At 67.4% G+C, this 115,343-nt stretch carries 102 protein-coding genes (1 of these 102 running past the window's edge); 54 read left to right on the top strand and 48 right to left on the bottom strand.

Translation table 11 applies throughout. The annotated features are described in order from the left end of the window. Positions 1-933, top strand: the 3' portion of a protein-coding gene (mmpH, locus tag H977_RS0117455; RefSeq protein ID WP_196808267.1) for an MMP endo-(1,4)-3-O-methyl-alpha-D-mannosidase. Its footprint begins 150 nt before the window's first position; only the last 933 of its 1,083 coding nucleotides appear in the window; its start codon lies beyond the left edge, outside the window; it ends in the stop codon at positions 931-933. Here mmpH and H977_RS0117450 read toward each other — a convergent pair. Further along, the gene (locus tag H977_RS0117450) at positions 930-1,601 is read right to left on the bottom strand and encodes a class I SAM-dependent methyltransferase (protein ID WP_029109059.1); all 672 of its coding nucleotides are present in this window, start codon (positions 1,599-1,601) and stop codon (positions 930-932) included. The genes mmpH and H977_RS0117450 overlap by 4 nt on opposite strands. A 54-nt stretch (positions 1,602-1,655) precedes the next feature. Between H977_RS0117450 and H977_RS0117445 the strand changes: the two genes are divergently transcribed. Continuing rightward, positions 1,656-2,225: a TetR/AcrR family transcriptional regulator gene (locus tag H977_RS0117445; protein WP_029109058.1), complete on the top strand. Its 570-nt coding sequence runs from the start codon at positions 1,656-1,658 to the stop codon at positions 2,223-2,225. Between the two features lie 15 nt (positions 2,226-2,240). Here the strand turns inward: H977_RS0117445 and H977_RS0117440 are convergent, their stop codons facing one another. Beyond that, on the bottom strand, positions 2,241-2,816 hold the full coding sequence (locus H977_RS0117440; protein WP_029109057.1) for a TetR/AcrR family transcriptional regulator: 576 nt from the start codon (positions 2,814-2,816) through the stop codon (positions 2,241-2,243). 75 nt (positions 2,817-2,891) lie between these two features. Here H977_RS0117440 and H977_RS0117435 point away from each other — a divergent pair, with 75 nt between their 5' ends. After that, a complete protein-coding gene (locus H977_RS0117435; RefSeq protein ID WP_502691183.1) occupies positions 2,892-4,265 on the top strand; it encodes a cytochrome P450 in 1,374 nt (457 codons plus the stop codon). Here H977_RS0117435 and msrA read toward each other — a convergent pair. Further along, on the bottom strand, positions 4,262-4,774 hold the full coding sequence (gene msrA, locus H977_RS0117430) for a peptide-methionine (S)-S-oxide reductase MsrA (protein ID WP_029109055.1): 513 nt from the start codon (positions 4,772-4,774) through the stop codon (positions 4,262-4,264). The two genes, H977_RS0117435 and msrA, sit on opposite strands and share 4 nt — an antisense overlap. 35 nt (positions 4,775-4,809) lie before the next feature. Between msrA and H977_RS0117425 the strand changes: the two genes are divergently transcribed. The 4 genes from H977_RS0117425 (at position 4,810) to H977_RS0117410 (ending at position 7,690) form a co-directional block, all read left to right on the top strand. After that, a complete protein-coding gene (locus H977_RS0117425; protein WP_029109054.1) occupies positions 4,810-5,211 on the top strand; it encodes a hypothetical protein in 402 nt (133 codons plus the stop codon). A gap of 45 nt (positions 5,212-5,256) precedes the next feature. Beyond that, the gene (locus H977_RS0117420; RefSeq protein WP_029109053.1) at positions 5,257-5,757 is read left to right on the top strand and encodes a nuclear transport factor 2-like protein; all 501 of its coding nucleotides are present in this window, start codon (positions 5,257-5,259) and stop codon (positions 5,755-5,757) included. A 34-nt stretch (positions 5,758-5,791) separates the two neighbouring features. Beyond that, positions 5,792-6,808, top strand: a complete 1,017-nt coding sequence (locus tag H977_RS0117415; protein ID WP_029109052.1) for an NAD-dependent epimerase/dehydratase family protein — start codon at positions 5,792-5,794, stop codon at positions 6,806-6,808. A 63-nt stretch (positions 6,809-6,871) separates the two neighbouring features. Beyond that, on the top strand, positions 6,872-7,690 hold the full coding sequence (locus H977_RS0117410; RefSeq protein WP_029109051.1) for a class I SAM-dependent methyltransferase: 819 nt from the start codon (positions 6,872-6,874) through the stop codon (positions 7,688-7,690). Positions 7,691-7,752: 62 nt separating this feature from the next. Here H977_RS0117410 and H977_RS0117405 read toward each other — a convergent pair whose 3' ends face one another. Next, positions 7,753-7,971 carry a hypothetical protein gene (locus tag H977_RS0117405; protein ID WP_029109050.1) on the bottom strand — a complete coding sequence of 73 codons (219 nt, stop codon included), beginning with the start codon at positions 7,969-7,971 and terminating at the stop codon, positions 7,753-7,755. A gap of 257 nt (positions 7,972-8,228) precedes the next feature. Here H977_RS0117405 and H977_RS0117400 point away from each other — a divergent pair, with 257 nt between their 5' ends. Next, positions 8,229-9,761 carry an HNH endonuclease signature motif containing protein gene (locus H977_RS0117400; RefSeq protein WP_029109049.1) on the top strand — a complete coding sequence of 511 codons (1,533 nt, stop codon included), beginning with the start codon at positions 8,229-8,231 and terminating at the stop codon, positions 9,759-9,761. An 18-nt stretch (positions 9,762-9,779) separates the two neighbouring features. On the opposite strand, the gene H977_RS0117395 is transcribed toward H977_RS0117400, so the two are convergent. Continuing rightward, on the bottom strand, positions 9,780-10,235 hold the full coding sequence (locus tag H977_RS0117395) for an SRPBCC family protein (RefSeq protein WP_029109048.1): 456 nt from the start codon (positions 10,233-10,235) through the stop codon (positions 9,780-9,782). Positions 10,236-10,289: 54 nt separating this feature from the next. Between H977_RS0117395 and H977_RS0117390 the strand changes: the two genes are divergently transcribed. From H977_RS0117390 to H977_RS0117375, 4 genes are all read left to right on the top strand, one after another. Beyond that, complete coding sequence (locus H977_RS0117390) at positions 10,290-10,649, top strand: DUF427 domain-containing protein (RefSeq protein ID WP_029109047.1); 360 nt, start codon at positions 10,290-10,292, stop codon at positions 10,647-10,649. Between the two features lie 9 nt (positions 10,650-10,658). After that, a complete protein-coding gene (locus tag H977_RS0117385) occupies positions 10,659-11,558 on the top strand; it encodes a DNA-3-methyladenine glycosylase family protein (RefSeq protein ID WP_029109046.1) in 900 nt (299 codons plus the stop codon). Positions 11,559-11,627: 69 nt separating this feature from the next. Further along, positions 11,628-12,179, top strand: a complete 552-nt coding sequence (locus H977_RS0117380) for a Dps family protein (protein WP_029109045.1) — start codon at positions 11,628-11,630, stop codon at positions 12,177-12,179. Between the two features lie 43 nt (positions 12,180-12,222). Further along, a complete protein-coding gene (locus tag H977_RS0117375; protein WP_029109044.1) occupies positions 12,223-13,047 on the top strand; it encodes an MBL fold metallo-hydrolase in 825 nt (274 codons plus the stop codon). A gap of 1 nt (position 13,048) precedes the next feature. On the opposite strand, the gene aqpZ is transcribed toward H977_RS0117375, so the two are convergent. Both aqpZ and H977_RS0117365 read right to left on the bottom strand, forming a co-directional pair. Further along, complete coding sequence (gene aqpZ, locus H977_RS0117370) at positions 13,049-13,822, bottom strand: aquaporin Z (protein ID WP_029109043.1); 774 nt, start codon at positions 13,820-13,822, stop codon at positions 13,049-13,051. 113 nt (positions 13,823-13,935) lie between these two features. Further along, entirely contained in the window at positions 13,936-14,736 is an 801-nt protein-coding gene (locus H977_RS0117365; protein WP_029109042.1) for a PaaI family thioesterase, read from the bottom strand. Between the two features lie 62 nt (positions 14,737-14,798). Between H977_RS0117365 and H977_RS0117360 the strand changes: the two genes are divergently transcribed. The 3 genes from H977_RS0117360 to H977_RS0117350 all read left to right on the top strand — a co-directional run bounded on the left by H977_RS0117360 (position 14,799) and on the right by H977_RS0117350 (position 23,309). Next, positions 14,799-16,856, top strand: coding sequence for a heavy metal translocating P-type ATPase (locus tag H977_RS0117360; RefSeq protein WP_029109041.1), 2,058 nt, complete (start codon positions 14,799-14,801; stop codon positions 16,854-16,856). 395 nt (positions 16,857-17,251) lie between these two features. Continuing rightward, entirely contained in the window at positions 17,252-21,850 is a 4,599-nt protein-coding gene (gene gltB, locus H977_RS0117355) for a glutamate synthase large subunit (protein WP_029109040.1), read from the top strand. Continuing rightward, the gene (locus H977_RS0117350) at positions 21,843-23,309 is read left to right on the top strand and encodes a glutamate synthase subunit beta (RefSeq protein ID WP_029109039.1); all 1,467 of its coding nucleotides are present in this window, start codon (positions 21,843-21,845) and stop codon (positions 23,307-23,309) included. Before gltB ends, H977_RS0117350 begins: the two co-directional genes overlap by 8 nt. Positions 23,310-23,802: 493 nt before the next feature. Here H977_RS0117350 and H977_RS0117340 read toward each other — a convergent pair whose 3' ends face one another. Next, positions 23,803-24,654 carry an LLM class F420-dependent oxidoreductase gene (locus H977_RS0117340; protein ID WP_029109038.1) on the bottom strand — a complete coding sequence of 284 codons (852 nt, stop codon included), beginning with the start codon at positions 24,652-24,654 and terminating at the stop codon, positions 23,803-23,805. A gap of 188 nt (positions 24,655-24,842) precedes the next feature. Between H977_RS0117340 and H977_RS0117335 the strand changes: the two genes are divergently transcribed. After that, positions 24,843-26,189 (top strand): NAD-dependent succinate-semialdehyde dehydrogenase, encoded by a 1,347-nt coding sequence (locus H977_RS0117335; RefSeq protein WP_029109037.1) that lies wholly within the window; start codon positions 24,843-24,845, stop codon positions 26,187-26,189. Here H977_RS0117335 and H977_RS0117330 read toward each other — a convergent pair. Then, on the bottom strand, positions 26,182-27,816 hold the full coding sequence (locus tag H977_RS0117330) for a SulP family inorganic anion transporter (RefSeq protein WP_029109036.1): 1,635 nt from the start codon (positions 27,814-27,816) through the stop codon (positions 26,182-26,184). The genes H977_RS0117335 and H977_RS0117330 overlap by 8 nt on opposite strands. Positions 27,817-27,896: 80 nt before the next feature. Between H977_RS0117330 and H977_RS0117325 the strand changes: the two genes are divergently transcribed. Both H977_RS0117325 and H977_RS0117320 read left to right on the top strand, forming a co-directional pair. Continuing rightward, positions 27,897-28,274, top strand: a complete 378-nt coding sequence (locus H977_RS0117325; protein ID WP_029109035.1) for a thiol-disulfide oxidoreductase DCC family protein — start codon at positions 27,897-27,899, stop codon at positions 28,272-28,274. Positions 28,275-28,282: 8 nt separating this feature from the next. Beyond that, on the top strand, positions 28,283-29,287 hold the full coding sequence (locus H977_RS0117320) for a PHP domain-containing protein (RefSeq protein ID WP_029109034.1): 1,005 nt from the start codon (positions 28,283-28,285) through the stop codon (positions 29,285-29,287). 3 nt (positions 29,288-29,290) lie between these two features. On the opposite strand, the gene H977_RS0117315 is transcribed toward H977_RS0117320, so the two are convergent. Beyond that, positions 29,291-29,581, bottom strand: coding sequence for a YiaA/YiaB family inner membrane protein (locus H977_RS0117315; protein ID WP_029109033.1), 291 nt, complete (start codon positions 29,579-29,581; stop codon positions 29,291-29,293). A gap of 76 nt (positions 29,582-29,657) precedes the next feature. On the opposite strand from H977_RS0117315, the gene H977_RS0117310 reads away from it, so the two are divergent. Further along, positions 29,658-30,089: a hypothetical protein gene (locus H977_RS0117310; protein WP_029109032.1), complete on the top strand. Its 432-nt coding sequence runs from the start codon at positions 29,658-29,660 to the stop codon at positions 30,087-30,089. A gap of 12 nt (positions 30,090-30,101) precedes the next feature. Here H977_RS0117310 and dinB read toward each other — a convergent pair whose 3' ends face one another. After that, positions 30,102-31,310, bottom strand: a complete 1,209-nt coding sequence (dinB, locus tag H977_RS0117305; RefSeq protein WP_029109031.1) for a DNA polymerase IV — start codon at positions 31,308-31,310, stop codon at positions 30,102-30,104. Between the two features lie 24 nt (positions 31,311-31,334). Then, positions 31,335-31,976: a TetR/AcrR family transcriptional regulator gene (locus H977_RS0117300; protein ID WP_029109030.1), complete on the bottom strand. Its 642-nt coding sequence runs from the start codon at positions 31,974-31,976 to the stop codon at positions 31,335-31,337. A 78-nt stretch (positions 31,977-32,054) separates the two neighbouring features. Between H977_RS0117300 and H977_RS0117295 the strand changes: the two genes are divergently transcribed. After that, positions 32,055-33,524, top strand: coding sequence for a flavin-containing monooxygenase (locus tag H977_RS0117295; RefSeq protein ID WP_029109029.1), 1,470 nt, complete (start codon positions 32,055-32,057; stop codon positions 33,522-33,524). Between the two features lie 12 nt (positions 33,525-33,536). Here H977_RS0117295 and rraA read toward each other — a convergent pair whose 3' ends face one another. From rraA to H977_RS0117255, 8 genes are all read right to left on the bottom strand, one after another. Next, positions 33,537-34,016 carry a ribonuclease E activity regulator RraA gene (rraA, locus tag H977_RS0117290; RefSeq protein ID WP_029109028.1) on the bottom strand — a complete coding sequence of 160 codons (480 nt, stop codon included), beginning with the start codon at positions 34,014-34,016 and terminating at the stop codon, positions 33,537-33,539. 20 nt (positions 34,017-34,036) lie between these two features. After that, the gene (locus H977_RS0117285; protein ID WP_029109027.1) at positions 34,037-34,801 is read right to left on the bottom strand and encodes a MerR family transcriptional regulator; all 765 of its coding nucleotides are present in this window, start codon (positions 34,799-34,801) and stop codon (positions 34,037-34,039) included. Between the two features lie 44 nt (positions 34,802-34,845). Then, on the bottom strand, positions 34,846-35,307 hold the full coding sequence (locus H977_RS0117280) for a hypothetical protein (RefSeq protein ID WP_029109026.1): 462 nt from the start codon (positions 35,305-35,307) through the stop codon (positions 34,846-34,848). Between the two features lie 75 nt (positions 35,308-35,382). Further along, entirely contained in the window at positions 35,383-36,237 is an 855-nt protein-coding gene (locus H977_RS0117275; RefSeq protein WP_051288908.1) for a CopD family protein, read from the bottom strand. Beyond that, positions 36,213-36,719: a copper resistance CopC family protein gene (locus H977_RS0117270; RefSeq protein WP_029109024.1), complete on the bottom strand. Its 507-nt coding sequence runs from the start codon at positions 36,717-36,719 to the stop codon at positions 36,213-36,215. Before H977_RS0117270 ends, H977_RS0117275 begins: the two co-directional genes overlap by 25 nt. After that, positions 36,716-37,393, bottom strand: coding sequence for a YcnI family copper-binding membrane protein (locus H977_RS0117265; RefSeq protein WP_029109023.1), 678 nt, complete (start codon positions 37,391-37,393; stop codon positions 36,716-36,718). Before H977_RS0117265 ends, H977_RS0117270 begins: the two co-directional genes overlap by 4 nt. Positions 37,394-37,426: 33 nt before the next feature. Beyond that, positions 37,427-37,951: a hypothetical protein gene (locus H977_RS0117260; RefSeq protein ID WP_029109022.1), complete on the bottom strand. Its 525-nt coding sequence runs from the start codon at positions 37,949-37,951 to the stop codon at positions 37,427-37,429. Positions 37,952-37,959: 8 nt separating this feature from the next. Beyond that, a complete protein-coding gene (locus H977_RS0117255; RefSeq protein WP_029109021.1) occupies positions 37,960-38,616 on the bottom strand; it encodes a DUF6474 family protein in 657 nt (218 codons plus the stop codon). 169 nt (positions 38,617-38,785) lie between these two features. Here H977_RS0117255 and H977_RS35875 point away from each other — a divergent pair, with 169 nt between their 5' ends. The 3 genes from H977_RS35875 to H977_RS0117240 all read left to right on the top strand — a co-directional run bounded on the left by H977_RS35875 (position 38,786) and on the right by H977_RS0117240 (position 41,687). After that, complete coding sequence (locus H977_RS35875; RefSeq protein ID WP_155946695.1) at positions 38,786-39,997, top strand: hypothetical protein; 1,212 nt, start codon at positions 38,786-38,788, stop codon at positions 39,995-39,997. A gap of 68 nt (positions 39,998-40,065) precedes the next feature. Beyond that, a complete protein-coding gene (locus H977_RS0117245) occupies positions 40,066-40,557 on the top strand; it encodes an ImmA/IrrE family metallo-endopeptidase (protein WP_029109019.1) in 492 nt (163 codons plus the stop codon). Further along, a complete protein-coding gene (locus H977_RS0117240; protein ID WP_029109018.1) occupies positions 40,554-41,687 on the top strand; it encodes a hypothetical protein in 1,134 nt (377 codons plus the stop codon). Before H977_RS0117245 ends, H977_RS0117240 begins: the two co-directional genes overlap by 4 nt. Before the next feature lie 82 nt (positions 41,688-41,769). Here H977_RS0117240 and H977_RS0117235 read toward each other — a convergent pair whose 3' ends face one another. From H977_RS0117235 to H977_RS35345, 4 genes are all read right to left on the bottom strand, one after another. Beyond that, positions 41,770-42,168, bottom strand: a complete 399-nt coding sequence (locus H977_RS0117235; protein ID WP_029109017.1) for a secretion protein EspR — start codon at positions 42,166-42,168, stop codon at positions 41,770-41,772. Positions 42,169-43,059: 891 nt separating this feature from the next. After that, positions 43,060-43,596: a hypothetical protein gene (locus H977_RS0117230; protein WP_029109016.1), complete on the bottom strand. Its 537-nt coding sequence runs from the start codon at positions 43,594-43,596 to the stop codon at positions 43,060-43,062. A gap of 232 nt (positions 43,597-43,828) precedes the next feature. Beyond that, positions 43,829-44,452: a superoxide dismutase gene (locus H977_RS0117220; protein WP_029109015.1), complete on the bottom strand. Its 624-nt coding sequence runs from the start codon at positions 44,450-44,452 to the stop codon at positions 43,829-43,831. A 140-nt stretch (positions 44,453-44,592) separates the two neighbouring features. Further along, a complete protein-coding gene (locus H977_RS35345; RefSeq protein WP_196808266.1) occupies positions 44,593-44,751 on the bottom strand; it encodes a hypothetical protein in 159 nt (52 codons plus the stop codon). 432 nt (positions 44,752-45,183) lie between these two features. On the opposite strand from H977_RS35345, the gene H977_RS0117210 reads away from it, so the two are divergent. From H977_RS0117210 to H977_RS0117200, 3 genes are read left to right on the top strand one after another with little or no spacing between them, the layout of a single operon-like run. Next, a complete protein-coding gene (locus tag H977_RS0117210) occupies positions 45,184-45,525 on the top strand; it encodes a rhodanese-like domain-containing protein (protein WP_029109014.1) in 342 nt (113 codons plus the stop codon). Between the two features lie 41 nt (positions 45,526-45,566). Then, a complete protein-coding gene (locus H977_RS0117205; RefSeq protein ID WP_029109013.1) occupies positions 45,567-46,694 on the top strand; it encodes a DUF4328 domain-containing protein in 1,128 nt (375 codons plus the stop codon). A gap of 5 nt (positions 46,695-46,699) precedes the next feature. After that, on the top strand, positions 46,700-47,548 hold the full coding sequence (locus H977_RS0117200) for a glycerophosphodiester phosphodiesterase (RefSeq protein WP_029109012.1): 849 nt from the start codon (positions 46,700-46,702) through the stop codon (positions 47,546-47,548). A 2-nt stretch (positions 47,549-47,550) separates the two neighbouring features. Here the strand turns inward: H977_RS0117200 and H977_RS0117195 are convergent, their stop codons facing one another. The 4 genes from H977_RS0117195 to H977_RS0117180 form a co-directional block, all read right to left on the bottom strand. Then, entirely contained in the window at positions 47,551-48,099 is a 549-nt protein-coding gene (locus tag H977_RS0117195) for a ferritin (RefSeq protein WP_029109011.1), read from the bottom strand. Positions 48,100-48,237: 138 nt separating this feature from the next. Beyond that, positions 48,238-49,527 (bottom strand): LCP family protein, encoded by a 1,290-nt coding sequence (locus tag H977_RS0117190; protein ID WP_502691179.1) that lies wholly within the window; start codon positions 49,525-49,527, stop codon positions 48,238-48,240. A gap of 25 nt (positions 49,528-49,552) precedes the next feature. Next, complete coding sequence (locus tag H977_RS0117185) at positions 49,553-50,329, bottom strand: CPBP family intramembrane glutamic endopeptidase (protein WP_029109009.1); 777 nt, start codon at positions 50,327-50,329, stop codon at positions 49,553-49,555. 46 nt (positions 50,330-50,375) lie between these two features. Further along, entirely contained in the window at positions 50,376-51,170 is a 795-nt protein-coding gene (locus H977_RS0117180) for a DUF2470 domain-containing protein (RefSeq protein ID WP_029109008.1), read from the bottom strand. Between the two features lie 143 nt (positions 51,171-51,313). On the opposite strand from H977_RS0117180, the gene pheA reads away from it, so the two are divergent. Together pheA and H977_RS0117170 are read left to right on the top strand one after the other, a co-directional pair. Beyond that, positions 51,314-52,258: a prephenate dehydratase gene (pheA, locus tag H977_RS0117175; RefSeq protein ID WP_029109007.1), complete on the top strand. Its 945-nt coding sequence runs from the start codon at positions 51,314-51,316 to the stop codon at positions 52,256-52,258. Further along, entirely contained in the window at positions 52,255-52,944 is a 690-nt protein-coding gene (locus tag H977_RS0117170) for a histidine phosphatase family protein (protein WP_029109006.1), read from the top strand. Before pheA ends, H977_RS0117170 begins: the two co-directional genes overlap by 4 nt. Here H977_RS0117170 and H977_RS0117165 read toward each other — a convergent pair. Genes H977_RS0117165 through H977_RS0117155 form a run of 3 tightly spaced genes read right to left on the bottom strand, consistent with a single transcriptional unit; the run spans position 52,941 to position 55,004 of the window. Continuing rightward, positions 52,941-53,141 carry a hypothetical protein gene (locus H977_RS0117165; protein ID WP_029109005.1) on the bottom strand — a complete coding sequence of 67 codons (201 nt, stop codon included), beginning with the start codon at positions 53,139-53,141 and terminating at the stop codon, positions 52,941-52,943. The two genes, H977_RS0117170 and H977_RS0117165, sit on opposite strands and share 4 nt — an antisense overlap. A 59-nt stretch (positions 53,142-53,200) precedes the next feature. Continuing rightward, on the bottom strand, positions 53,201-53,551 hold the full coding sequence (locus H977_RS0117160) for a metallopeptidase family protein (protein ID WP_029109004.1): 351 nt from the start codon (positions 53,549-53,551) through the stop codon (positions 53,201-53,203). 4 nt (positions 53,552-53,555) lie between these two features. Further along, on the bottom strand, positions 53,556-55,004 hold the full coding sequence (locus H977_RS0117155) for a septum formation family protein (RefSeq protein WP_081681757.1): 1,449 nt from the start codon (positions 55,002-55,004) through the stop codon (positions 53,556-53,558). A 157-nt stretch (positions 55,005-55,161) separates the two neighbouring features. Here H977_RS0117155 and serS point away from each other — a divergent pair, with 157 nt between their 5' ends. Then, positions 55,162-56,421, top strand: a complete 1,260-nt coding sequence (serS, locus tag H977_RS0117150) for a serine--tRNA ligase (protein WP_029109002.1) — start codon at positions 55,162-55,164, stop codon at positions 56,419-56,421. A 30-nt stretch (positions 56,422-56,451) separates the two neighbouring features. Next, positions 56,452-59,787, top strand: coding sequence for an ATP-binding protein (locus tag H977_RS0117145; protein ID WP_029109001.1), 3,336 nt, complete (start codon positions 56,452-56,454; stop codon positions 59,785-59,787). A gap of 40 nt (positions 59,788-59,827) precedes the next feature. Here the strand turns inward: H977_RS0117145 and H977_RS0117140 are convergent, their stop codons facing one another. Further along, positions 59,828-60,517, bottom strand: a complete 690-nt coding sequence (locus H977_RS0117140; RefSeq protein ID WP_029109000.1) for a hemerythrin domain-containing protein — start codon at positions 60,515-60,517, stop codon at positions 59,828-59,830. Between the two features lie 139 nt (positions 60,518-60,656). Between H977_RS0117140 and H977_RS0117135 the strand changes: the two genes are divergently transcribed. Then, positions 60,657-61,472, top strand: a complete 816-nt coding sequence (locus tag H977_RS0117135) for a DUF5718 family protein (RefSeq protein WP_029108999.1) — start codon at positions 60,657-60,659, stop codon at positions 61,470-61,472. On the opposite strand, the gene H977_RS0117130 is transcribed toward H977_RS0117135, so the two are convergent. Next, positions 61,469-61,804, bottom strand: a complete 336-nt coding sequence (locus H977_RS0117130) for a hypothetical protein (protein ID WP_029108998.1) — start codon at positions 61,802-61,804, stop codon at positions 61,469-61,471. The two genes, H977_RS0117135 and H977_RS0117130, sit on opposite strands and share 4 nt — an antisense overlap. After that, positions 61,801-63,384: an MBL fold metallo-hydrolase gene (locus H977_RS0117125; RefSeq protein ID WP_029108997.1), complete on the bottom strand. Its 1,584-nt coding sequence runs from the start codon at positions 63,382-63,384 to the stop codon at positions 61,801-61,803. The genes H977_RS0117130 and H977_RS0117125 overlap by 4 nt, the downstream gene beginning before the upstream one ends. Before the next feature lie 90 nt (positions 63,385-63,474). On the opposite strand from H977_RS0117125, the gene H977_RS0117120 reads away from it, so the two are divergent. From H977_RS0117120 to H977_RS0117110, 3 genes are read left to right on the top strand one after another with little or no spacing between them, the layout of a single operon-like run. Next, positions 63,475-64,266 (top strand): lysophospholipid acyltransferase family protein, encoded by a 792-nt coding sequence (locus tag H977_RS0117120; RefSeq protein ID WP_029108996.1) that lies wholly within the window; start codon positions 63,475-63,477, stop codon positions 64,264-64,266. Between the two features lie 7 nt (positions 64,267-64,273). After that, the gene (locus tag H977_RS0117115; RefSeq protein ID WP_029108995.1) at positions 64,274-65,032 is read left to right on the top strand and encodes a lysophospholipid acyltransferase family protein; all 759 of its coding nucleotides are present in this window, start codon (positions 64,274-64,276) and stop codon (positions 65,030-65,032) included. Then, positions 65,032-65,856: a Cof-type HAD-IIB family hydrolase gene (locus tag H977_RS0117110; RefSeq protein WP_029108994.1), complete on the top strand. Its 825-nt coding sequence runs from the start codon at positions 65,032-65,034 to the stop codon at positions 65,854-65,856. Before H977_RS0117115 ends, H977_RS0117110 begins: the two co-directional genes overlap by 1 nt. Before the next feature lie 21 nt (positions 65,857-65,877). On the opposite strand, the gene H977_RS0117105 is transcribed toward H977_RS0117110, so the two are convergent. Together H977_RS0117105 and H977_RS0117100 are read right to left on the bottom strand one after the other, a co-directional pair. Beyond that, the gene (locus tag H977_RS0117105; protein WP_029108993.1) at positions 65,878-67,482 is read right to left on the bottom strand and encodes an N-acetylmuramoyl-L-alanine amidase; all 1,605 of its coding nucleotides are present in this window, start codon (positions 67,480-67,482) and stop codon (positions 65,878-65,880) included. A gap of 128 nt (positions 67,483-67,610) precedes the next feature. Further along, positions 67,611-68,576 (bottom strand): hypothetical protein, encoded by a 966-nt coding sequence (locus H977_RS0117100; RefSeq protein ID WP_029108992.1) that lies wholly within the window; start codon positions 68,574-68,576, stop codon positions 67,611-67,613. A gap of 239 nt (positions 68,577-68,815) precedes the next feature. Between H977_RS0117100 and glf the strand changes: the two genes are divergently transcribed. From glf to H977_RS0117035, 13 genes are all read left to right on the top strand, one after another. After that, entirely contained in the window at positions 68,816-70,054 is a 1,239-nt protein-coding gene (gene glf / locus H977_RS0117095; RefSeq protein WP_029108991.1) for a UDP-galactopyranose mutase, read from the top strand. Beyond that, a complete protein-coding gene (locus H977_RS0117090) occupies positions 70,051-71,988 on the top strand; it encodes a glycosyltransferase (RefSeq protein WP_029108990.1) in 1,938 nt (645 codons plus the stop codon). The genes glf and H977_RS0117090 overlap by 4 nt, the downstream gene beginning before the upstream one ends. A gap of 1 nt (position 71,989) precedes the next feature. After that, positions 71,990-72,523, top strand: a complete 534-nt coding sequence (locus H977_RS0117085; RefSeq protein ID WP_029108989.1) for a phosphatase PAP2 family protein — start codon at positions 71,990-71,992, stop codon at positions 72,521-72,523. After that, entirely contained in the window at positions 72,520-73,461 is a 942-nt protein-coding gene (locus H977_RS0117080) for a decaprenyl-phosphate phosphoribosyltransferase (RefSeq protein WP_029108988.1), read from the top strand. The genes H977_RS0117085 and H977_RS0117080 overlap by 4 nt, the downstream gene beginning before the upstream one ends. Further along, positions 73,439-75,445, top strand: coding sequence for a terminal beta-(1->2)-arabinofuranosyltransferase (gene aftB / locus H977_RS0117075; RefSeq protein WP_029108987.1), 2,007 nt, complete (start codon positions 73,439-73,441; stop codon positions 75,443-75,445). The genes H977_RS0117080 and aftB overlap by 23 nt, the downstream gene beginning before the upstream one ends. 405 nt (positions 75,446-75,850) lie before the next feature. Then, positions 75,851-76,858 (top strand): esterase family protein, encoded by a 1,008-nt coding sequence (locus tag H977_RS0117070; protein ID WP_029108986.1) that lies wholly within the window; start codon positions 75,851-75,853, stop codon positions 76,856-76,858. 186 nt (positions 76,859-77,044) lie between these two features. Next, positions 77,045-77,956, top strand: coding sequence for an alpha/beta hydrolase-fold protein (locus H977_RS0117065; RefSeq protein WP_036476361.1), 912 nt, complete (start codon positions 77,045-77,047; stop codon positions 77,954-77,956). Between the two features lie 75 nt (positions 77,957-78,031). Next, entirely contained in the window at positions 78,032-78,481 is a 450-nt protein-coding gene (locus H977_RS0117060; protein WP_029108984.1) for a hypothetical protein, read from the top strand. A gap of 41 nt (positions 78,482-78,522) precedes the next feature. Further along, positions 78,523-79,536: a carboxylesterase Culp6 gene (gene culp6, locus H977_RS0117055; RefSeq protein ID WP_029108983.1), complete on the top strand. Its 1,014-nt coding sequence runs from the start codon at positions 78,523-78,525 to the stop codon at positions 79,534-79,536. Between the two features lie 264 nt (positions 79,537-79,800). After that, positions 79,801-81,693 (top strand): long-chain-fatty-acid--AMP ligase FadD32, encoded by a 1,893-nt coding sequence (fadD32, locus tag H977_RS0117050; RefSeq protein WP_029108982.1) that lies wholly within the window; start codon positions 79,801-79,803, stop codon positions 81,691-81,693. Between the two features lie 174 nt (positions 81,694-81,867). Then, entirely contained in the window at positions 81,868-87,222 is a 5,355-nt protein-coding gene (gene pks13, locus H977_RS0117045) for a polyketide synthase Pks13 (RefSeq protein ID WP_231395998.1), read from the top strand. Next, positions 87,219-88,772, top strand: coding sequence for an acyl-CoA carboxylase subunit beta (locus H977_RS0117040; protein WP_029108980.1), 1,554 nt, complete (start codon positions 87,219-87,221; stop codon positions 88,770-88,772). Before pks13 ends, H977_RS0117040 begins: the two co-directional genes overlap by 4 nt. A gap of 182 nt (positions 88,773-88,954) precedes the next feature. Continuing rightward, a complete protein-coding gene (locus H977_RS0117035; RefSeq protein ID WP_029108979.1) occupies positions 88,955-90,373 on the top strand; it encodes a phytoene desaturase family protein in 1,419 nt (472 codons plus the stop codon). 13 nt (positions 90,374-90,386) lie between these two features. Here the strand turns inward: H977_RS0117035 and H977_RS0117030 are convergent, their stop codons facing one another. Next, complete coding sequence (locus H977_RS0117030; protein ID WP_029108978.1) at positions 90,387-90,995, bottom strand: TetR/AcrR family transcriptional regulator; 609 nt, start codon at positions 90,993-90,995, stop codon at positions 90,387-90,389. A 40-nt stretch (positions 90,996-91,035) separates the two neighbouring features. Here H977_RS0117030 and H977_RS0117025 point away from each other — a divergent pair, with 40 nt between their 5' ends. Beyond that, positions 91,036-91,482, top strand: coding sequence for an SRPBCC family protein (locus H977_RS0117025; protein ID WP_036476306.1), 447 nt, complete (start codon positions 91,036-91,038; stop codon positions 91,480-91,482). A 77-nt stretch (positions 91,483-91,559) separates the two neighbouring features. On the opposite strand, the gene H977_RS0117020 is transcribed toward H977_RS0117025, so the two are convergent. The 5 genes from H977_RS0117020 to dprE2 form a co-directional block, all read right to left on the bottom strand. Then, on the bottom strand, positions 91,560-94,781 hold the full coding sequence (locus H977_RS0117020; protein WP_029108976.1) for an arabinosyltransferase domain-containing protein: 3,222 nt from the start codon (positions 94,779-94,781) through the stop codon (positions 91,560-91,562). Further along, the gene (locus H977_RS0117015; protein ID WP_036476304.1) at positions 94,778-98,044 is read right to left on the bottom strand and encodes an arabinosyltransferase domain-containing protein; all 3,267 of its coding nucleotides are present in this window, start codon (positions 98,042-98,044) and stop codon (positions 94,778-94,780) included. Before H977_RS0117015 ends, H977_RS0117020 begins: the two co-directional genes overlap by 4 nt. A gap of 79 nt (positions 98,045-98,123) precedes the next feature. Further along, positions 98,124-101,402 (bottom strand): arabinosyltransferase domain-containing protein, encoded by a 3,279-nt coding sequence (locus H977_RS0117010; protein WP_502691178.1) that lies wholly within the window; start codon positions 101,400-101,402, stop codon positions 98,124-98,126. Next, positions 101,392-103,263, bottom strand: a complete 1,872-nt coding sequence (locus H977_RS0117005; RefSeq protein ID WP_029108973.1) for a galactan 5-O-arabinofuranosyltransferase — start codon at positions 103,261-103,263, stop codon at positions 101,392-101,394. The genes H977_RS0117010 and H977_RS0117005 overlap by 11 nt, the downstream gene beginning before the upstream one ends. Next, positions 103,263-104,027, bottom strand: coding sequence for a decaprenylphospho-beta-D-erythro-pentofuranosid-2-ulose 2-reductase (dprE2, locus tag H977_RS0117000; protein ID WP_029108972.1), 765 nt, complete (start codon positions 104,025-104,027; stop codon positions 103,263-103,265). Before dprE2 ends, H977_RS0117005 begins: the two co-directional genes overlap by 1 nt. 138 nt (positions 104,028-104,165) lie before the next feature. Here dprE2 and H977_RS0116995 point away from each other — a divergent pair, with 138 nt between their 5' ends. Beyond that, positions 104,166-105,248, top strand: a complete 1,083-nt coding sequence (locus H977_RS0116995) for an oxygenase MpaB family protein (RefSeq protein ID WP_029108971.1) — start codon at positions 104,166-104,168, stop codon at positions 105,246-105,248. Between the two features lies 1 nt (position 105,249). Further along, positions 105,250-105,882: a TetR/AcrR family transcriptional regulator gene (locus tag H977_RS0116990; protein ID WP_029108970.1), complete on the top strand. Its 633-nt coding sequence runs from the start codon at positions 105,250-105,252 to the stop codon at positions 105,880-105,882. A 61-nt stretch (positions 105,883-105,943) separates the two neighbouring features. Here the strand turns inward: H977_RS0116990 and katG are convergent, their stop codons facing one another. The 4 genes from katG to H977_RS0116970 form a co-directional block, all read right to left on the bottom strand. Continuing rightward, positions 105,944-108,151, bottom strand: coding sequence for a catalase/peroxidase HPI (gene katG, locus H977_RS0116985; protein ID WP_029108969.1), 2,208 nt, complete (start codon positions 108,149-108,151; stop codon positions 105,944-105,946). Positions 108,152-108,184: 33 nt separating this feature from the next. Then, complete coding sequence (locus H977_RS0116980; RefSeq protein ID WP_036476360.1) at positions 108,185-108,589, bottom strand: Fur family transcriptional regulator; 405 nt, start codon at positions 108,587-108,589, stop codon at positions 108,185-108,187. 171 nt (positions 108,590-108,760) lie between these two features. Next, positions 108,761-110,143: a decaprenylphosphoryl-beta-D-ribose oxidase gene (dprE1, locus tag H977_RS0116975; RefSeq protein WP_029108967.1), complete on the bottom strand. Its 1,383-nt coding sequence runs from the start codon at positions 110,141-110,143 to the stop codon at positions 108,761-108,763. 38 nt (positions 110,144-110,181) lie between these two features. Continuing rightward, entirely contained in the window at positions 110,182-110,580 is a 399-nt protein-coding gene (locus H977_RS0116970; protein ID WP_036476301.1) for a GtrA family protein, read from the bottom strand. A gap of 48 nt (positions 110,581-110,628) precedes the next feature. Between H977_RS0116970 and H977_RS0116965 the strand changes: the two genes are divergently transcribed. Next, on the top strand, positions 110,629-111,255 hold the full coding sequence (locus tag H977_RS0116965) for a trimeric intracellular cation channel family protein (RefSeq protein ID WP_029108965.1): 627 nt from the start codon (positions 110,629-110,631) through the stop codon (positions 111,253-111,255). Positions 111,256-111,281: 26 nt separating this feature from the next. Here H977_RS0116965 and pdxR read toward each other — a convergent pair whose 3' ends face one another. Further along, positions 111,282-112,700 (bottom strand): MocR-like pyridoxine biosynthesis transcription factor PdxR, encoded by a 1,419-nt coding sequence (gene pdxR / locus H977_RS0116960; protein WP_029108964.1) that lies wholly within the window; start codon positions 112,698-112,700, stop codon positions 111,282-111,284. Positions 112,701-112,749: 49 nt separating this feature from the next. Here pdxR and H977_RS0116955 point away from each other — a divergent pair, with 49 nt between their 5' ends. Both H977_RS0116955 and H977_RS0116950 read left to right on the top strand, forming a co-directional pair. Further along, on the top strand, positions 112,750-113,220 hold the full coding sequence (locus tag H977_RS0116955) for a carboxymuconolactone decarboxylase family protein (protein ID WP_029108963.1): 471 nt from the start codon (positions 112,750-112,752) through the stop codon (positions 113,218-113,220). A gap of 20 nt (positions 113,221-113,240) precedes the next feature. Continuing rightward, positions 113,241-114,020: a phosphotransferase family protein gene (locus H977_RS0116950; RefSeq protein WP_029108962.1), complete on the top strand. Its 780-nt coding sequence runs from the start codon at positions 113,241-113,243 to the stop codon at positions 114,018-114,020. On the opposite strand, the gene H977_RS0116945 is transcribed toward H977_RS0116950, so the two are convergent. Then, on the bottom strand, positions 113,978-114,418 hold the full coding sequence (locus tag H977_RS0116945; RefSeq protein WP_231395984.1) for a TFIIB-type zinc ribbon-containing protein: 441 nt from the start codon (positions 114,416-114,418) through the stop codon (positions 113,978-113,980). The genes H977_RS0116950 and H977_RS0116945 overlap by 43 nt on opposite strands. Positions 114,419-114,962: 544 nt before the next feature. Between H977_RS0116945 and H977_RS0116940 the strand changes: the two genes are divergently transcribed. Further along, positions 114,963-115,343, top strand: a 381-nt coding sequence (locus H977_RS0116940) for an MspA family porin (protein WP_036476357.1), incomplete at its 3' end; no start/stop codon positions are given.

Raw genomic sequence — 115,343 nt, 5'->3', positions numbered from 1 at the left:
AACGCCATGGCGTTGACCGTGGCGGGCTTGATCGAACCGGCCCGCGCGGCCTTCGACTGGTGCCGCACCGTACAGCGCGCCGATGGTTCGTGGCCGATCCAGCTGCGCAACGGTGTCGTGGAAGACGCCAACAGCGACAGCAACTTCTGCGCCTACGTGGCCACCGGCGTCTGGCACCACGTCCTGATCACCGGGGACCGCGCCTTCGCCGAATCGATGTGGCCGGTGGTGACCGGCGCGCTCGACTTCGTGCTGGGCCTGCAGGCCTCCGGCGGCGAGGTCTATTGGGCCGCAAGCCCTTCCGGTCCGGTTGAAGAGGCGCTGCTGACCGGCTGCGCCAGTGTGTACCACAGCATCCGGTGCGGGCTGGCCCTCGCGGATTACCTCGACGACCCCCAGCCGGAATGGGAGGTCGCCGTCGGCCGTCTCGGGCACGCCATCGCCGCGCATCCAGAGGCGTTCTCCGCCAAGGACACCCATGCGATGGAGTGGTACTACCCGGTGCTCGGGGGAGCGCTGCGCGGCGCCGCGGCGCAATCCCGGATCGACGACCGCTGGGACGACTTCGTGGTGCCCGGACTGGGTATCCGGTGCGTCGATCACCGCCCCTGGGTCACCGGAGCGGAGACCTGCGAGCTGGTGATGGCACTGGACGCGATGGGTGACGCCCGGCGGGCCCACGAACAATTCGCGGCCATGCAGCACCTGCGTGAGGACGACGGATCCTATTGGACCGGGCTGGTTTTCGCCGATGGCAAGCGCTGGCCCGAGGAGCGCACCACCTGGACCGGCGCGGCCATGATCCTGGCCGCCGATGCGCTGTCGCAGACCACCGCGGCCAGCGGCATCTTCCGGGGAGTCGGGCTGCCCCGTGGCCTGGAAGGCGAATACGACTGCGAGTGCGTGGCGGGCCCGAAGGCCGGCGACCGCTAGTCCAGCTGCCCCGGCTCGCCGGAGGATCGCTGGAGAATCCGCATCGATCCCATCGCGGCGACCTCGTCGAAGGCGCCGGTCGCCAGTGCGCGCTGGTAGATGTGGAACGGCGCCTGCCCGCCGTCGTCGGGGTTGGGGAACACGTCGTGGATGATCAGCGCCCCGCCCACCTCGACCCACCGGGCCCAGCCGTCGAAGTCCCGCTGCGCGGCCTCCTCGGTGTGGCCACCGTCGATGAACAAGAGCCGCAACGGCGTTCGCCAGCCCCGGGCCACCACGGGTGAGCGGCCGACCACGGCCACCACGTGCTCGTCCAGGCCGGCGGCATCGAGGGTGTGGCGCATGGTGGGCAGGGTGTCGAACAGTCCGGTCACCGGATCGACCATGGTGGTGTCGTGGTATTCCCAGCCGGCCTGGTGCTCCTCCGAGCCGTGGTGATGGTCGATGGTGTAGACCACCGATCCTGTCTCCTGCGCGGCCGCGCCCAGCATGACGGTCGACTTGCCGCAGTAGGTGCCGATCTCGACCCCGATACCGCCGTCGAGGTAGCGCACCGCGGCGTCGTAGAGGGCGCGGCCCTCGTCGGCCGGCATGAATCCGGTGATCTGCTCGGCAAGGGCGAACAGGCGCTGTGCGTGAGGTGGCAGGGCAGTGTCAGCGGTGCTCATGAATGCACAACCTACCGTTGCTGGTGATGGGCGGTTGTAGTAGCGTCCGGACACGTGTCTGATGCGGCCCTGGAGTCGACGCGCCGCCGCCTGAGTGCACGGCAGGCAGACACTGTGGAACGGCTCGGACGGGCCGCGTTGCAGCTGATCACCCGCGACGGATTCGCCGGGCTGACCGTGCGTCGGGTGGCCGCGGAGGCCGGCGTCGGGGCGGCGACCGCCTACACCTACTTCTCCTCCAAGGAACACCTTGTGGCCGAGGTGTTCTGGCGCCGGCTCTCGGCCGCGCCGCCCGCCGCGCACGAGTCGGCCGATCCGGCCACCCGGGTGGTCGAGGTGTTGCAGCACATCGCCTCGCTGGTGGCCGACGAACCCGAGTTCGCCGGGGCGGTGACCAACGCGCTGCTGGGCAAGGCCCCGGACGTCGACGCATTGCGTCAGCGCATCGGCGGCGACATCCGCGGTCGCCTGGTTGCCGCACTCGGGCCAGAGGTGAACCTGGACGTCATCGAAGCGCTGGAACTGCTGTACACCGGCACCCTGGTGTGGGCGGGAATGGGTTATGACCCCTACGCCGCCGTTACCCAGCGGCTGGAGAAGTCGGCCCGGCTGATACTGCGCTGATCTCTGGCCGGTTCGTCAGGGCTGCGCCGGGCGGGGGCCGAGGATCGCCGTCGACGCGGCCACCGCGGGCCCGTAGATCTCGTGGATGTCGCGGCCGTCCTCGACGATCAGCGCGGTCAACTCCCGCAGCCCACCCAGCAGGATGATGGCCATCGGCTCGGTGAGCTGAGGTAGTCCGGCGTGCCGGAAACCGGCACTGTCGCTCAGTTGGATCAGCAGATCCGTCAGCTCGCGCAGGGCTTCGCGTTGCAACGGACGGGCCCGGCTGCCCAGTGCGGGCAGTTCGCGGATCCAACTCAGCGTGATGGCCGGGGCCGACGCGATGTGGTCGACGTAGGCGCCCACGGCCTGCCCGATCTGATCGGGCCACGACGCCTCGGGGTTGACCGCAGCCTGGATGCGCTCGACCAGGGCGGAGTTGTTGGCGCGCAGCAGTTCGAGGAAGCCGTCTTCCTTGGTGCCGAACTGGTCGTAGAACGTGCGCTTGGACGTACGGGCATGACGGACGATGTCGGCCACCGTGGTCTCCCGATAGCCCTTGTCGTTGATGGCCGCGGCAAGCCCGTCGAGCAGGCGTAGCCGGTAGGTCATCGTGCCAACCCCCTTGCGCCGCCTGGTACCTGGGAGTACCGTACCTCACAACGTTGGTACTGCGCGGTACCAGGACTGGCTGGAGATGGTATGACCGAGCTCGTAGCTGCTGAGAAGACCACCGAGAGCGCCGCACCGGGACGGACACCGCCTCCCGCGCGGGTTCCCAGGCCGCTGCAGGCCCTCGGCTTCGCTCTGGCCCGGCGCTGGGTCGTCAAACAGATCTCCGGCCGGCAAGGGGACGTCTTCAGCCTCAGGCTCCCGATCTTCGGCCCCACCGTGATCGTGGCCGACGCCCAACTGGCCAAACAACTGTTCTCGGCCAACACCGACGATGTCGGCAACATCCAGCCCAACCTCAGCCGCATCCTGGGCTCCGGATCGGTCTTCGCCCTCGACGGCACCGACCATCGTCGCCGCCGCAAGCTGCTCACCCCGCCGTTCCACGGCAAGAGCATCAGGAACTACGAGCAGATCTTCGAAGAGGAGACGCTGCGGGAAACGGCGAACTGGCCGGAAGGCCGGCAGTTCGAGACGCTCGAACCGATGATGCGGATCACCCTCAACGCGATCCTGCGCGCGGTGTTCGGCGCCGATGGCGAACAACTCGACGAGTTGCGCCGCATCATCCCGCCCTGGGTCACCCTGGGCTCACGGCTGGTGGTGGTACCCACCCCTGCCCGGACGTACGGCCGGTTCAGTCCCTGGGGACGGCTCGCCGCATACCGTCGACGCTATGACGCCGTAATCGACCGGCTGATCGACCGGGTCGAAGCCGATCCCGACTTCGACCAGCGCGACGACATCCTGGCGCTGCTGTTGCGCAGCACCTACGAGGACGGATCGGCCATGTCCCGCAAGGACATCGGAGACGAGCTCCTGACCTTGCTGGCCGCAGGCCACGAGACCACGGCGTCCACCCTGGGCTGGGCCTTCGAGCGGATCAGCCGCCATCCACAGGTGCTGGCCGAGCTGGTGGACGAGGCCGCCACCGACGGCAACGAATACCGTCAGGCCACCATCCTTGAGGTGCAACGCAACCGCACCGTCATCGACTTCGCGGGCCGCCATGTCTACGCACCGTCAATCCGGCTGGGGGAGTGGGAGATACCGCGTGGCCATTCGGTCATCGTGGCCATCTCGCAGATCCAGGAGGCCGAGAAGGAGTTTTCCGAGCCAGACCGGTTCGACCCACAGCGATTCGTCGGCAGCCGCCCGGGCCTGGGCTGGCTACCGTACGGCGGCGGCACCCGACGCTGCGTCGGAGCGGTGTTCGCCAACGTCGAGATGGACGTGGTACTGCGAACGGTATTGCGGCACTTCGTCATCGACACCACGACCGCACCGGGAGAAAAGGTGCACTCCCGCGGAGTGGCCTACACCCCGGCGGCGGGCGGACGCCTCGTCGTACATCGCCGCGCCACGCCGCTCGGGCTTGACCGTCCCTAGCTCGTGGTCTGACGCTTCGGGAGCTTCCAGCCGGCGCGAGGGAAGTGGCAGGTGTACCCGTTCGGGTAGTGCTGCAGGTAATCCTGATGCTCGGGCTCGGCCTCCCAGAAATCGCCCGCCGCGGTCACCTCGGTGACCACCTTGCCGGGCCACAAACCCGACGCGTCCACGTCGGCGATGGTGTCGAGCGCGACCCGCTTCTGCTCGTCGTCGAGGTAGAAGATCGCCGACCGGTAGCTGCTGCCGACATCGTTGCCCTGCCGGTCCTTGGTGGACGGGTCGTGGATCTGGAAGAAGAACTCGAGTAGCGCGCGATAGTCGGTCTGTGTCGGGTCGTAGACGATCTCCACGGCCTCGGCGTGGCCGGGATGATTCCGGTAGGTCGGGTGGTCGTTGCGTCCACCGGTGTAGCCCACGCGCGTCGAGATCACCCCGGGCTGCTTACGGATCAGATCCTGCATGCCCCAGAAGCAGCCGCCCGCAAGAATCGCTGTCGAATAGTTGCCCATGTTCCCCATTGTGCTCCGTGATTACCGTGGTGGTCATGCGTGCAGTTGCAACCGCCGGGCTCGCCTGTTTACTCCTGCTGGCCGGTGGCCCTACCGCGGGTGCCGACCCGCAGCCGGCGGCAGTGCCCGAGGTGCCGCCCGATCCGGCGCGGACCCTGTTCACCGACAACCCCGCCATCGTCGGTCCGCACATCACCCGGATCGAATCCTTCAGCCGTGACGACGGCGGCCTGCGGGTCAACTTCACGGCGGGCACCCCGGACTGCTTCGGCGTCCACCTGATCACGCGGGAGACCGCCGACACAGTCACGATCGAGCTTCGCGGCGGCACACCACCGGAGTCCGTCGGCCGCATGTGTATCGCCCTCGCGGTGAGCGGCACCGCCGAGGTGGAACTGCAGGCACCGCTGGGTTCTCGGCAGGTGCTGGCGGTGTAGCGACAGGTCTCGACAAAGGCCGGTAGAACGTGTTCTAGTTTTGGGGTGACGAGCAGGTCCTTCAGCCGCGATGAACTCGCCGCTGCCTTCGAAACATTCGAGCAGACCGTCGACCGGGCCGCGCAGACCAAGAACTGGGACATCTGGGCGGACCACTACACGGTCGACGTCGATTACATCGAGCACGCCGTGGGCACCATGAAGGGCCGCGAGCAGGTCCGGCCGTGGATCTGGAAGACCATGACCACCTTCCCCGGCAGCTACATGACGGCCTTCCCGTCGCTGTGGTCGGTGATCGACGAACCCACGGGCCGCATCATCTGCGAACTGGACAACCCGATGCGCGATCCGGGGGACGGCACCATCATCAGCGCCACCAACATCTCGATCCTCACCTATGCCGGCGACGGCCTGTGGTCACGGCAGGAAGACGTCTACAACCCACTGCGATTCGCCTCGGCGGCGCGCAAGTGGTGCCGCAAGGCAGCCGAACTCGGGACCCTGACCGATGAGGCCGAGGAGTGGCTCAAGAAGTTCGGCCGATGAGCGCTTGCGCGAAGAGGAGAAAGGCGGGTACCCGGTGAGCGCCAAACTGGTCATCGGCGCCAACGGCTTCCTGGGATCGCATGTGCTGCGGCAGTTGGTCGCTGCTGATGACGGTTCCGAGGTTCGGGCCATGGTGCGACCGAACGCCAACACCATCTCCATCGATGACCTACCGGTGACGCGGTTTCTCGGCGATGTCTTCGACACCGAGGCCCTGCGCGAGGCGATGACCGGTTGTGACGTCGTCTACCACTGCGTCGTCGACGCCCGTGGTTGGCTGCGTGATCCGGCGCCCCTGTTCCGCACCAACGTCGAGGGCACCCGCAACGTGCTCGACGTCGCTGTGGGCACGCCCGGTTTGCGCAAGTTCGTCTACACCAGCAGCTACGTCACCGTGGGCCGCAAGCGGGGCCAGCGGTCGACCGAGGCCGACATCGCCGACGTGTCGAAGGTGACGCCGTACGTGCGCTCGCGCATACAGGCCGAAGATCTTGTGCTGCAATACGCGCGGGAACGCGGCCTGCCTGCAGTCGCGATGTGCGTGTCCACCACCTACGGCAGCGGTGACTGGGGCCGAACCCCGCACGGCGCGATCATCGCCGGCGCCGCATTCGGCAAGCTACCGTTCGTGATGAGCGGAATCGACCTGGAAGCCGTCGGTATCGACGACGCGGCCAAGGCCATGTTGCTTGCCGCTGACCGGGGCACCCCCGGCGAGCGCTACCTGATCTCGGAGAAGATGATCAGCAACGCCGAGGTGGCCAGGTTGGCCGCCGAGGCCGCCGGCGTCGCGCCTCCGCAGCGGTCGATTCCGCTACCGGTGTCCTATGCGCTGGCCGCAGCAGGCACCATCAAAGGTAAGTTACGCGGCACCGACGAACGTTTGTCGCTGGAATCCCTGAGGCTCATGCGGGCCGAAGCCGAACTCGACCATTCCAAGGCCGTGCGTGAACTCGGTTGGCAGCCAAGGCCTGTCGAGGAATCGATCGCCGAAGCGGCGAAGTTCTGGGTGGGACTGCGGGCGGCCAAACGCGCACAGAAAAACAGCTGAACACCACGCCGTGCGGCGTTAAGCCACTGGGCGCCATGCGTATTCCGGCCTAACCTGGCGAACATGACCGACAAGCTGAAAGTCGACCTGACCGGGGCTCCGCAGACCATGCTGGCGACGTTCTACGCCAAGGCGCTCGACGCCGGCACGCCCAACCCGATCCTCGGCGACAAGTTGGCGAAGGACATCGCCGACCGCATCGACTACGACTGGAGCCGCACCTCGATCACCGAGGCGACTTCACCGTCGGTGACCACCCGCAGCGCGCATTTCGATCGGTGGACCCGGCAGTTCCTGGCAGTCCACCCCGACGCCGTGGTGCTGCATCTGGGATGCGGTCTGGACGGCCGATTCTTCCGGGTCGAGCCCGGTCCCGGCGTGGAGTGGTACGACATCGACTACCCCGACGTCGCACACCTGCGTGAGCAGCTCTACCCGTCCGCCGAGCACTACCACGTCATCGCCGCCTCGGTGACCGACCCGGCGTGGCTGCGCGACATCCCCGCCGACCGGCCGACCCTCATGGTCGGTGAAGGGTTGACGATGTACCTCACCGAAGACGACGGCGTCGCGCTCCTGCGGCGCATCGTCGACCGATTCCCTTCGGGCGAACTGCAATTCGATGCGTTCAACAGCTTCGGAATCAAATCGCAGTGGGTCAACACGGTGGTGCGCCGGTCCGGGGCCAAACTCCACTGGGCCATCGACAGTCCCGAAGACATCCTGCGTGCGGTGCCCGGCACCCGTTTGTTGGTCCGGGAGTCGCCCTTCGACGATCCGGTGTTCAACACGCTGCCCTGGTACTACCGGATGATGCTGGCCGTCATGAAGCCGGTTCCGGTGCTGCGGTACATGGCGCAGTATCACCGGTACGCGTTCTGAGTCAGGTTCGTAAAGCAAAGAGGGGCAACCCTTTCCGGGCTGCCCCTCTTCGTCTGTCAGTGTCACCGACCGCTGTGCCGCACGGTGGTATCTACCTTCGGAACCATCGGCTTGGGGTGGATCTGGTCCAGCCAGTCCAGGTGGTCGACACCCGAGGAGATGGTGACGGAGCTTGGCGCTGCGATATGAGCGGGCTCGGCAGCCTGGGCCGGCCCGGCCAGACCCAGGACAGCTGCGCTCAGTCCGCTGGCGGCGATGACGGCGAATCCGAACTTCTTCATTTTCTGCTTCTTCCTGCCTCGTCCGGCTGTCGATTTCTGTGCTCTCTGTGCCGGTATGTCTGTCCAAACCGAGAGCTCAACGGGCAAATTTCCGTTGGCAGAAATTGATCGGCTCATGGCAGTAACAAGCATGGCCAATCGAAATCTGCCAGTGCTGTGGGCGGGGCGGGACCGCCCGAGCCTCGCGGCAGAAGTGTCACCGATGTCCTGATAGATAACGCGTGAACGTGTCACCCGGCAGTGGCATAATCGAACACATGTTCGACGGGGATTCCGATGATGGCGGTGCGACGCTGATCGACGCGATCACCGCCGGGGCGCGCGCGGAATCGGCGGCCATCGCGGCCCGATTGGCCGCGATCGGGGAACTGGATACCCGCCGCGAACAGGAACTGGCCGAGACCGTTTTTTGGACCACCGATCCGTTTGAGGAGGTGGCCGCCGAGATCTCAGCGGCCCTGCGGATCAGCCGCAACCGGGCCGGTACCCAGATCCGGCGGGCCCGGGTGTTGCGCGACAAACTGCCCCTGGTGGCAGCCCGATTCGCCGCCGGCGACATCGACTACCGGGTGGTGTGCATCATCATCGCCCGCACCGAAACCGTCCACTCCTCGGTGTGGGCACAGCTCGATGAGGCACTGGCCTCGCGGGCCCGCACCTGGATGCGACTGTCCGAACGACAGTTGCGTGAACGCGTTGATCAGCAGGTCGCCAAACTGGACCCCCACGGAGTACGAGTCCCACCGGATCTGACCGAAGACGCGTTCGTTCAGATCGACCCCGGCAGCCCCGGACGGGCCACACTATGGGCCAACGTCGATGCCGTCGACGCGGCGGCGTTGGATCAGCGCCTGGATGCGGTGGCCAACACGGTCTGTGACAACGATCCGCGTACTCATGCGCAGCGTCGTGCTGCCGCGATCGGGCCGGTGGCCCGTATGGAAGCCCAGTTGCGGTGCCTGTGCGGGCTACCCGACTGCGCGGCCACGCAGAAACGCGCGGCTGCCAATGCCGCGGTCGTACATGTCCTTGCTGAGCGGGCCACTGTGGACGGCACCTCCACCAATCCGGGCTACCTACCCGGGCACGGCATCCTGCCTGCCCACCGTGTGCGCGACATGGTGGGCTCGGCCAAACTCAAGCCGCTTCACGTACCGGCCGAGACAGCTAAGCGGACCCCGCCTACCGAGGCGGACGAACCGTCTGAACTAAGCGAACCTGCCGAACCCAGCGAGCCGACCGCATCTCCCGAACCGACTGAGCTCGGCGAGCCCGGGTACCGCCCGTCGGTGGGGCTCTCCGAATTCATCCAGTGGCGCGACCTGACCTGCCGATTCCCCGGCTGCGACGCCCCCGCCCAACGCTGCGATGTTGACCACAGCGTGCCCTACCCGCTGGGACCGACGCATCCGTCGAACAACAAGCTCTACTGCCGGGCACATCACCTACTGAAAACTTTCAGCGCCGGCTGGTCGGATCGCCAATTACCCGACGGCACCATCGAATTCACCGCACCCACCGGCCACACCTACATCACCGAACCCCACGGCGCCGCCATGTTCCCGGCATTAGCCACACCGACCGGCAACCTGGAGCTACCCGAACCCGAGACACCCCACCCCAACCGCGGCACGAGGATGCCGACCCGCTACCGCACCCGCGAACAAGACCGCCAACACCGCATCACCGAAGAACGCTGCCTACGCGCCGAACTCAACAACAACCTCGAACACGAACACCAATTCCAAGCCTGGATCGCCGAACACTACGAGCCACCCCCACCATTCTGAGTGGTATCGCTCGACGGATCAGCCTTCGGCGCGCGCCTTGAGCCGCTGCAGGGTGAGCTGGATGTTCTCGGCGTTGGCGCAATCACGATCAGGGACGCCGGTGGCCAGGCCCGCCACCTTCTTGAACCACCCTGCGCGACGGTCCCAGGTCGACTCCGTCACCGTGCAGCCGCCGTCGGCAGCCTCGATGTCGTAACGCCAGTGCGCGACCGGGAACACCATGGACTTCACGTCGAAGGCGAACGTCTTACCCGGCTCAGCGTCGGTCACCGTGCAGGTGGTGGTCCAGGCCTTCGAACCATTGCGGTTGTGCCCCTTGAAAACCGAACCGGGTTCGGCGGAATTACCCTTCTGCCACTCCATCGCGTGCGCTTCCTCGGCGAGTGAAGCCATCGCGGACAGATCGGTGATGAGCGCGTACACCGCCTCGGGATCGGCAGCGATGGACACAGTGGCTTTCACGGGCGCGGTCATGGGGGTGATCGTAGTCGGGGAATCCGTCGCCATGGCCATGACGTTGTGTTCGTTATGACCGAGCGCCAGGTGCTGCAGCCGAGCGCAGCCCACCCCATCACCATCACCCCGACCGGCCGTCGGGTCACCGTCACGGTAGGCGGCGCAATCGTCGCGCAGACCGATGCCGCGCTGACCCTGCAGGAGTCGACCTATCCAGCGGTGCAGTACATTCCGCGAGCCGATGTGGTGTCCGAGACGCTGACCCGCAGCGGGACCACCACCTACTGTCCGTATAAGGGTGAGGCGAACTATTACCACGTCGGCGGCGTCGAGGACGCCGTCTGGACCTATGAACAGCCGTATCAGGCAGTCGCTGACATCGCAGGTCACCTGGCGTTCTACCCGGACAAAGCTGTCATCCACCTGGCCTAACCTGGTGCGGTGCCCTCAACCAGCGTCGTATTCGGAAGCCCGGCCAGCCCGGGCCTGACGCTGGCCCCGTGGCGCCGCGGCAGTGGAGATCCGTGCAACCGCGTCTGCGCGGACGGCACGATCTGGCGGACCAGCGCGATGAAGTCCGGTCCGGTCACCGCGCGGATCACAAAATCGGCCCCCGACACCGTGGACTGCGAGGCGTGGGGCGCAGGCAGTGCCGAGTTCCTGGACGGATTCTCGGCGCTGGTGGGCGCCGAGGACGACGCCGCCGCCTTCGACCCGGTTGAGCCGACGATCGCCGAGGCGCATCGGCGGGTGCCGCATCTACGTCTGGGCCGCAGCGGCCTCATCCTCGAGGCCCTGGTGCCCGCGATCATCGAGCAGCGGGTCTCGGGCATGGACGCTTGGCGGGCCTGGCGGCGGTTGGTGACGAAGTATGGCGCCCCGGCTCCGGGACCGGCTCCGGTCGGCATGCGGGTTGCGCCGACCGGGGACATCTGGCGGCGCATCCCGTCGTGGGAGTTTCACCGGGCCAATGTGGATCCGGGCCGGGCCCGCACGATCGTCGGCTGCGCGCAGCGCGCCGATGCCCTCGAAAGGCTGACCGCCGAGCGGGCGGTAACGGCGCTGCGGTCACTGCCGGGGATTGGTGAATGGACAGCGGCCGAAACCGTCCAACGTGCTTTCGGTGACGCCGACGCGCTGTCGGTGGGCGACTATCACCTCGCGACCATGGTGGGACGCAGCCTGCTCGGCAGGCCGATCGACGACGCGGCCATGGTGGAACTCCTCGAGCCGCTGCGGCCTCACCGGCAGCGTGCGGTTCGATTGTTGGAAGCCAGTGGGCTGGCCCATAATCCGCGCTTCGGAGCGCGTCAGGCCATCCCGAATCTGCGCGCGCTGTAACCGGGTGATTGTCCGGCGCGGTTGTCGGGTACCCGGGACGGGACCGATCGTGAACCGAAAGGAACCGTGATGACCGCGTTCACCATTCCCGGCCTGACCGAGAAGCAGGGCAACGAAGTGGCCCAGCTGCTGCAGAAGCAGCTCAGCACGTACAACGACCTGCACCTGACGCTCAAGCACGTCCACTGGAACGTCGTCGGCCCGAACTTCATCGGTGTGCACGAGATGATCGACCCGCAGGTGACCCTGGTGCGGGCCTACGCCGATGAGGTGGCTGAACGGATCGCCGCACTGGGCAAATCGCCGAAGGGCACGCCTGGCGCCATCATCTCCGACCGCACCTGGGATGACTACTCCGTCGGCCGTGACAACGTGCAAGCTCACCTCGCCGCCCTCGACCTGGTCTACAACGGCGTGATCGAGGACACTCGTAAGGCCATCGACCGTCTGGAAAAACTCGACCTGGTGTCCCAGGACGTCCTGATCGATCACGCCGCCGAACTCGAGAAGTTCCAGTGGTTCGTCAGGGCGCATCTGGAGAGCGCAGGAGGCACGCTGGCTCATGAAGGCGCACCCACCGAACGTGGGGCGGCAGGCAAGGCTCGGCGCAAGAGCGCGTAGGCGGGTTGACCTCAACCATTGTTGAGGTGCCAGGCTCGGCGATATGCCTACCTGGATATGCACCGGATGCGGTGTGGAACATCGAGATTCCGCTGTCGAACCGGCGCAGAGCTGTGTCCTGACATCCGAGGACGTATCGATCGAGGAACGCGGCGACTTGCCGCCCCATGGCACTTGGACCACGCTGGACGAACTGGCCGCCCAACCGCACCACACCGAACATCTCGACCATGGCCGCGGAGTGCACAGTCTGCGGAGGGCGCCCAGGTTCGCCATCGGACACCGGTCGTTTCTGGTGCAGACCGCACACGGAAACCTGTTGTGGGACTCGCCGAGCTACCTGGACGACGAGATCGTCGGCCTGGTTCACGGCCTCGGCGGTGTTGCTGCCGTAGCTGCCAGCCATCCCCACATGTTCGGCGCGCAACTCAGTTGGAGCAAGGCGTTCGGGGACGTGCCGGTGTACGTGAATGCGCTTGACGCCGAGTGGCTTCCGTCCCCGGATCAGCTGATCGAGTTGTGGAACGACGAGTCCGAACCGCTGCCCGGACTGCGGCTGATACACGTCGGCGGCCATATGCGGGGCAGTTCGGTGGCGCTGACGCCGGACGGCACCATGCTGGTGGGGGACACCATCTCCGGTGGTCTGGCGCGGAACTGGGTGTCGTTCCAGCGGAACTTCCCCAAGCACATCCCACTGTCTGCCGCGGTGGTACGGCGGATCGTGGACCGGCTCGACGAATACGACTACGACCGGCTCTACACCCTTGGCGGCGATGAGATCGACAACGCCGCCAAGGATGTGGTGCACCGGTCAGCTGAAACTCACATCCGATGGGTCAGTGGGGAATTCGATCATCTGACCTGAGCTATTGGCCTCGCTGCTGGTCGAGGGCGTCGTCGCGCACCGGGCGGTCGGCCAGTTCATCGGCCACCCCGAACAGGAACGAGTAGGCCAGCCCGGCGATGGCGGCGCCGACCAGCGGCGCCAGCCAGAACGCCCAAAGCTGCGCGGGCGCCCCGTTGCCGTTGAAGAACGCGACGGCCGTGGAGCGGGCGGGGTTCACCGACGTATTCGAGATAGGGATCGAGATCAGGTGGATCAGTGTGAGCGTGAGGCCGATCGCCAGACCCGCGAAGCCCTTCGGGGCGCGGTCATCGGTGGACCCCAGGATGACCAGCAGGAACACCGCCGTGAGGATCACCTCGGCGAGAAGCACCGCGACCAGCGAATAGCCACCGGGGGAGTGCTCGCCGTAACCGTTGGCGGCCATGTTCCCGGTGGCGGTCCAACCGTCCTTGCCGCGGGCGATCACGTAGATCACCACGCCGCCCACCAAACCGCCGATCACCTGGGAAATCCAGTACGGCACGACGGCTGCCCACTCGACGCGGCGGGCGAGTGCGGCGCCGAGCGTGACCGCAGGGTTGAAGTGACCGCCGGAGATGGTGCCGAAGGCGTACACGCCGGTGAGCACCGTCAGGCCGAAGGCGAGAGCCACTCCGAGGAAGCCGATTCCCAGGGAGAAGCCGTCGGAGAGGAACTTCGCGGCGAAAACCGCGCTACCGCAACCGCCCAGGACCAGCCAGAACGTCCCGATGAACTCGGCTGCCAATCGATGTGACATTGTCGGCGTACTCATGGCGAACTCCTCCGTAGATGTGGTTCACCCGGAGGGTTTCACGCCAGTGCGCAATGGCAGGGTCGTTGTTGCGGAATTGATTGCGCAATGAAATTTACGTTGTGGCAAAAACTTCAGCGGTACGCGGTCAGGCGGGCCAGCAACGCGACCTTGCCGTCGTCGCCGATGGCCTGGGCGTCTGCCACCCCGGAGCTGCGCCCGGTGCGCAATGCCCTTGCCTCATAACGTGATTCATTTCCACCGCGGAACTGGCTCAGATAGTTGACCCGCAACGAAGCGGTGCGCCACGGGGCGCCGGTTCCGTCGCCCAGCGCCGCGGAGGCCACGAGCTCCAGCGCCGCGGCCGACACCCCGCCGTGCACGACGCCGATGCTGTTGTTGACAACGGCGTCCGGCAGCTGCCGCAGCACCGCGGCCCCGCCACCGGTCTCGGCGACCTCGACCGACATGCGATCGTGCAGCGCGGCCGGCGGTGTTCCCTCGCCCGAGTCGGCGGGCCACGCGGTGACGTGCCCGGGGGCGCGGATGTGGAAGGACCGCACCGTCGCCGTCCCGATCGACTCGCCGGCATGCGTCAACTCGGACAGGCTCAACGAACCCGTGCCTTTCGGGCCGAACGGACGGGCGGTGGCCACCACGGGCACATCGGGTGCCGCCGTGACGAGCCCCAACGCGTGCGGGGTGAGTTCGATGGCCAACTCGCTGGACACCGTCCACTCATCGTCGTCGCGGCGATAGTGGTTGACCAGGCCACCGACATGGTCGATCAGCATCGCCAGCGGGGCGAGGGTCGGCGCATGTGTCAGTGGATTGAGCAGACCACCGACGGGTATGGATGCCACGCAGCAATCCGCACCCTCCTCGAGGGTTTGTACGCCCATGCGGCCCAGCGGGGTATTCAGCGGATAGTGCATCGCCGTCAACAGTTACGCGCAGCCCGGTGGCCAGATACCCCCTAGGGGTATATAGTGACGGCATGACCACGACCGAACACGCGATGCATCAGCACGAACACGCCGGTCATGCGGGGCATGCCGGCCACGGCGACCATGTCGCTCAGTTTCGGAGGCTGTTCTGGGTCATGGCGGCGATGGCCGTGCCCACCGTGGCACTGTCACCGATGTTCGCGATGCTCCTCGGCTACGGCATTCCGGACTTTCCCGGCGCCCGATGGATATCCCCGGTCCTGGGCACCGTGATGTACGTTTGGGGTGGCCGGCCTTTCCTCACCGGTGCGATCAGCGAGATACGTTCGCGCGCACCGGGAATGATGCTGCTGATCGGTTTGGCGATCTCGGTCGCCTTCATCGCGTCGTGGGGCGCGAGCCTGGGCGTCCTGCACCACGAGCTGGACTTCTGGTGGGAGCTGGCGCTGCTGATCGTGATCATGCTGCTGGGCCACTGGATCGAGATGCGGTCGCTGGCCCAGACCACCTCCGCGCTCGATTCGCTGGCCGCGCTGCTGCCCGATGAGGCCGAACGCGTCGAGGGCGAGGGCGAGGCCGAGCAGGTGGTGACCGTGGCCCCCGCCGACCTTCAGGTCGGTGACCTGGTCATCGTGCGGCCCGGCGGCAGCGTGCCCGTCGACGGCAACATCGTCGACGGCGCGGCCGACATGGACGAATCGATGGTCACCGGAGAGTCCCGCACAGTGCGCCGGAGCGTGGGTGACGACGTCGTCGCCGGCACCGTTGCCACCGACTCGGGGTTACGGATCCGGGTCACAGCCGTCGGCGACGACACCGCTCTGGCCGGTATCCAACGGTTGGTCGGCGAGGCGATGAACTCCTCGTCGCGGGCGCAGCGCCTGGCCGACCGGGCGGCGGGGTGGCTGTTCTGGTTCGCGCTCGGGTCGGCGGCGCTGACGGCCCTGGCATGGACGCTGCTGGGCGATCCCGACCAGGCCGTGGTCCGCACAATCACCGTCCTGGTCATCGCGTGCCCGCACGCCCTCGGGTTGGCCATCCCGCTGGTCGTGTCCATCGCGACCGAGCGGGCCGCCCGGGGCGGGGTGCTGATCAAGGACCGTCTGGCGCTGGAAACCATGCGCACCGTCGAGGCGGTGCTGTTCGACAAGACGGGCACGCTCACCAAAGGCGAGCCGACTGTGACCGAGGTGGCGGCCATCGACCGCCCGGACAACGACCTGCTGGCACTGGCCGCATCCGCCGAGGCGGATTCCGAGCACCCGTTGGCCCGCGCCATCGTCGCCGCGGCGCGCCGACGCGGTCTCGACATTCAGGCGGCCACCGACTTCAGTTCCTCACCCGCCATCGGGGTGAGCGCACTGGTCGACGGGCAGCGGGTCCAGGTCGGCGGCCCCGGCCTGCTCGAGCAGACCGGAGAAGCTGCCCTTCCGGACACCGAGCAGTGGGAGGGCGCCACCGTGCTGCACGTGCTGGTCGACGGCCGAGTGGCCGGGGCGCTGGCCCTGGCCGATGAGGTCCGGCCGGAATCGCGGCAAGCCGTCGACGCTTTGCATGCGTTGGGCATCGAAGTGGTGATGATCACTGGCGATGCCGCCCCGGTGGCCTCCGCGGTGGCCTCGGAGCTGGGAATCGACCGCGTTTTCGCTGGTGTGCGGCCCGAAGACAAGGCTGCCAAGGTCGCCGAGTTGCAGCATGAGGGACTCACCGTGGCCATGGTCGGAGACGGCGTCAACGATGCGCCCGCGCTGGCCGCCGCGGATGTCGGCATCGCCATCGGCGCGGGTACCGACGTCGCCATCGCCTCGGCGGGCGTGATCCTGGCGAGCTCCGATCCGCGATCGGTGCTCTCGGTGATCGAGCTCTCCCGGCAGTCCTACCGGAAGATGAAGCAGAACCTTTGGTGGGCAGCGGGTTACAACCTGATCTCGGTTCCCTTGGCCGCCGGCGTAGCCGCTCCGCTGGGCTTTGTAATGCCGATGTCGGTCGGAGCGATATTGATGTCAGCGTCGACGGTTGTCGTGGCACTCAATGCGCAGTCGCTACGTCGCCTCGACCTTCGGCCCGAGGCCGGCGTGCGAAGTGCTGCACAGGTCTCGGGACGTTGACAACTCAAATCTAAGAATCTGACTAAGCTTTCCCGCAAATATTCAGTGACGATATAACAGCACTATAACGACGCTAAAAATGATCTGTAGCAAACTAAGATGGCCGGCGGGGTGGCCATCGGCCCAGATGGGGGGTGGGTTGCCCGCAGTTGGGAAACTGTGAAAGAGCAAGTGCTGCAGTATGTTTCGCTGATCGGGCGGTAGATGCGCGCTGGTGGGCCGAGGGCGTCGACGCAGCGTCGTTAGGCTTGGCTAAGTTGGCATCTGCCACGGTTGTTGTCTTATCGTTTTCTCCACTTATGGCGTGTGGGACATAGCCGTCGTTCAGTGCTGCACGGAGGCCACCCACGCCGAGCCGGCTTCTTCGTAGAAGCGTGTTGAAGGGCAAGGTGGGAATGGCGCCCAGCAAGGTCGGGCTGTACAACCCCGCATACGAACATGATGCGTGCGGTGTGGCGATGGTGGCAGACATTCATGGTCGCCGCAGCCGGGACATCGTGGACAAGGCCATCACGGCACTGGTGAACCTGGAGCACCGTGGTGCGCAGGGCGCCGAGCCGAACACCGGCGACGGCGCAGGCATCCTGCTGCAGGTCCCGGACTCGTTCCTGCGTGCGGTCATCGATTTCACCCTCCCGGCGGAGGGGAGTTACGCCACCGGCATCGCCTTCCTGCCCCAGTCGTCGCGAGACGCGGCCACGGCGGCCGAAGCCGTCGAGAAGATCGTCGAGGCCGAGGGCCTGCAGGTGCTGGGCTGGCGGGACGTGCCGACCGACGACTCGTCGCTCGGGGCACTGGCGCGCGACGCCATGCCGACCTTCCGTCAGTTGTTCATCGGCGGCGCCTCGGGCATGGACCTGGAGCGCAAGGCGTACGTCGTGCGCAAGCGAGCCGAGCACGAGCTGGGCACCAAGGGCCCGGGCCAGGACGGCCCGGGACGCGAGACCGTGTACTTCCCGAGCCTTTCCGGGCAGACCTTCGTCTACAAGGGCATGCTCACCACCCCGCAGCTCAAGGCGTTCTACCTGGATCTGCAGGACGAACGGATGGAAAGTGCGCTGGGCATCGTGCACTCCCGGTTCTCCACGAACACCTTCCCGTCGTGGCCGCTGGCCCATCCGTTCCGGCGGATCGCCCACAACGGCGAGATCAATACCGTCACCGGCAACGAGAACTGGATGCGCGCCCGCGAGGCGCTGATCCGCACCGACGTGTTCGGCACCGACGGGCTCGACAAGATCGTCCCGGTCTGTACGCCCGGAGCATCCGACACCGCGCGCTTCGACGAGGTTCTCGAGCTGCTGCACCTCGGCGGCCGCAGCCTGCCGCACGCCGTGCTGATGATGATCCCCGAGGCGTGGGAGCGCCACGAGACCATGGATCCCGCGCGCCGGGCTTTCTATGAGTTCCACGACTCCCTGATGGAGCCCTGGGACGGCCCCGCGTCGGTCTGCTTCACCGACGGCACCGTCATCGGCGCCGTGCTGGACCGCAACGGCCTGCGCCCGTCCCGGATCTGGGTGACCGAGGACGGCCTCGTCGTGATGGCGTCCGAAGCCGGCGTCCTGCCGCTCGACCCGTCCACCGTCGTCAAGAAGATGCGTTTGCAGCCCGGCCGGATGTTCCTGGTGGACACCGCCCAGGGCCGCATCGTCTCCGACGAGGAGATCAAGGCTCAACTGGCCAGTGAGCAGCCGTACCAGGAATGGATCGAGGCGGGGCTGTTCCCCCTCGACGAGCTGCCGCCGGGAGACTACGTCCGGATGCCGCACCACCGCGTGGTGCTGCGCCAGCAGATCTTCGGTTACACCTACGAGGAACTGAACCTGCTGGTGGCACCGATGGCGCGCACCGGTGCCGAGGCCCTGGGTTCCATGGGCACCGACACCCCCGTCGCCATCCTCTCCGCCCGGCCCCGGATGCTGTTCGACTACTTCCAGCAACTGTTCGCCCAGGTGACCAACCCGCCGCTGGACGCCATCCGCGAAGAGGTGGTCACCAGCCTCCAGGGCGTGATCGGACCCGAAGGCGACCTGCTCAACCCCGGACCCGAGTCGTGCCGGCAGATCGTGCTTCCGCAGCCGATCCTGCGCAACGCCGATCTGTCCAAGCTGATCTGTGTCGACCCCGACCACGAGGTTCGCGGCCACAAGCACGGCATGCGGGCCGCGGTGATCCGCTGCCTGTACCCGGTCAACCGGGGCGGCCAGGGGCTCAAGGAGGCGCTCGACAACGTCCGCGCCAAGGTCTCCGAGGCCATCCGCGAGGGTGCCCGCATCATCGTGCTGTCCGACCGCGAGTCCAACGAGACCATGGCGCCGATCCCGTCGCTGCTCTCGGTGTCCGCGGTGCACCACCACCTGGTCCGCGAACGCACCCGCACCAAGGTCGGCCTCGTGGTCGAGGCCGGTGACGCCCGCGAGGTGCACCACATGGCCATGCTGTGCGGCTTCGGTGCCGCCGCGATCAACCCGTACATGGCCTTCGAGTCGATCGAGGACATGGTCGACCGGGGCGTGATCTCCGGCATCAGCAGCGATCAGGCCAAGGCCAACTACGTCAAGGCCGCGGGCAAGGGCGTGCTCAAGGTGATGTCCAAGATGGGCATCTCCACCCTGGCGTCCTACACCGGCGCCCAGCTGTTCCAGGCCATCGGCGTCTCCCAGGAAGTGCTCGACCAGTACTTCACCGGGCTGAGCTGCCCGGTGGGCGGCATCGACCTCGACGACATCGCCGCCGACGTCGCCGCCCGCCACTCGCTGGCCTACCTGGACCGCCCCGACGAGCGCGCTCACCGCGAGCTCGAGGTCGGCGGCGAGTACCAGTGGCGCCGCGAGGGCGAGTACCACCTGTTCAACCCGGACACGGTGTTCAAGCTGCAGCACTCCACGCGCACCGGCCAGTACTCGATCTTCAAGGAGTACACCGCTCTGGTCGACGACCAGAGCGAGAAGATGGCCTCACTGCGTGGCCTGCTGAAGTTCCGCAGTGGTGACGAAGCCGTGCGCCAGCCGATCTCGATCGACGAGGTGGAACCCGCCTCCGAGATCGTCAAGCGGTTCTCGACCGGCGCCATGAGCTACGGCTCGATCTCCGCCGAGGCGCACGAGACCCTGGCCATCGCGATGAACCGCCTTGGCGGCCGGTCGAATTCGGGTGAGGGCGGCGAAAGCGTCGACCGCTTCGACCCCGACGAGAACGGCGACTGGCGCCGCAGCGCCATCAAGCAGGTGGCCTCCGGCCGGTTCGGGGTGACGTCGCACTACCTGACGAACTGCACCGATATCCAGATCAAGATGGCCCAGGGTGCGAAACCTGGTGAGGGCGGCCAGCTTCCGGGGCACAAGGTGTACCCGTGGGTGGCCGAGGTGCGACACTCGACCCCGGGTGTCGGCCTGATCTCGCCGCCGCCGCACCACGACATCTACTCGATCGAGGATCTCGCGCAGCTGATCCACGACCTGAAGAACGCCAACCCCGGCGCCCGCGTGCACGTGAAGCTGGTGTCCGAGAACGGTGTCGGCACCGTCGCGGCCGGCGTCTCCAAGGCACATGCCGACGTGGTGCTGATCTCGGGCCACGACGGTGGCACCGGTGCCACCCCACTGACATCGCAGAAGCACGCCGGTGCGCCGTGGGAGCTCGGTCTGGCGGAGACTCAGCAGACACTGCTGCTCAACGGACTTCGTGACCGCATCGTGGTGCAGGTCGACGGTCAGCTCAAGACCGGCCGCGACGTGGTGGTCGCCGCACTGCTCGGCGCCGAGGAATTCGGTTTCGCCACTGCGCCGCTGGTGGTTTCGGGCTGCATCATGATGCGCGTCTGCCACCTCGACACCTGCCCGGTGGGTGTGGCCACGCAGAACCCGGTGCTGCGTGAGCGGTTCAACGGCAAGCCCGAGTTCGTCGAGAACTTCTTCATGTTCATCGCCGAAGAGGTCCGGGAGTTGATGGCGCAGTTGGGTTTCCGCACCATCAACGAGATGGTCGGACAGGTCGGCGCACTGGACACCACCCAGGCCGCCGAGCACTGGAAGGCCCACAAGCTGGACCTCTCGCCGGTGCTGTACGAGCCGGAGTCCGCGTTCATGAACCAGGACCTGTACTGCAGCTCGCGGCAGGACCACGGTCTGGACAAGGCGCTGGATCAGCAGCTGATCACCCAGAGCCGCGAGGCGTTGGACTCGGGTACCTCGGTGCGTTTCTCGACGAAGATCACCAACGTCAACCGCACCGTCGGCACCATGCTCGGCCACGAGGTCACCAAGGCCTATGGCGGACAGGGACTTCCGCACGGCACGATCGACATCACCTTCGACGGGTCGGCGGGCAACAGCTTCGGGGCGTTCGTGCCCAAGGGCATCACGCTGCGCGTCTACGGTGACGCCAACGACTACGTCGGTAAGGGTCTGTCGGGCGGACGGATCGTGGTCCGCCCCGCCGAGGAAGCACCGGCCGACTTTGTGGCCGAGGACAACATCATCGCCGGCAACGTCGTGCTGTTCGGCGCCACCAGCGGCGAGGCGTTCCTGCGCGGCCAGGTCGGCGAGCGGTTCGCGGTCCGCAACTCCGGCGCACATGCGGTCGTCGAAGGTGTCGGCGACCACGGCTGCGAGTACATGACCGGCGGCAAGGTCGTCATCCTCGGACCCACCGGCCGCAACTTCGCGGCGGGTATGTCCGGTGGTGTCGCCTACGTCTACGACCCGGCCGGCGTGCTGGGCGAGAACCTGAACACCGAGATGGTGGAGCTGGAAGCCTTGGATGCTGAAGACACGGTGTGGCTGCGCGACTTCATAGCCGCCCATGTCGATGCGACTGATTCGGCTGTCGGACAACGGGTCCTGGACTCTTGGGACCGATCGGATGGAGCGTTGAAGCACTTTGTGAAGGTCATGCCGCGCGACTACAAGCGCGTGCTGGCCGCCATCGCCGAGGCCGAAGAGCGCGGCGTCAACGTGGACGAGGCGATCATGGCGGCCGCAAATGGCTGATCCACGCGGTTTCCTCAAGCACACGTCCAAGGAACTCCCGACCCGCAGGCCGGTTCCGCTGCGCCTCAAGGACTGGAAAGAGGTCTACGAGGACTTCTCCCACGACAAGCTGCAGGACCAGGCATCGCGATGCATGGACTGCGGTATCCCGTTCTGCCACAACGGCTGCCCACTGGGGAACCTGATCCCCGAGTGGAACGACCTGGTCTACAAGGACCGGTGGCGCGACGCGATCGAGCGGCTGCACGCCACCAACAACTTCCCGGAGTTCACCGGCCGGCTGTGCCCCGCCCCGTGTGAGGCGTCCTGCGTCCTGGGCATCAACCAGGACCCCGTGACCATCAAGCAGGTCGAGGTCGAGATCATCGACAACGCCTTCGACCAGGGCTGGGTCGTCCCGAAGATGCCCGACGTGCAGACCGGCAAGAAGGTCGCCGTCGTCGGGTCCGGTCCGGCCGGACTGGCCGCCGCCCAGCAGCTCACCCGGGCCGGCCACACCGTCACGGTGTTCGAGCGTGCCGACCGCATCGGCGGCCTGCTGCGCTACGGCATCCCCGAGTTCAAGATGGAAAAGCGCCACATCGACCGGCGTCTGGAACAGATGGCGGCCGAAGGCACCCAGTTCCGTCCCGGCGTCAATGTCGGCGTCGACATCACCGTGGCCCAGCTGCGGCTGAACTACGACGCTGTCGTACTGGCCGGCGGTGCGACCGCATGGCGCGATCTGCCGATCCCGGGCCGCGAGCTCGACGGCATCCACCAGGCGATGGAATTCCTGCCCTGGGCCAACCGGGTCCAGCTCGGCGATGACGTGCTCGGCCCCGACGGCCAGCCGCCCATCACCGCAAAGGACAAGCACGTCATCATCATCGGCGGTGGCGACACCGGCGCGGACTGCCTCGGCACCTCGCACCGTCAGGGCGCGGCCAGCATCCACCAGTTCGAGATCATGCCGCGCCCGCCGGAGACCCGCGCGGACTCCACCCCGTGGCCGACCTACCCACTGATGTTCCGGGTGTCCTCGGCCCACGAGGAGGGTGGCGAGCGCGTGTTCTCGGTCAACACCGAGGAGTTCATCGGCACTGACGGTCGCGTGACCGGCCTGCGGGCGCACGAAGTCAAGATGAACGCTGGCAAGTTCGAAAAGGTCGAAGGGACCGACTTCGAGCTGAAGGCCGATCTGGTGCTGCTCGCCATGGGCTTCGTGGGACCGGAGAAGGAAGGTCTGCTGAGCAACCTCGGCGTCGAGCTGACCGACCGCGGAAACGTCTCGCGCGACGACAACTTCCAGACCTCGGTGCCCGGCGTCTTCGTGGCCGGCGACATGGGGCGTGGACAGTCGCTGATCGTGTGGGCGATCGCGGAAGGCCGGGCTGCTGCCGCGGGTGTGGACCGCTACCTGATGGGCAAGTCCGCTCTGCCCGCGGTCATCAAGCCCACAGCCGCGCCGCAGCGCTAGTGCTCGAGAGTCGAACTTGAGAGAGCTCTTAATTAACTGACGTGAGCTCCATCACAGCTCTAGTGCGCCCAGGCTGGTAGCAGGGAGTGATCCAGATCTCTTTTTGACCCATCGGTTGCGCCACATTTGTCTCACCAGTCACAGCAGAAACATCTGCCTATTTTCCGGCGTGGCACGCACTGTTTGCCGGATGGCGGGTATCTAATGACGTGGTGAGAGTGCTGCGGTAACGTGGAACTACGGGTACAGCTACCAGTAAGTCGCAGGAGTGATCACCGTGTACATCAATCCGATCAGTCGGTCACGGATGACTCGTATTGCCTGGTCATTGTTCCGTCACCCGATGAAGAGCCGTGAGTTTCCGGCCAAGCAGGAACGTCTGGTCACGGCCGACGAGCTACTCCGATTCGGAGTTTGACGGGCATTCGGCACAGAGCACAACGCCCTCGAACCGGCGCGACAGCGCCGATCCGAGGGCGTAGCTATATGTAGCTCAGCGGGTGAGCTGACCCGAATCCCGGATCGCCTCCGCCAGCGGCTCCAGCACAGCCGGATCGTAGGGCGGCGGCAGATAGATGATTGCCAGGTCCAGTCCCTCGGCGCCCAGCGCTACGGCTTCGTCGACCACCTTCGTGTAGTCGCGATCCTCACCGAGACGCACGTGCGCGGACAATGTGATCTCCTTGGGATCGCGGCCGAGATCGGCGCAGTGCGCGGCCAGCACATCGCGCTTGCGGGCGAACTCCTCGGGCGGACCGCCGACGAAGTTCCAGTGGTCGGCGTACTTGGCGGTGATGCGCAGCGTGCGCTTCTCCCCACTGCCGCCGATGCAGAACGGGGGATGCGGCTGCTGCGGGCCCTTGGGCTCGTTGCGGGCGTCCTTGAGTTGGTAGAACTTGCCGTCGAACGTCGTCGTCTCCTGGCTCAACAGGCCTTTGAGAATCTCGCAGGCCTCCTCGAAGCGGTCGAAGCGCTCCTTGATCGAACCCAGTTCGATGCCATATGCGCCGGACTCCTCCTCATTCCAGCCGGCGCCGATGCCGAGTTCCAGGCGACCGTTGGAGATGATGTCGAGTGCGGAGGCCATATTCGCCAGCACGGCGGGATGGCGGTAGTGGATGCCGGTGACGAGCACGCCGACGCGCAACCGCTCAGTGGCCTGCGCCAGCGCGGTCAGCGTCGTCCAGCCCTCCAGGCAGGGCCCGGTGGGGTCGGAGAAGATCGGATAGAAGTGGTCGAACGTCCAGCCGGATTCGAAGACGTCGATCTTGTCGGCAGCTTTCCAGATGGCAAGCATGTCGGCCCAGGTCGTGTTCTGCGGGGATGTTTTGAAGGCGAAGCGCACGCCATCACAAACTAGTCGCGCCGGACGATTCATTCCTGGACTTGCCGGACTGCCAGGAGGCTCTCAGGCCCGCGCCCGATCCGGGGGTGCTGATTCCGTATCTTCTATGCCATTTCGCCGCCGCAATCGGTAGTCTCGGGCAGGGAAATATACGAAATCCCCTGATTTGAACCACTCTGGGAGTGAACATGAGCGAGTACGCAGTCACCGATCCGGCGACCGCCGAGGTGGTCGCCACCTACCCGACCTCGACCGACGCCGAGATCCAGGCCGCGATCGAGGCCGCTGCCAAGACGGGCCGCAGCTGGGCCCGCACCACCACGGTGGCCGAGCGGGCCGCGCTCATCGGTAAGGTCGCCGCCCTGCACGAGCAACGCCGCGAGCAGCTCGCCGATGTCATCGTCCGTGAGATGGGCAAGCCGCGAGACCAGGCTCTGGGCGAGGTCGACTTCAGCGCCGCGATCTACCAGTACTACGCCGACAACGCCGAGAAGTTCCTCGCCGACGAGGAGATCACCCTGCTCGAGGGCGAAGGCAAGGCGGTCGTGAAGCGTGGCCCGGTCGGCGTGCTGCTCGGCATCATGCCGTGGAACTACCCGTACTACCAGGTGGCCCGGTTCGCCGGCCCAAATCTGATCGTGGGCAACACAATTCTGCTCAAGCACGCCCCGCAGTGCCCCGAATCCGCCGAGCTGCTGCAGCTGATCTTCCTGGAGGCCGGCCTGCCGCAGGGCGCCTACGTCGACATCCGTGCCACCAACGATCAGGTCGCCGACATCATCGCCGACCCGCGGGTGGCCGCGGTATCGCTGACCGGTTCCGAACGGGCGGGCGCTGCCGTCGCCGAGATCGCCGGGCGCAACCTCAAGAAATGCGTGCTGGAACTCGGCGGCTCCGATCCGTTCATCCTGCTGTCCACCGATGACCTCGACGCGACCGTGCAAGCCGCGGTCGACGGACGGATGGAGAACACCGGACAGGCCTGCAACGCCGCGAAGCGGTTCATCGTCGCCGAGAACCTGTATGACGACTTCCTGACCAAGTTCACCGACAAGCTGCTGGCCGCCGCGAACGGAATCGCCCCGCTGTCTTCGGAATTGGCCGCCGAGCGGCTCGAGCAGCAGGTCAAGGCCGCCGTCGATCAGGGCGCCAAATTGCAGTCCGCGGGCGAGCGTCGGGGTGCCTACTACCCGCCGGCCGTGCTCACCGGCGTCACCGAGGACAACGACGCCTACCGTCAGGAACTGTTCGGCCCGGTGGCCGTCGTATACAAGGCGGGCTCGGAGGACGAGGCCGTCGAAATCGCCAACGACACCCCGTTCGGACTCGGGTCCTACGTGTTCACCACCGATGCCGATCAGGCCGCACGGGTGGCCGACCGCATCGATGCCGGCATGGTGTTCGTCAACGCGGTCGGCGCCGAAGGGGCCGAGTTGCCGTTCGGTGGCATCAAGCGGTCCGGTTTCGGGCGCGAGCTGGGCAAGTTCGGCATGGACGAGTTCGTGAACAAGAAGCTGATCCGTACCGTCAGCTGACGTGGGTGCGGGCATGCTCGATCGCATCGTCGAGCGAATCGAGCAGGTGGTTCTCGTGTCGCAGTGACTCGAACACGCCGACGTTGGTCAGCAACTCGGCGTGTTCGGGGCGAACACCCTTGATGATCACCGTGATACCGCGCGATTCCAATTCGGTGGCGATCTCCGCGAGCGTGTGCGCGCCGGTGGCGTCGAGCATGCCGAGTTGCGACATCCGGATGATGACGACGGATGTCTGCGGATGCTCGGCATCGACGATCGCATTCGAAATACGTTCGGCCGCACCGAAGAACATCGCGCCATCGAGTCGCAGCAGTGCGATCTGGTCATCGCCGGGATGAGATGGCCCGGGTAGCTCCTCGCGAATGACGCTGCTGCGCCGCGCCACCGAATGCAACGCGAAGAACGCGGCGACGACGACGCCGATCTCGACCGCCTCGATCAGGTCGAAGCACACGGTGACCGCGGCGGTCAGTACGAACGTCAACGCGTCGGAACGCGTGGAGCGCAGGATCTTCCGGATCGTGCTCGCCGAGATCATCCGGAACGACGTCACCATCAGGACCCCGGCCAGCGCCGCGAGCGGAATGGTCGAGACCGGGCCGGTGGCCAGGTACACCACCCCCAACAGCACCAGTGAGTGCACGATCGCCGCCACCCGCGTACTGGCGCCCGATCGGACGTTGACCGCGGTGCGGGCGATGGCCCCGGTGGCGGGCATGCCACCGAAAACTCCTGAGGCGACCGAGGCCAGTCCCTGTCCCACCAGCTCACGGTCCGGGTCGTATGGTCCGCTCGGTGACATGGTCGCGGCGACCCGCGCCGACAGGAGCGATTCGATGGCCGCCAGCGCGGCGATGGCCAGCGCGGCTCCCAGCAGCGTGCGCAATGCGCCGAGGTCGGCGTGCGGCAGCATCGGGGCGGGCAGGTGTGATGGCAACTGGCCGATCGCCGCGACCGGAACGTGGAGCACGGAAACCAGCAGGGTAACCACGATGACCGCGGTCAGCGATTCCGGAATGGCCCGGTGCAGCCGGGCCAGGCAGACCATGAGGAGCGCGACAACAGCCACCACCCCGAGTGTTCTGGCCGCGTCTGTCCAATCGGCCCGGATCACCACCGCGATCGCGGCCGGCAGTGTGCGTTGGCCGGCCGGGGCCTGCTGTGCGAAGGCGGCGGGAATCTGCTGCAGGAAGATGATCATCGCGATGCCCAGGGTGAACCCCTCGATCACCGGCCACGGAATGAACATCACAGCGCGGCCGAGGCCGGTGGCCCCCGCCGCCAGTACCACCAGGCCCGCCACCACCGTCACCAACGCGATGCTGCCGAGCCCGTGTTGCGCGACGATCGGTGCCAGGACTACCGCCATCGCCCCCGTCGGGCCGGACACCTGCACATGGGAACCGCCGAACACGGCCGCGACCAGGCCGGCCACCACCGCGGTGACCAGCCCTGCGGCCGCGCCCACGCCGGAACTGATCCCGAACGCCAACGCCAACGGCAGCGCCACCACGCCGACGGTCACGCCGGCGAGGACGTCGCGCCGCCACGAGCGCGGGACCTCGGCGTAATCATCCCGATGGGGCAGCAGCCGGCCGAATCTGCCGGCCGCGGTTCTGATCACGGTATGCCCTGACGGATTGATGGATTGAGCGATTGCGCAATCCACTGTACGGTATCGCGAATGCTGGGCACACTGAAGGTATGAGCGGTGTCCTGTACTTCGACGGCAACTGCGGGATGTGTACCCGCAGTGTCAACGCGTTGACCGATCGGCAACGGACCGGGGACCTCCACATCGCGCCGTTCCAGCGGCCGGGCACGGCGGAGCGACTCGGTGTGCCTGCCGACCGGATGCTGGAAGCGGCGTGGTGGCAGGACTCGTCGGGTGTGGTCTACCGCGGTGCAGAAGCGATCAACGCCGCCGTATCCGCCGGCTTTGGGACGCGAATTCCATTGCGGCTCTACCACGTACCAGGTGTGCGACACCTGCAGAACGCGATCTACCGCTGGGTCGCCACCCACCGCTACCGGTTCCCGGGCACCACGCCGCACTGCGAGGCGCGTCCGGGGGACTGCTGAGTATGCCGATGGACCCGGTGACCGCACTGCGCCAGATCGCGTATTACAAGGACCGTGCGCGGGAAGACCCGCGACGAGTGATGGCCTACCGCAATGCCGCCGACGCCGTCGAGTCGCTGACCGACGAGCAGCGCGAGCGTCTGGGCGCGTCGAACAATTGGCAGTCACTGCCCGGGGTGGGGCCCAAGACCGCGAAGGTGATCGCCCAGGCCTGGGCCGGCCGTGAGCCGGATACCCTCGTCGAATTACGTTCGGCCGCCGTAGATCTCGGAGGTGGCGATATTCGCGCGGCGCTGCGGGGCGACCTGCATGTGCACTCGAACTGGTCGGACGGATCGGCCCCCATCGAAGAGATGATGCTGGCCGCGCGCGACCTGGGCCATGAGTACTGCGCGCTGACCGATCACTCGCCCCGGCTCAGGATCGCCAACGGGCTGTCGCCCGACCGGTTGCGCGAGCAACTCGACGTCATCGAGGAGATCCGTGAACTCGTGGCGCCGATGCGCATCCTCACCGGGATCGAGGTCGACATCCTCGAAGACGGGTCGCTGGACCAGGAGCCCGAACTGCTGCAACGCCTCGATGTCGTGGTGGCCAGTGTGCACTCCAAGCTCGCCATGGACTCTGCATCCATGACCCGGCGCATGGTCAAAGCGGTGTCGAACCCAGACACCGATGTTCTCGGGCACTGCACCGGGCGCCTGGTCACCGGCGGACGCGGCATGCGGCCGGAGTCGAAGTTCGACGCCGAGAAGGTGTTCACCGCCTGCCTCGACCACGGCACGGCCGTCGAGATCAACTCCCGGCCAGAACGGCGTGACCCGCCGACCCGGCTGCTGAAGCAGGCGCTCGACATCGGATGCCTGTTCAGCATCGACACCGATTCCCATGCGCCCGGCCAGCTCGAGTTCCTCGGCTACGGGGCCCAGCGCGCCGTGGATGCCGAGGTGCCGGTCGAGCGCATCGTCAACACCTGGCCCGCCGAACAGCTGCTCGACTGGACCACCCGCTGAGGCTCAGGTTCCCGAGGTGAACGGATCATGCTCGGCGAGAAGCTTTTCCATGCGGGCCTCGTCGAGGCGGACCCGGACGGTGGCCGCCTCCTGCTGATCACGGATCACCTTGGCCAGGGTGAAGGCGCTGGTGACGAGGAACAGCACCGACATTGCGAGGAACATCCGCTGCCAGATGTCGATCGGCAGGAAGAAGACTCCGCCGAGTACGCCGAGGAAGCTCACCCCGAACGCGATGGTGGCCTGCAGGGAGAATGCGGCGGTGACTTTCGAGGTGTCGCTGAATGTGGTCATGTCTCGAAGCTTGTCGTGGAACGCGTTTCGTCGGATGCGTGAGACTACTCAAATCCTCTCGGTCTAAGCTCACGCGATGCACGCGGAACTCGGCACCGACACCGTCATCACCCTGCTCGCTGCCGGGCTGATCTTCCTTCTGGCCCTGGTCCTCGGGGTGTGGAAGTACCGGCAGATGGCCACCAGTGAGAACCACCTGGCCCACCCGTATGTCGACATCGCTCACCGGGCCGCGCTGCTGTACTCCTTCGCGACGCTGCTGGTCGCGGTGTTCGTCGAACTCAGCGCCTGGCCGACCTGGGTCAACCTCACGGCGGCCATGGTGTTGGTGTTCTTCTTCGTCGTGGCCATCGCCGCCTATATCGAGCACGGCGCCAAACGCGACACCACCAACCAGTTCGAGCGGCCCACCGCGGGGTTGCACGCGGGCATGCTGGCACTGATCGTCGGCGAGATCGGCGGATTCGCCGTGCTGCTCGCGGGATTCATTGCCGCGCAGTTCTTTTAGTACGGCAGCTGATCAGTACGGCAGCGTCGGCATCTCCAAGCCGGGATCACGTCCGACCAGTACCCCGCGGGTCAGCATCGCATTGCCGAACCGCTGCCGGACCTCGTCGATCGCGCCGTCGATCGCCACCGGATCTGGTTCGGAGTCAAAGGGCAGTTCCAACTGCTGGCTGCCCTGGTGGTCGATGTTGGACACCGCGAACCCGATCAGGGTCAGCCCCCGCTCGGCGATCACGGGCGCGGCGGCCGTCACCAAAGCACGGGCGGCGGCCAGCACCGCCTCGGTGGAGGCGGTCGCCCGGGGCAGGGTGTGGGACCGGGTCGCCCGGCCGAAATCATCGAAGCGCAAACGTAATACGACGGTGCGGCCGGTGCGTCCGGCCCCGCGCATGCGGCGGGTGATGCGGTCGACCAGGTTGACCACCACGACGTCGACCTCCGCGGCCGACATCGTGTTGCCGCGTCGTCCGAGCGCGCGTTGGGCCCCGACGGAACTGCGCCGTACCCCCGTCGTCACCCGGCGTCGATCGATGTTGCGCGACAACGCGAACAGCTGGCGCGCCATCGCGCCGCCGACCATCGTGCCCAGCGCCGACTCGGACAGCTCCGCCACATCGGCGACCGTCTCGACGCCGTGGGCATGCAGCTTCTCGGCGGTCTTGGCGCCAACGCCCCACAACCGGCGTACCGGCAGCGGATGCAGGAATGCCAGTTCGCGATCGGGCGGAACCAGCAACAGGCCGTCCGGCTTGGCCACCTGACTGGCCACCTTGGCCAGGAACTTCGTCCGCGCGATGCCGACCGTGATGGGCAGGCCCACCTGCTCGCTGACCTGCTCGCGCAGTCGTCGGGCGATCTCCACCGGCGTGCCCGATACCCGGGCCAGCCCGGACACGTCGAGAAACGCCTCGTCGACCGACAACGGCTCGACCACGGGCGTCGTGTCGTGAAACACCTCGAACACGTGCCGGCTGGCCTCCGAATACGCCGACATCCGCGGTGGGACGACCACCGCCTGCGGACACAACGCCCGGGCCTGGCGCCCGCCCATGGCCGTGCGCACTCCGAACGCCTTGGCCTCGTAACTGGCGGCCAGCACCACGCCGCCGCCGACGATCACCGGGCGGCCGCGCAGCGCCGGATCGTCACGCTGCTCGACCGATGCGTAGAACGAGTCGAGATCGGCGTGCAGGATGGCCGCCTGCGCAAGGGACACGAACATATGTTCGCATAGGCGGCCGACGATCTAGAGCGTGGCGCCGTAGATGCTGGCCAGCCAGATGTGGGTGAGGGTGTCGACCACCTTGTGATGTTCGACCGCGGGTTGTTCGGCGCCCAGGGCGGCCATCATGGTCCGCTCGTTCATCAGGTTGAGCGACGTCGCCAGGTCCATGGCGGGAATGGTGTCCGCCGCCGCGCCACGCTGACGCTCGGCGGTGATGAGGGCCGCGGTCAGGTTGATCCACTTCTGCATCAGCCCCGCCCAGAAGTCGCGGAACTCCGGGCTGCTGTTGAGCGCCTCCGTGCCGGCCCGTGCGGTAGCGGGATGTGACCCGAACGAGTCGAAGAAGATCTCGATGCCGCGCCGGATCGCCCGCTTGGGATCGGTGGGCATGTCTTCGAGTGCGCTGTCGAATCCGGTGTCGGCGCGCTTGATCAACGGGTCGATCAGCGACAGCAGGACGGCTTCTTTGGAGGGGAAGTAGAAGTAGAACGTGGGCCGGGAGATTCCGGCGCCTTTGGCCAGGTCATCGACCGATATGTCGGCGAATTTCTTGGTTTCCAGCAGCTGCCGGGCGGTCGCGAGGATCGCGGCCTCGCGGTCGTCGCCCGAGGGTCGGGCGGCCCGGCGACCGCGCGGGGCGCGGGTCGTGCTGGGAGTGGTCACGCACTGCAGCCTAACACCGTGTTGAATTTATCGACAGGCTGTTGACCGCATCAACACCGTGTTGATACCGTCGGTCCCATGAACGAACACTTCGATGTTGTGATCGTCGGCGCCGGCATCTCCGGCATCAGCACGGCCTGGCACCTCCAGGACCGTTGCCCCACCAAGAGCTACGTGATCCTCGAGCGCCGGGAGAACATCGGCGGCACCTGGGACCTGTTCAAATACCCGGGCATCCGTTCCGATTCGGACATGTTCACCCTCGGGTTCCGGTTCAAGCCGTGGGAGTCGGCCCGCTCCATCGCCGACGGCCAGTCGATCTGGAACTACATCAACGAGGCCGCCGACGAGAACGGCATCCGCAACCACATCCGCACCGGTCATCGCGTGCTCTCGGTGGACTGGTCGGATGCCGACAACCGCTGGACCGTCGACGTCGAGCACGACGGTGAGGCCAAGCAGATCACCGCGTCGTTCCTGTCGGTGTGCAGCGGCTACTACAACTACGACGAGGGCTACTCGCCCGAGTTCCCGGGTGCGGCGGACTTCAAGGGCCAGATCATCCACCCGCAGCACTGGCCCGAGGACCTGGACTACACGGGCAAGAACGTCGTCGTGATCGGCTCCGGTGCCACTGCGATCACCCTCATCCCGTCGCTGGTCGACGGCGGCGTCGGACACGTCACGATGCTGCAGCGGTCACCCACCTACGTCGGATCCCTGCCATTGGTCGATCCGGTGGCCGAAAAGACCAACAAGTACCTGCCGAAGGACCTGGCGCACTTCGTCAACCGGTGGAAGCAGATCGGCTACAGCACCGGCCAGTACCAGGTCGCACGCCGCTTCCCGTCGGTCTTCAAGCAGTTCTTGCGCAAGATGGGGACCCGCCGCCTGCCCGAGGGCTTCGACTACGACAAGCACTTCAGCCCGCGCTACGCCCCGTGGGACGAGCGAGTCTGCCTGGCGCCCAACGGGGATCTGTTCAAGGCCATCCGCTCCGGCAAGGCCGGCGTCGTCACCGACACGATCGAGACCTTCACCGAGACCGGCATCAAGCTCAGCTCCGGCGAGGTGCTCGAGGCCGACATCATCGTCACCGCAACGGGTCTGAACATGCAGTTGTTCGGCGGGGCGACCGCCAACCGCAACGGTGAGCCGATCGACCTGACCAAGTCCATGACCTACAAGGGCCTCATGCTCTCGGGTGTGCCCAACATGGCCATCACCTTCGGCTACACCAACGCGTCCTGGACTCTCAAGGCCGACCTGGTCTCCGAGTTCATCTGCCGCATGCTGAACTACATGGACGCCAACGGGTTCGACCGCGTCGAGGCGCAGCACCCGGGCGACGCCGTCGATGAGCTGCCCTTCATGGACTTCACCCCCGGCTACTTCCGGCGGGCCATGGACACGCTGCCCAAGTCGGGCTCGGAAGCACCGTGGAAGCTCAAGCAGAACTACTTCTTCGACATGCGGACAATCCGGTACGGCAAGGTCGACGAGGATTCGCTGCTGTTCACCAAACACCGTGCCGCAGTGAAGGTTTAGTTCCCCTTCGCGTTATGGGGCGACGACGACGATGCCGTCCTCGTCGCAGTAGGCGATCTCGCCCGGGACGAACGTCACGCCGCCGAACTCCACCGGCACGTCACGTTCGCCCTCGCCCGTCTTGGTGCCCTTACGAGGGTTGGTACCCAGGGCCTTGATCCCGACGTCGATGGTGCGCAGCGTCGCCGCATCCCGCACCGGTCCGTTGACCACGACGCCCGACCAGCCGTTGTCGTGGGCCAGCCCGGCGATGATGTCGCCGACCAGCGCGGTGTGCAGTGACCCGCCGCCGTCGACCACCAGCACGCCGCCGTTACCCGGGGTGGACAGAATCGACTTGAGCAGAGCGTTGTCCTGGAAGCAGCGCACCGTGGTGATCGGCCCGGCGAACATGGTCTTGCCGCCGTAGTTGCCCAACTGCAGATCGCAGCTACGGACGTCGGGGTAGATCTCGTCGACCAGATCAGCGGTGGCGCGCGGTTCGATACTCACGCGCCGATTATCGCAGCCCGCTAGCCGGCGACGCTTTGCACGATGATGTCGTGCACGAACTGGGCCAGCCCGGGCTCGGCCTCGTCGTAGTAGCGGGCGAACCGCTCGTCGTCCACATAGATGTTGGCCAGGCAGACGTGCATGTCGTCGCTGCAGTCGTAGAACCGGGAAATGTTGGCGCGATGCCGGGCCGCCAGCGCATCGGCCTGCGCCGACCCGGGCGTCACACCCGTGCGCTTGCCTTCGGCGAGTGCGTCGAGCAGCGCGTCGTTCTCCGCCTTGAACTCGATCCAGTCCTGCTTGGTCATTTGCGCGGTGCGCTGACGGGACTGTCGCCACTCCTCGGTATCGCCCCAGCGCTCACGCGCCTCGTCGTCATGCTCGTCGAAAACGGCACTGCCGAAGATCTCCACCTGCTCCTCGGCGGTGAGCTGAATTCCTCTGTCATGGGCGCTCATCAATTCCTCCACTGCCTTGATGGTCTGCTGCAACTGCTCGGCCTGATCGCACAGCAGGCTGTGCTGGCGTCGCAGGTGGGCGAGCACGTCGGCATCCGGGTCGTCGAGCAGGGAGCGGATCGCCTCCAGTGCCAGCCCGATTGACCGGTACACCAGGACCAGATGCAAACGCTCCACATCGGCGTCGGTGTAGCCGCGGTAACCCGCCGCGGTACGCACGCTGGGCACCACCAGCCCGATGTGGTCGTAGTGGTGAAGGGTCCGCACCGAGGTGTCCGTCAGCGCGGCTACTGCGCCGACGGACCTCACCCGCGGATCTGCGTGCATGACGCCACTGTCGACCCTGACGTCGCGTCAGGGTCAAGCCAGGATCAGCTGTCCTCGGAATGACGGCGGCTGAGCAACACCAAGAGCACGGCCAAAACGCCCACGGTCACCGCCGCGGCCAGCGGCAGCTTGGACGACGGACTTTCGCTCATCGGGACCGGCACCGGGCCGGACACCGGGTTGGCGGCCGAGGCGACAGTCGACTTCGCCTGTGCGGCAGCCTCTTTGGCGGCCTCCGCGACATCCGGCACAGGAGTGACGGGCGCAGGCTCGGGCGGGGCCTTCTTGGCAGGGGCCTTCTTCGCCGGAGCTTTCTTGGCGGCCTTGGCGGGGGCCTTCTTCGCGGCAGCTTTCTTGGCGGGGGCCTTCTTCGCCGGTGCTTTCTTGGCGGGCGGAGGGCCAGGCTTGGGCGGAGCGGGATCGGCGCCGGCCGCTGACGCTTCGGCCGCAGCAGACGCGGCTGCGGTCTCTGGCTTCTCGGCGGGTTGATCCTGCTGCTCTGCCATCTGGCTGCTCCTTCGCAGTATCCGGTGTTCCTGTGGGGCCGGCAGTGTTTCCCATCATGCCAGGCGCCGCGGCGGTCAACCCGTGACGGCCAGGGCCGCGGCGAGCGTGACCGCAACAGCCATCATGCCCAACTCCGCCAGCGATCGGTGTTTCGACAACGCGGCACTACTGCGGTGCGCCCGTGCCGCGGGCAGCCACCGCGACCGGTTTCGCCAGGCCAGCGTCAAGAGGGCCACGGTCACGGCGACCTTGGCCGTCAGCACCCGGCCGTAGCCGGTGGCCCACAGCTCGGCGGGCGCGTTCAACTTGACCGCCGCCGCGGCCACACCGGCGATCAGCAGCACACCCACGCAGCACAGCGACAGCTGCGAGAACCGGGGCAGCACCCTGGCCCACTGCCCGCGATGGGTCACGGTGAGCACCAGTGCGGCCAGCCCGCCACACCACATCGCGGCGGCCAGTGCATGGACCGCAACGGCCATCCCGCCGATCGGGCTCTCCGAGAGGTGCCCGGCCAGCGTCCTGGCGGCCATCCCGACCGCCGCGATACCGACGGTCGCAGCCGTGGTGGTCGCGCCACGAGGCGCCAGGATCGCCACCACACCGACGATCAGCGCCGCCGCGATGCCGACCAGTCCGGCGCGGCCCGCAGTGGTGTGCAGACCGAACTCGCTCACGGTGCGCACGCCCACCTGCCAGAACCCGACTCCCGCCGTCTGCGCGGCCTCCACCGTCAGCCGCACAATCTCGGCGGGCAGCCAGATCGCCGCAGCCACGGCCAGGGGACCGGCCGCCCTCCTGCCCAACTCGGCGCGGTAGCGGTCGGATTCGAGCAGCGGTACCGCGGACAGGCCGAGTGTGACGACGGCGGCGCAGTCGGCCAGCGCCCGGATCAGTGCTCCGGTCAACGTCGGCGCCGGACCGCCCACCAGGCCGCGCCGCCGATGAGCACGACCGCGACCAGCACGAACGGCCACACCGCGATGCCGTCGTCGGACTGCGCGGACGACGACGCGGCGGGCCCCGGAGTGCCTGAACCGGCGACCGTCAGGTCGAACGCCCAGGAACCCGAGACCACGTGCCCGTCGGCAGAGGTGACCCGGTAGTTCACGGTGTAGGTACCGGCCGGGCCCAGCGGGCGCACCCCCACACTGATCACCGCACCGGCGACCGTCGGATCACCCTGCGACCACAGGTTGTGATCCGGGCCGACGACCGTCATGTTGGCGAAGGCCGGTTGCAGGGCCTCGTTGAAGGTGGCGCTCACCCGGGGTGGTGAGGTGCTGAGCGCCGCATGCTCGGCAGGGTCGGACGCGATCCGCGCCGCGTGCGCCGACGCCGCAGGCGCCCCGACCAACGCCGAGGCGCCCAGGACCAGCCCGGTCAGGGCGACCGCCAGCAGCCGGCTCATGACCGGCGCCGGGACAGCAGGCTTGCGACCACTGCGGCGGCCGCGACGATCAGCGCTCCGCCCGCCAGCCAGCGCGCCGAGTTGTCGACGGTTCCGGCCGGCTCAGCGGGGGCAGCGGCCGGTGCTGCGGGCGTCTCGGTTCCGTGTTCGGTGTGCTGTCCCTCGGACGGGGAACCGGTCAGCGCCACCTGCGGTACGGGATGCTCCGGTTCGCTGCCGTCGGGCAGCGGGGCCTGATCCCACCGGACCACGGACCCGTCCGAGTAGGTCTGGGTGACGGGGAAGCTCGCGCTCGCCGCGTCGGGAAGTTTGACCGATACGCGGAACAACGCGAACTGCTCGGATGAGATGCCCACCCCGGGAGCCGCGGTCCAGGTGACCGTCCGGACGGTGCCCGCGGAGGTGTCACGGTCGAGCTTGGTTGTCCAGCCCGGCATCACCTCGGTGCGGGCCGAGGCGACGTTGGGCAGATCAACCGTCAATTGTGTTGTCAGCGCGCCGGTATCGGACTCGCCGGGAACCCGGAAAGTGAGTGTCGAGGTGGTCCCGGGCGTCGGATCGTCGGCCTCGACGTGGACATGGGCCCAGGCCGGCGCTGCGGTGAGCAGACCGGTGACCGCTACTGCGGCGGACATGAGCAGGGCGCGCGAGGACGCCCCGGTGAGGGGTGGCATTTCTGGTGTCTTTCGTGGGTTGGGGTCGGACGGTCAGGCGCTCACGCCGACCGGCGGACCCCGATGAGACACCGAAGCGGCCAGGAAGAGGGCCGAGTGCAGGGGCTGATCCGCGCCGCGCGCCGTCAGGCACACCGTGGGTGCCGGTACGGTCCGGCCTTCGGGCGCCACCGCGCGCACCACGCGCGACATCGCTGCCCACAACCGGGCACCGCAGGCGATCAAGCCGGCCCCGAGCGACACCGCTGCCAGGTGCGCACCCCACATCGCCGGGCCGGGTTGCGCGCCGTGCGAATGAGCGGCCGTCGCCAACAGGACATGGGCCAGCAGCTGGCCGGTGCCGAGCAGAGCCCACAACACCGCCGTCCGACCGGCGCCGGCCACGGTCGCGGCAACCGCGCCGAGGGCCACCGCCAGCACGATCAGCTGGGCGGCCACGGCCCCGCCCGGCAGACCACCGCCGCCGGCGCCATGGGCTGCGACGGCCAGCGCGGCCGTGAGAGTGCCGACGGCCGTACCTCGCAGCGGGGCTGCGGAATCGATACGGGCGCCGGTCATAGAAGGGGCTAGACCAGTCCCAGCCGCGCCATGAGATCGGCATCGATGCCGTCGAGCTGGGCGGCGATCGCTGCGTGGGCGCCGCGGCGCCGCGCGGTCGGCATGTTCTCCGCGGCGGTCACCGCCGCGGCCAGATCTGTGAGCCGGTCATTGATCGCCGTGACGAACTGCTTGGTCTCGGCGTCCTTGGGCTTCTTCTCGGCGACCTGGCGCAGGGTCTGCTCGGCGCCGGAGATCCGTGCGGAGAGTTCGGCGCCGTGCCCGGAGAACTGACCGAGCTGGGCCAGGGAGACGCCGAGACGGTCTGCGCGGCGTTCGTCCAGAGCACCCCGGGCGGCCGTCGCGGCGCGGTAGATCAACGGCACCAGGACCGGCGCCAGCAAACGTGTGACGGTGAGCAGGCGGCGAATCCGGGCGGGCGCGAGCAGACGTCCCTCGCGCGCCGCCTTCAGCTCTGCCTCCGCCACTTTGAGGGCATTGCGGTCACTGTCCCGCTGTGCTTTGACCTGAGCTTTGAGGGCCCGCTGGGCAGCTTTCTGATCGGACTTGATGCGACGAGCGTCGTTCTTTGCGGTGAGCCGGGCTTCCAGCTTGGCCTTGGCCTTGATGGCGCGGGCTTCGGCGCGGCGGGTGGCGCGGCTTTTTCGTCGCGTGAACAGGCCCATTCCGGTTGCCTCCCGGTCAATTAGTCGTGTGTTCGTGGTCACCGCAGAAGTGCTGCAGACCCACAGTATCGTCCGGTGGATTTGCTCCGCCGCGGCTCCCCGTGATCGCCGTGGGTAATCACCTCAGCTAGCAAATTTGAACCGGCTGTCTGTGCGAGAATTGAATTCGTTGACTAAGCGTGCGGGCGGTGCGCGAAAGGGTGGTGACAACGTGCGTTCGCGGTTGCGCGTCGCCGCCTCGACCGGTCTGGTCCTTACGGGCCTGATCACCGCCGGTATCGGGGGAGCGTTGGCGTTTGCCGATCCGGATCGTGGCCGGCCCGACAACGGGCAAGGCTCGTCGAACAGTGCCGGCAACGGCCACGATGGGCACGAGGGCAAGGACCACGGGCAGGGCCACGAGAACGACGGCGATTCCTCGGGCGAAGACGACGGCGACGACGGTTCGTCAGGCACGCGAACGAGCCACAAACCCACCAAGACGAGTGGCAAGCCCACCAAGATCACAGGCAAACCGACCAAGACCGGGGAACCTACGGACACCGCGGAACCCTCCGGAACGCAGACGCCTCCGCAAACTGGAACCGACACCAAGACGCCGACCGAGACCGACACGGCCTCACCGAGTACGAAGCCGTCTGAGTCTGAGACTCCGACAACATCGGGCTCGGTTGAGACGACGACGGCGGTGTCTTCGACCGAGCCCACGGTGACCACCTCACGGACCACCTCGGCGACCACCCAGACGACTACCGGGACGACGTCGGAAACGACGTCGGCGACGACCACGAAGTCGACCTCGGAGACCACCTCTGCGACCACTTCGGCGACGACCCTCATCGGCGGTTCCGCGGGCGGTGGAGATGGCGGTGGTGGAGTGCCGGCGCCGTTCGACTATCCGCGACCGCCGGACATGCAATTGCCGGCGCCGCAGGCACAGGCGCCCGACCTGGCCGCGCCGTCCCTGCCCGGCCTGGCCGCTGCGGCCGGGGTGGCGCCGATTCCCGTTCCGATTCCCGTTCCGGTCGTCGTGCTGCCGGTCATCGTGCCACCGCTCGCGGTGCCTTTGGGTGCCCCGGGCTCCGACCACGGGCCGCAGTCCGGCCCGGGATCCGGACCGGACATGCAACCGTCCACCAAGATGCGGACCCAGGCGGGCCGTCCCGCCGCCGTCGGACTGGATGCCGCCATGCCACCCGCGTCCTTCCGGGCCGGCTACGCGGACTACCTGCGCACCGCGAACACGATGGAGATCGCGGCGATGGCGCTTCCCGGTGTGACCGGGATGATGGCGCTGACCGGCCTGGGCGGACTGGTGGGATACCGGCAAGCCAAAGCCGGTCGGACGGTTCGAATCGACGCCAGTAGGTTCATGAGTTAGGAACGACCTGGGAGAATTCAGGCAAGAGGAGTTGTCCGGGCGTGAACGAAAGGGTGGAAAGGGGGACCATGTCCGCCAGTCGAAGCGTCACGCGCGCTGTCAACGAGGTTCTCGACCTCGCCCCTCGACAGGGCGAAGTCACGTTGACCCGCCTGGTCGACGCCGTGAGCGCAGACCGCGGTAGACCGATCGAGCTGACCATGGCCGAGCTTCCTCCCGGCGTGTGTGGGCAGTGGCGGCAATACGCCGACCGCGATGTGTTCCTCATCCAGCAGGGCCTGCCGGCGTGGGACCGCACTCTGGCTCATGAACTGGGCCACCTGGTGCTGGGCCACGAGGGGATCTCGATCGTCGACGCGGCCGCGGCCACGGCCGAGGTGGCAACCTCGGACCTGATCAGCTACATGCTGAACCAGCGCACCGGGTGCATGGGGCCCAACGGCGAGGACATCGAGCAGGAGGCCGAGGACTTCGCCGCGCTCCTGCTCTACCGTCTGGGCCGGCTGCCCTCCGATCGCTCCTCGATCGTGCAGGTTCGCCTCGGAGAGGCATTTGGTTGATCGTCTGGGTGATCGCCGGCCTGCTCGGCCTGGCTACCGGCCTGCGTATCGGCTGGGCACTGGTGAACAAACAATCCCTGGTGAGTTCCGCGATGATCCTGTCGTTGGGCAGCCTGGGCGTCGTCGCCGCTCTGAACTGGCCGCCGCTCGCCCTGCTGATCGACACCGTGGTGCACTGGCCGAACATCGCGGTCGGGCTCAGCCAGGTCGCGCTGATCGCATGTGCCGCGGGCAGTTGCGTGATGATCACGACCGCATCGTCGGGCCATTCGGCCACCCTCACGCGCCGCATCGCGCTGATCCAGTACGGCGTAGCCGGCCTCGTGGCCGTCATCAGCCTGGTGATTTTCTTCTATGCCGGTCGGCAGCCGGAGATGTCGCCCTCGGAGTATCTGAAGCGGGACCTCGGGTCGACCGGCACGTCCTGGCTGCTGCCACTGCTCTACGTCTTCCTGGCCCTCACCTTGGTGGCCTGGGCCGGTCTTCGCTACTCGAACCGCAGCCGGCGTGGACGGGCGCTGTTCCTGTTCACGGTCGGCATGGTGCTGATCGTGGCCGCCAGCGGATTCGTCCTGCTCCGGGCAGCAGGGCGAACCCAGACTGTCGGTCTGGGCGCCGCCGCGACCATGCTCGGGTGCGCGATGGTCATCGTCGCCGCCGGATCTCTGCTGCCGAGCGTCGAAGACTGGTTCGGTGCACAGCAGGAATTGCGGACCATCAAACCGCTGCTGGACGAGCTGGCCCGGCGTCAGCCCGACGTGGGTATCGGGGTGCGTCCGCGTGGACCGCTCGTGTTCCGCGTCGCCGAACGCATGTCGCTGATCTCCGACGCGCTGTATCTGGAGGCCACCGCGGCCGACGCCAGGCGCCACGAGACAGCTGGACCGCGCGGATCGGGCGGGTCAAGTGGCGCAACAGAATTGGGTGATGTCGAGCGGCCGCAGGTGCGACCGCGCGATCAGGCGCGGGCCATCGCCCAGTGGATCTACGACACCCGCGAGGGCGACGAACGTTCGGCGTTCCCGGGGCTGGCCTGGCTCAGTCAGCCGGAATCCTATGCGGACCGGGAATGGATTCTGGCGATCGCCGAGCAGTACCGGCAACTGGCCCGCGGAGCTGGGCGCAGCTGAAACCCGCGCGAGTGGGAACCACCGAAATGGTCCCCACTGACGTGGGTTTCAGCGCGCGAGAACGCCAGGTGGAACTGAAGAATCAGTCGTCGAGGTGTTCCCGGCGGCGAAGCTCGTCGACCTTCTGGACCAGGTCCTGCTGAGCTTCGGTGGACAGCCCGACGGTACGGGCAGCGATCCGGCGGATCCCCTCGTCACGCATGCTGGCCAGCCAGGTCAGCTCCTTGTCCAGCTTCTCGTAGTACTCGTCGTCGGTGAAGTAGGCCGGCTTGATCCGGAAGAAGTTGGCAAGTGCGGCCATGGTTGCCGCCGACGGGTTCGTCCGGTTGCCCGAACGGAGCTGCGACAGGTACGGAGCCGACATGGTGACGCCCTCGGACTTCAATGCGGCGATCACCTCGGCAGACGTGTGGGGTCCGCGCCCAGGCGGATAAACCGTATCGAACAGGCGGTTTAGGCGGGCGGCGAACGTCTTGCTCATCGATTTGACCTCCACATGCTTCACGAGCGGTACGAATAGGCGGCGTATTTGCTGACTATGGTAGCGAGTGTTGTGACGACAACCAAGTGCAAACGCCACAAAAGTTAAACGGGCTTTGCGTTTTGAAGGTCTCTGCGGTGCATACCGAGCGCTTCGCCGTGAAGGTGGGGCGGGATTGGGCCTTCTGGCACTGCAAAAGGTGACGGTTCCGTTGTATTCGGCGCGGTGAGCTGGGCTCACAGGTGCGCTAGATCATGATCAGCTTCTGTGCCGGCAACTGCGGCACCGCCGTGACTAGGGGAAACAGATATTTGCTGTAACGCGGACCCCGGGTCGCGTCAGATTGCGCGCAACGCGGTTGTCGAACGACGTGGAACACGTTACAGGTTGGGCGATGGAATGCGCATCAGCCCCCTTGCTCGCGATAGCCAGACGGCCTCTGAAGGATTCTGGCGCTGATTCAAGACGGGGTTGCGGTGCGGAAACACGAGGCGGATTGCGCCGGGGCGGAACAATCGTCGGCACAACTGCGGCAGCAGCCGCGGTTGCGGCCGGGCGTCACGGCTATCGAAAGGCCGCTGAGGGTAGGGGAGATCGGCGATCCTGCTGCCGGCGCTGAGGCCTGCGGCTGCGGACATGGCGCCCTTTCGACACACCGCCGATACATGCCGCTCGCGCGGCGCACCTACATACGGTCGAAGGTCTCACCACCGCATCGCAGTCCGTCGGCCGGGCCTCACGACGCCAGCATGCAGACGGGACGATTGCGGGCTGCTGCCCTTCGCTGATCTAGTGGACCCTAGCTGTTGTCCGCCAACCTCGCCAGAGTTCCTACCGTTTTTCGGGAGCCGGGTTCTCCTTGTTGGAGAGGATGTCCCGTTTCTGGCATCCCTACGCCGCCAGAAGCATCGCCAGGATCGCGGTGTCCGGGTGGCTGATCGGATCGACACCCACCCGGCTGACCACCGAAGTCACCGTGCCATCTGATTCGGCCTCGACCCAGGCGGCCCGGTGCTCCAACCCGAGATATGGGAGCCCCGGCAGTAATACGCATCCCGAAGCCGCGCCGGTGCATTCCGGAAGGGATGGCGTTGTCTCCGAAGGCGGATGCAGCATCAGCAGTGCCGGTGGCTGATGATCGGCGAAATACCCGGGTGGAACCGCGGATTCGCCCACGACCGGGCCCTCCGCGATGACCAGTCCGACGGTGCCGGGCTGCGGCTCCTCCGGCAGTTCTTCTCGGACACCGAAAACCGTTGTGGTGGAGAGTAATCCGGGCAACGAGGCAATTCGCACCGTGACCATGAGAAGCTGCGCCCACTCTTTGGTGGAGTCAGGCCATCGACCTGAAACCACGAAACCTTTGAGCGCACCGCCGGAATGAAAAGGGGCGATCTCGATCGCCCTGCCGGACCCCGTCGTATCCATATCGCCTCCGGGACATCGGTGTTGGGCCACCGGCTGATCGGTGCTCCGACACTTCTGTGGGTCGATCAGTTCAGGATGCGGCAGCAGCGGCGGCTGCGCAAGACGACACGGGAACCGGACCGGTAACGACTCGGCCAATACACCGGCCCGGAAACGAGGGCGGGGCGCCACGCTGTCCGCGCGACGCCCCTTGGTGAGAGATCAGAAAACCGATCCGGCCCTCGATCGGGAACTAGCCGAAGATCAGGCCGTTGGCCTTGGAGGTGGCGGCCGCGTAGCGGTTCTGCACGTCCTCCCAGTTCACGACATTCCAGAACGCCTTGACGTAGTCGGCCTTGACGTTCTTGTACTGCAGGTAGAAGGCGTGCTCCCACATGTCGACCTGCAGCAGCGGGATGATGCCGAGCGGCACGTTGGCCTGCTGGTCGTAGAGCTGGAAGGTCAGCAGCCGGTCACCGAGGCTGTCGTAGCCGAGCACGGCCCAGCCCGAACCCTGCAGCCCGTTGGCGGCGGCGGTGAACTGCGCCTGGAACTTGTCGAACGAGCCGAACTGGTCGTCGATCGCCGCGGCCAGGTCACCGGTCGGCTTGTCCCCACCGTTGGGTGACAGGTTCTTCCACCAGATCGAGTGGTTCACGTGGCCACCGAGGTGGAAGGCGAGGTTCTTCTCGTTGAGGAAGATCGCCGCGTGATCGCCGTTGGCCCGCGCCTCGTCGAGCTTGGCGACCGCGTCGTTGACACCCTTCACATAGGTCGCATGGTGCTTGCTGTGGTGGAGCTCGTTGATCTGCCCGGAGATGTGGGGCTCGAGCGCTCCGTAGTCGTAATCCAGGTCCGGCAAAGTGTATTCAGCCACGAGATTCCTTCCTCATTATCGATCGATGGAGCCAGCGTCTTCGAAGATCGTCGAGACAAGATCGTCGTCAACATTGCTCCATCGCAGGGCGCACCGCAAGGACGCGCGTGCCGTCCACACGTATACCCGATGGGCGAGGGTCAGAACAGGACGATCACGGCGAGCACGCCGAGCAACAGCAGGGCGATGACACTGGCCCGAAGGAAGGCCATCATCTGATTTCGGGTGTGCAGATGGCCGGACGAATGCCATTCGGGCTGCGGTAAAGCCGATCCCGATCCGATCGGATGCGACGCCATCAAACGCTCCTGACCTGCACCATCAATGCCTGCTCCCAGTGAGTTCTGTCACAACATCTGGTGTGACGCCGATCATAGACCCTGTAATGGCCCAGGGAAAATCGGCCTCTGCGTCAGCGGATGCCGCGCCATGGGCCACTCGAATCATGTTGATCCCAACCTGATCCGGCCGGCGTTCGGCGACCGCGTTTAGCCGAATGCTTAATTTCGCTCGGCGGCGATGACGGTTGTTGATCGCTGCCTCGGACACCCCAGGTTTATCCACAGTGATGGACAGCTACCGCCCAGTAATCCCCACCTCGGAAGCTTTTCCGCTGGTGCCGGGCTGTGGATGAACCTGTGGAAACTGTGGATAGCTTCCCGTTGCTAACACCGCGGTGAGCCATCAGGGTGGGGTGCGCCCGGCGCCGCGGGCATGCGAGCATTGACGGCATGGACGATGTGGAAGTCGGGCAGGCAGATATCGCTGCGGTACCCACCACGTTCGAAGGGTCTGTCGTGCTGCTCGACGTTCGTGAGGACGACGAATGGCAACGCGGTCACGCCGCGGGCGCACAGCACATCCCGATGGGTGACGTCCCGACGCGGATGGCCGAGATCGATCCGGACGCCGAGCTGTACGTGATCTGCCATGCGGGCGGCCGGTCGCTGCGCGTGGCGAACTACCTGGCCCGCAACGGCTACACCCCGATCAACGTCGAGGGCGGAATGCTGGCCTGGGCCGGCGCCGGACGTCCGATCGTCACCGACGCCGGCGGCCCGGGGAGTATCTGACCGCGCAGCACCCGTCAGGAGATCGTGGCTAGGCTGGTCGGATGATCCAGGTGTGTTCGCAGTGCGGGACGCGCTGGAACGTGCGTGACCGGCAGCGGTCGTGGTGCCCCCGGTGCGGCGGCTCGTTGATGGCGCCTTCCGCGCCGTCGTCGCCTCAGTCCCAGTGGGGACCCGCCGGACAGGCTCCAGCGTCTCCAGCGCAGGCACCCTCTCAGCCGGCGCAGCGCACGCCGCAACTCGCGCCCGGCTACCGCTGGATCGCCTTGCGTCCCGGTCCTCCGCCGCATCAGCGGCGCCCACGCCGTCCGCTCGGGCCCACACCGCGCTACCGGATGATCCCGAGCTGGGGGCTGCACCAGCAGTTCGATGTCGACGATCAGCCGCAGCAGACCGTTGACGAGTCCGGTGCGGGCACGGTCCGGCTCATGCTCGTGGCGGCCATGGTGGTGTTGGGTGTCGCGGCTTTCGCCCACGTGATCCGATACGGCCTTCTACTGATCAACCGCAATATGCTGCTGCACCCGCTGATCGCGATCGGTGGCGTCGCCATCGGTCTGCTGGCCAGCGTGGTGGCCATCGTCGTCGTGCTCATCACGGTGGTGGTGCTGGTGCGCTGGCTGATCGCGCGTCGGGCCGCCGGTTACGCCCAGCACGGCGAAGTGGATCCGCGGAGCACCAGGACACTGTGGCTCTGTTGCCTGCTGCCCGGCGTGAACCTGGTGATGGCCCCGGTGTTCGTGTGGGAACTGGCCGCTCTCGAAGGCCGCCTGTCACACCTGCGCCGGCCGATCGTGGTGTGGTGGATCGCGTGGGTGTTCAGCGCGGTGCTCGCGGTGTGGTCGATGGTCGGCACCGTGTACGTCACCTTCTTCAACGACGCGCCACAGAACATCGCCGACAACACGGTGGCCACGATCGTCGGATACCTGCTCGCGCTCGCCGGCTTCCTGCTGACGGCCAAGGTTTTCGACGGTTTCGAGGGCAGCGGGACAACCGCGGAGCGCAGCGTCCGGCGCTGGGTCGTCATCGAACCTGAAGCCGAACCCGAGGCCGAACCTGACGCCGAGCCCGAACTCGACGCCGACGCCGACGAGGCTTCGGAGAATTGTGAGGATTCAGCTGAATCCGCCGTTCCGGTTGAGGCCCGAGGGCAGAACCCGGCAGCATAGGCCGTATGGAAACGGGCGACGGCGGTGCCGCTGGACAGGCGACCCCCGGGCCTGGGCATCCGTTCGTGGTGGCCCATCGCGGAGCATCCGCCGACAAACCCGAGCACACGCTGGCCGCATACGACCTCGCTTTGCGTGAGGGTGCCGATGGCGTGGAATGCGATGTACGGCTGACCCGCGACGGGCACCTGGTGTGTGTGCACGACCGCCGTGTGGACCGCACCTCCACCGGCACCGGCGTGGTCAGTGAGATGACATTGGCCGAACTGCGCAGGCTCGACTACGGGTCATGGCATGCCGGCGCGCGCTCCGGCGACGGCGCTTCAGGCGACACCGGGCTACTGACCCTCGACGATCTCGTCTCGCTGGTGCTGGACTGGAACCGGCCGGTCAAGCTGTTCATCGAGACCAAACATCCGGTGCGCTACGGCGCGCTGGTGGAGAACAAGGTGCTGGCACTGCTGCACCGGTACGGCATCGCCGCACCGGCCTCGGCCGATCTGTCACGCGCGGTGGTGATGTCCTTCTCGGCGGCCGCGGTGTGGCGGATCCGCCGGGCCGCACCGATGCTGCCGACCGTGCTGCTCGGCGACACGTCGCGGTACCTGGGCGGGAGCGCGGCCACGACGGTCGGGGCGACTGCGGTCGGCCCGTCCATCGCGACCCTGCGTGAGCATCCGGAACTGGTCGACCGGGCCGCCGCGCAGGGGCGTGCGCTGTACTGCTGGACTGTCGACCACTACGAGGATGTCCGGTTCTGCCGCGACATCGGGGTGGGCTGGGTGGCCACGAATCATCCCGGCCGCACCAAGAGCTGGCTGGAGAACGGCCTGACGGGTGCGGGTCGGGACTGAGATCAGAGGTTGCCGCCGGCGGCCTTCGGGGCGGCCGGATCCACACCGGCACCAGCGGTGAGTTCCCTGGCGACGAAGTCCTCGATGTGGAACAGGTTGTCGCCCGCGCGGTCGGCGATGCGCACCAACGTCGCCATCGACGAGACCTCTTCGATTTGCTCCTTGAGGAACCACTGCATGAACTGCTCGCCGAGGTAGTCACCCTCCTCGCGGGCGACGCTCGCGAGCCGGCTGATCTGCTCGGTGACCGTGCGCTCCTGGCTGAGTGCCAGCGCGAGCGCGTCACGGGGCGCATCGAAGCGGTTGCACACCGCGTCGACACCCGGGATCTCGGCGTCGATATCCCGATCGAGCAGATACTGGACCAGCATCATGGCGTGGTTACGCTCCTCGACCGCCTGCGCATAGAAATGTTTGGCGAGCTGCGGAAGGTCGGCGCCGTCGAAATAAACCGCAATGGCGATGTATTGCTGTGACGCGGTGAACTCGCTGCGGATCTGATCCGAGACAAGTGCGTGGAATTTCGTGTCGAGTTCACCGGTCGTCGTCATGACGGCGAGGATATAGCAGGTCAGACGCCATTGTCACCGAAGGTTGACCTCATTGAGGTCAGCTTTACCTTAGTGGTGTGCCGTGCATTACATTCGCCGTTGCGAATTTGCTGCCACCTTTTTTAGCTTTGCCTAAGCTCAAGGTTGGGGCTTTTGGACGACATCGGCGGGCACCGGTGAGTCGTCGGCCAGCGCGGTGAACAGACGGCCGGCCGCCTCGCTGTCCCACACCACGACCGCGCCCGAATCGCTGCCGGTGAACTCGCCGATCGGCACCGTCGCGGTGACCATGTCGTCGCCGTGCATCGCCCACGCCAGCCGGCCCAGGTCCCAGACGTGCGCGTTCTCGTCGACGGCGACGGAATCGGTGGCGGCCCGGGCCATCGGCTGCCACCGCAACGGGTTGAGCAGCACCTCCGGGCTGGTGGCCCGGTGCAACAGCGCGGACATGAACGCGCGCTGGTTGATCATGCGGTCCAGATCCGCTCGCGGCGTGGCGCGCGTGCGGACGTAGCCGAGGGCGCTGCGGCCGTCGAGTTCCTGGCAGCCCGCGGGTAGGTCGATCCCGGCCAGCGGGTCGCTGATCGGCTCGGCCGGGCACATCGTCACCCCGCCGACGGCGTCGACGAGTGCGGCGAAGCCGTCGAACCCGATCTCGGCGTAGTGGTCGAGGTGCAGTCCGGTCGCTTGTTCGATGGTCTGTGCCAGCAGCTGCGCCCCACCCACCGAGAACGCCGCGTTCACCTTGTCCTCGCCGTACCCGGGAATCGGCAGGTAGGAATCCCGGGGAATGGAGACCATGGTGGCCGGAGTGCTCGAGCCGATCCCTGGGATGTGCACCAACAGGATCGTGTCGGTGCGGCCGGTGCCGATGTCCCCGCCCGTGGCCAGGTCGGCCTGCTGCTCGGGGCTGAGGTTCTGGCGGCTGTCGGACCCCACCAGGAGCCAGGTGGTGCCGTGGGCAGCCGCGGGACGCTCGGGATAATCGGCCAGGGCCGGGATGCGGTGCAGCGACGAGTCGATCCAGAAGCCGCCGCCGATCACGGCCAGCGCCGCCGCCAATAGGACGACCAGCGGCACAGTCACCACCAGGCGGCCCCAGCGCCGCCGTCGCCGCGGCTTGCGTGCCGGTGCGGGCGCGGTCGGCCGGGCCGGCGGCGGTGGGGGAGCCGATCGAGGCGGGGGCGGCCTCAAGGCTTGCCTCGGGGGCTGCTGTCTGGGGGCCTGTCTGGGGGCCTGTTGTCTCGGGGCCTGTTGTCGCGGCGGCGGAGGAGTCTTCCGTGGCGGCGTGGGTGGATTCGGCGGCCAGGGCGGACGATGGTTCGGGTCACGCCGGATCACCTGGGACGGCTCGGCGTCACGGCGGCGCGGTCCCGGACGCCGCGAGCGCGGGTCGGGAGGTCGCCCTGAAGCGGTGAAGTCGTCCACAGCAGAAATGTACGTGGCGGATGCGTTATCGCAGCCAGCTCAGATGATCCGCCACGAGCGCGTAGCCGACGAACGCCACCGCGTCGATCAGGGTGTGGGCGATGATCAGGGGCCACAGCCGTCCGGTGCGTTGCCATGCGTAGCCGAACACCAGACCCATCGCGACATTGCCCAGACCGGCGCTGTAGCCCTGGTAGAGGTGATATGCGCCGCGCAGCAGGCTGGAGATGATCAGTGCCCGGCCCGGGCTCACGTCGAGCTGGCGCAGCCGGGTCAGCAGGAACCCCACCACGATGATCTCTTCGGCCCAACCGTTGGCGAACGCCACGCCGAGCAGCACGGGGATGCGCCACCACGTGTCGTACAGCTCGGCCGGCTCCACATCGGCGCTCAGCCCCAGCATCCGGGCCAGCACGTAGAAACCCAGCCCGGGCAGACCGATGAGGGCGGCCAGGCCCAGCCCACCCAGCCCGTCGGCACGCCATTTCGGGCGCGAGAGCCCGATCGAGGACGGCCCGAAACCGCTGCGCCACAAGAGGTACAGGGCCAGGGCACCCCAGGCCAGCAGCTGCAGGATCACGGCCAGATGCAGGCCGAGGTCGATCAGGTCGAATGGGGAGCGCTTCGGGTTGAGCGCGACCGTCTGTCCGGACAGGCCGAGCAGTACCGCTTCGACGAGCCGCAGGCCCGCGGTGTAGGCACTGAGCCCGAACGTCACCGCCAGCACGACGGCGATCTCGATCTTGATTGTGCGGCGTTGCGGCTCGAGGTGCTCGTGGGGCCCGGTCGCCGAAGTCGTCACCGGAGCCACGGTAGCGGCGCCCGGACCGCCGGGAAGATCGTGCGGGTCAGATCCGGCGCGCGCGCAGGCCGTTGAGGAACGGGCAGCCCATCAATACGCGGATGGCCTGGCTCAGGCCGGTGACATCGTCGACGGGTTTCGGGAACGGCAGGCGTACGTCGTGGTCGCCGTTTTCGTTCTCGACGCGCAGTTGCACGCCGTAGCGGTCCAGGCCGAGAGGGCGGACCCGTCCCTGGCGCAGGGTGATCGGTAGCCGGGTGGCGAGGCGGTCCACCACATCGCGGTGCGAGGACTCCATGTGTTGCAGCCAGCCGGACTCCATCGCGCAGAACGGATCGGGGCGGGCCTGCAGGAGCGCCCCGAGGGCGACCGCCTCGGCGCCGGTGGCATCAGCCACCACAATCGACTCGATCTCCAGGCGCATCAACGAGTAGTTGTCGTCATCGTGTCCGGCGTTCTGCTGCGTGTTGGAGTTGACCTGCAGCAGAGCGGGATTCGGGTTCTCGGCGGCGACGAGGTCGAGCAGGGCCGGCACCTCGGCGCTCGGCACGTGCTGCAGGCGGCCGCGGATCCACACCAGGGAGCGCACCGGCTCGCGCAGCGGCAGCGGGGCGTAGTCGGTCATCTCCAACACCGCCTGGATACCGGCAGCGCCGGCCGACATCGCCATGCCCGCGGGCGGGCTGGTCTCGGGGACGGTGATCGCGAAGGACCCGTCGTCGAGCAGGTGGTGCACGGGTGAGGCGACCGGTTCCATGCCATCGACCGCGAGCATCGCTCCGCCGCCTCGTGCGCATGCGCTGCGGATCCGCTCGGCTGTCGTCGGTGTCGCTATGGCCATCTCGCCGCCTTCGAAATTAGGTGAGGTGATTAGGTGAGGTAAGCCTAACTTAACTGGGTGATGCGGCACCGGCAAGGCTTTCGTGAAACACCGCGGGGCCGTCATCAACGGATCGCCCGACGCCGACCCGATAGGGTTGGGACGTGCCGCGTATCGCCTACCTCGGACCGGAGGGGACCTTTACCGAAGTGGCGTTACTGCAGATGGTGGCGCACGAGATGGTGCCCCCTCTGCAGTCGGCAGCCGGCGATCGCACGGACCGCTTCACACCGGTGCTGACCGACAGCACCCCCGGCGCACTGGCCGCGGTCCGCGACGGGCGGGCCGATTACGCCTGCGTGCCGATCGAGAACTCGATCGAGGGATCGGTGCTGCCGACGCTGGACAGCCTGGCCGTCGGTGAACCGCTCCAGATCTATGCCGAGCTGACCCTCAACGTCGCGTTCACCATCGTCACCCGGCCGGGGCACAGCGAGCCGGTGAAGACCGTGGCCGCCTTCCCGGTGGCGCTCGCGCAGGTGCGCCGATGGCTGGCCGCCAACCTGCCCGACGCCGCGGTCGTGCCCGCCACCTCCAACGCCGCAGCCGCCCACGATGTCGCCGAGGGCAACGCCGACGCCGGGGTGAGCACGCGGCTGGCCGCCGAGCGCTGCGGGCTGGACATCCTGGCCGCCGACGTCGTCGACGAAGCCAACGCCCGAACCCGCTTCGTCCTGGTCGGCCCGCCCGGCGTGCCGCCGCCGGCCACCGGCGCCGACCGCACTTCGGTGGTGCTGCGCCTGGACAACACCCCCGGTGCGCTGGTCGCCGCGATGACCGAATTCTCGATCCGCGACATCGACCTCACCCGGATCGAAAGCCGGCCCACCAGAACCGAGCTGGGCACATACATGTTCTTCCTCGACTGTGTCGGGCACATCGAAGACGATTCGGTGGCTGAGGCACTCAAAGCGTTGCACCGGCGTTGTACCGATGTGCGATATCTCGGATCCTGGCCGACCGGAGCGAACGCGGGCGCACCCCCGCCGCGACTGGACGAGGCCACACGGTGGTTGACGGGTTTGCGTGACGGAACGGGCGCCTCATGAGCGGACGGCTGATACTCGTCCGCCACGGGCAGTCCCAAGGCAACGTCGCCCGGCGTCTGGACACCCGGCCGCCCGGCGCGGAGCTGACCGACCTCGGACACGACCAGGCCCGGCGGTTCGGCGGAATGCTGAGTCAGCGCCCGTCGATCCTGGCCCACTCGGTGGCTCGGCGCGCAGCACAGACGGCCGCCGGTATCGGCAGCGAAACCGGCCTTGTCCCCTTCGAATTCGAAGGGATCCACGAAGTCCAGGTCGGCGAACTGGAGGACCGCAGCGACGACGCCGCAGTTGCCGAGTTCAACCGGATCTACGAACGCTGGCACCGGGGCGAACTGGACGTGCCGATGCCGGGAGGCGAGAGCGCCGAGACGGTCCTGGCCCGCTACGTGCCCGTGCTCACCGAACTGCGGCTGCGGTATCTCGACGACAATGACTTCAACAGCGACATCGTCGTGGTGAGTCACGGCGCCGCGATCCGGCTGGTGGCCGCCGTGCTGGCCGGTGTCGAGGGCAGCTTCGCCCTCGACCATCACCTGGGCAATACCGAATCAGTTGTGCTGGCACCGATCACCGACGGGCGCTGGAGTTGCGTGCAATGGGCGGCCCTGACACCGCCGTTCTATCCGGAACCGGACGCCACTCCGGTCGCCGATGCGGTGACCTCCGATTCCGACCCGATGGGCTAGCCGTACCGCCGGATCGACAGTTCGCCCTCACGCCCGCACGGGCAGCCCACCGCCTGACAGTCGACGGTGAAGGTATGCGCTGCTTCCGGTGTGGTGCAGCCGTCGTCGGTGCATTCCGCGCGGTACTGGACGTGGATGATCACGGTGCCGTGGCAATGCTCCAGACCGGCTGCGCACTCCCGGCACTGGATCGTCATAGCCCGTTGATAGCACTGCGGGCCGACAAATCGCGGTTGCCGCGCCTGCTGGACCGTGACTAGCCCCAACCGAGTTCGTGGAGCCGCTCATCATCGATCCCGAAGTGATGCGCGATCTCGTGGATGACGGTGATGGCCACCTCGTCGACCACGTCGGCCTCGCTGTCACAGAAATCCAGCAGGGCTCCGCGGTAGATCGTGATGGTGTCCGGCAGCGAACCGGCGTACCAGGAATCCCGCTCGGTCAGCGCCACTCCCCGGTACAGGCCGAGAATCTCGGGCTCGTCGGGATCGCGATCCTCGACCAGGACCACGATGTTGTCGAGGGCGGCCGCCAACTGCGGCGGGATCAGATCGAGTGCGTCGGACACCAACTCGTCGAACCGCTGCGAACTCATCCGCACCGGCACGGGCTTACGGCCCCGGCGGTACGGGCACCGGCTCACCCGGCGGCGGACCGGCGGGCGGCGCCGCGCCGTCAGGAGCGGGCGCGGGTGCCTGCTCGGGCGCGGGTGCCGGTGCCTGCTCAGGCGGCGGCGGGTTGAAGGTGTTGGCCTGGGTGGGAGCCGGCGCCGCGGTGGTCGCGGCCTGCGGAAGGTGCTGGCCGCCCGACGAACTCGACGAACCCGAAGATCCGGACGAGCCCGACGAACCGGAACCCGACCCCGAACTCGACGAGCCCGAACCCGATGAAGACCCGGACGACGAAGACCCGGATGACGACGACCCGGACGAAGACGACGACCCGGATGAACCCGAAGACGGCTCGTCCACGTCGGGCATCGGGACGGGCTCCATGTTGAGCCGCTCCTCCGGGATGTCCGGCGGCGCCACCGGAGGCTGCCCGTTGATCATCAGCGGCCCCTTGGCGCTGTTGACCAGTGTCGACCAGCCGCCGTTGCCCAGCGTGGCACCGATGCTGCAGGACACCTGGTGGCTGCCGGCCGACCAGCTGGGCAGCGAGATGGTGCTGTAGCTCAGGGCCAGCGTGGTGGTGCGCAACTGGACCGGGGCCAGGTAGGCGTCGGTCTGCGCGGTGCAGGCGTCCTTGATGAAGTTGTCCTGATCGCCCTCCGAGGGCAGCCCGCCGGGGAACTTCTCGCCCAGGTTGACCGCGCCGGTGACCTCCATGGCGTGCGGCGCCGCGCAATCGACCGGGACATCGGTGGGCTGATTCGTGGCGGCGTCGATGCCGAGGCAGGTGCCTGCGGCCCACACCTTCGACTGGTCGAGGTCGGCCACCTTGCCCGCGGATTCCAGCTGGCTGTCGCCGGGGCCCAGCAACTGCAGGCCGCACAGCATGCGCCGCTCACCGGATTGCTTCCACGCCTTCTCGCCAGACCACAGCAGGCCGATGGTGTACTTGCCGTTCGGGTCGTACTTCGGCCCGAGGTAGCTACGCACCGACGGCGTGCACTGCTCCTGGCTGATCTGCTTGATCCGGTCCACCGACGGCGGCGGTGCTCCCGGCCCGTACTCGCTGCCGGGGAACGTGCGCATGTCGACGGCCTGCGCCACCTCGAAGCGGTGGTTGTCCTTGCAGTCGACGATGTGCGCGGCGTCGGGGTTGCGGCCGGGCCAGTTCAGGCAGTCGCCCCGCTTGACGTGATTGAACGTGTCGTTGCCGCGGGGACCGAGGGCGATGGCGCCCGGTCCGGAGTTGGCTCCCTCGCTGCGGGGCAACGCGGTGATCACGCCGGCGATGAGCAGTGCGCCGAGCGCCGTCAACAGCAGCGCTCGTCGCGTCGACGCGGCTGCCAGACTCTGCCACCACGGTTCCCTCGCGGGTTGTTCGTCCGGCAGAGGTGCGGCGAGCGGGTCCCCGGTCTCGGGGTGCTCGGGGTGCTCGGATGCTTCCAACATTGCCCTCCATTGTGACAGGCGTGTCAGCCCCTGTGACAAGTGATGCAGTTGTAATGTTGCGAGGTTGTGCCCGGCGGCCGGTGCTGTTCGGCCCAGTCACCTCGATTCGACCACCTCAGATGTACGTCGCCGCATGTCAAAAAGTAGGGTTGCGCCCGTGATCGACCTCAAGATGCTGCGCGACAATCCCGACATCGTCCGTGCGTCGCAACGGGCTCGCGGAGAGGACCCGGCGCGCGTCGACGCGCTGCTGCAGGCCGACACCGCGCGGCGGGCCGCCATCTCGGCGGCCGACAACCTGCGCGCCGAGCAGAAGGCCGCCAGCAAGCTGGTGGGCAAGGCGACACCCGAAGAGCGCCCTGCCCTGCTGCAGCAGGCGAAGGACCTGGCCGAGCAGGTCAAGGCCGCCGAGGTCGCCCAGGTCGAAGCCGAGAACGCCTTCACCGCCGCGCACATGGCGATCGGGAACGTGATCATCGACGGCGTGCCCGCCGGCGGCGAGGACGACTTCGTGGTGCTCGACACCGTCGGCGAGCCACCGGAGATCGAGAACCCGAAGGACCATCTCGAGCTCGGCGAGGCGCTCGGCCTGATCGACATGGAACGCGGCGCCAAGGTGTCGGGTTCGCGGTTCTACTTCCTCACCGGCCACGGCGCGCTGCTGCAACTCGGCCTGCTGCAACTGGCCACGCAGGTGGCCGTGCAGAACGGTTTCACGCTGATGATCCCGCCGGTGCTGGTGCGCCCACAAGTCATGGCGGGCACCGGATTCCTCGGCGCACACGCCGACGAGATCTATCACCTGGAGGCCGACGACCTGTACCTGGTCGGCACCTCCGAAGTGCCGCTTGCGGGCTACCACGCCGACGAGATTCTCGACCTGTCGGCCGGCCCGAAGCGGTACGCGGGCTGGTCCTCGTGCTTCCGGCGCGAGGCGGGCAGCTACGGCAAGGACACCCGGGGCATCATCCGCGTGCACCAGTTCGACAAGGTCGAGGGCTTCATCTACTGCAAGCCCGAAGATGCCGTCGGCGAGCATCAGAAGCTGCTGGGCTGGCAGCGTCAGATGCTGGCCGCCATCGAGGTGCCGTACCGGGTGATCGACGTCGCCGCAGGCGATCTCGGCTCTTCGGCGGCGCGCAAGTACGACTGCGAGGCGTGGGTGCCCACCCAGCAGACCTACCGCGAGCTCACCTCCACCTCGAACTGCACGACGTTCCAGGCCAGGCGGTTGGCCACCCGCTACCGCGACGAGAACGGCAAGCCGCAGATCGCCGCGACCCTCAACGGGACGCTCGGCACCACCCGCTGGCTGGTGGCCATCCTGGAAAACCATCAGCAACCCGACGGCAGCGTCCGCGTTCCCGACGCACTGGTGCCGTTCGTCGGCACTGCGGTGCTGGAGCCCGGTAAGTAATCACCGCGCGGCCCGGTATCACTGCGGACGATGACTGCGGACGGCCCGGTACGGGTGAGGGTGCTCGGCCCGGTACAGGCGTGGGTCGGCGAGGATCCGGTGGATCTGGGGGCGCGGCTGCAGCGTGCGCTGCTGGCGCGGCTGGTGGCCGCGCACGGCCACACCGTGTCCGTGGACCGGCTGATCGACGATCTGTGGGAGGGCGAGCCGCCGCCCAAGGCGCTGTCGGCTCTGCAGGTGTACGTCTCGCATCTGCGGCGTGCGCTCGAGCCGGGGCGGCAGCGTCGGGCCCCGGCCGGTGTCCTGGTCAGTGCCGCACCCGGATACTGCCTGCGACTCCCGGTCGAGGCCGTCGACGCCTGGCAGTTCGAGTCGAAAGTGACTGAGGCATATGAAGAATCAGACCCGCAGCGGCGGGTGAGCCTGCTGGAGCAGGCACTGGCCGGCTGGTCGGGAGATCCCTTCGCCGGCGTCGGCGACGCGCTGTGGGCCGCGCCGGAGGTGGCCCGGTTGACCGAACTGCGGATGGCCGCGGTGGAAGCCCGGGGCGCCGCGCAGGTCGAACTCGGCCGGTACAGCACCGCGGTGGCGGTGCTGGAACGCCACGTCCACGAGCATCCCGGCCGCGAGGGCGCCGCCGCGGTGCTGGCGACGGCGCTGTACCGGACCGGCCGCCAGACCGACGCGCTGGAGGTGTTGCGGCGCACCCGGGACCACCTGGTCGGTGAGCTCGGCCTGGAACCTGGCCGAGCCCTGCGCGACCTGGAACGCGACATCCTGCGACAGGCCGATCATCTGGAGCCGTCACGGCCGCTCCCGGCGCCGGCCATACCGGACGTCGCGTCGCACGCTCGCATCGAGGCGGCCGCCTACGGCCGCACCCACGAACTCGCGGAGATCGACACTGCCGCGCGCGCTGTCGTCGCGGGCGGCAGCGCCGTGCTGTGGATCGCGGGGGAGGCGGGCTCGGGTAAGACCACCCTGGCCGCCACGGCGACCGGCCGGTTGCGTACCGCGGGCTGGCGGACCGTGCACGGCCGTTGTCCGGAGGTCCACGGAGCCCCGGCCGGGTGGGCGTGGACCGAGGTCCTGCGCGAACTTATCGACCCGCAGGGTTCGCCCGACGGCAGGCAGGTGCTTGCACCGCTGCTGCACGACGTGGCCGCGGCAGAGCCGGGTACGTTCTGGTTGGGGCACGCCGTTGCCGATGTGTTGAGCGCGGTCGCCGAGCAGCGCCCGCTGGCTGTCGTGCTCGATGACCTGCACCGCACCGACGGCCTGACGTTGGAGCTCCTACGGCTGGTCGCCGACCGGATCAAGGACCTTCCGGTGCTCGTCATCGGCACCTATCGGCCCTCGGAGGACCGTGGCGAACTGGAGGTGGCCCGGGCGGCGCTGACGGTGCACACCGCCGCGCATCTGATCCTGGGCGGGCTGGATGCCGCGGCCACCGCCGCGCTGGCCGCCGACTGCGGGATGAGCGCCGTCAGCGGTGAGGCCCTGAGGTTGCTGCGGGAGCGGACCGGCGGCAATCCGCTGTTCGTCCGGGAACTGGCCCGGCTGATGGCGGCCGAAGGTCCGGACGCGGTATGGGCGTCGGTGCCGGTCGGGGTCCGTGATGTGTTGCGGCGCAGGCTCGCCCGGCTACCCGGTCAGACCGTCACGGCCCTGCGTCAAGCCGCGGTACTTGGCCGTGACATCGATGTCGACCTGTTGTCCGAACTGGGGCGCAGCGACCCGGACGACCTGCTCGAGGCGCTCGAGCCCGCGGTGCTGCTGGGACTGCTGGACGAGCCCGAGCCCGGTCGTCTGCGGTTCGCGCATGCGCTCGTCCGCGACACGCTCTACGAGGACACCTCGAAGCTGCGCCGGTCCCGACTGCATGCCGCCGCGCTGGAGTTGCTCCGCGCACCGGGGCGGTCGGTCGATCCGGCTGCCCTGGCACACCACGCCGTCGCCGCGGCGACATCCGAAACAGCTTTGGCGGCTGCGACTTTCGCGACCGAGGCGGCCCGTGAAGCCGATTCGGTCGGTGCCCACGCCGAAGCCGCCCGGCAGTGGCGTGCGGCCGTACAGATGTTGGAGCTGGCGGCCGGCCGCCGGTTGTCGCCGCAGGCCGACGGTCTGGAGGACGAGATCGCCGCCCGTTGCGGGTTGATCTCCGCGCTGGCCCAGTCCGGTGACGCCGTCGCGGCACGCATCGAGATGAAGGCGGCGCTGAATCTGTTGAGCGGGAAGTCGCGCGACGACCTGACGGTTCGGGTGCTCACCGCGTGGGACACCCCGCTGGTGTGGCGGGACCGCGAATACGACGAGTCCGACGCGCAGATGATCGGGTTGCTGCGCCGGGTGCTGGCCGGCGCCGGAACGGGTCAGCTCACCGAGCTCACGGTGGCCGACCGGATCCGGCTGCTCAAGGCGCTCTACGTGGAACTGGAGGGCACGGATCCGGACGGGGCGCTGGCCGCCAGCACCGAACTGCTCGATTTGGCGCGACAGGCCTATGCGGAGGACCCGGGATCGTCGGGCCGGCTGCTGTGCACCGCGCTCAACGTCCGGGCCTACTGCGCGTTGGGGCCCGATCTCGATGCCGAACGTGAGTCGACCGCCGCGGAACTGCTGCGGACCGCGGAGGCCACCGAGCAGGCCGATTATCAGGCGGTGGCGCACTGGCTGCTGTCGCTGGCCGCCGGGCACCGGTCCGACCTGGCGACGGCGAAACGACACGTCGACATCGCGGTGGCCCGCGCAGGCACCGGTCAGCTCGTCCATCTCCTCGGCGTGCTCGGGCTGTTCCGGGCGCGGATGCACCTGCTCGCGGGCCGCCTCGAGGACGCGGTGAGCGCCTATACCGATCTGGCGGCGCGCATGGTGGAGAACGGTGCCGCCAACGGGGCCAAGCTGGCGATGGTGGGCCGGGTGACGGGCGAGTTCTGCCTCGGGGATCTGGGGCTACTGGCCGACGAGCTGGTGTTCTTCTACAAGGAGGTGTCGGTCGCCGCGCTGGACGCCGCGGTGCTCGCGCTGATCGCACGCGGACGCGAGGCCGAGGCCCGCGAGCTGTGGCGGGACCGCGGGCCGATCGAGCGTGCGTATTTCTGGCTTCCGTTCACGGTGCTGCGCGTCAACGCCGCGGTGGCGCTCGGCGACCTCGACGAGGTCCGCGCCCGCGCGGCCGACCTCGGCCCGTACTCCGGCCGCATCGCCGGGCTCGGTGTCGACGGGCTGATGGTGGGCCCGGTGGACGACGCGCTCGCCGCCTCCGCAGACGCGCTGGGCCGGCCGGATGAAGCACGTCGTCACCGTGAGGCGGCGTCGACGCTGCGCGACCGGCTGGCCGCCGAAGCCCGCGGCTTTCTCGACTGACGCGGCTGACGCGGCGACCGGCGTTACACAGGACAGTGCCTCACAGGACGGTGCCGAACACTGCGCGTTCCCGCCGCCGGTGGACCAGCCGCAACGCGCCGAGCAGGACACGGAACCCGATCCCGGCGTTTTGCGCCAGCGTCGAACGCTCCTCCTCGGTCATCACGGCCAGCGAGCGCGGACCGTCGAACGACAACCGGCCGCCGTCGCGGGCGGCGCGCTCCACCGACTCCCAGTCGGCCACCGACACATGCTCGGTGATCAGCGGGAAAACCTCGAGTTCCTCGTCATTGATGTGCTCGGTCAGCAGCGCCGAGAGTTCGGCCAGTTCGATCGCCATGAGACCGGCGATCTGGCGGTCACCCATCGACAGCCGGAACGCGGCGGCGCGGGCCCGCAGCTGGTCCAGCCGCGGGTCGAGGACAGCGTGGTCGTCGGTCAGCTCGCTCAGGTCGACATGACTGCCCACACTGGCCTGGATCACCGGCCACAGCACGGTGTCCTCGGTGGTGTGGTGATGGTGGATCGAATCGCACAGCCACTCCAGGTACCGCGAGATCGCCCGGGCGCGGCCGGGCGTGCAGATCACATCCCGGTCCCGCACCGCAGTGGCCAGGTCGGCCAGGCGGAGCAGATCGGCGAGCATCGCGCGGTGAGCCAGGGTGATACCCAGCAGATCTGGCACGGGATCGCCTCCGTTACGGGGTGCGACGGTGACGGTGGTTGGCACGGCGGTGCTCCTCGGATCTGGCCGATCCTCGGTTGGCGGATCGGAAGCGTTGGAGCACAGCCTGCTTGCGGCGACTTAAGCGCGACTTGTACCCGGCTTGTCGCAGCCACTTCAGGGCGGCCACAGTAGGGTTGCAGCCATGATCGACATCGACCTTGGCGAAGTGCGTAACTGGTTCGGCTTCGGTGTGGCCGGTAACTTCGCCGGCCATCTCGAGCAGGCCGGGGAAGCCGGCGATTTCGTCAAGGTTGTTACCGAAGGGTATGCACCCAAAGGCATCTTCCCGTGGTACGCGCCGGGGCGGGACGACTTCCTGGGTGAATTCCCCCTGTCCAGCGACTCCATCCTGCTGCCCGAGCCCGGTGAGGTGGACGGCCCGCTGAATCTGCAGATCGAGCCCGAGGTGGGAGTGGCCTGCCACGTCGTGTGGAACGGCGACACCGTGGCGCGGCTGGAGCCGTTCGCCCTGGGCGCCTTCAACGACTGCTCGATCCGCCGGCCCGGCGCACCCAAGATCAGCTACAAGAAGAACTGGGGCCCGGCCTCCAAAGGGGTTGCGCCGCAGTTCTTCGAGATCAACGACCTCACCCCGGACGGGCCGACCGCCACCATGCGGCTGGTCTGCTACCTCAGCGAGGACGGCGGCCAGCAGCACGCCTACGGGGTGGATTCGCCGCTGGTCGGCTATTCGTATTACGGCGAGGTGTTGCTCGACTGGATCGTCGAACGGCTGGCCAACCAGAAGGGTTCGGCCGACACCCCGTTGGAGGACGTCGGAGCCTTGATGGTGGCCAGCGGCCATCCGGAGAACGTGCTGATCGGCATCGGCGCCACCCGCTACACACCGCTGGGGGAGTCCACCTACCTGAAGCCCGGCGACGAGGCCATCGTCCGGGTGTACGACAGCGCCTCCAGCGCGGCTTCCGAACTGCGGCAGGTGGTCTCGGCCCGTTAGCGGTCGAGCAGCTCCTCGAGGCGGGCGACGAACTCGTCGGGGCGGGCCGGGGTGAAGGCCGGATCGGGGCGAGTCCCGTTGACCTTCAAGGTGACCAGCGTCGATCTCATGGGCCGCCACACATCCAGAGGCAGCCAGCGGCGCAGGTCCGAACTGCCCCAGATGCGGAACCTGTTCAAGACCAAGCCCAGCGACTCGGCCTTGTAGGAGCGAATGTCGCGCAGGGGAATCACTTTCGAGGTGCCCGAGGGAAAGTGGTAGCGCCGCAACGTGATCGCCTCACGATCCAGCTGGATCAGGCCGTCGTCGTAGTACTGGCGCGGGGAGTTCATGCCTTGCCGCCCGGCAGTTTCTGCTCCTCGCGTGCGCACCGCAACTCGTGGCCCTTGGTGGTCAGGCACTTGCCGTTCTCCAGGTTCCACTGCCAGCCGTGCAGATTGCAGGTGAGGGTGTTTCCTTCCACCACACCGAATTTCGACAGGTCCGCCTTCAGGTGCGGGCACCGGCGCTGAATTTGGAACCCGTCCAGCGTGATCGACGAGGAATCGTCGTGGGCCTCGGCGAACCAGCCGTCGGCGTAGGCGATCCGCTCATCGGTCAGGCACTTGAAGAACGTGTAGAGGTACTCGTTGTAGCCGCCCACGCGCCACGCCTTGAAACGGGTGGACAGGAAGATCGTGTTGACCCAGTCGGGCTCGTCGTCGCGCAGCACGGTGCGCACCAGCTCGGGCGGGATCGCGAAGCCGTAGCGGAACTTCTCATCTGGGATGGGCTCGCGCACAAGGCGTTTCGGAAAATCAAGGACCACGGTCTCGCTATGGCCGGCTCCGTCGAGCCGCAGCTCCACCGGATAGCCGATGCCGTCGCAGATCTGGTCGGTCTGGCTCATGATCGGCTCGAACAACGCCCGCAGCCCCGGCAGCAGGGGTTCGCCCGCAGCCGGTGCCCATGCCGCCTTCTCCGCGGCCAGCACGGGGGCCATCCGCTGTGCGTACTCCTCGATGTACGCGGCTTTCCCGGTGGTGAAGATCGACTCCGGATCCTCGACCGGATGGGTGAGCGAATCCAATTGCGAGCCGGTGAAATTCGCGGTGCTGCCGGGCATCATCAGCAGGCCGCCCTCGTGGCCGTGGCTGCGCATCTGGTCCAGGAACACCACCTGGTCGGGGAAGATGTTCGCCGGATCACCGTGGTCGTCGTTGAGATCGCGCAGTTCGGGATCCAGGAAGCACGGCGGCCCGGCCGAGGGGATCACCCAGGTGGCGCCGACCTGTGCGATGTACTGGCGGCACCGGTCCATCTGCCGCTGGCGCTTCTGGATGCCGAAGGCCTCCTTGGCGCGGGCCGGCATGTCGTAGACCATCGGGTACCAGATGGCTCCCGAGTACTGCAGCATGTGCACGTCGACCTGACCGAAATCAGAGTCGAGGACTTCAAGATCGACGGGGCGCGCGTCGTTCATGTTGAAGGCGACCGTCTCGCCGTCGTCGACCACCAGGCCGGAGTCACCGATGGGTCCGTCGGCCGGTGCGCGCAGCGCGATGATCATCACATCGAGGTCACCCTTGGGTCCGCTCACGGTGTGTTTGACCGAATCGGTGGTTTCGAAGAACCGGTGAAAGCCCAGTCCCTCGAGGGCTCGCTGCAAATCGGGCACCGGGAAGTCGGGCAGCAGGACCACCGCGTCCTTGTTGACGTGGCGGCGCAGGTTCTCCGGGTCGAAGTGGTCCTTGTGCAGATGCGACACGTAGAGGTAATCGACATTGCCGAGCGCGTCCCAATCGAGTCCGCTGTTGTCCGGGAACGGGAACCACGAGGCGAAATAGGCGGGGTTGACCCAGGGGTCGCACAAAATGCTGCCAGCCTTGGTCTCGATCAGGAAGCCGGCATGCCCGACGCTGGTGACCTGCACAAACAGCCTTTCGATGGAGTACTTCGATGCCCGCCCAGCCTAGCCCGACTTGGGTGACGTGCCGATCAGGGCTGGGATTAGGCTGGCTACGTGGAACCGGTGTACGGGACAGTCATACAACTTGCTCGGCTGGCCTGGCGGCTGCAGGGGCTGAAATTCACGGTGACCGGGGTGGAGAACCTTCCGGTCACCGGCGGCGCGGTGGTGGCCATCAACCACACCAGCTATTTCGACTTCACATTTGCCGGATTGCCCGCTTATCTGCAGAAGCGGGGCCGCAAGGTCCGGTTCATGGCGAAGAAGGAAGTCTTCGACAACAAGGTCACCGGCCCGGTGATGCGCAGCCTGCGGCACATCGAGGTGGATCGGGACAGCGGCTCGGCCTCGTTCGACTCGGCCTGCGATTACCTCAAGGCCGGTGAGCTGGTCGGGGTGTACCCGGAAGCGACCATCAGCCGCAGCTTCGAGATCAAGGAATTCAAGTCCGGCGCGGCGCGGATGGCGATCGACGCCGGCGTGCCGATCGTGCCGCACATCGTGTGGGGCGCGCAGCGCATCTGGACCAAGGGGCATCCGAAGAATCTGTACCGGCCGAAGGTGCCGATCTCGATCGCGGTGGGCGAGCCGATCCAGCCGACCCTGCCCGCGGCAGAACTCACCGCTCTCCTGCATTCCCGCATGCAGCATCTGCTCACCCAGGTGCAGGACGCCTACGGCCCGTATCCGCCCGGTGAGTTCTGGGTGCCCCACCGGCTGGGTGGGTCGGCGCCGACGCTGGCCGAGGCCAACCGGATGGACGCCGAGGAGGCTGCCGCGAAGGCGGCCAAGCGAGCACTGGACGGACCTGCTGGATCTTCTGGACCCACCGGGGCCTCCGGGTAGGGCGCGTATGGAACCGGTTTTCCGAAGTTTGGAGATTGCCGCCGGGCTCGCGGTGCGGGCCACCGGAACCCAGATCACTTTCCGTGGCCTGGACAATCTTCCCGCTACGGGCGGTGCCGTCATCGCCATCAACCACACCAGCTACGTGGACTTCCTGCCGGCGGCGCTGGCGGCAACCCGGCGTGGACGCCGGATGCGGTTCATGATCAAAGCCGAAATGGAGCAGGTGAAGCCCGTGGGCTATCTGATCAAGCACACCGGGACGATCCCGGTGGACCGCCGGGCCGGAGCGGGCGCCTACGCTGTCGCGGTGGAAGCCCTGCGCCGTGGTGAGTTGGTCGGTGTGTATCCGGAGGCCACGATCAGCCGCAGCTTCGAGCTCAAGGAATTCAAGACCGGCGCGGCGCGCATGGCGCTGGAAGCCGGCGCGCCGATCATTCCGTTGATCGTCTGGGGTGCGCACCGCATCTGGACCAAGGATCATCCGAAGGCGCTGGGCCGCAAGAAAATTCCCGTCTCGGTGCTGGTGGGTGAGCCGATGGTGGCCAAGGGTTCCGTGGCCCGGATCGACGACACTCTCCGGGCCCGGATGTCGGCGCTGCTGACCGAGGCTCAGCGGGACTACCCTGCCCCCGCCGGGGCGTACTGGGTGCCGAACCGGCTCGGCGGGGGCGCGCCGACGCCTGCGGAGGCCAAGCGGCTCGACGAGGCGGAATTGGCCGAACGTGCGCGCAAGAGGTCGAGCGAAGCGACGGGGCGAACCTGATGAGCGCTGAGCGGACGCCGGGGCTGATCGCCACCGACGTGGACGGAACGCTGCTCGACGAGGACGAGAAGGTCACGCCGCGCACGCGGGCGGCGGTGCAGGCCGCGGTCGAGGCGGGCGCGACCTTCGTCCTGGCGACCGGGCGCCCGCCGCGGTGGATAGCGCCGGTGGTCGACGGCCTGGGACTGGCCCCGATGGCGGTGTGCGCCAACGGCGCGGTGATCTATGACCCGGCCACCGATCGGATCGTGTCGGCCCGCACGCTGTCCTCTGATGCGCTCGGTGAGCTCGCCGAGATCGCCACGCGGGTGATCCCGGGCGCGGGACTGGCGGTGGAACGCGTGGGCCGCTCCGCGCACGACGCGGCGACTCCCCAGTTCGTCAGCTCCCCGGGATACGAGCATGCCTGGCTGAACCCGGACAACACCGAGGTGTCGGTCGAGGATCTGCTCAGCGCCCCTGCGGTCAAGCTGCTGATCCGCAAGGCCGGCGCCCGGAGCGCCGACATGGCCGCGGAGCTGCTCAAACATGTTGGGCTACAAGGTGATATCACCTATTCGACCAACAACGGGCTGATCGAGGTGCTGCCGCTGGGCATCAGCAAGGCCACCGGTGTCGAGGAGTTGGCCACCCCGCTGGGGTTCACCGCCGCCGACGTCGTGACCTTCGGCGACATGCCCAACGACGTACCGATGCTGCGCTGGGCCGGGCGCGGTGTGGCGATGGGCAATGCCCATTCCGAGGCCGTGGATGCCGCCGACGAGATCACCGTGACCAATGCCGAGGACGGCGTGGCGCGGGTGCTGGAACGCTGGTGGTCTTGAGCCGTCAGATGCTTCGATCGGTCAGGTGATCGGGGTGAAGCGCTCCAGCTGTACCGGCTGCTGATCGGGTGACGGCGGCGGCAACTCCACCGGAACCCCGTCGACCACCCGGGTGACCGTGCCCTTCTCGCGGTCGAAGTTCAGCGTGCCGTGCTGGAAGTTCTGCACGATCCACTGGGGCTCGGGGATCTCGGAACTGGTCGGCAGGCCCAGGGCGCCGCGCTCGAATCCGAGCGCGCCCCATGCCTCGTAGATCGCGCCGGTGATCGGTTCGGCTCCGCTCTCCGGTGACCAGTACACGGCGCCGCGCTCGAAGGTCGCGTATCGGGTGGTCCCCGCGCCGGCGGACTCGGGCGAGGTCGGGTTGCCCAGTAGGCCGGCCGGACCGCCTTCTGCCTGCCAGCGGGCGTAGATCGCACCGCCGCGCATCTGTTCGGCCAGGTCTTCGGGCCCGGGCGGCCTGTTGAACCGGGCGGCGATGTCGCGGATGTGGTCCATCTGGGCGTAGGCGGCGTTGCCGGGGCAGTCGGTGATGCCGACGTCGCGGTGGGTGAAGATCGCCGGAAGCGTCGGGGTGGCTCCGCGCGGGAAGTGGGTGAAGGATCCGCCGGCGGAGGTGAGCACGACGGTTGCGTGCGGGTCGACGCGGTCGAGGCCGAGCCGCCAGCCGAGCAGGCGGCCGGTGTTGCGCACCTGGATCTCGGTGGGTGGCACGACGTCGAAATCGCCCATCATCGCCACCCCCCAGGTGTCGATGTTGAAGCCTCCGGTGTGGGAACCCTCGACCGGCCTGTCCATCCCGCCGGCGCGACCCTCGAAAACCTGGCCGTACTTGTCGACGAGGGAGTTGTACGCGATGTCGCACCAGCCGAGCTCACGGGTGTGGTACTCGTAGATCGACCGGACGATGCCTGCCGAATCCTGGGGCGCGTAGTCGTTGCTGCCCGCTGTGTGGTGGACGATTCCGGCGCGAATCCCCTTGTCGTACACCGGGTTTCCGCATCGCATGGACTCGTTGGCGCCCCATTGCGCGCGGCTGATGATGTTCGGCGGCTGGCCCGGTGCGATGGCTGCGGTGGGCAGTGGTCCGACGTCGACAGGGGCCTGAGGCGGGCTGATCAGCACGGCGGTGACGTTCTGGCCGATGGGTGCTTCCACGTTGGCGGGCACATAGCCCAGTGCGGGCTTCGCCGGTGTCTTCCCCGGGGGCGGGACGGGTACCCGCGGCGCGCGCGTGACGGAGATCTGCACGGTGTTGGTCCGTCCGACGAACACCGGTTCTGTGCCGCGTGGGCCAGGGGTGTCGGCGCCGACGCCGTCGAGATTCTCGGCCTGGTACCACGGGCCCCAGCTGCCGTCGTCCTTGCGGGCGCGAACCCGGGCGGCGGTGCCGCGCAGGTCCGGTGACGTGAGAGCGACCATCGCGAACGGGGTGTCCTGATGGATCTCGCGGATGCTCTCGCCGACCGCGAGATTCTCGAGCGGTTGCTGTGTGAGCTGTGGACCAGCGTTGGCCGGGTCTTGGGGTTCGCTGGAATCTGTTCCTGCGATCGCCCACGGCACGATGACGACCGTCGCCGCAAGTGCGGTGAAGAGAATCGACGGCGCGGAACGGCGGGACTGCACGGACTGATGTTACGTATGGGTCTGATGTTACGAATGTTTCGACACGGCCCGCGCGTCGTTTTAACCGGCAACGGCACCGCAGAGCCGGATGGCTTCTGCGGTGCCGTTCTTCTAACCGAGCCTTATCTCTACGGGGCCGGCGCGGGGGCCGGGACCGGCGGTGCGGGCACCGGCGGCTTCATGGCCGAGGTGATCGCCGGCATGACCATGCCCTTGAGCAGGTCGATGGCCTGGCCGGCGCCGAGCTGCTGGGCCGCGCTGGACAGATCGCCGAACAGACCGCCACCGCCGCTGCTGGTGGCCGGCATCGCGGACAGCGACGGATCGGCGCCGAGGAGCGGGTAGGTGCCCGCGCTCGGATCCATTCCGATCGGGGACGAGATCGGCACCTCACCCGGGGTTGGCAGGCCGCCGGACAGTGACGGGTCGAGACCCGTCGGCGAGGTCAGGCCCCCGCCCAGGCCTGCCGGGGTAGTGGTCAACCCACCCGGTGCGGCGCCGGGGGTGAGCGCCGGGTTGGTGAGCCCGCCGGTCGGCGGAGTCAGTGCCGGATTGGTCAGCGAACCCGCGCCGGCCGGGGACAGTGCCGGATCGGTGAGCGACCCGGTCGCCGACGGCAGTGCACCCGCCGGCGAGCCCGCGGTGGGCGACAGCCCGTTGGGGCTGGTCAGGCCTGCGTCGGGGGAAGTCAGGCCCGGCGACGTGAGGCCCGGCGAGGTCAGGCCCGGCGAGGTCAGACCCGGTGACGTCAGGCCCGGCGAGGTGAGACCCGGTGACGTCAGACCCGGAGACGCCAGACCGGGAGAGGTCAGACCGGGAGAGGTCAGGCTCGGCGAGCCGAGCGTCGGGGTCGGCGAGGTGCCGCCCAGCATGGGCATCGGCGGCAGGTTGACGCCGAACTGCGACAGGCCCTGCGAGAGGGCGGACATCAGTTCACCCGGAAGGTCGGTGACCAGCGCGGCCTGGGTGAACTCCCGCTCCTGGGGTGCGGGGGAAAGCTGCGATACGGCGACAAGAGCGACTGGACTTGCGACTGCCACTGCGGCGACTGCGCTCATGGCTGTCGAGAGCTTGCGTCGACGGCGGTTCGGCACGGAAGTCTCCTCAATATGTTTGCAGTTAAGGACTGCATTTCGGATCGCACGGGGTGCGCTCCGCTTGCTTCATCGGCATTCCGGACCAGGTGCTGTGAAGCCCATGAGTACCAACGAGATCGATGTTAAGGCTGTTACTCGTGGGTCTAAAGTGACGATATTGAATCGTGAGCGAATTGCGACCTCGGCCCTTTGTCGAATTCGGGGCACAGGGGCGTGGTCGGATACCCTGGCTGCCGATGACGTCCTTATCTCCCCGGGTCGCTACAGACCAGTCCAGCGCACATTTCGACTTATTCGTCGTCGGTTCCGGTTTCTTCGGGCTGACGATCGCTGAGCGCGTGGCGACGCAACTGGGCAAGCGTGTCCTTGTTATCGAACGCCGCCCGCACATCGGCGGTAACGCCTACTCGGAAGCCGAACCGCAGACCGGTATCGAGGTCCACAAGTACGGGGCCCACCTGTTCCACACCTCCAACCAGCGGGTGTGGGACTACGTGCGGCAGTTCACCGAGTTCACCGGATACCAGCACCGCGTCTACGCCATGCACAACGGCCAGGCCTACCAGTTCCCGATGGGGCTGGGCCTGGTGTCGCAGTTCTTCGGCCGCTACTTCACCCCGGACGAGGCCCGTGCCCTGATCAAGGAGCAGGCAGCCGAGATCGCCGGCCACGAGGCGGCCAACTTCGAGGAGAAAGCCATCTCCTTGATCGGCCGCCCGCTGTACGAGGCGTTCGTGAAGGACTACACCGCCAAACAGTGGCAGACCGACCCCAAGGAACTCCCGGCCGCCAACATCACCCGGCTGCCGGTGCGCTACACGTTCGACAACCGGTACTTCAACGACACGTACGAGGGCCTGCCGGCCGCCGGATACACGGCCTGGCTGCAGAACATGGCCGCCGACGACCGCATCGAGGTGCGGCTGGACACCGACTGGTTCGACGTCCGCGACGACCTTCGCGCGGCCAACCCGGACGCGCCCGTGGTCTACACCGGTCCGCTCGACCGCTACTTCGACTACTCCGAGGGCCGGTTGGGCTGGCGCACATTGGATTTCGAACTCGAGGTGCTTGACACCGGGGACTTCCAGGGAACTCCGGTGATGAACTACAACGACGCCGACGTGGACTACACCCGGATCCACGAGTTCCGCCATTTCCATCCCGAGCGGGACTACCCGGACGACAAGACGGTGATCATGCGGGAATTCTCGCGATTCGCCAAGGATGACGACGAGCCGTACTACCCGATCAACACCGAGTCCGACCGTGCCCTGCTGGCCGCCTACCGGGCCCGCGCGAAGGGCGAAACCGCCTCGGCGAAGGTACTTTTCGGTGGCCGGCTGGGCACCTACCAGTATCTCGACATGCACATGGCCATCGCCAGTGCGCTCAATATGTACGACAACACCCTGGCACCGCACCTGTCCGAGGGTGCACCGCTGGTTACCGAAGTGGAAAGCAGCAAAGCATGAGTGACATCCCATCCGGCGCGCTCGACGCCGGAGAATCGCGGGCCGTCAGTCTGTTGGCCCGCGTCATCCTGCCGCGACCGGGCGAGCCGCTGGACGTCCGCAAGCTCTACCTGGTCGAGGACCCGACCAATGCCCGCCGGGCACATGCCCCGACCCGCACGACCCTCGAGATCGCCACCGAATCCGGCATCTCGTTCGCGACATACTTCAATGCCTTCCCGGCCAGCTACTGGCGGCGCTGGTCGACCCTCAAGTCGGTGGTCCTCCGCGTCGAGCTGACCGGCACGGCCCGCGTCGACGTCTACCGCTCCAAGGCGACCGGCGCGCGGATCACCGTGGGCGGCGCCCCCGTCTCCAGCGGCGACTCCGCCGAACCCGCGAGCGTCGAGTTCGAGATCGATCTGACCCCGTTCGAAGACGGTGGCTGGATCTGGTTCGACATCACCACCGACACCGCGGTCCGCGTGCACAGCGCAGGCTGGTATGCCCCCACGCCCGCGCCGGGCCGGGCCAACGTCGCCGTCGGCATCCCGACCTTCAACCGGCCCTCGGACTGTGTCAACGCGCTGGCCGCGCTGACCTCGGATCCGTTGGTGGACGAGGTGATCAGCGCCGTCATCGTGTCCGACCAGGGCACCAGCAAGGCAAAGGACCATCCCGGTTTCGAGGACGCCGCGGCGGGATTGGGTGACCGCCTCACCATTCACAACCAGCCCAACCTCGGTGGCTCCGGCGGATACAGCCGCGTGATGTACGAGGCGCTGAAGAACACCGACTGTGAGCAGATCCTGTTCATGGACGACGACATCCGCATCGAACCCGATTCGATCCTGCGCGCGCTGGCCATGAACCGGTTCGCCAAGGAACCGATGCTGGTCGGCGGCCAGATGATCAACCTGCAGGAGCCGTCCCACCTGCACATCATGGGCGAGATGGTCGACCGGACGAACTTCATGTGGTCCGCGGCGCCCAACGCCGAATACGACCACGACTTCGCCAAGCACCCGCTCGACGACACCGACTCCGTCCGCAGCAAGTTGTTGCACCGCCGGATCGACGTGGACTTCAACGGCTGGTGGATGTGCATGATCCCGCGGCAGGTCGCCGAGGAGCTCGGGCAGCCACTGCCGCTGTTCATCAAGTGGGACGACGTCGAGTACGGCTTGCGCGCCGCCGAACACGGCTACCGCACGGTCACCCTTCCCGGCGCGGCGATCTGGCACATGGCGTGGAGCGACAAGGACGACGCCATCGACTGGCAGGCCTACTTCCACCTGCGTAACCGGCTGGTGGTGTCGGCAATCCACTGGGATGGCGATGCGCGGGGGCTGCTGGCCAGCCACCTCAAGGCGACGTTCAAACACCTTCTGTGCCTTGAGTATTCGACGGTAGCCATCCAGAACCGCGCCATGGAGGATTTCCTGGCCGGGCCCGAGCACATCTTCTCCATCCTGGAGTCGGCGCTGCCCGACATCCGTGCGATGCGCCAGCAGTTCCCCGATGCCGTGGTGCTGCCCGGCGCCACCGCACTGCCGCCGGCCACGGATCTCAAGCGCAAGAAGATCCGCATCCCGGTCTCCAAGCCCGCGATCGCGGTGAACCTGGCCCGCGGCGTGGCGAACCAACTGCGCAGGCATGACCCGGAAACCCATGTCCGGCCCCAGATCAACGTGGCGACCCAGGACGCCCGCTGGTTCTCGCTGTGCCGCGTCGACGGGGTCACCGTCACCACCGCCGATGGCCGGGGTGTCGTCTACCGCCAGCGCGACCGCGCCAAGATGTTCGCGCTGCTGCGTGCCTCACTGCGTCAGCAGTTACGCGTGGTCCGTCAGTTCGACCGGATGCGCAAGGTCTATCGTGAGGCGCTGCCGGTGCTGACCAGCACCCAGAAGTGGGAGACGGTGTTGCTGACAGAGTCGGCGGAGAAAAACTGACATGACCGATGCCCCGCGCGGCGAGGACGCCGTGTTGGTCGCCGTGCAGTCCGCCCTGGCCAGCCGGCCCGGCGTGCTGAGCGGCGCGCGTGCGCTGTCGCACTTCGGTGAGCACAGTCTCGGGTGGCTCGCCGTCGCGGCCGCCGGTGCGCTGGCCCAGCCGGCCAAGCGAAAGTCATGGCTGGCCGTGGGTGTCGGTGCCTTCGTGGCCCATGCCGCCGCCGTCCTGATCAAGCGGGTGGTGCGCCGGGAGCGGCCGCACCATCCCGATATCGCGGTCAACGTCGGGACGCCGAGCCGGCTGAGTTTCCCGTCGGCACATGCCACTTCGACGACGGCGGCCGCCGTCCTGCTGGCCCGGACCACGGGTCTGCCGCTGCGCGCGGTACTGGTGGTGCCGATGGCGCTGTCGCGCCTGGTGCTGGGCGTGCACTACCCCACCGACGTACTCACCGGCGTGGCCGTGGGGACGCTCGTGGGCTCTGTGGTCGGAAGAACTGCCGGGGTCGGGGCCGAAGGAGACTGTGGCCGATGAGTGAGGAAGCACAGCCGGAGGCCGGTCCGCCCAAGAATCTGGCGACCGGCCTGATCAAGGCGATCAGGCCGCGGCAGTGGATCAAGAACCTGCTCGTGCTGGCCGCGCCGCTGGCGGCCGTCGGCAGCGGGATCGAGTACGACTACGCGGACCTCGGCTACAAGGTCGCCATCGCGTTCGTGGTGTTCTGCCTGGCCGCGTCGTCGATCTATCTGGTCAACGACGCACGCGACGTGGAGGCCGATCGCGCGCATCCCACGAAACGGTTCCGGCCCATCGCCGCGGGTGTGGTGCCCGAATGGATGGCCTACACGCTCGCCGTGGTGCTCGCGGTGGCCTCACTGGGCATCTCATGGCTGCTGACACCGGATCTGGCACTGGTGATGGCGGTGTACATCGCCATCCAGCTGGCCTACTGCTTCGGCCTCAAGCACCAGGCGGTGCTCGACATCTGCATCGTGTCCTCGGGGTTCCTGCTCCGGGCCATCGCCGGTGGTGTGGCCGCCGACATCCCGCTGTCGCAATGGTTCCTGTTGGTGATGGCCTTCGGCTCACTGTTCATGGCGGCCGGAAAGCGGTTCGCCGAACTGCAATTGGCCGAGCGCACCGGAGCCAAGATCCGTAAGTCGTTGGAGAGCTACACGAGTAGCTACCTGCGCTTCGTGTGGACGCTGTCGGCCACGGCGATGGTGCTCTGCTACGGGCTGTGGGCATTCGGGCGCGACAGTGCCACCGATGCCCTTGGCCTCGATGGCCAGGATGCTTCCTGGTACGCGATCACGATGGTTCCGTTCACCATCGCGATCCTGCGCTATGCGGTTGACATCGACGGTGGCATCGCCGGTGAGCCTGAGGAGATTGCGCTGAAAGACCGAGTGCTGCAGATTCTGTTCCTGGCCTGGATCGGAACCATCGGTGCAGCCATCTACTTCAGCTGACCGGATTACGCTGCGCCGCCTGGCCGGCGGCGTGAGCAACCGGCTCGCGCGCTCGCCGGCATTTCCGTACGACGTCACGGTGCGGGTCAGTCTGTGGATCAGTGTCGTGGTGGTGGCCGTCCTGTTCGGCTGGGGAGCCTGGCAGCGCCGCTGGATCGCCGACGACGGCTTGATCGTGCTGCGCACGGTTCGAAACCTGTTGGCGGGCAACGGCCCGGTCTTCAACGCGGGCGAGCGGATCGAGGCCAACACCTCCACCGTGTGGACGTACCTGGTGACGCTGGGCGCGTGGCTCGGTGGTCCGGTCCGCATGGAGTACGTGGCGCTGGCCCTGGCGCTGACGCTGAGCGTGCTCGGTGTCGTGCTGGCGATGCTCGGCACCGGCCGGCTGTACGCCCCGAGCCTGCAGGGCCGGCGGGCGCTGCTGCTGCCCGCCGGTGCGCTGGTCTACATCGCCGTCCCGCCGGCACGTGACTTCGCCACCTCCGGACTCGAAAACGGTTTGGTGCTGGCCTATTTGGGCTTGCTTTGGTGGATGATGGTGTCCTGGTCGCAGGCGCTGCGCGCGTCTCCCGCGGCAACCGGGCGCTTCTTCGAGGGAGCGCTGGCCGCGGTGGCGGGGCTGAGTGTGCTGATCCGCCCGGAGCTGGCGTTGATCGGTGTCGGCGCGCTGGTGATGATGCTGATCGCCGCGCGGGGTTGGCGGCGCCGGGTCCTGATCATGGTGGCCGGTGGGCTGCTGCCCGTTGCCTATCAGATCTTCCGGATGGGTTACTACGGGCTGCTGGTGCCGGGCACCGCGGTGGCCAAGGACGCCTCGGGCGCCAAGTGGTCGCAGGGATTCACCTACCTCACCAATTTCAACAAGCCCTATCTGATTTGGGTGCCGGTGATGTTGCTGGCCGCGCTGGGCGTGGTTCTGCTCACCACGCGTACCCGGCCGTGGTGGGTGCGTCATCAGGTGCCCCGCGGCTACGGCTGGTTGGCCCGGACTGTTCAAAGCCCCGCTGCCGTAGTGCTTTTCATGTTCGTCAGCGGACTACTGCAAGGCATCTACTGGATTCGCCAGGGCGGCGACTTCATGCACGGCCGCGTGTTGTTGACACCGTTGTTCTGCCTGCTGATGCCCGTCGCGGTGATCCCTGTCGTGCTGCCCGACGGCACCAAGTTCACCAGGGAGACGGGCTATCTGCTGGCCGCGGCGACCAGCGTGCTGTGGGCCGCGGTCGCGGGCTGGTCGATCTGGGCCGCCAACTCGCCCGGCCTTGGCGCCGACGGCACCCACGTCACCTACACCGGCATCGTCGACGAGCGGCGGTTCTACTCACAGGCCACCGGTCACGCGCATCCGCTGACCGCTGCCGACTACCTGGACTACCCGCGCATGCGGGCGGTGCTGACCGCGATCGACAACACCCCCGACGGGGCGCTGCTGTTGCCTTCGGGAAATTACGACCAGTGGGACGTCGTCCCCGCCTATCCGCCTCCGCCGGGCCTGTCTCCGGCCGAGCGGCGGGCGCTCAAGACGCCGCACACCGTGTTCTTCACCAACATGGGCATGCTCGGCATGAACGTCGGGCTCGACGTGCGGGTCATCGACCAGATCGGCCTGACCAATCCGCTGGCGATGCACACCCAACGGTTGACCGACGGTCGTATCGGCCACGACAAGAACCTGTTCCCGGACTGGGCGGTGGCCGAGGGGCCGTTCCTCAAGACCCGGCCCTACATCCCGCTCTACCTGGACGAGGAGTGGATCGCGCAGGCCCAGGCCGCACTCGCGTGCCCGGCCACCGAGTCGATGCTCAACTCGGTGCGCGGGGAGATGAGCCCGCGGCGGTTCCTGTCCAACCTCGCGCACGCGTACGAGTTCACGAAGTACCGGATCGACCGGGTGCCGCTCTATGACCTGAAGCGGTGTGGTCTGCCGGTGCCCGAGCCGAAGAAGCCGCCGTACACGGGTATGCCGGCCACGGGCCCGTAACGCTTGGCCGGTTGGCGTCGATACCCAGACGAGCCTGTGCACAGATCTTGAAATGGACGGTACGAAAAACCGATGTTGACCTCTGGTGTCTACGCGAAGCGCCACCGGGGCCGGTGCTTGTCCGCGGTCGCCGCGTCTCACCGCGTGCCGCCCGCCGTGGACACCCGTCAACGCGAGACCTTGCTCACACCGGAGTGCTCCGCCCGGCCATGCGGGGCGGCTCCGTCGCAGGCACTTCAACCAGACCTGATCGCGACCATCGACGGCTGAGGGGCGATCAGGGACGACAACTGCTGCAGAGAAGCACCACGCGTTCGTGTGGTTGACTACACGGGCACGTGAGCCGCTTACGTCGGTGCTTATCGATGTGCGGAATACGAAGAAGAGATTCAGATAGGGAGCGGTATGAAGTTCGTTGGGAAGATGCGCGGCGCAGCGGCAGGCCTGTCGCGCCGGCTGACGGTTGCGGTCGCCGCTGCGGCCGTACTGCCTGGCCTGGTTGGCGTCGTAGGCGGCTCGGCGACCGCCGGTGCCTGGTCTCGGCCCGGTCTGCCGGTCGAGTACCTCGACGTCCCGTCGGCAGCGATGGGCCGCGATATCCGGGTGGAGTTCCAGAGCGGTGGCGCGGGTGCGCCCGCGCTGTACCTGCTCGACGGTATGCGCGCCCGTGAGGACAACAACGGCTGGGACATCGAACTGCCCAGCTTCGAGTGGTTCCTGAACTCGGGCATCTCGGTCGTGATGCCGGTCGGTGGCCAGTCGAGCTTCTACAGCGACTGGTACAAGCCGGCCTGTGGCAGCAAGGACGGCGGCTGCAAGACCTACAAGTGGGAGACCTTCCTGACCCAGGAGCTCCCGCAGTGGCTGGCGGCCAACAAGGACGTGAAGTCGACGGGCAGCGCTGTGGTCGGTCTGTCGATGGCCGGTTCGTCGGCGCTGATGCTGTCGGCTCGGCACCCGGATCAGTTCATCTACGCGTCCTCGCTGTCGGGCACGTTGAACCCGTCCGAGGGCTGGTGGCCGATGCTGATCGGTGTCTCGATGGGTGACGCCGGTGGCTACAAGGCCGACGACATGTGGGGCTCGACGGGCGACCCGAACAACGCCTGGAAGGCCAACGACCCGACCGAGAACGTCGCGACCCTGGCCAACAACGGCACGCGCCTCTGGGTGTACTGCGGTAACGGCAAGCCGGGCGAGCTCGGTGGCGCTGACATGCCTGCCAAGTTCCTCGAGGGCTTCGTGTGCCGCACGAACTCCACCTTCCAGGAGAAGTACATCGCGGCCGGTGGCAAGAACGCGGTGTTCAACTTCCCGCAGAGCGGTACGCACAACTGGGCCTACTGGGGCCAGCAGCTGCAGGCCATGAAGCCTGATCTGCAGCGGGTTCTGGGCGCCACCCCGACCGCCTGAGCGGACGGGACAGAGTAGACACGGAAGACGGCGGCGATCCCTCACGGGGTCGCCGCCGTCAGCCGTTTCCGGGCACATTCACGCTCGGGCGTTTGACGCCCCGGCTGTGGTTGCGATGTGGTTCACTACAACGCGGGTTACGTGTGCGGGGGCACTTCGAACGACCGGCAGCAGGAGAGGTTGATGATGAGACGTGCGTTGAGTCTGATGCGGGCGATGCTGCCGGTTATGTCGGCCGTGGTACTCGGTGCGGGCCTGTGGACGGCATCGGCGGTGACGGGCGCGCCCGCCCGAGCCGACGGCGTCGAGTACCTGATGGTTCCTTCGGCCGCGATGGGCCGCGACATCCCGGTGGCATTCCAGGGTGGCGGCCCGCATGCGGTGTTCCTGCTCGACGCGTTCAACGCAGCCCCTGACGTAAGCAATTGGGTCAACGCCGGTCATGCGATGTCGACCCTGGCCGGCCGCGGCATCTCGGTGGCGGCCCCGGCCGGCGGAGCATGGAGCCTGTACACCAACTGGGAGCAGGACGGCAGCAAGCAGTGGGAGACCTTCCTGTCCGCCGAACTGCCGGACTGGCTGGCCGCCAACAAGGGCCTGGCCCCGGCCGGGCACGGGATCGTGGGTGCATCCCAGGGCGGCACGGCCGCGTTGACACTGGCCGCGTTCCACCCTGACCGGTTCCGTTTCGCCGGATCCCTGTCGGGGTTCCTGACCCCGTCGGCCACCACCCTCAACGGTGCGATCACCGCGGGGCTGGCGCAGTTCGGCGGAGTGGACAGCTACGGCATGTGGGGTGCCCCACAGCTGGGCCGCTGGAAGTGGCATGACCCCGACGTGCACGTGCAGTTGCTGGCAGACGCCAACACGCGGCTCTGGGTATACAGCCCGGGCACCCTCACGTGTAGTGACCCGGCCGCGATGATCGGTGTCTGCGATCAGGCGCAGGGCAGCAACAGGTCCTTCTACCAGCACTACCGCACGGTCGGTGGCAGCAACGGGCACTTCGACATGCCGGCCGGGGGCCAGCATGACTGGGGTAGCTGGGCTCCGCAGCTGGCGCAGATGTCGGGCGAACTGGTCGCGACCATCAAGTAGGCGCCGGGGCGGACCGCCGTCGTGGCCAGAATCAGCTGCGCCGGGACACTTTTCACCAGCCGGTACGGTGGAAGCGTGCAGCACACGGTACGGTCGGCCACCCTCGTGGTAGCCATGTCCGCTGCGTCGTTGCTGTCGGCATGCGATGCGGGCGGTGACATCATGGCGCCGCTGGCCCAGCCCACGTCTCAGGTCAACGGCGCGCAGCCACAGGCGGCGTCCGCGCAGCCTCAGCAGGGCCGCAGCGGTGAGCTGGCGATCACGTCTCAGCAGCACGTCTATCTCGACGGGCTCAAGGCCGCCGGGATCACCCCGTCCAGTGAGCTGCTGGCACTGTCGATCGGGTCGTATGTGTGCCAGGGTCGCGCCGCCAGGCAGAATGACGAGGCTGTGCGCGAGTTCGTCCTGCCGCTGGTGCGCAGTGATGTCCGGGCCGCCCATACCGGTCGGGAAAGCCCGACACCCGCCGAGATCGACACCGCCGCCACCGACTACATCCGCACCGCCACCGAACATCTCTGCTAGCCGCAGATCAGCCGCCCGCACGCGAGGAGCCCGAGTAACCCATGGCCAAAAACGCCAGCCGCAGGAAGCGTCACCGCATCCTGGCCCTGATCGCCGCCGCGGCGATGGCTCTCGTCGTGGTCCTCGTGGTGACCATCGTGGTGATCGTGATGCGCCGTCCGGAGACCCCGTCGGCCCCGCCGACGGCCCAACCCCCGGCCGGCGTCCCGGGTCAGCCGTCACCGCGCAAGCCGCGCCCGGAGTTCCAGTCCGCCGACTGCCCTGACGTGATGCTGGTGTCGATCCCCGGCACCTGGGAGTCCTCGCCGCAGGACGACCCGTTCAACCCGACGCAGTTCCCGCTGTCGCTGATGAGCAACGTCAGCCGGCCGATGGGCGAGCAGTTCGGGAAGGACCGCCTCGAGGTCTACACGGTTCCGTACACCGCGCAGTTCCACAATCCGTTCTCCGCCGACAACCAGATGTCGTACAACGACAGCCGCGCGGAGGGTAAACGCACGGCGGTCAAGGCGATGACGGACATGAACGACCGCTGCCCCTTGACCAGCTATGTGATCGCTGGTTTCTCGCAGGGCGCGGTGATCGGCGGCGACCTCGCCAGCGACATCGGTAACGGCCGCGGCCCGGTCGACGAGGACCTGGTGCTGGGTGTGACGTTGATCGCGGACGGCCGGCGCGAGTTCAATGTCGGGAAGGATGTCGGCCCCAACCCGCCGGGGCAGGGCGCCGAGATCACCCTGCACGAGGTTCCGGTGCTGTCCGAGATGGGCCTGACCATGACGGGGCCGCGGCAGGGCGGCTTCGGGGCTCTCAACGACCGGACCAATCAGATCTGCGGCAAGGGCGATCTGATCTGCTCGGCGCCCGAAGAGGCGTTCTCGATCTTCAATCTGCCCAAGACGCTGGAGACCCTGTCCGGCAGCGCGGCGGGGCCGGTGCACGCGCTGTACAACACCCCGCAGTTCTGGGTGGAGAACGGGGAGACCGCCACCCAGTGGACGCTGAGCTGGGCCAAAGACCTGGTGGACAACGCACCTCATCCCAAGCACGGTTGACCGGAGCGCCGCGACAGGACCGCAACGGGATCGTTGTGCGCGCCGGATTTGGTGGGACCGTCACGGTCCCTTAACATTAAGAGAAAAATAAGAGCTACGCGCGTGAGTAGCGGGTTGGATAGAGCTGCCAGCTGATCCGTGGGCGCGGACTGGTATGCCCGGTACGATCGTCCGGGTTTGGGTACGTACGGCCGCCGAATGGCTGCGACGCACCACCAGTGACGTGCGACAACGCGAGCAGTACGGCTCTGACAGGAGAGTTAAATGCCGTTCATCAATCCGTTCATCAAGGACGGTCAGATCAAGTTCCCAGACGGCGCCAGCATCGTCGAGCACGTCGAGCGTTGGGCCAGGGTCCGCAGCGACAAGCTGGCATACCGCTTCCTCGACTTCTCCACCGAACGTGACGGCGTCGCCCGCGACCTGACCTGGTCGCAATTCAGCGCGCGCAACAAAGCGGTCGCCGCCCGGCTTCAGCAGGTCACCCAGGCCGGTGACCGCGTCGCCATCCTGTGCCCGCAGAACCTCGACTATCTCGTCGCCTTCTTCGGCACGCTCTACGCCGGACGCATCGCGGTGCCGCTGTTCGATCCGTCCGAGCCCGGACACGTCGGCCGCCTGCACGCGGTGCTGGACAACTGCCACCCGTCGGCGATCCTGACCACCACCGAGGCCGCCGAGGGCGTCCGCAAGTTCTTCCGCAGCCGTCCGGCCAACCAGCGCCCCCGCGTCATCGCCGTCGACGCGGTGCCCGACGACGTCGCCGCCACCTGGGCTCACCCGGAAGGGCCTGACGAGACCACCATCGCCTACCTGCAGTACACCTCCGGCTCGACCCGGATCCCGACCGGTGTGCAGATCACCCACCTGAACATGGCCACGAACATCGTGCAGATCGTCGAGGCACTCGAAGGCGAAGAGGGCGACCGCGGTCTGTCCTGGTTGCCGTTCTTCCATGACATGGGTCTGGTCACCGCGCTCATCGCCCCGATGATCGGTCACTTCTTCACCTTCATGACCCCGGCCGCCTTCGTGCGTCGTCCCGAGCGCTGGATCCGTGAGATGGCCCGCAAGGAAGGGGACACCGGCGGCGTCATCTCGGTGGCCCCGAACTTCGCGTTCGACCACGCCGCGGCGCGTGGCGTCCCCAAAGAGGGAGAGTCGGAGATCGATCTCTCCAATGTGAAGGCCGTGCTCAACGGCAGCGAGCCGATCTCGGCGGCCACCGTGCGCCGGTTCAACGAGGCGTTCAGCCCGTTCGGCTTCCCGGCCAAGGCGATCAAACCCTCCTACGGACTGGCCGAGGCGACGCTGATGGTGTCGACCACACCGGCCGCCGAAGAGCCCAAGATCATCTACGTCGACCGCGACGAGCTGAACACCGGCCGGATCGTCGAGGTCCAGGTCGATTCACCCAAGGCGGTCGCCCAGGCCTCGGCCGGCCGGGTCGGCGTCTCCGAGTGGGCCGTCATCGTCGACGCCGACAGCGCGACCGAGCTGCCCGACGGACAGGTCGGCGAGATCTGGATGAGCGGCCAGAACATGGGCACCGGGTACTGGGGTAAGCCCGAAGAGACGATCGAGGTTTTCCAGAACACCCTCAAGTCGCGGACCAGCCCGTCGCACGCCGAGGGCGCTGCCGACGACGCCACCTGGGTTCGCACCGGTGACTACGGTGCCTTCTACGACGGCGACCTCTACATCACCGGCCGCGTCAAGGACCTGGTGATCATCGACGGCCGCAACCACTACCCGCAGGACCTCGAATACTCGGCGCAGGAGGCCAGCAAGGCGCTGCGCACGGGCTACGTCGCGGCCTTCTCGGTGCCGGCCAACCAGCTGCCCGACGAGGTGTTCCAGAACGCGCACGCGGGCCTGCATCGCGATGAGGACGACACGTCCGAACAGCTGGTCATCGTCGCCGAGCGGGCCCCCGGTGCGCACAAGCTCGAGGTCGGCCCGATCACCGATGACATCCGGGCCGCGATCGCCGTGCGCCACGGTGTCACCGTGCGCGACGTGCTGCTGACCGCGGCCGGCGCCATCCCGCGTACCTCCAGCGGAAAGATCGGCCGCAGGGCCTGCCGCTCGGCGTACCTGGACGGCACGCTGCGCAGCGGCAAGATCGCCAACGCGTTCCCCGATGAGACGGACTGACCGCACTTCCAAGCTACGAGGCCGACAGCCCCCGTTCTGATGCAAGGTGACCTGAACATGGATGAAGCACAAAGCAATTCGAATCTTCCGGACCAGATTGCTCCTGACGTGCCCAGCCGGGACACCGAGCCTGCCGGGGCGCCGGCCTCGCGTCCGGACCTGACGGTCACGGAGATGCGCGAGTGGCTGCGCAAGTCCGTGGCCAACGCCACCGGGCAGTCGGCCGACGCCATCGACGAGACCACCCCGCTGATCGAGCTGGGCCTGTCCTCGCGTGACGCGGTGGCCATGGCCAGCGACATCGAGGACCTCACCGGTGTCACGCTGACGGCCACGGTGCTCTTCCGGCACCCGACCATCGAATCGCTGGCCACCGTGATCATCGAAGGCGAGCCCGAGCCGGAGGACACCGGCGACGAGGACTGGGCGCGGGACCGGGATGTCGAGGACATCGCGATCATCGGTGTGGCCACGCGGTTCCCGGGAGATCTGAACACACCCGATGAGATGTGGGAAGCGCTGCTCGAGGGCCGTGACGCGATCACCGACCTGCCCGAGGGCCGGTGGGAGGAGTTCCTCGGCGAGCCGCGCATCGCCGAACGTGTCGCGAAGGCCCGCACCCGGGGCGGCTATCTGTCCGACATCAAGGGTTTCGACTCCGAGTTCTTCGCGCTGTCGAAGATGGAAGCCGACAACATCGACCCGCAGCAGCGCATGGCGCTGGAACTGACGTGGGAAGCGTTGGAGCACGCCCGGATTCCGGCGTCCAGCCTGCGTGGCGGCAGCGTGGCCGTATACATCGGCAGCTCCAACAACGACTACTCCTACTTGTCGCTGGCTGATCCGTCGGTCACCCACCCGTACGCCATCACCGGAAACCAGACGGCGATCATCGCCAACCGGGTGTCGTACTTCTATGACTTCCGTGGTCCGTCGGTGTCGGTCGACACCGCATGCTCCAGCTCGCTGGTGGCGGCGCATCAGGGTGTCCAGGCGCTGCGCTCGGGTGAGGCCGAGGTGGCCATCGTCGGCGGTGTCAATGCACTGATCACCCCGCTGGTGACGATCGGCTTCGACGAGGTCGGCGGGGTGCTGGCCCCGGACGGCCGCATCAAGTCGTTCTCGTCGGACGCCGACGGTTACGCCCGCTCCGAGGGCGGCGGCATGCTGGTGCTCAAGCGGGTGTCCGACGCCCGCCGCGACGGTGACCAGATCCTGGCGGTCATCGCCGGTAGCGCGATCAACCACGATGGTCGCTCCAACGGCCTGCTCGCACCCAATCCCGATGCGCAGGAAGCGGTTCTGCGTAAGGCGTACAAGGACGCCGGGATCAACCCGCGGACCGTCGACTACATCGAGGCGCACGGCACCGGCACCATCCTCGGTGACCCGATCGAGGCCGACGCACTCGGCCGGGTGGTCGGCCGCGGCCGCGACGCCGACAAGCCCGCCCTGCTGGGTGCGGTGAAATCCAATGTGGGACACCTGGAATCGGCGGCCGGCGCGGCCAGCCTGGCCAAGATGACGCTGGCCCTGGCCAATGACAAGCTGCCGCCGTCGATCAACTACGCCGGGCCCAACCCCTACATCGACTTCGACAAAGAACATCTCAAGGTCAACGACACCCTGTCGGACTGGCCGCGCTACAGCGGCCACGCCATCGCCGGTGTTTCCGGGTTCGGCTTCGGTGGGGCCAATGCGCACCTGGTGCTGCGCGAGGTCTTGCCCAGCGATCTGGTCGAACCCGAGCCGGAACCCGAAGCGGTCGAGGACAAGCCGGCCGATGACGCCGACGCCGTGTATGTCGGCGGTGTGCGGATGGACGAGTATGGCGAGTTCGTCCACGATGAGCCTGCAGCGGACGAATACCCGGCCTACGGCTCGGTTGACCATGAGGCAGCTCTCGAACTTCCCGGCCTGACCGATGAGGCCAAGCGCCTGATCGAGGAGGCCCGGGCCGAGCTCGCGGCCACCGAATCGGCCGAGCCTGCCAAGAAGGTTGTCCCACTGGCCGTCTCGGCGTTCCTGACCTCACGCAAGAAGGTGGCCGCGGCCGAGCTGGCGGACTGGATCGACAGTGAAGAGGGACGCGCGTCGTCACTCGAATCCATCGGACGCTCGCTGTCGCGCCGCAACCACGGCCGCTCGCGTGCCGTGGTGCTCGCCCACGACCACGATGAGGCGATCAAGGGTCTGCGGGCCATCGCCGAAGGCAAGCAGCACCCGACGGTCATCTCGGCGGACGGCCCGGTCACCAACGGCCCGGTGTGGGTGCTCGCCGGATTCGGTGCCCAGCACCGCAAGATGGGCAAGAGCCTGTACCTGCGCGACGAGACCTTCGCCGAGTGGATCAACAAGGTCGACGCCCACATCCAGGATGAACGCGGCTACTCGATCGTCGAGCTGATCCTCGACGATTCGATCGACTACACCAACGAGACCTGCGAATACCCCATCGAAGTGGTCCAGACGGTGATCTTCGCCATCCAGATCGCGCTCGGTGAGCTGCTCAAGCACCATGGCGCGAAACCCGGTGCGGTGGTGGGTCAGTCGCTCGGTGAAGCGGCCGCCGCCTACTTCTCCGGGGGCCTGAGCCTGGCCGATGCCACCCGCACCATCTGCTCGCGCGCCCACTTGATGGGCGAGGGCGAGGCGATGCTGTTCGGCGAGTACATCCGCCTGATGGCGCTGGTCGAATACTCCGCAGACGAGATCAAGACGGTCTTCGCCGACTACCCGGGCCTCGAGGTGTGCGTCTATGCCGCCCCGACCCAAACCGTCATCGGCGGCCCGCCGGAGCAGATCGACGCGATCATCGCCCGCGCGGAATCCGAAGGCAAGTTCGCCCGCAAGCTCCAGACCAAGGGCGCCAGCCACACCCAGCAGATGGACCCGCTGCTCGGTGAGCTCTCCGCTGAAATCCAGGGCATCGAAGCGCATCCGCTGCAGACGGCGTACTTCTCGACCGTGCACGAGGGCAAGCTGATCCGGGCCGGGGCCGAGCCGATCCATGATGTGGAGTACTGGAAGAAGGGCCTGCGGCACAGCGTCTACTTCACCCACGGCATCCGCAATGCGGTGGACAACGGGCACACCACGTTCCTGGAGCTGGCGCCGAACCCGGTGGCGCTCATGCAGGTTGGACTGACCACGGCTTCGGCCGGGCTGCATGACGCCCAGTTGATCGCGACCCTGGCCCGCAAGCAGGACGAGGTCGAGTCCATGGTCACCGCCATGGCCAACCTGTTCGTGTACGGCCATGACCTGGACCTGCGGACGTTGTTCCCGCGCAAGTCCACCGGCCTGGCCGGCGCGCTGGACTTCGCCAACATCCCGCCGACCCGGTTCAAGCGCAAGCCGCATTGGCTGGAGGCACACTTCACCGGCGACAGCTCCGCGGTGATGCCGGGCAACCATGTCGCGACGCCCGACGGCAAGCATGTCTGGGAGTTCGTGTCGAAGGGCACCCCGGATCTCGCCGGCCTGGTGAAAGCCGCTGCCGCGCAGGTGCTTCCGGATGCCAAGCTGACCGCGTCGGAACAGCGTGCGGTGCCCGCCGAGGGCTCCCGCCTGGTCACCACGCTGACCCGGCACCCGGGCGGCGCCTCGGTGCAGGTGCACGCGCGGATCGAAGAGTCGTTCACCCTGGTCTACGACGCGATCGTGTCGCGGGGTGGAGCTGCGGCCACACTGCCCACCGCGGTGGGCGCCGGTGTTGTCGCCGAGCAGGTTTCGATTCCGACCGCGACTTCGACCGCTGCGGCAGGAGCAGTGGCCGAGCCGCCCGCCGAAGATGACGCCGACATCCTGCAGGACAACCTGACCAAGGGCGCAGGCATGGGCGCCGGCTTCGAGAAGTGGTCTCCCGATTCGGGCGAGACCATCGCGCAGCGCCTCGGCGCCATCGTGGGCGGGGCCATGGGTTACGAGCCCGAGGATCTGCCGTGGGAGGTGCCGCTGATCGAGCTGGGCCTGGATTCCCTGATGGCGGTGCGGATCAAGAACCGCGTCGAGTACGACTTCGACCTGCCGCCCATCCAGCTGACCGCGGTGCGCGACGCCAACCTGTACAACGTCGAGGACCTCATCAAGTACGCGATCGAGCACCGCGACGAGGTCGATCAGATCGCCGAATCCCAGAAGGGCAAGACGGCCGAGGAGATCGCCGCCGAGCAGTCCGAACTCCTGGGCGGTGCATCCACGGTCGCCGAGCTCGAGGCCAAGCTGGCCGAGGTTGGACAACCCGTGGCGGACAACGACTCCGATGCGGGCGAAGCCGCTGACGCAGGCGACATCCCGGCGCCGCCGAGCGATCCGTCGGGACCTGCGATTCCGGCCCCGCCGACCGATCCGTCGGGACCCGGCAAGGCCACCGCGGCCGCGGCTGCGGCCAAGGTGCTGACCCAGGAAGCGGTCACCGAGGCGCTGGGCGCCGACGTGCCCCCGCGCGACGCCGCCGAGCGGGTCACCTTCGCCACCTGGGCGATCGTCACCGGTAAATCGCCGGGCGGCATCTTCAACGAGCTGCCCTTCGTCGATGTCGAGACGGCGACCAAGCTGTCGGAGCGGCTGTCCGAGCGTGCCGAGGGCACCGTCTCGGTCGAGCAGGTCCGGTCGGCCAAGACCATCGAAGAGCTGTCGACGATCGTGCGCGATCAGCTCGAGGAGGGTGTGGTCGACGGGTTCGTGCGCACCCTGCGGCCGGCAAAAGAAGGTTCCTCGCACGTGCCGCTGTTCGTGTTCCACCCGGCCGGCGGATCGACCGTCGTCTACGAGCCGTTGATGAAGCGGCTGCCCGCGGACACCCCGGTGTACGGCATCGAACGGGTCGAGGGCGCGATCGAGGAGCGCGCGGCCGAGTACGTGCCCAAGCTCCTGGAGCTGCACAACGGCCCCTTCATCCTGGCCGGCTGGTCGTTGGGCGGGGCGCTGGCCTACGCGTGCGCGATCGGGCTGAAGCGCGCCGGTGCCGACGTCCGGTTCGTCGGCCTGATCGACCTCGCGCTTCCCGGCGAGCCGATCGACCAGAGCAAGGAAGGTATGCGGGCCCGTTGGGATCGCTATGCCCTGTTCGCCCAACGCACCTTCAACGTCGAGATTCCGGCGATCCCGTACGAGGAGCTGGAGCAGCTCGACGACGAGGGCCAGGTGAAGTTCGTTCTCGACGCCATCAAGGACAGCGGTGTGCAGATCCCGGGCGGGATCATCGAGCACCAGCGCACGTCATACCTGGACCAGCGGGCCCTGGCCACCATCGAGGTCCAGCCCTACGACGGTCACGTCACCCTGTACCTGGCCGACCGCTACCACGATGACGCCATCGTGTTCGAGCCCGCGTACGCGACCCGCAAGCCCGACGGCGGCTGGGGCGAGTACGTCAAGGATCTCGAGGTGGTGCCCATCGGGGGCGAGCACATTCAGGCCATCGATGAGCCGTACATTGCGAAGGTCGGTGCCCATATGAGCGAGGCGATCAGCCGTATCCAGAGCGAAGCGACAATGTCGACAGCGGAGAGCGAGAGCAAGTGACCAACAAGACCACGGCCGAACTGCTGGCTGAGCTCCGCGAGAAGCTGGAACTGGCGTCCGATCCCGGCGATGAGAAAGCCAAGGCCCGCCGGGACAAGAAGGGAATTCCGTCCGCACGCGCCAGGATTCATGCCCTGCTCGATCCGGGCAGCTTCCTGGAGATCGGCGCGCTGGCCAAGACACCGGGCGACCCCAACGCCTTGTTCGGCGACGGCGTCGTCACCGGTCACGGCACCATCGACGGACGACCGGTCGGCGTGTTCAGCCACGACCAGACGGTGTTCCAGGGCTCGGTCGGCGAGATGTTCGGCCGCAAGGTCGCCCGGCTGATGGAGTGGGTGGCCATGGTCGGCTGCCCGATCATCGGCATCAACGACTCGGCCGGCGCGCGCATCCAGGATGCGGTGACCTCCCTGGCCTGGTACGCCGAGCTGGGCCGCCGCCACGAGATGCTGCGCGGCCTGGTGCCCGAGATCTCGCTGATCTTCGGCAAGTGTGCGGGCGGCGCGGTCTATTCGCCGATCCAGACCGACCTGCTGGTCGCGGTGCGCGATCAGGGCTACATGTTCATCACCGGCCCGGACGTGATCAAGGACGTCACCGGCGAGGATGTCAGCTTCGACGAGCTCGGCGGCGCCGACGTCCAGGCGCAGCGCGGCAACATCCACAAGGTGGTCGAATCGGAGTCCGCGGCCTACCAGTACGTGCGCGACTATCTGAGCTTCCTGCCGTCGAACCACTTCGACGACGCGCCGGTCATCAACCCCGGCCTGGAGCCGGAGATCACCCCGCACGATCTGGAGCTGGATTCGATCGTGCCGGACGCCGACAACATGGCCTATGACATGCACGAGATCCTGTTGCGGATCTTCGACGACGGTGACGTGTTCGAGATCGCTGATCAGCGCTCTCCAGAGCTGATCACCGCATTCGCCCGGGTGGACGGCCGCCCCGTCGGTGTGGTCGCCAACCAGCCGATGTTCATGTCGGGCGCGATCGGCAACGAGGCTTCGGACAAGGCCGCCAGCTTCATCCGATTCTGCGACTCCTACAACCTGCCTTTGGTTTTCGTGGTCGACACCCCGGGCGCGATGCCGGGTGTCGCGGAGGAGACAGGCGGCATCATCAAACGTGGTGGCCGGTTCTTCAACGCCATCGTCGAGGCCGATGTGCCGAAGGTGACCGTGATCATCCGCAAGGCCTACGGCGGCGGGTACGCGGTGATGGGCTCCAAGCAGCTGACAGCCGACCTGAACTATGCCTGGCCGACGGCCCGGATCGCTGTGATCGGTGCCGAAGGTGCGGCGCAGCTGCTGGTCAAGCGGTTCCCGGATCCGACCGCCCCCGAGGTGCAGAAGATCCGCGCCGACTTCATCAAGGGCTACAACGACAACATGGCCACGCCGTGGATCGCAGCCGAGCGCGGCTACATCGACGGCGTGATCGAGCCGCACGAGACCCGGTTGCTCCTTCGCAAATCCCTGAAACTGTTGCGGGACAAGCAGAACGGCCCCAAGGTGCAGCGCAAGCACGGCCTGCTGCCGCTCTAGCCGTCCCGTAGTTTGCGATGAGCCGAAAACGCACAGCCTTACTCACAAGCGTGTAATTCGAAATCGCCCCCGCTGACCAGCTGTGATGGCCGACGACTGGAAAACCATCCACAAGTTGTCCACAGGCAGCATGTGTTGGCTGGCTTTCGGCTCGCTAGTCTGACGGTGAGAGGGGGCCGGCGATGAGCACCGCGGTCGTGGTGGGCGGTGGACCCAACGGTATGGCGGCTGCCATCGTGCTGGCCCAGGCCGGCCACGAGGTCACCGTGCTGGAGGCCGCCGCCGAGATCGGCGGGGGAGTGCGGTCGGGACCGGGCCCCGTCGACGGTCTGCTCGTCGACCACTGCGCGGCGATTCACCCCATGGCCGTGGGATCGGCGTTTCTGGCCGGCCTGGATCTCGAACGACACGGATTGCGCTGGCGCTGGCCCGAAATCGATTGCGCCCATCCCCTCGACGATGGCGGCGCGGGCCTGCTGTACCGCAGTGTCGAGCAGACCGCCGCCGGACTCGGTGCCGACGGCGTCCGCTGGCGGCTCGTGTTCGGCGGTCCCGCCGCCAATTTCGACACGCTGGCCGACGACATCATGGGGCCACTGCTGCGTATCCCGGCACATCCGTTGGCGCTGGCCAGATTCGGCGCGCCCACCGTGCTACCCGCCTCGACGTTCGCCCGGTTCTTCCGTACCCCCGCGGCGCGGGCGTTGTTCGGAGGCGTTGCGGCACACACGTTCCGGCCGCTGCACTACCCGATGACCTCGGCCATCGGATTGGGGATCCTCACGGCCGGGCACCGGCACGGCTGGCCCGTCGCCGAAGGCGGTTCCCAAGCCATCACCGACGCGTTGGCCGCGGCTATGGCCGAACTCGGTGTCAAGGTGCACACCGGAACCCGGATCACCACGGCTGCCGAGTTGCCGCCCGCCGACATCACCATGTTCGACCTCGCTCCCACGGCCGTCGCCGACATCCTGGGGGACCGGCTACCCCGGCGGACCGCCCGCAGCTTCCGCCGGTTCCGTTACGGTCCGGGCGCTTTCAAGGTCGACTTCGCTATACGGGGACCGGTTCCGTGGGCCGATCCAGCGGTGGGTCGGGCCGGAACGGTGCATCTGGGCGGCGATTACGACGAGATCGCGGCCACCGAACGCGAGATCCATGCCGGACGGATGCCGCGCCGGCCCTTCGTCCTGGTGGGCCAGCAGTACCTGGCCGATCCGGGTCGCTCCGCCGGCGAGATCAATCCCATCTATGCGTATGCCCATGTGCCGCACGGCTATACGGGTGATGCCACGGAGGCGATCGTCGCGCAGTTCGAGCGGTTCGCCCCCGGCTTCGCCGATCGGATCGTCGGAACCGCCGTGCGGTCGACCACCGAGATGTCGGTATACAACCCGAACTACGTCGGCGGCGACATCTGCACCGGAGCCAAGGACATTCGTCAGCTGGCATTCGGCCCCCGGACCACGCTGGCGCCCTACGACGTCGGGATCCCCGGCATGTACATCTGCTCGGCGGCGACACCGCCGGGGCCGGGGGCGCACGGCATGTGCGGAGCCAATGCCGCGGCCCGCGCGCTGGACCGGCTGCGGCGCCGCTGAATCTCGAATCAGCTCAACGTAGAAGCCCCGCGATGAAGATCTCGAGCAGCCGGTTCACCGTGGATTCGAAATCGGCGACCATCGTGGTGTGTCCGGACGGACCGGGCCTCGTCCACGCCCAGGCCGTCCCGGTGAATGCGTGAATCGCGGCGGTGAGGGAGCCCAGCTGCTCATCGGTCAGCGGAAGCGTCGGCTGTAGCGCCGTGCCGAGGCGTTGCCGGGCATCTTCGGCCTGAGCCATCAGGTCCGGCATCTCTTGCGGGCCAAGCCGATTGATCAGCACCGGCGAGGCGGCGATGAGATCGCAGAGCACGGGCCGCGCGGCGAGGGTGCGAGCCAGTGCGGTCGCCGGAGCGGTCGCGCGCAGTTCCTGGATCAGCGCGTCGATCCAGGCGAGGTGCTCGTCGTACATCACCCGCAGCAGCAGTGCCTCGCGCGAGCTGACGTATCGCAGGATGCCCGACTTCGCCAGACCGGCAGTGGCGGCCACGTCGCCCAATGTCAGCGTTGCGGCGGGCGTCTGGGTGAGGCGGTCACGTGTGGTGGCGAGCAGGTGGACCAACCGGTCTCGACGCTGGGCGTCGCTGCGTGCGCGCGTGAACGGCGGCGGGGATTCGGACATCGCCACATAATAGAACACTGTTCTGTTAAAGTCGCGAACCGTGAACCGCTATGAATGCATCATCCGCCGACGCACCACGGCCTCGCCGCGGGCCCTCTTCGTCATCGTGTCCGACGGATCCCGGTGGTCGGAGTGGGCCAAACCCCTGATCCCCTACTCGGCCTGGGAATCTCGAGGCCCGGCCGACGACGGCGGGCTCGGGGCCATCAGGGCGGTGGGCACCCGGAAAAAGCCGACCCGCGAGATGACCACCATCCACGAACCGGACCGCAGGCACGGCTACACCATGCTCGCCGGAGGTCCGATCCAGAATTATCAGGCCGAGGTGTCGTTCACCGAAGGGGCCGGCGGCACGCTGGTGACGTGGCAGGGCGGCTACGAAACCCGTTGGCGCGTGGTCGGGCTGGCGTACTGGCTCGTGCTGCGCGTGGTGCTCGGGACGCTGTCCCGCAAGCTCGTCGCAGCCGCCGAAAAGGGCATCCGTTAGCGCGAGTGGCCAGTTATGACACGGTCTTTCGTCGTACGCGTGTCACAACTGGCCATTCGGCGCCCGCACCTGAACGGCTACGGCTCGATGCGGATCCGCCCCGGCTTGTAGAGCCCGCTGTGCGTTGCGGTGCCCAGCTCGATCTCAGCAGGAACCGCGTCGACGATGGTGTCGAACTTGCGCAGCGAACCCCAGTCGCGGCCCCAGTCCTTGTTCAGGTAGGTGGCCATGACGTGCTGACGCAGCAGCAGGTCGCTGACACCCAGCAGGCCGCCGTTGATGCCGTCCTCCCAGGTGTCGGTGTCCTTCCGCTTGGCTTCGTAGTCCGGGGTGATCCGGAACTTCGGAATCTCGGTGACACCGTTGGCATGCAGCATCGGCTGCTGGCACGGGAAGGCCAGCCCCACGGCCCAGTCAAGAAGCACCGGCTGCTTCGAGCCGATGTACTCCTGCACGGTCTTGACCTCCGGCACCCGGGGTGGGGTGACCGCGATCCAGTCTCCGGGGGTCAGCGAATTGTCCTCGGCGATGACGCGGACGTACGTCGCGTCGGCGGGAATCTCGCTGCGGTCGAAGCGCAGGTTGCGCCATGACGGGATCGGTCCCAGGTCGTAGGGCAACACCCGGCCGGCCGGTACCGCGGCGCCGTCGGGACCGGGCCGTCCGTACTCCAGCTCAACAGTCTGGCCCTCGGTGCGGCCGTTGAAAACGCTGTTGCCGGTGATGGTTCCGGCAGCCGTGACGACCACCAGCGGGTGGGCGGCGTCGGCTGCGGGCAGCTGGTACCAGGCCGAGGCCAGCTTGCTCACCTGCTGCGCCGGGCCTTCGGTGTAGCTGCCGGCCAGCGGAACCCTGGCCGGGTCCAGGCCGTACGGCAGTGGCACGGTCGACCCGTTGACGCCCGGGGTCTTCAGCTTGGCGTCCGCATTCCAGTCGGCATCGATGCCCGGCATCGGCACGGTGATCCGAATCGCCTCGGCGACAATATGGTCCGGGACGCCATTCGGGGTGAACCCGGTCGGTGCGCTGCCGCCCAGTGGGCCCAGCGGGCCGTACTCACCCGGTGCCGGCGTCAGGAACCCGTCATTGGTGTCGGGTTCCACCAGTACGTCGTCGGCCAGGCCGCAGCCGCCGGCGAACGCGCGCAGGTTCGAGGACGCATTGGAGTAGGTGCCGTCCTGGCGCACCACTCCGTAGAGCATCGAGCCGACGAACACCACGACCATGAACCCGGCTGCCAGCGGTACCGGCGCCGCGGTCAACCGCCGCGCCAACCGGCCCTCGGCCGACGGCCGGAGGTGCAACCAGTACGCCCACAGTGCGGTGACGGCGAACAGGGCAAAGAAGATGGCGCTCACCGTGATTCCGCCGATGGCGGGCTTGTCGTTGTTGAACGGCACGCCGTAGCTCGACACGTACCACCAGCCGTTTGTGGTGGCGAAGCACAGCGCCATCACGAACAGGACCGCCGAGGTGAAGGCCATCCGGTTGCGTGCCGAGCGGAGCACGACCGGCGACACCAGCACCGTGACCACCGCCGCCATCGCCGCACCCACGGCCGCGAACAGGCCGAAGTGATGCACCCACTTGGTGGGGGTGAACATCAGGCAGAACATGGTGGCGAAGATGATGCCCATCAACCGCCATACCGGCCCGCGGGCCACACCGGGAACCCGCTTGCGCCGCAACATGATGAACAGTGAGGCGAACAGGCTCAGCGCGGTGATGATGAAGCCGAACCGGCGCGACAACGAGCCGTCGACCGTCGGCAGGATCAGGTAGTAGTACCGCAGGTTTTCGGTGTACCACTCCTGGCTCGGCCCGATGGCGGTGCGAATCCTGGTGGCCTCCAACACTGTTGCCAGTGTCTGATCCGCGAAGACCACACACAGGATCACCGTGCCTGCCGCCAGCAGGGGCAGCACCAGCGGCCACACGCCCAGCGTGCGGCGGCGACGCACCAGAATGCGCAGCAGTGGACGACCACCGGCGAGCAGTGCGGCGACGGCGATCAGCCCGGTCGGCTGGATGCCGAGGGTGAAGGCCGCCGAGATGATCGCCATGGCGGCGGGTGTGAGCCGTCCGGAGATGATGGCCCGTTCGATCAGCACGTAGGTGATCAATGCGCCGGTGGCGATCTGGCCCTCGGGGCGCAGTCCGTTGTTGAACGGCATCCACGCCGCCATCAGCACCAGGCCTGCGGCCCACAGTGCCGGCTTGGAGGCGATCACCGCGGGCCCGAGACGGGGCAGCACCTCACGGGACAGCAGCAACCAGCAGACCAGCGCGCAGATCAGGTCGGGCAGCCGCATCCAGATGCTGGCGTCGCTGACATGGGTCATCAGGGCCAGCAGGTTGTAGAACCAGCCGAACGGGTCTTCGGGGCTGCCGAACCAGCGGAAGTAGTTCGACATGTAGCCGGCGTGGTCGGCCACCCGAGCCATCTGCAGGATGTAGCCGTCGTCGGACGAGTTGGCGCCGATCACGTGCCAGCTCAGGAATCCGCCGACCACCACCACGTCGACGGCGCTGAAGGTACGCCAGCGCGACGGGATCAGGTGGTGCATGCGCCGTCCGTCGAGCCGGTCGAGCCGCCACAGTGCCAGCAACGCCACCACGGTGGCCGCGATCCCGAGCACGATCGCGATCAGCTTGATGGCCGTGGGCTTGGAGGTGAACCGGGTGTCGATCGTGGCCGACAGGGAAAGCCCTTGCGGTGCGGGGCCGCTCAGCTCGGTGAAGACGCCGACGATCTGGGGCCGCAGGTTCGGGTCAGGGAAGCCGGTGCGCAGCTCCTTGGCTGTGTCCTTCCCCGGGTCGCTGCGCTCCTGCCCGCCGTCCGCGCCCGTGAGCCCGACGAACGTGGCGAACGTGCCCTTGTCGTTCGAGGTGATCTCGATGCGGTCGCAGGCGGCGGAACTCGCCTTCTCCCGGGACACACTCGCGATCACCACGTTGCGATCGGTGATGTCGACGCGCTTGCTGTTGACGTTGACGAACAACGCGTTGAGCGCGGCCTGCCTGCCCTGCTTGGGTGCGGTGCCCAGCAGCATGCCGCCTTCGGGCGGCATCGACCGGATCACCTCGCAGGGCACCGTCACCGACATGGTGACCGGCGTCTGGGTGATCAGCGGTGCGGTGACGCTGTTCATCTGACCGGCTTGCGGCCAGTTCAGCGTTGCGGTGGTCTGCACCACCGGCAGCAGCGGTGTGGCGACCGCGCACAGGAAGCCGATCAGGCCGGCGATCATCGCGACCCAGCGGGTCACCTGAATGTTCTTGTCACGCTGGTCGATCATGGCAGGGCCCGGATCGGTCCGGGCCGGCTGAAGCCGAACACCCGCTGGGTTCCCTGATCGATGTCGGCGACGGGCGCCTGCCCGGCCGGCACCACCTGGTCGTACTTCTCGATCGAGCCCCAGTCCCGGTACCAGTCGTCACGCAGATACGTCGGAATCGTCGACGTGCGCAGCAGCGCCTGGATGAAGAGGAAGGGACCACCCTTTTGGGCGGACTGCCACATGTTCGACGACACCACCACTTGCTTGACGTTGGGAAGGATGCGGTACTCCGGCAGCTCGGCCACACCCAGACGTTCGGAGAACGGGCGCTGGCAGGGGAAATTCGCGGCGGTCGCGATGTCCATCAGCACCGGCGTCTGTGCGCCCAGGAATTGCTGCGCCGTCTGCAGGGTCGGCACCCGCGGCGGGGTGAAGCCGAACCACTGGTCATCGGAGAGGTTCGGGTCGTCGGCGACGATCCGCGCCACGTTGGCCTCCGGCGGCGCCCAGGCCAGCGGGAAACGCAGGTTGCGCCAGGCGTATTGGGCGAACACGTCGATGGGTTGCACGGCGTCCAGGGCCTGGAAGCTGCCGTCGGGACGGTGCACACCCCACTGCAGCTTCAGAGACTGGCCGTAGTGGAACTCATGTTCTTCGTCGTAGTACCAGATGGCGCCCGCGGCGGCGACGGTCACCAGGGGCCGGTCCGCGCTACGGGGCGGGAGTTGGTACCAGGCCGAGGTGGCCTTGGCAGCCAGGGAGTTCTCCTTGTAGCTGCCCATCACCGGCGTGCGGGCCGGGTCCAGCCCGAACGGCAGGTACACCCGGGAGCCGTTGACGCCGACGGGTCCGTAGCCGCCACCGGTGCCCGCGGCGTAGGCGATGCCCACGTTGGGCTTGTTGGGCGATCCGTCTGAGTTGACCGTGCCGGGGTTGGCGACGACGGGCTTCGGTGGTTCGAGGGTGTCGCTGATGCCGTTGGGGGTGAAGCCGACCGGGTTCTGTCCGCCCAGTGGGCCGTACTCGCCGTAGGTCTGGCCTTCCACCGGTTGCAGCATGCCCGCGTTGACGTCCGGTTCGACCAGAACGTCGTCGGCCATGGCGCAACTGTCCGATGACAGTCCCGAACTCAACGCGCGCACGTTGGCCGCCGCGGTGGTGTACACGGGATAGCGCTGGACGAAGCCCTTGGCCATCGAGCCGACTTCGAGTACCACCATGATGAGTGCGACCACGAGCAGCGGCGTCGACGCCAGCACCCGGTTACGCCGGGTGTCGGCCACCTCGGTGTGCCCGGCGTAGTCGATTCGGAAGTGCAGCCAGCCGGCCAGCACCGCGGTGATGATGGCCAGGGCCAGGAACATGGTGGTGACCGGGTGTCCGGCGATCACCGGCTGGCGGTCGAACCAGGGCACGCCGTAGTTGCCGACGTAGAACCAGGCGTTGTTGCCCGAGGTGGCCCAGGCCAGTACGAACAGCAGTGCCGTGACGTAGAGGGCGAGGTTGCGTCGGCTGTGCAGGCCCACCAGGGCGAAGGCGAAGGCCGTCACCGCGCCGAGCGCGGCCGCCAGCCCGGCGAAGGCACCGAACTGTACGGCCCACTTGGTCGGGGTGAAGTGCAGCAACAGCAGGCCGACCGCGGTGGTGCCGATCAGTCGCCACGCCGGTCCGCTCACCAGTCCGGGAACCCGGCCCTTGCGCAGGAGCACGGCCATCATGCCGAACAGGCACAGCATCATGGCCAGGACCGCGAAGCGGCGGGTCAGGGAGCTGTCCACGGAGTCTTCGACGGTCAGGAAGTAGTAGCGCAGGAATTCCTGGTACCAGGAGATGGTCGGGCCGACGGTGTACTTGATCCGGGCCGATTCGGCGACCGTGGCCAGCGTCTGGTCGCGGAACACCACGACGAAGATCAGTGCGGCCGAGCCGGCGAGTGCGGCCAGCGAGGGCAAGGCGATGCGGCGGCCGCGGATCACGCCGACGACGCTGCGGGCGCCGACCAGCAGCGGGGCGACGGCGATGATTCCCTGCGGGGCGAGGGTCACGCTGAGCGCCGCGACGACGATCGCCAGGCAGGTGGGCCAGACGCGGTGAGTTCCGATTGTCGTCTCGACGAGGGCCCACACCGCGAGCACGCCGAAGGCGATCAGCGGTTCGGGCCGCAGGCCGTTGTTGAAGGGCAGCCAGGCGGCCAGGAACACCGCGCCGGCGGTCCACATGGTGACCCGGTTGAGCGCGAGGCGCCGTCCGAGGCGCGGTAGCACCCAGCGGCTCAGCAGCAGCCAGGTACCGATGGCGGCCAGGGTGGCGGGGACTCGCATCCAGACGCCGGCCGTGCTGATCGCCGCGAAGTGGGCGAGCACCGACTGGTACCAGTCGAACGGCGCCTCGGTGGCGCCGAAGTATCGGAAGTAGTTGGCGGTGTAGCCGGCGTCGGCCGATACCCGCGCGATGGTCAGGTTGTAGCCGTCGTCCGAGGAGATCGCGCCGATGACGTGCCACAGCAGCAGGCCGCCAATGACGCCGATGTCGGCGATCCACGTGGCGAGCGGAACTTTCACGAAGCGTCGCCACGCGCCGCGCACTCGATGACAGCCGCGCCGGTCCAGCACGGCAAGCGCGGCGATCGAGGCCACCACGCACACCACGCCGAGGGCCATCACCAGCAGTTTCAGCGGGGTCGGGGAGGTGATGAACCGGGTGTCGATGTCGACCCGGGCGCTGAGCCCGGGCTGCGGGGCCATCTTCAAGTCGGTGAACAGGCCGGCGACCTGAGGCTTCTTCTCCACGGCCGCGGTGCCGGTGGCGCCGGGGATTCCGGTGAAGTCGGCCCCCACGCCACCGAGGTTCGCCCACAGGTGCAGCGCGCTGCAGCCGCCGGCGTTGATCGCCGCGCGGGGAGCGACGGCCGCCACCGAGTCGCGGAACGCGACCACCACGGTTTCGGTGTTGGCCCGCACGAACAGCCCGTTGCGGCTGGCGTCGATGCCGCCCGCGGGGATGGTCGAGAACACCAGTCCGCCTTCAGGGGGCAGCGTGGCGATCGCCGAGCACGGGATGGACACGTCGAGGGATTGCGGGGCGCCCGACACCAAAGGGGCCGTCACCGAGGTGACGTTTCCTGCCGTGTCGGTGCCCTGCGGCCACAGGACGGTCGCAGTGGTCTGTTTGACGGGCAGCAGTGGCACCAGCGCGCACAACACCACACCCGCGATGCCCGCGACGATGGCGATCAGGCGTGCGATGCCCACAACACGGTCGGTTGGCTCATCGGAAGGCACGAGGCTCGATGTTATGCGACCCGTATGTGAGGCCCGGTCTCCCCTGCCGCGTGCTCAGGAGAGTTGTCCGAGCTGTGTCTCAGCTGTGTCGCAGCGGCGCCGGGCTCCACAGTCCGCCGCGGATGGCGGTGCCGAGGTCCAGACGGGCAGGTTCGGCGTCGGGATACCACGGTGTGAGCCGTTGCAGCGAGCCCCAGTCCCGGAACCAGTCGTCGCGCAGATAAGTCGGGACGCTCGACGGCCGCAGCAACAGTTCGGAAATGCCCAGCGGGCCACCGCCCAGATAGTCCATCACCGGTGAGTTGGCCTCGGCGCCGAAGCGGTCCGGCAGGATCCGCCACTTGGGCACCTCGGTGACGCCGTACTGATGGCCGAACGGCCGCTGGCACGGGAACGCCAGGCCCACAAGCCAGTCGAGCAGCACGGGATCCTGGGAACCGACGACGTCCTGCAGGGTGCGCAGTTGCGGAATCCGGGGCGGGGTCACCGCGATCCAATGCTGCGGGGCCAGGTCGTCGTCGGAGGCGACCAGCCGGATCTGCGTGGCTTCTCGCGGGATGGCGGCCATCGGGGCGCGCAGATTTCGCCAGGCCGGGGCGGCGCCCACGTCGGCGAAACCGATGCCGCCGCCGGGCTTGTTCTCCACGGCCTGTGCGTCGGTGGCCCACTGCACCACCACCTCGCCCGGGTCGAAGCGGCCGGCGGCCGAGACCACCAGGAGCGGTCCGGCCTTGTCGCGGTCGGGCAACCGATACCAGGCCGAGCGCATGATCGCGGGCTGCTGGGTGCCGGCGCGCCAGCTGCCCAGCACCGGGGTGGTGGCGGGGTCGAGGCCGTAGGGCAGGCGGGCGCGCGAACCGTTGATGCCCGCGGCCGCGGTGGTGCCACCTTCGGTGCCCACCTCGCTGCCGGTGACGGTGCCGGAATCGGTGTCGGCGAAGTTGCCGGCACCGGGCTGTTCCATCACCGGGTCGGCCGAGACGTCCGACGGGATGCCGTTGGGGCCGAAGCCCTGCGCGGTGACGGCACCGAGGGCTTGCCCGGGTGGTTCGCTGATCGGTGCCAGCAGGCCGGCGTTGGCGTTCTCCTCGACCATCACGTCGCTGGCCAGCCCGCACGTCTTGCCGGTGAGGGCCTCGAGGTTGGAGCGCCCGACGGACCAGGCCGGGTACTGATCGGTCATCGCGAGGGTCAGGGACACCACCTCGAACATCACCAGCACCCAGGCGGCGATGGCCAGCGGTGATTGCACGATTCGTTGCCAGCGGCGCTGCGGGGCGTCCGGGGATTTGTCGCGACCGCTGAAGTGGAACCAGGCCGCGCCGAGCAGGGCCAGTACCGAGCAGCCGAGCAGGATCGTGGTGACGCCGAAGTGCCACTCGGGGAAGGAGTTCGACCACGGCACCCCGAAGTTGGAGACGTACCACCAGCCGTTGACGGTCGCGAACGACAGCGCCACGACGAACAGTACGAGCGCGGCGAACATCGACCGGTTGCGCCGCGACTTCATGGCCGCGGCGGTCACCGCGACGGCCGCGAGCGCACCGAGCGACCCTGCCAGTCCGGCGAACACACCGAAGTGATGGGTCCACTTGGTGGGGGTGAACATCATGGCGAGGAACGAGATGATGGTGATGCCGATGATGCGCCGGCTCGGGCCGGCCGCGGTGCCGGGGATGCGGCCCTTGCGCAGCGTCATCGCGATCGACACCGCCAGTGCCACGAGCAGCGTCAGCACCGCGAAGCGCCGGGCCACCGAGCCGTCCGGGCTGGAGGTGAACAACCGTGAGTACCGGATGTGTTCGTCGAACCAGGCCAGGCTGGGGCCGACGGCGGATTTGAAGCTGCTGGCCTGGATCTCGCCGGCCAGGGTCTGGTCGCGGAAGATCAGGATGATGGTGACGGTGCACGCGGCCAGGATCGGGGCCAGCAGCGCCAGATGCCCGAAGCGTGAGGTGTGCCGGGCCACAATGGTTTTCAGCGGTCCCACGGCGACCAGCAGAGCACCGACGGCGGCGATGCCGGTGGGTCCGGAAAACAGGGTCAGCGCGCCGATGATGATCGCGATGGCCACCGGCAGCATGCGGTTGGTGGCCACCCCGCGTTCCACCGAACACCAGGTCAAAAGGATGCCGAGGGCGATGATCGGTTCGGGCCGCAGGCCGTTGTTGAGCGGCAGCCAGAACGCCAGGAACATGCCGGCGGCGGTCCAGGCGGCCGCCCGGTTGGTCTTGACCGCTCGGCCGAGCCGCGGCAGCACTTCCCGGCTGATCACCCACCAGCAGGCCAGGGCCATCAGCAGGGTGGGCAGCCGTAGCCAGATGCTGGCCGTGGAGACGTGGGCCCACAGCGCCAGCAAGTCGTAGTACCAGCCGAACGGAGCTTCTGGGGTGCCGAACCAGCGGTAGTAGTTGGCCATGTAGCCGGCGCGATCGGACACCCGGGCCATCGTCAGGATGTAGCCGTCGTCGGAGGTGTTGGCCCCGACGAAATGCCACCACACCAGGACGGCGGCGACCAGTCCGTCAAGCGGGGTCATCGACCACCAGCGGGGCGGCAGGAAGCGCCGGTGCCGGACACCGTCGGCGGTGTCGAGACGATGCAGCGCGGTGAGCGCGATGACGGTCATCGCGACACCGATGATCATCGCCAGCATCTTGAGCAGCGTCGGGGCACTGCTGTAGCGGGAGTCGATGGTCGCCGAGAACTTCAGGCCCTCGGGTGCCGGGCCGGACAGGTCGGTGAAGACGCCGACGATCTGCGGCCGGAAGTCGTAGCCGCCGCGTTCGCCGCGCAGGGGCGCGTCGGGGTGGTCGGCGGTGGCACTGGCGTCACCTTGGGTCAGCCCGACGAATTCCCCGGTCACCTTGTCGGCGTGGGCGGTGAATGTGAGGGTCTGGCAGGCCGGGCTGAGTACCGCGTCCAGCGGCGCGCTGACCACCGGGGTGTTGCGGACGATGACCAGCAGGTCGTTGTTGACCCGCTCGATCAGCAGGCCACGATCGATGGCCTTGGGTGCCTGCTTCGGCACGGTGGACAACAGCACCGTGCGCGCGCGGTTCTCCGGTCCGGCCAGTCCGGCGGCCGCCTGGCACGGCACGGTGATGGTCAGGTCGGTGGCGACGTACCCGATCAGCGGCGCGTTGATGCTCTGCCACGTGCCGTTCTGCGGCCAGTTCAGCTGGGCAGTGGTCTGTTTGACCGGTAGCAGCGGTGTCGCCACCGCCATCAGTACGCCGAGCAGCCCGGCGACGATCGCGATGAGCCGCACCGTCCGGTGGTTGCTGCCGGCGGTTCCCTGCGGTCCCGTCACGGGCTCTGATGCTATCGGCGTTTCGGCGCCGGAATTAATGGCCATCGGGAATGGGCTTTCTGATCGCCAGCACGAACGGGCCGATGTCGGTCACCTCGAAACGTGGATCTTTGAACAGTGCCGCGTCCAGCGCCACGTGGTAGCGGCGCACGTTCGGCTGGTTGGGGTACACATCGGAGGCCAGACGCAGCGTGTAGGTGTCGTTCGCGCCGTGGCGCATGAGGAACACGGTCGGCGCTTCCCACGGCATTTCGTCGAGGGCCTTCACGAACTCGTCGGGCTTGCTCATCGTGGCCCAGCCCTCGATCGCCTTGGCGCGCTTGTCGAACTCGGCGAGTGGGTTGGCGTAATGAGACGTCAGCCCCTGAAATCCGTAATACGGGTAGTACGACAGGAAGCTGTAATCGGCCGTCAGCACCACGGTCTGGTTGCGCGGCACCCCGGTGACCTCGGAGATCTTGGCGTCGATCTCGCGGTAGTAGCGCTCGGCCCCGGGGGGCCGGCGGTCGGCCCGCTGGCCGGTGCCGTCGGTGTCCGTGTACGCCACGTTGATGTCGGGGCGCAGCACGTCGGGGATGTCCTGGCTGAACGTGATGGCGCCGATCGAGCCGATGGCCGCTGCCGCGGCGACGACACGGTGCGCGGTGTCCTCCTGATAGCGCCTCGCGATCGCCTGCGTCGTCTCGATGAAGCCGAACGCCCCGGCGGTGGTCAGCAGCACGGTCAGGGCGGGCTGCAACCGGAAGGACAGCAGCGTGGTGCCGGCCAGTGTGGTCAGCATCGACAGCAGGGACCACGCGTAGACGGCGAGCACGGCGACGGCCAGCGCGCCGGCCCGGGTCGAAGTGCGGGCCCGGACCACCAGCCACAGGGTGCCGAGCATGCACAGTGCGCCCAGCAGTGTGAAGCTCAGCATCGGGAAGGTCAGCTGGGCGCCGGCGTCGGGCAGGTAGTGCTGGGCGGTGCCCTTCTCGGCCGGTTCGCCGCGCAGTGCGGCCAAGAGGTACGGGGCCCAGGTGAGCAGGGCGATCGCGCCTGCGATCGCCGCGATGACGACGCCCCTGAGCAGCGGCTCGATGCTCCGGCGGGCGACGGCGAGGACCAGCCCCATGATGGTCAGCGTGAACGCGCAGTAGAGGAAAAGCAGGGTGTAGAGGAGGGCGGTGAACCCCAGGAAGATCCCGACGCCGATGACGGCGGCCCAGCCACCGTTGCGGGTTTTACCTCTCAGTCCGGACCAGGCCAGCACGAACACGGGCGGCAGCAGCACGGTGATGATCGCGGCGTAGGGCTCGGTGGAGGCGTAGGCCAGCATCGCGGCTGTGCTCGCCGTGGTGACGATCAGCGCGGACTCGAAGCGAATCATGGTCGCCCACAACACGAATGCGAGGGCGACCGCGATGGTGACGGACACGATGGACCAGGGCTTGAACATCTCCCAGGCCGGGGTGTCGGTGGCGGCGGCGATGCGGCCGCCCATCCAGAACCAGCCGGCCGGGTAGTACGGCGGCAGCCCGAAGTAGGTCATGTCGTGCAGGCCGGGGGTGTCGGCGAGCCGGGTCAGATATTCGGTGCGGAACTGCTGGTCGACCGAAACCCCGAACAGGTACAGCTTGCTGGCGCCCAGCGGCATCGCGAGCGTGACCACCGAGAACGCCGACAGGAAGAGCAGTGCGGCCAGCCGGGCCAGCGTGCGCCGGCCCCGGCGCCAGATCAGCCCGGCGGCGAAGATTCCGGCCAGTGCACCGACCTGGCCCACGGTGGTGAGCGCGTGCAGTTGGTTGGAGGTGTTGTAGGCCGGCCATTGGACCTGGGCGATCGCGGCGATCGACACCCCGGCCACCGCCGAGGCGAGCATCAGGGCGATCACCATGTGTCCGATGACCCTGGCCGGGCGCGTCTGCATCAGATAGGAAGCTTGCGGAAGATCGGCCGCGGGATGTGCCGCAGAACCATCATCACGTAGCGGAACGCACCCGGCGCCCAGACCAGCTCCTTGCCTTTGGCTGATGCGGTGACGGCCAGATCGGCGACGTATTCCTTGTCGACTGTCAGCGGCGCTTCCTTGACGTGCGCGCTCATCCGGGTGCGCACCTGTCCGGGGCGGATCACCAGCACCCGCACGCCGAATTCGCGCAGCGCCTCACCGAGGCCGAGGTAGAACCCGTCGAGCCCGGCCTTGGTGGAGCCGTAGACGAAGTTGGACCGGCGCACCCGCTCGCCCGCGGCGGAGCTCATCGCGATGATTCGGCCGTAACCCTGGGCCCGCATCTTCTCGCCTACCAGTACGCCGACGGAAACGGCTGCGGTGTAATTGATTTCGGCGATCTGCACAGCCTTGCGCTGGTTCTGCCACAACTCTTCGGCGTCGCCGAGCAGGCCGAACGCGACGATGGCGACATCCACGTCACCGGAGGCGAAGGCCTTGTCGATCACGGCGGGATGGCTGGCGGTGTCGAGCGCGTCGAAGTCGATGACCTCAACCGCGCTGGCTCCGGCATTGCGCAGCTGGGTCACCGCGTCGTCGCGGCCCGGGTCGCCGGGCAGGGCGGCCAGCACGATGCGGGCAGAGGTGTCGCGCAGATAGCGCTCACAGATCGCCAGCCCGATCTCTGAAGTGCCGCCGAGCAGCAGAATCGTCTGTGGGTTACCTACGGCGTCGAACACCATCTAACGCAGCTCCAAGCCTCGGGGGAACATCGTGACGAGGGTACCGTGCGGTCCCCTCTGGAAATCCGGAGCAATCCGAGCGCTGGCTCTTGACCGGATTTCCTACACGACGTAGGTTTTTTCTACATCGTGTAGGAAATGGGGGAGATCATGGCGATCCGCGACTGGCTGACGTTGCCCGAGACCGAACCGGGGGAGGACTACGGGTTCTTCGGTCCCGATTCGGTGACATGGAAGGTGTGGAGCTATCCCACGTCGCTGTCGATCGGGTTCCAGCGCGCCGTCGTCATCGAGGAACTGGATCCAGCGCTCGTCGCGGCGGTCGACAAGACCCACGAGATCTACGCGCGGCCGCGCACCCGGTACGACCGCACGCTCCGGTACTTCGCCATGGTGGCGTTCGACGACAGCCGCGCCACCACGAAGGCGGCCGACGTCCTGGTCAAGATCCACTCCAAGGCCATCGGAACCGACCCGGTCACCGGAAAAACCTACGACGCCAACGATCCCGACTCACAGTTGTGGATCCACCTCACCGCCTGGCATTCCATCCTGGTGGCCTATGAGAAGTACGGTCCCGGTCCGCTGCCGCCCGAAGAGGAGTTGCAGTACTGGCGGGAATGCTCGATAGCCGCCGAACTTCAAACCTGCGATCCCTCCGACGTTCCGCTGACGCGCGAGGGCATCCGGGAGTACTTCGACAAGATGCGACCCCAGCTGATCGGGTCCGATATCGCCCGCCAGGCGATGCATCACCTGCTGGGCGCCGACGTGATGTTGCCCAGGATGCCGCTGCCATTGCGTCCGGGCACAGCGGTGGTCACCGCGTTCCTGCGCCGCGGCACCTTGGCGACGATGCCGCGCTGGATGCGAGAGATGGCCGGGCTCAGCACTTCCCGGGTTCTCGACGCGCTGGCGGTGCTACCGCTGCGGGTCGGGTTCAGGGTGGTCGCCATGAGTACGCGCCTCGAGCTGATCCTGCTCCGCCTGCTCTCTCCGGCGACTCTGCCGATCGGCGCGCGGGTCCTGCTCTCGGTTCCGCCGAAAGAACCCGTCACCACGACGCCGCGCGAGGCCCAACGTCGCTATGGCTACGCCGCGCCCAGCCAGGCGCACTTCGAGTTGCGCGAGCGCCAGCAGGTCCGCGTGTTCGGCGAGGGCCGCGCACCGAGTGACGAGGGCATCTTGGAATCCCAGCCCATCCTCGGCACGATCGGTTGATGTGAACCGCGCCGCCATCGCCAACCGGTCCCGCGCCGAACATCTGGGCCCGGAACGGCGTCGGCCCCAGGTGCTCGACACCGCGCTGGAGATCGCCGCTCAGCAGGGCCTGGCCGACGTGACGATGGGAAACATCGCGAACCGGTTGGGGGTCACCCGGCCGGTGGTCTACGCCTGCTATCCCGGCCGCGGGGAAGTGCTTGCCGCACTGCTGGATCGGGAAACCGACGTGGTCCTCGCGAGCCTGCTCGAGTTGTTGCCGCCGCAGCGCACCGGCTCCATCGAGCAGCTGTTCGTCGACGGGTTCCGCGCGCTGCACAGGACGGTGCGTGAGCGCCCGGCCTCGTGGCGCATCATGTTCGGCGCCGACCCCGACCCGGTGCTGACCACCGCCATCGCCCGGGGGCGTGAGCGCGTCCGGGGGCAACTCGCCACCGTGATGCGGCCACTGCTGCAGCGGTGGCAGGTCGCCGAGCTCGATGCCACGCTGCCCATGCTGGTCGAGGTGTTCCTGGCGATCTGCGAGGCGGCCGTCCGAAAGATGCTCGACTCCGACGATCCTGACGATCAGGGGTTGCTTGCCGACACCTTCGGCAAGGCCGCCTACCGGGCCGTGCGGGCAAAGCCCCAGTGAGACAACAACACCCCGCGAGCTTCAAGCCCGCGGGGTGTCGTGTTACTCAGCGATCAGATGATCAGGCGGTCAGATCGAACCGGTCGGCGTTCATCACCTTGGTCCAGGCCGCGACGAAGTCCTTGACGAACTTCTCCTTGGAATCGTCCTCGGCGTACACCTCGGCCAGAGCCCGCAGCTGCGAGTTCGAGCCGAACAGCAGGTCGACGCGGCTGGCGGTCCACTTCGGTGTGCCCGTGGCCCGATCGGTTCCGACATAGGTGCCGTCATCGGCCGGTGCGGGCGCCCACTTGGTACCCATGTCGGTCAGGTTGACGAAGTAGTCGTTGGTCAGCTGACCCTTGTTCTCCGTCAACACCCCGAGGTCCGAGCCGCCGTGGTTGGCGCCCAGCGCCCGGAGGCCACCGACCAACACGGTCATCTCCGGAGCCGTCAGACCGAGCAGGTTGGCGCGGTCGATCAGGCGGTATTCGGCGGGCAGGTTGTCGCCCTTGCCCACGAAGTTGCGGAAGCCGTCGGACTTGGGCTCAAGGTAGGAGAACGACTCGACGTCGGTCTGCTCCTGGGTGGCGTCCCCGCGACCGGACGTGAACGGCACCGCGACATCGAAACCGGCAGCCTTGATTGCCTTTTCGAGGCCGACAACCCCGCCGAGCACTACCAGGTCAGCGAAGGAGACTGAGGTGCCCGAGGCAGCCTGGATCTCCTCGAGCTTGCTGATCACCGGCGTCAACTCGTCGGTCTCGTTGACCTCCCAGCCGAGCTGCGGCTGCAGCCGGATACGGCCGCCGTTGGCCCCGCCGCGCATGTCACTGGACCGGTACGACGACGCGGCCTTCCACGCGGTGTCCACGAGCTGCTGGGTGGTCAGACCCGATCCGGCGATGGCCGCCTTGAGGGTCTCGACATCGGCATCTCTCAGCGGCTTGCCCGCCGGGACGATGTCCTGCCACGCCCAGGTCTGCTTCGGCACCAGCGGACCGAGGTAACGCGTCACCGGGCCCAGATCGCGATGCAGCAGCTTGAACCAGGCCTTGGCGTACTCCTCGGCCAGCTCCTCGGGGTGATCCAGCCAGCGGCGGGTGATCTCACCGTAGATCGGGTCCATCCGCATCGACAGGTCGGTGGTCAGCATCGACGGGTGGGTCTTGCCGCTGCCCTGCGCCATCGGCACCGAGTTGGCCCAGCCGTTGTCCTTGGGCTTCCACTGGTTCGCGCCCTGCGGGCTCTTGGTCAGCTCCCACTCGTTGCCGTAGAGGATCTCCAGGAACGAGTTGTCCCACTTGGTGGGGGTGTGGGTCCAGGTCACCTCGAGGCCGCTGCTGACGGTTTCGTTGCCGACACCGGGGTTGGCCCAGCCCAGGCCCATCTGCTCGAGCGGTGCGGCCTCGGGCTCCACCCCGTTCTCGATCTCGGTGGCGCCGTGGGTCTTGCCGAAGGTGTGGCCGCCGACGATCAGCGCGGCGGTCTCGACGTCGTTCATCGCCATCCGGCCGAAGGTCTCGCGGATGTCGATGGCCGCGGCGACCGGATCTGGATTGCCTTCGGGGCCTTCCGGATTCACGTAGATCAGACCCATGTGACTGGCGCCGAGCGGGTTCTCCAGCTTGGTGCGGTCACCGTCGGAGCCGGCGTACCGCTCCTGGGAGCCCAGCCACTCGTGCTCTGCACCCCAGTAGACGTCCTCCTCGGGCTCCCAGAAGTCGGGGCGACCGAAGGCGAAACCGGCGGTCTTGAAGCCCATGTGCTCCTGGGCGCGGTTGCCCGCGTAGACGATCAGGTCGGACCACGAGATCTGCTTGCCGTACTTCTTCTTCAGCGGCCACAGCAGCCGGCGGGCCTTGTCCAGGCTCACGTTGTCGGGCCAGCTGTTCAGCGGGGCGAAGCGCTGCATGCCGCGCCCGCCGCCACCGCGGCCGTCTTCCACCCGGTAGGTGCCGGCGGCGTGCCAGGACATCCGGACGAACAGCGGGCCGTAGTGCCCGAAGTCGGCGGGCCACCAGTCCTGCGAATTGGTCAGCAGCTCATCGAAATCGCGCTCGAAGGCCTCGAAATCGAGACTCTTGACAGCCTCGCGGTAGTCGTAGCCCTCATCGGTCGGGTCGATCGCAGGCGGATTCTTCTGCAGGATCTTCAGGTTGACCGCGTTGGGCCACCAGTCGCGGTTGCTGCCACCCTCGACGGGGGGCTTGATCCGCATGGGACAACCGCTTTCGGCGGGTTCGGTCTGCGATTCACCGATAGGGGGATGGGTTTCGGCTTCAGCCATGACAAATCCTTTCCGGGGCTGACGGGTTAAGGGTTATCTACTTGGAGCAACGGAACATTCGGGGCAAGTGCCCCAATAGATGACCTCGGCCTCATCGATCTCGAAGCCGTGGTCTTCTGACGCGGTCAGGCAAGGGGCCGACCCGACCGCGCAATCCACGTCGGCGATTGCGCCGCACGAACGGCACACGACGTGGTGGTGGTTGTCGCCGATACGTGATTCGTACCGGGCGACCGAACCGGATGGTTGGATGCGCCGCACCAGCGCTGCGGCGGTCAGCGCGTGCAACGAGTCGTATACGGCCTGATGCGAGACGTCGGGCAGATCGTCGCGCACGGCACGGATGATGGTGTCGGTATCGGCGTGCGGATGTGCGTGGACTGCATGGAGCACGGCCACACGAGGGCGGGTGACCCGCATGTCGGCGCTTCGCAGCATCTGCTCGAAGTCCCCGGTTGTCGACACGAACCGAAGTCTTGTCCCTTTTCTGGAATTAGTCAAGAATAAAATTCTCGCGTATTCCAGCTGCGTGCCCGGATTGCGCTCAGGTACAGGACCGGCGCTGATCCCGTCCCTGATGGCAATCTCGGCGTCCGGCGAGGACCGCCTCTAGAGGAGCTCCAGTCGACGCGCCATGTCCGAGGCGAACACCCCATCCGGGTCGACTTTGCGGCGCACCGCGATCCACTCGTCGATGCGTGGATACATGGCGTGGAACGTCTCGGCGGTGGTACGGGAATCCTTGGCGGTGTACAGCCGGCCACCGAATTCCATTACGCGGCGGTCGAGTTCGGTGAGGAACTCGCCGACCCCCGGTTTGACGGGGAAGTCCACGCAGACGTTCCAGCCGGGGATCGGGAAACTCAGCGGCGCCTGATTGCCGGGGCCGAAGAGCTTGAACACATTGAGGAAGGAGTAGTGCCCGGAGCGCTGGATGTCGTAGATGATGCGCTTGAATTCGTCGACCGCATCTGTGGGCACCACGAACTGGTACTGCGCGAATCCTGCGGGGCCATACGCCCGGTTCCACTCCCCGAACATATCCAGGGGGTGATAGAACTGCGTCAGGTTCTGCACCTTGTTGCGGTAGGTGCCCGATTTCCGGTACCACAGCTCACCGATAGGGCCGAACGTGTACTTGTTGGCCAATCCGTTGGGAAATACGTCGGGCAGCGTAAGCAATTGCGGTGCATCGAATTTCAGCGGATTCTTCTGCAGCTTCTTGGGTAGTTGATCGAGCGTCGCCAGCGAGCCGCGCGAGATCGCGGCGCGACCCAGCTTGGGCGGAGCGCTGATCGCGTCGAACCACGCGCTGGAATAGGTGTAGTTGTCCTCGGTGCCGTCGCTGTGGAACTCGATGGTCTCGTCGAGCGTGTGGGTGACGTCGCCGTCGGCGATGAAGTAAGCGGTCTCGGTGGGCGTCATCTCGATGGTCGCGCGCAGGATGATGCCGGTGAGGCCATTGCCGCCGACGGTGGCCCAGAACAGCTCGGACTCGTCGCCTTCGGGGGTGAGCTTGCGAACCTGCCCGTCGGCGGTCAGCAGGTCGATGCTGCGCACGTGGTTGCCGAAACTGCCTGCGCTGTGGTGGTTCTTGCCGTGGATGTCACATCCGATGGCCCCGCCGATGGTCACCTGTCGAGTGCCCGGCAGCACCGGAACCCACAGGCCCAGCGGCAGCGCGGCCCGCATCAGCTGGTCGAGGTTCACCCCACCGTCGACGTCGACGATGCATGTCGCGGCGTCCATCGAGTGGATCTGGTTCAGCGCCGACATGTCGATGACGAGGCCGCCACCGTTTTGCGCGTTGTCGCCGTAGGAGCGGCCCAGGCCGCGGGCGATCACGCCCCGGCCCTTCTCTTCGGCGGCCCGCGTCACGGCCCTGACGATGACCTCGGGATCGCTCGTTGAAAGCACCTGTGCCACGGTCGGTGCGGTCCGGCCCCAGCCAGTCAGGCGCTTGGGAGTGGTCGGCAGATCGGTAGTCGACATCGCAGAGAAGCGTACCCGGCAGTAGGCGGGCCCGGACCTCAGTGCAGTTTGAAGATCACCGCGCGCTGCACGATGAAGTTGATCACCGTGGCGGTGCCCTGGGCGATCACGAATGCCACCGGAACCGCCCATGCGCGGTAATCGGCCAGGTGGAGTACCAGGTGGTTGAGCCCCACCTGGACCAGGAACGTGACCAGGTACAACGCCCACACCGCGATGAACCGGGCTGTGCTCGGAGGCGCCTGGAAGGTCCAGCGCCGATTGATCAGGTAGGCCGTGGTGGTTCCCACGATGAAACCGATGGTCTTGGCGAGGTCTACCTGCACCCCGAAGGCCTTGTAGAGAAGGACGTAGAGCCCGAAGTCCACGACCGCCGACAGTCCGCCGGTCACGACGAACCGGAACGCCTGCGTTTTGAGGTCAAGGGTCGGCGACATGACGGGTTCAGCCACCCAGGCAGCTTAGCGAGGCCGTACCGTGCAGTCGTGCTGCAGACGGTGCTCAACGACCTCGGGATCGCGGTGTTCGCGTCCTCTGGGGCCATGGTGGCGATCCGTAAGGGCTTCGATCTGTTCGGTATCGCGGCGCTGGGGGTGCTGACCGGCGTCAGCGGCGGGGTGATCCGTGACGTCTTCCTGGGTGTCCATCCGCCCACCTCTATTCAGCACTGGCCCAACATCACCGTTGCGGTGGCGGCGACGGCCGTGGCGACGCTCACTGCGAAGTACCTGATCCGGTTCAACCACATCGTGCTTCCGCTGGACGCGATCGGCATGGGCTTCTTCGCGACATCGGGTGCGGCGTTCGCCGTCGACCACGGGGCCAGCTGGTTCGCGGCGGTACTGATCGGGATGACCACCGCGATCGGCGGCGGCATCATCCGCGACGTGCTGGTCCGTGAGATCCCGATGCTGATGCGGCCGGCCGATCTGTATGCCGTCCCGGCCCTGATCGGTGCGACGGCGTACGCGGTCATCGACTACTTCGGTCCGCAATGGGTCGGCCTGGCGGTGGGCACCGTGCTGGCGACGGCGCTGCGACTGGTCGCGTTGGTATTCGGCTGGCGGCTGCCCACCGGACCGCCGGACCTGATCGTGGGTGACGATCCCTAGCGGAAGGTGTCCTAGCGCAACGCGGCCTAGCGCAACGTGGCCGCCAGAACCTCGCACAGCGCGTCGACCGCCCGCCCGAAGGCGTGATCTGCGGGCGCCCCGAACCCGATGATGATCCCGTCGGGGTCCGGGGTGTCCGGTCCGGCCAGCGGGTGCCGCATGATCGAGAGCCCGGACAGTGCGATCCCGGCCTGGCCGGCTCGGCGCAGCACCTCCGGTTCGGCCCCGTCGGGCAGGGTGAGCAGCATATTCACTCCGGCCGCCAATCCGCCGATGCCGATGCGGAGGTCGAACTCGGCCAGTGCGGCAACCAGCGCATCGCGTCGCCGTCGGTAGCGGTTGCGCATCCGCCGGATGTGCCGGTCGTAGCCACCGCTGCGGATGAAGTCGGCCAGGGTCAGGGACGTGAGGGCGTCGACGTGGTACTGCGATCCGCCCGCTGCCGCGATGACCGGGTCGATCAATGCGTCGGGCAGCACCATCCAGCCCACTCGCATCACCTGGGCCAGGCTCTTGCTGGCCGATCCGAGGTAGACCACGCGTTCCGGGTTCAGCGACTGCAGGGCGCCGACGGGTTGGCGGTCGTAGCGGAACTCACCGTCGTAATCGTCGTCCAGCACGTATCCGCCGGTGCGCTGCGCCCAGTCGATGACCGCGGCGCGCCGGCCCGGGTGCAGGGCCATGCCGAACGGACTCTGATGGGCGGGTGTCAACAGCACTGCCGGCGCCTCCAGCCCGTCCAGGTCGCCGATCACCGCGCCGTGGTCGTCGAGGCGGATCGGTGTCGTGGGCACACCCGCCGCGGCGAGTGCGTCGCGGAAGATGAACAGCCCGTGTGCCTCGACCGCGATCGCCCGCTCGGGACCGAGCACCCGGCCTATCAGCTCGACCCCCTCGCGCACGCCGGAGCAGATCACGATCGATTCGGGGGTGGCTCGCACGCCGCGTACGCGGCCCAGATATTCGGTGAGTGCCTCGCGCAGTGCCAGCGGTCCGCGCGGATCACCCATCCGCAGGTCCGAGACCGGCGCGTTCGTGATGGCCCGGCGCGCCGACGCCAACCAGGCCGACCGGGGGAACTCCGACACATCGGGTGAGCCGGGCATCAGGTTGTGTCGCGCGACGGCGGGAATGCGGCGGGGACGCGGGGCCGGCCGCGGCGCGGCGGTGCGGGCGATCCAGGTGCCCGCCCCCTGGCGCGATGCCAGCCAGCCCTCGGCGACCAGTTCGGCGTAGGCCTCGGCCACGGTGTTGCGGGCCAATCCCAGATCGGCGGCCAGGGTGCGCGACGGCGGCAGCCGCGTGTCGGTGCTCAGCCTGCCGCTGCGGATGCCGTCCCGAAGTGCGGTGATCAGCTGCTCACGGGCAGTACGGCTGCCCGGCTCGATGAGCGCGCGCAGATCGAGGTGCAGGTCCCGGCTACCTGAATTGGCCCGCGTAGTCACTGCAATATTGAACCATCTAGGCGGTATTATCCGGGCTAGCGTTGGTGGCATGACACAGACACTCGAACCCACCGCAACCGTTGACCGCCTCAAGATCTACAAAGCCTCGCCCGAGCTCTACGACGCGATGATGACGCTGTCGAACGCGGCAGCCAAAGACCTCGATCCGACGATCGCCGAGCTGATCAAGATCCGCGCTTCGCAACTCAACCACTGCGCCTTCTGCCTCGACATGCACACCCATGACGCCCGCCAACACGGCGAGACCGAGCAGCGGCTGTCCCTGATCGCGACCTGGGAGGAGGCCGGCGACCTGTTCACCGAGCAGGAGAAGGCCGCGTTGGCGTTGACCGAGGCCGTCACAGACCTGAGCCGCGGACCGGTCTCCGATGCCGTCTATGCGCGCGCGGCCGCCGCCTTCACCGAACGTGAGCTGGGTCAGGTCGTTTCGATGGCAGTCACGATCAATGCCTGGAACCGGATCAACGCGGTCGTGAAGGCGGTGCCGCCGCGCCGCTGATCTCGCGGGAGACTGGAGGCGTGCGGACCCGGTCAGGTGCAGACGTCACGGTGCGCGGCTCCGTCGTGCACAAGCTCCACCGGCCGGGCACCGATCCGCGCGCACTGCGCGCCCGGCTTGGCGCGGCCGGCCGGGTCAGCGCACTGCTGAGCCCGCTGGCCCTCGTGCCCGCTCCGGTGGCCGGCCGCTGGCTGACTCGTTGGCCCGTGGTGGAAACCGTTGCCGGGCAACCGGAATGCGTGCCGTGGGCCGACATCGCGCGGCTGCTGGCGACGCTGCACACCGTGCCGGTCACCGAGCGATTGCCACCGCACGGCTGGCCGGCGAGGCTGCGACGTGCGGTCGAACGGGCTCGGCAGCAGGGTGGCCGCGTCGTGTCGCGGGCTGCGGCGGGCCTGCCCGCGGTTGCGTGGCGAGCGGGGTCACAGGACCGACCGCGAACCCTCGTGCACGGCGATTTTCACCTGGGCCAGGTGGGCCGGCATGACGGACGCTGGCAACTGATCGATGTCGATGACCTCGGATTCGGCGATCCGGCTTGGGATCTGGCGCGTCCCGCCGGGTTCTGGGCGGCCGGGCTCATTCCCGACGCCGATTGGTTCCTGTTCCTCGACGCCTACCGGGCGGCCGGCGGCCCCGCCCTGCCGCCAGGGGATCCGTGGACTGTCCTGGAACCGTTCGCCCGGGCCGCCGTCATCCAGTCCGCCGCCAACGATCCTGACGACGATCTGCTGGCGGCGGCCTGCGCGCGGATGCCTCAGCTGGAGAAGAACAGCCGGCCGAAGCCCTGCTTGCGGTAGTGCTTGTTGCCGCGGTGACCCCAGCCGGGTCCGTGGTCCGAATAGCCCTGGTTGTAACCCGGGTGCGCCTGCGGCGGTGGCGGCGCCTGGACGAATCGGTTCTCCATTTGTGTCAGCGCCTCGAGCTCGCCGAAGTCCAGGAAGATGCCGCGGCACGTGTCGCATTGCTCCAGATGGACGCCGTTGCGTTCGTAGGTCTTCATCACCCCGGCGCACTTCGGGCACAGCAGGGTGTTGCCGACACCGGGCGACGCAGGGGGCTTCGGGGGCTCATATGGCGGGATGCTCATATCGCCATAACGTCCGACCCCGCTGTGGAGTGCCTGTGAAGTCCGGTCGGGTCCCGCGAGGGGACGGAAAGGCACTTCCACCATCGCCTTGGCTGTGATGTCAGTCACAAATCGGAATATCGGTGTCGGCCATGCGTGCCGAGTGGCGGCGGTTCAGTTAATCCCGGCGTTGGTTGCCGCGTAACGGAGTGTTTACACAGCAAGCGCAAACCCGGTGCGGCCGGCGGGCGGTTCCGCGGTATTGACGCTCGTGACGGCAATGCTTCCGCTCAGCGTGATTGCCCGGCGCGACTTCAGTGAAAAGGGTGAAACGGCAGTTCCCGACCCATTGAAGAGTGTTGGTGCGGCGCTCGCTTGGCAGTTCGGTCCGCCGGGTGCGTGCCGCGCCCACAGGCAAAGAACAGCGAAAGTGTGACGCAGCCAGGTGCTGATCTAGCAAACTTTGTACCGAGGTTTGTCTTCTCGTCGGCGGGAAACTGTTGCCGTTGCCGCCATGGTGCCGCCCGGTTACGTTTCGTCCTGCCAATCATGAGCAAGGCATGAGAACCGGATGTGATGGCCCTAATCGGGCGCCGTTCATCGATGGATCTCTAGGGTGGGGACCCTTGGTTGGTGACGCACGAATCGGATCACCGACACAGCTAGGGAGAACATGAAGGCATTCAGTCGAGTGCTGGTCGCATTGGTGACCGCAATGGCCGGGGTCCTCGCGGGCCTCTTCATAGGCGCAGGCACTTCTCATGCGGGTCTGGACAATGAACTGAGCCTGGTCGATGGTCAGGACCGGACTCTGACCGTTCAGCAGTGGGACACCTTCCTCAATGGTGTGTTCCCGCTGGACCGCAACCGGCTGACCCGTGAGTGGTTCCATTCCGGTCGGGCCAAGTATCACGTCGAGGGCGCCGGGGCCGAGGACTTCGAGGGCACCTTGGAGCTGGGTTACCAGATCGGCTTCCCGTGGTCGCTGGGTGTGGGGATCAACTTCTCCTACACGACCCCCAACATCCTGCTCGACGATGCGTCGATCTCACCG

The organism is Mycobacterium sp. URHD0025, assembly GCF_000426065.1.
In the GTDB taxonomy this organism is placed as follows: Bacteria; Actinomycetota; Actinomycetes; order Mycobacteriales; family Mycobacteriaceae; genus Mycobacterium.
This window is presented reverse-complemented; position numbering and strand designations above follow the sequence as displayed.

Excerpts from the sequence above, each read along its gene's own strand:
- H977_RS0117335 (WP_029109037.1), top strand. The coding sequence starts at position 24,843 with ATGAGCGAGTACGCAGTCACCGATCCGGCGACCGCCGAGGTGGTCGCC.
- H977_RS35345 (WP_196808266.1), bottom strand. The coding sequence starts at position 44,751 with ATGGCGTCGCATCCGATCGGATCGGGATCGGCTTTACCGCAGCCCGAA.
- aqpZ (WP_029109043.1), bottom strand. The coding sequence starts at position 13,822 with ATGAGTACGCCGACAATGTCACATCGATTGGCAGCCGAGTTCATCGGG.
- H977_RS0117205 (WP_029109013.1), top strand. The coding sequence starts at position 45,567 with ATGATCCAGGTGTGTTCGCAGTGCGGGACGCGCTGGAACGTGCGTGAC.
- H977_RS0117265 (WP_029109023.1), bottom strand. The coding sequence starts at position 37,393 with ATGCCACCCCTCACCGGGGCGTCCTCGCGCGCCCTGCTCATGTCCGCC.
- H977_RS0117440 (WP_029109057.1), bottom strand. The coding sequence starts at position 2,816 with ATGACCTACCGGCTACGCCTGCTCGACGGGCTTGCCGCGGCCATCAAC.
- H977_RS0117110 (WP_029108994.1), top strand. The coding sequence starts at position 65,032 with ATGAGCGCTGAGCGGACGCCGGGGCTGATCGCCACCGACGTGGACGGA.
- H977_RS0117155 (WP_081681757.1), bottom strand. The coding sequence starts at position 55,004 with ATGTTGGAAGCATCCGAGCACCCCGAGCACCCCGAGACCGGGGACCCG.
- H977_RS0117235 (WP_029109017.1), bottom strand. The coding sequence starts at position 42,168 with ATGAGCAAGACGTTCGCCGCCCGCCTAAACCGCCTGTTCGATACGGTT.
- H977_RS0116955 (WP_029108963.1), top strand. The coding sequence starts at position 112,750 with ATGACACAGACACTCGAACCCACCGCAACCGTTGACCGCCTCAAGATC.
- H977_RS0117400 (WP_029109049.1), top strand. The coding sequence starts at position 8,229 with ATGTTCGACGGGGATTCCGATGATGGCGGTGCGACGCTGATCGACGCG.
- H977_RS0117010 (WP_502691178.1), bottom strand. The coding sequence starts at position 101,402 with ATGGCCATTAATTCCGGCGCCGAAACGCCGATAGCATCAGAGCCCGTG.
- dinB (WP_029109031.1), bottom strand. The coding sequence starts at position 31,310 with ATGTTCGTGTCCCTTGCGCAGGCGGCCATCCTGCACGCCGATCTCGAC.
- H977_RS0116980 (WP_036476360.1), bottom strand. The coding sequence starts at position 108,589 with ATGCTGCGAAGCGCCGACATGCGGGTCACCCGCCCTCGTGTGGCCGTG.
- H977_RS0117005 (WP_029108973.1), bottom strand. The coding sequence starts at position 103,263 with ATGCAGACGCGCCCGGCCAGGGTCATCGGACACATGGTGATCGCCCTG.
- H977_RS0117200 (WP_029109012.1), top strand. The coding sequence starts at position 46,700 with ATGGAAACGGGCGACGGCGGTGCCGCTGGACAGGCGACCCCCGGGCCT.
- H977_RS0117380 (WP_029109045.1), top strand. The coding sequence starts at position 11,628 with ATGACCGCGTTCACCATTCCCGGCCTGACCGAGAAGCAGGGCAACGAA.
- H977_RS0117375 (WP_029109044.1), top strand. The coding sequence starts at position 12,223 with ATGCCTACCTGGATATGCACCGGATGCGGTGTGGAACATCGAGATTCC.
- H977_RS0117170 (WP_029109006.1), top strand. The coding sequence starts at position 52,255 with ATGAGCGGACGGCTGATACTCGTCCGCCACGGGCAGTCCCAAGGCAAC.
- H977_RS0117365 (WP_029109042.1), bottom strand. The coding sequence starts at position 14,736 with ATGCACTATCCGCTGAATACCCCGCTGGGCCGCATGGGCGTACAAACC.
- pks13 (WP_231395998.1), top strand. The coding sequence starts at position 81,868 with ATGCGCGAGTGGCTGCGCAAGTCCGTGGCCAACGCCACCGGGCAGTCG.
- H977_RS0117230 (WP_029109016.1), bottom strand. The coding sequence starts at position 43,596 with ATGGATACGACGGGGTCCGGCAGGGCGATCGAGATCGCCCCTTTTCAT.
- glf (WP_029108991.1), top strand. The coding sequence starts at position 68,816 with ATGACGTCCTTATCTCCCCGGGTCGCTACAGACCAGTCCAGCGCACAT.
- H977_RS0117405 (WP_029109050.1), bottom strand. The coding sequence starts at position 7,971 with ATGAAGAAGTTCGGATTCGCCGTCATCGCCGCCAGCGGACTGAGCGCA.
- H977_RS0117020 (WP_029108976.1), bottom strand. The coding sequence starts at position 94,781 with ATGATCGACCAGCGTGACAAGAACATTCAGGTGACCCGCTGGGTCGCG.
- H977_RS0117325 (WP_029109035.1), top strand. The coding sequence starts at position 27,897 with ATGAGCGGTGTCCTGTACTTCGACGGCAACTGCGGGATGTGTACCCGC.
- H977_RS0117210 (WP_029109014.1), top strand. The coding sequence starts at position 45,184 with ATGGACGATGTGGAAGTCGGGCAGGCAGATATCGCTGCGGTACCCACC.
- H977_RS0117090 (WP_029108990.1), top strand. The coding sequence starts at position 70,051 with ATGAGTGACATCCCATCCGGCGCGCTCGACGCCGGAGAATCGCGGGCC.
- H977_RS0117180 (WP_029109008.1), bottom strand. The coding sequence starts at position 51,170 with ATGGCCATAGCGACACCGACGACAGCCGAGCGGATCCGCAGCGCATGC.
- culp6 (WP_029108983.1), top strand. The coding sequence starts at position 78,523 with ATGGCCAAAAACGCCAGCCGCAGGAAGCGTCACCGCATCCTGGCCCTG.
- H977_RS0117280 (WP_029109026.1), bottom strand. The coding sequence starts at position 35,307 with ATGGCAGAGCAGCAGGATCAACCCGCCGAGAAGCCAGAGACCGCAGCC.
- H977_RS0116995 (WP_029108971.1), top strand. The coding sequence starts at position 104,166 with ATGGGGGAGATCATGGCGATCCGCGACTGGCTGACGTTGCCCGAGACC.
- H977_RS0117195 (WP_029109011.1), bottom strand. The coding sequence starts at position 48,099 with ATGACGACGACCGGTGAACTCGACACGAAATTCCACGCACTTGTCTCG.
- H977_RS0117115 (WP_029108995.1), top strand. The coding sequence starts at position 64,274 with ATGGAACCGGTTTTCCGAAGTTTGGAGATTGCCGCCGGGCTCGCGGTG.
- H977_RS0116970 (WP_036476301.1), bottom strand. The coding sequence starts at position 110,580 with ATGTCGCCGACCCTTGACCTCAAAACGCAGGCGTTCCGGTTCGTCGTG.
- H977_RS0117035 (WP_029108979.1), top strand. The coding sequence starts at position 88,955 with ATGAGCACCGCGGTCGTGGTGGGCGGTGGACCCAACGGTATGGCGGCT.
- H977_RS0117270 (WP_029109024.1), bottom strand. The coding sequence starts at position 36,719 with ATGAGCCGGCTGCTGGCGGTCGCCCTGACCGGGCTGGTCCTGGGCGCC.
- H977_RS0117080 (WP_029108988.1), top strand. The coding sequence starts at position 72,520 with ATGAGTGAGGAAGCACAGCCGGAGGCCGGTCCGCCCAAGAATCTGGCG.
- fadD32 (WP_029108982.1), top strand. The coding sequence starts at position 79,801 with ATGCCGTTCATCAATCCGTTCATCAAGGACGGTCAGATCAAGTTCCCA.
- gltB (WP_029109040.1), top strand. The coding sequence starts at position 17,252 with ATGGCGCCCAGCAAGGTCGGGCTGTACAACCCCGCATACGAACATGAT.
- H977_RS0117285 (WP_029109027.1), bottom strand. The coding sequence starts at position 34,801 with ATGCACGCAGATCCGCGGGTGAGGTCCGTCGGCGCAGTAGCCGCGCTG.
- H977_RS0117065 (WP_036476361.1), top strand. The coding sequence starts at position 77,045 with ATGAGACGTGCGTTGAGTCTGATGCGGGCGATGCTGCCGGTTATGTCG.
- H977_RS0117360 (WP_029109041.1), top strand. The coding sequence starts at position 14,799 with ATGACCACGACCGAACACGCGATGCATCAGCACGAACACGCCGGTCAT.
- dprE1 (WP_029108967.1), bottom strand. The coding sequence starts at position 110,143 with ATGTCGACTACCGATCTGCCGACCACTCCCAAGCGCCTGACTGGCTGG.
- H977_RS0117315 (WP_029109033.1), bottom strand. The coding sequence starts at position 29,581 with ATGACCACATTCAGCGACACCTCGAAAGTCACCGCCGCATTCTCCCTG.
- H977_RS0117425 (WP_029109054.1), top strand. The coding sequence starts at position 4,810 with ATGCGTGCAGTTGCAACCGCCGGGCTCGCCTGTTTACTCCTGCTGGCC.
- H977_RS0117070 (WP_029108986.1), top strand. The coding sequence starts at position 75,851 with ATGAAGTTCGTTGGGAAGATGCGCGGCGCAGCGGCAGGCCTGTCGCGC.
- dprE2 (WP_029108972.1), bottom strand. The coding sequence starts at position 104,027 with ATGGTGTTCGACGCCGTAGGTAACCCACAGACGATTCTGCTGCTCGGC.
- H977_RS0117395 (WP_029109048.1), bottom strand. The coding sequence starts at position 10,235 with ATGACCGCGCCCGTGAAAGCCACTGTGTCCATCGCTGCCGATCCCGAG.
- H977_RS0117130 (WP_029108998.1), bottom strand. The coding sequence starts at position 61,804 with ATGAACTCCCCGCGCCAGTACTACGACGACGGCCTGATCCAGCTGGAT.
- msrA (WP_029109055.1), bottom strand. The coding sequence starts at position 4,774 with ATGGGCAACTATTCGACAGCGATTCTTGCGGGCGGCTGCTTCTGGGGC.
- katG (WP_029108969.1), bottom strand. The coding sequence starts at position 108,151 with ATGGCTGAAGCCGAAACCCATCCCCCTATCGGTGAATCGCAGACCGAA.
- H977_RS0117450 (WP_029109059.1), bottom strand. The coding sequence starts at position 1,601 with ATGAGCACCGCTGACACTGCCCTGCCACCTCACGCACAGCGCCTGTTC.
- H977_RS0117145 (WP_029109001.1), top strand. The coding sequence starts at position 56,452 with ATGACTGCGGACGGCCCGGTACGGGTGAGGGTGCTCGGCCCGGTACAG.
- H977_RS0117165 (WP_029109005.1), bottom strand. The coding sequence starts at position 53,141 with ATGACGATCCAGTGCCGGGAGTGCGCAGCCGGTCTGGAGCATTGCCAC.
- H977_RS0117320 (WP_029109034.1), top strand. The coding sequence starts at position 28,283 with ATGGACCCGGTGACCGCACTGCGCCAGATCGCGTATTACAAGGACCGT.
- H977_RS0117135 (WP_029108999.1), top strand. The coding sequence starts at position 60,657 with ATGATCGACATCGACCTTGGCGAAGTGCGTAACTGGTTCGGCTTCGGT.
- H977_RS0117255 (WP_029109021.1), bottom strand. The coding sequence starts at position 38,616 with ATGGGCCTGTTCACGCGACGAAAAAGCCGCGCCACCCGCCGCGCCGAA.
- H977_RS0117295 (WP_029109029.1), top strand. The coding sequence starts at position 32,055 with ATGAACGAACACTTCGATGTTGTGATCGTCGGCGCCGGCATCTCCGGC.
- H977_RS0117390 (WP_029109047.1), top strand. The coding sequence starts at position 10,290 with ATGACCGAGCGCCAGGTGCTGCAGCCGAGCGCAGCCCACCCCATCACC.
- H977_RS0117245 (WP_029109019.1), top strand. The coding sequence starts at position 40,066 with ATGTCCGCCAGTCGAAGCGTCACGCGCGCTGTCAACGAGGTTCTCGAC.
- H977_RS0117350 (WP_029109039.1), top strand. The coding sequence starts at position 21,843 with ATGGCTGATCCACGCGGTTTCCTCAAGCACACGTCCAAGGAACTCCCG.
- H977_RS0117085 (WP_029108989.1), top strand. The coding sequence starts at position 71,990 with ATGACCGATGCCCCGCGCGGCGAGGACGCCGTGTTGGTCGCCGTGCAG.
- H977_RS0117310 (WP_029109032.1), top strand. The coding sequence starts at position 29,658 with ATGCACGCGGAACTCGGCACCGACACCGTCATCACCCTGCTCGCTGCC.
- H977_RS0117260 (WP_029109022.1), bottom strand. The coding sequence starts at position 37,951 with ATGACCGGCGCCCGTATCGATTCCGCAGCCCCGCTGCGAGGTACGGCC.
- H977_RS0117030 (WP_029108978.1), bottom strand. The coding sequence starts at position 90,995 with ATGTCCGAATCCCCGCCGCCGTTCACGCGCGCACGCAGCGACGCCCAG.
- H977_RS0117410 (WP_029109051.1), top strand. The coding sequence starts at position 6,872 with ATGACCGACAAGCTGAAAGTCGACCTGACCGGGGCTCCGCAGACCATG.